We start from the raw sequence: 115,343 nt of genomic DNA on the forward strand, positions 1-115,343 counted from the left end.
TGCCAGAAGAATAGCGTCTTTTTCAGTTTCTGCTTTAAATTTCTTAATTATCATATAGTTACCATCCCTACCGATTGTAATTCTACATTAGGTTCTACTTCATTATAGGAAAGCACTGTCAGGTCTGAAAAGTAATCCATAGTCAGCTTTTTGAAGTACATCCTTACTATTGGAGAAGTCATTACTATCGGAGCCTTTCCTAATTTGTCCAGCTTGTCAATTTCTATCTTAACCGAATCCATTATATTCTGTGCAACCGCAGGATCTATAGTTAAATATGCTCCCTGCTCTGTCTGTTTTACAGAATTCATAATTTCCTGTTCTATCTTAGGATCCAATGTTACTACACTTGTAGTTTCATTTGGAGGAAAATATTTATTGGATATAGCTCTCTTAAGTCCCTGTCTTGCATACTCAGTGAGCACGTCCGTATCATGTGTGGTTGTAGCATAATCTGCGAGAGTTTCCAAAATAGTAACCAAATCTCTTATGGATATACCCTCTCTGACGAGATTCTGGAGCACCTTCTGAATCTCACCCACACTGAGCAGTTTAGGTACAAGCTCTCCTATAAGTGCCTGATCCTGATCTTTAATATTGTCAATAAGATTCTGTACATCCTGTCTGGTAATAAGCTCCCAGATATGTCTCCTTACTATCTCAGTAATATGAGTTGCTATAATCGAAGGAGGATCAACCACTGTGTAACCGAGAGCCTCCGCTCTTTCTCTCTGCGCCTCCGTAATCCAGATAGCCGGCAGGTTGAATGAAGGCTCAAATGTAGGTATACCCGTGATTTCTTCCTCTACATATCCCGGATTCATAGCCATATAGTGATCAAAGAGTATCTCTCCTTCACTGACAGGTACCCCTTTAATCTTAATAACATATTGATTGGGATTTAGCTGGATATTATCCCTAAGTCTGATAATAGGAACCACACAGCCAAGTTCTATGGCTATCTGTCTCCTTATCATTACCACTCGGTCAAGCAGGTCTCCGCCCTGATTAACATCCGCTAACGGAATAATTCCGTATCCAAACTCCAACTCTATAGCATCCACCTGTAAAAGCGAATTAACATTCTCCGGCCTTCTGATTTCCTCTGCCGCTTCTTCTTCAGCGGTAGCCTCAGCTTCAATCTCCTCTTCTCCGAGATTTTTAGACATACGCCAACCTGCTACCAAAAAGAAAATTCCCATAGGTATAAATATTACAGTACTAAGCGGTGTTGCCACACCAAAGAATATAAGGGCAGCACCAACCAGATATAATACCTTAGGAACGGAAAATAACTGCTTGACAAGAATATTTCCAAGGTCTGCTTCCTTACTTACCTTGGTTACAAGCACACCTGTGGCAAGAGAAATGAGAAGTGAAGGAATCTGTGAAACAAGGCCGTCTCCTATAGTAAGTATTGAATATCTGTTGAGGGCTTCATTTACATTCATTCCTCTCTGCAATACTCCGAGAGCAATACCTCCCGCAAAGTTTATTACGGAAATAATAAGACCTGCAATCGCATCTCCCTTTACATACTTACTGGCACCATCCATCGAACCGAAGAATGATGCCTCATCCTGAATCTTCTGTCTTTTTTCCTTGGCCTGTTCATCTGTGATTGCTCCCGTATTAAGGTCAGCATCTATAGCCATCTGTTTACCCGGCATAGCATCAAGAGTGAATCTCGCCGAAACCTCGGCTACTCTCTCCGAACCCTGGTTGATAACAATGAACTGTACTATAACAAGAATAAAAAATACTATCACACCTACTATAAGGTCACCACCGCCTACGAACTGTCCGAAAGTCTTTACCACGTTTCCCGGTTCTCCCGTAAGCAGGATAAGCCTTGTAGACGATATATTAAGTGATATTCTGAATATAGTGGTAAAAAGCAGGATAGTAGGAAAGCTTGACATATCTAGCGCTTCTTTGGAAAACATTGCATTGAAAAGAACTATCATTGCAAGTGAAAGATTTATCGCAAGAAATACGTCCAGAAGCACGCTCGGAATAGGAATAATAAACATTATTACTGTAAGAAGTATAAAACTGCCAATCCCAAAACTAGCCTTATTTCCCATTTCAGCGTCCCTCCTCTCTATATTTTCATCTATTATTTTTAATCAATAAGAATCTCTTTATTTTTAACACTGTATACATAGGCCAATACCTCTGCAACCATCTGATACAGTTCCGGCGGTATCTGCTCTCCTATTTCAACATTATAATAGAGCATACGGGCCAACGGTTTATTCTCAACTATCTCAATTTTGTGTTCTTTTGCGGCTTCTTTTATTGTAGCAGCAACATAGTCCGCACCCTTTGCCAGCACATAAGGAGCCTCAGCCTTTTCTTTATCATACTTTATCGCCACCGCAAAATGAGTAGGGTTGGTAATAACCACATCCGCCTTAGGAAGTTCCTGCATCATTCTCCTTCTGGCTCCCTCTCTCATCTTTTGCCTGATTCTGCCTTTCACCTGAGGATCTCCCTCACTCTGCTTCATTTCATCTTTGACTTCCTGCTTACTCATTCTTAAATCATGTAAATGTTTCCACTTCTGATAGCCAAAGTCAGCAATTCCTATTATAACAAATAATACGCTTATTTTCACACCTACATCCAAAACTATATCAAAAATATTAACTATTGCCTGCATAAACTCAAAATCATAAAGATTCAGTATGAACAGCCATCTGTCTTTAACCTCATTGTAGGCAACTATAGCAATAGCGAGTACTTTCAGTATGGACTTAATAAGCTCTACTACCTTTTCCTGAGAAAACATTCGCTTTAATCCACCTATGGGATTAAGCCTGTCAAGTTTAGGCTTTAGCGGCTTTGTCGTTACCTTCCAGCCTATCTGAACCACATTTCCCGCAAAGGCAACCAGAAAACTTCCTATAAGTACGGGCAGGCAGGCAATTACGATATCAAATACTATTTCATTCCCAAGGTTTACAGCCTGCTTTACATCAAATATTTCCATTGAAATATCAGCGGTTTTATTATAGTATTTTACAAAGCTTTCCAAAAAGCCCTTTGCCATGAAATTTCCAAATATTCTCAGTACAAAGAACATAAGTAAAAGCATAAGACCGTTAATTAAATCAGAGCTTCGGGCAACCCGGCCTTCTTTTCTTGCATCCTCTAATTTCTTAGGGGTTGCCTTCTCCGTCTTATCTCCTCCTTCACCGAAGAACTGGAGGTTGTAGACAAATCTCCTATTCTCTAATTGTATAGTATTTCCATCATCTTTGCAATCTCCAACACAAAAACACACTATGATTTAAGCGCCTCCACCGCCTTAAGAAATACATCCTGCATTTCTTTGGTAAGATAATCAGCAACTCCCGGAAGCATAGATGTCATAAGTACCATAACTGCAAGGCCTACAAGAAGCTTTAGCTGAATACCTACAACAAACATATTCATCTGAGGTGCTACTTTCGCCATAACTCCGAGTACTGCATTTACAAGGAGCATAGTTGCATATATGGGTAACATAAGCCTCATAGCAATAAGAAAATAATTTCCCAGAAAATCTGCTATAACATTGACTGTATTTGCATTTACCATAGCCCTTCCTATAGGTATGACCTTATAAGCATCTACAAAAGCCGCCAAAAAATAGTGATGGAAATTTCCGATCAAAAGTAAAAGAATAGTAAAATAATTATATAGGTTACCGGAAACCGAAGTATCTACCTTAAATACCGGATCAAACATTGTTACCATGGCAAAACCTATTTCCATATCTATCAGACGACCTGTAAAGTTAAGTATGGTCATAACTATATTGGTAAAATATCCCAGCATCCCTCCCGCCAAAGCTTCTGACATCACCATAAATGTAAAGCCTATAATACCCGGATATCTCACTTCCGTGTATGGAAGTGTAAGATAAAGTAAAGCAGAAAAAATAAGAGTAAAAGCTACTTTAAGCTGCCTCGGTATACTTCCAAAATTAAAAAACGGGGATGTAAACACAAAAGCAGATACTCGCGTAACTATGAATAAAAAATATTCTAAATTCTCAACGGTAAACTGCAGCTGCATCTTCATCCCCAAACTTTCTTAGTTTATATTTGATTAAGAAAACAAATCATTTTGCTTCCATCGTTTACATTATTTCAAGTACTTTAGGATTTCTTAAAAATATAAGCCAAAATATCCTATAAAGCCTGCTCCTTCATAAATATAGTTACCAAAATTTGAAAAAAGCTCTGTTGCAAATTCCGAAAGACTAGTCATCATCCAACCGCCGGTAAGCACAAGCATAAGCATTGTAACTATCAGCTTTGGCACGAAGGTAAGAGTCTGTTCCTGTATAGATGTAATTGTCTGGATTAAACTTATAATAAGACCGACTACCAAAGATGCCAAAAGCATAGGCGCAGAGAGTTTAAGAATAAGCATAACTGTTTCTCTGGATATGTCTATAACCCTATCTACACTCATATCAGCCTCCTATATTATTTCACAAATGACTTAACCAAATTCCCTATAACCAAATCCCAGCCATCTACCATTATAAAAAGCAAAATCTTAAACGGCATGGAAATAGTTGTCGGAGGAAGCATCATCATCCCCATCGACATCAGCGTAGATGAAACCACCATATCTATGACAAGGAAGGGTATGTATATGCAGAAACCTATTATAAATGCCGCTCTGAGCTCGCTTATTATAAAGGCCGGAATGAGTACATTGGTAGGTATCTCCTCCATATCTTTAACTTCATCTATCCCCGCTATATCAAGAAAAAGCCTTATGTCTTTTGTATTTGTCTGTTTATACATAAAGGTTCTTAGCGGCTTTATTCCAACTTCATAAGCCTGTTCAAAGTTTATCTTACCATCTGTAAGCGGCTTTAAAGCTTCAGTATTTATCTGCATAAAAATGGGTGCCATTATAAACCAGGTAAGAAATAATGCCAAACCTACCAATACCTGATTAGGCGGAGTTGTTTGTGTTGTAAGTGCAGATCTGACAAAATGTAATACAACTATAATTCTAGTAAATGATGTAAGCAGTATCAGAATAGAAGGCGCAAGTCCAAGCACGGTAAGTGCCAAAACTATTCTGAGTGTAGCTGCCAGTCCACCCTGATCTCCGTTCGTAGTCAGATTAATACCTATATTATACGGAGAGGTTCCCGTAGTAAAACTGTCGCTATCATTGGAACTCCTATCTACCGTATTTCCCGTCCTGTTATCTATCGCATATACAGGAGTAACAAAAAAAAGGGCGGTACATACAAGCACTAAAACAATCCCAAGATATAGTATATTAAACTTTTTTGTACATAAAGGATGTTCTCTCATGTTACCAACCTTTTCTTATTTTTCTTTTGATTTAGCTTTTTCCAAAAATTCCTTAAAAGAAAATCTTTCAATTTCTTTTGGTATGCAAGCTTTTATTCTATCTGCATCAAGCTCAGATATAAGGTTAATATTATTTTTACTTATTCCTATTAAGAAAAACTGTCCGTTAACCTCAATTATCTGCAAATACTTGTCTACAGTAATCCTGCTCGTTTCAACAACCTTTATATTACTGTTTTCTCTGGCCTTAACTGCATATTTGCCGAAGTATTTAGATACAAAGTAGGCAGCTGCAACAATAACAGCAAAAGCAACCAACATTCCAAAAATTTGTGCAAGGCTGCCTATCATACCCGTCTTTCCCATCAGAACCATAATAATCCTCCATAAAATATCCTCAGGAAGGATCTTATTTAACTATTTCTGTTATTCTGATACCGAAGTTATCTTCAATAACCACAACTTCACCCTTAGCTACATACTTCCCATTTACAAGAAGATCAATAGCTTCACCGGCAAGCTTATTTAACTCTATAATAGTTCCCGGTGAAAAATCAAGGATTTCTTTAATTGTTTTATTTGTTCTGCCAAGTTCCACTGTTACCTCAAGAGGCACATCCATAATAAGTCCGATATTTTCCTGCTGCATAAGAGGATTGATATTGGTATCAAAAGCCTGGAACTGTGCAGGTGCTACATTCACCGGCTGTGAAGGCATAGCAGGTGTCGGCATAGGTTGTGGTGCAGGTGCTGTCGGCTGTTGTGCCACAGGTTGCGGTGTAGGTGCAGCCGGCTGTTGCGCTGCCGGAGCAGGCTGTTCTGTTTCTGTTGATGACATAAATTTACTATACAACTCCTTTGCAAAATCTATCGGATAAAGCTGCATAAGTTCACTGTCTATAAGTGAGCCTATTTCCAGTCTGAATGCAACTTTTACAAATTGACCTTTTAGGAAATCGCCAAGCCCTTCCTCATCAATAGTACCTTCTAAATCTATGAGACTTGCTGTAGGCGGGCTGATATCCACCTTCTTTTCAAGTACTGAAGATATTGAAGTGGCAGCAGAACCCATCATTTGGTTCATAGCCTCACAGATTGCAGAAAGATGCAACTCTGTAAGTTCTGTAGCATCAACATCAGTACCGCTTCCACCCATCATAAGATCAGTGATTATCTTAACATCCTTTTCTCTCAGTATAAGGATATTATTACCGTCAAGCCCTTCAATATATGAAATCTGGATAAATACACAAGGTCTGTCATATGACTGTGATATATCATCCCAATTAGCTATAGATACATTAGGAGTAGTTATATTTACCCTTTGATTAAGCAAGGTAGAAAGTGTTGTAGCAGCAGTTCCCATGCTTATATTGGAAATCTCTCCTATGGCATCTTTCTCTTCTCCGGATAAAGGGTCCGCACCTCCCAAAGTTTGGGTATCAGAAGAATCCGAACCACTATCTTCACCCATACCGCCAAGCAGTGCGTTAATCTCTTCCTGCGAAAGCATTCCGTCCATGGCTTATTCTTCCTCCCTAATAACTTTTGTAATTCTAAGAGCATAAACACCGGATGAAGCTCCGGGCAAGGCTTTGAACTTTTTCATATTACCTACAAAAACATCCAGTTCATCATCAACTTTTGCATTAAGCCTTACCACATCACCCGGCTGTAAGTTAACAAAATCATTAACCGAAACCACACTCTTTCCCAATACTGCTCTTATAGGAATCTGTGCCCTGTCAATAATCTCCTCAATCTGTTCTCCGTAATTTGTATCATCTTTTTCCTGAAGAGCAGAAAACCAAAACTTTGTATTAAGCCTATCCATTACATCTTCAAGTGCTGTAAACGGCAGGCAAAAACTCATAAAACCTTCAACTGTTCCAATCTTAATACTTAACGTAATTAGAGCAGTCATCTCCTGTGGAGAAATAATCTGTGCATATTGTGCATTTGTTTCTATCCGCATCAGAGTCGGAGTTATCTCCACCACATTATGCCAGGGTTCTTCCAAATAATTGGTACAGGTGTTAAGAATCCTTTCAAGTACCACTATTTCTATTTCTGAGAAATCTCTTGTTTTTTCAATAGGATTGCCTTCACCGCCCAAAAGTCTGTCTATAATCGTATATCCAAGATTATTTGACATCTCCATTATGCAGCTGCCTTTTAATGGCGGTAAATTCATTATAGCAAGCAATACCGGATTAGAAAGTGAATTCTGAAACTCCTGATAGGTAATTGCTTCAGAACCTCTTACCTCAACCTGAACGGTTTTTCTTAGATAAGCCGGAAGATTAGCAGATAAAAGTCTTCCATAATGCTCAAATATAGATTCCAGCGTACGCAAATGATCTTTGGAAAATTTAGACGGTCTTGCAAAGTCATATTCCTTTATAACCTTTTCATCATTCTCCTTAAGTTCATTGGTATCTACATCTCCGCTCTCAATACCTTTTAGCAGCTTATCTATCTCCTCTTGCGAGAGTATATCACTCATTAAGCCTCACCATCCTAAAATATTTTACACTTCTACTAATTCTAACATTAGATATTCCTAAAATAAAGAGGAAATGTATACTTTATTATAATATTAATTATTCTACTGTAATCTAAGATTCTTAAATGCTATTTCAGCAATTGTCTGTGTACCGAACTTTTCCTGAACAGCTTTTAACACAGCCATTTTGATAGCTTCTCTATTGTTTTGTACTTCTTCTTTTGTATACTGTGAAAACTGGTTATTTACAATCTCTCCGATAGTAGAGCCATAACCTGTCTTAGTATCTGCATTCTTCATACTCTCTGACAAAGTCTTGTAGTCTTCCGCTGTTTTAATAAGGTATATGGATGTCTGATCAATTACTGCATAATGATCTTTACCGTCTCCGGAAGCTTTAAGATTTATCTGAAGCGGAACTTCAAAGTTTACTACGTCCATATCACTCATTGCTATCTTGTTCTTTGTGGTGTCACTTTCCAGCTCCAGGTCAATAATAGAAGCTATGTTTGAAACAAGAGCATTTGTAGCCTTTGCCGAAGATACTACTGAAAGCATAATTACCGCTGTCAGCACAAGATTTACAAGGCTTAAAGCAATAGCAACAATAGTAAGCATATTCTTTTTCATAAATAATCTCCTTAGAGTTTTTTAGTCAGCAACTTTATTGAAAATTTTTATTTCAACTCTTCTGTTCTTCTGTCTGCCTTCAGCAGTCTTATTGGAAGCTATAGGTTCATATTCACCTTTACCGCTTGCTGAAAGCTTCTTAGGGTCCATATGTTCTACTTCAGTAAGATATTCAAGCACTGTCATAGCCCTGGCTCCGGAAAGCCACAGGTTATTCTTATATTTAACCGTGTTAGTCTGAGGTACATTGTCAGTATGTCCTTCTATAACTATATCAGCATCCTTAAACTTCATAAGAATCCCGGCTGCCTTATCAAGGACTTTATCCGCCCCTTTCTTAAGTTCAGCACTACCCGAATCAAACAGGAAGTATCCGTCTATACTAAGACCTATATAGTTGTATGAAGTATCCATTTTGAGTTGGACCATATCATTTAACTTAAATTGGTTAATAGCTTCCGAGGCCTTTTCATAATTCTTTTCAGCAGTTTCCTTCAATTCTTTCTGATATTTTTTGACAACCTCGTCTTTAGTAACCTCTTTATCCTCTTCCGCCTTGCCATTATTATTATTATCAGGCTTATTTTCATTATTGTTTTCAATTTTTCCGTTATCTGACTTACCGTTTCCGCCTTTAGTACCATCTTCCTTTGCCGCATTATCCACGGCAAGGTTTGAATAATACTCGGCAAGCTCATTAAGCTGACTAACACCGCTGGATATAAGTATACCCTGATCAAGTGCTGAGCCGCCTCCCGAAAATATACTGAATGACGAAGTAACAGCTTCAACTATTTCATTATATTTCGCTCTATCTGTACTACTCATAGAAAACAAAAGCACGAAGAAGCATAGAAGCAGATTCATAAGGTCTGAGAATGTCGCCATCCAGGCCGGTGCTCCTGCCGGTGCCTCTTCCGTTTTTTTCTTCCTTGCCATATTTTATTCCTCTCCTCCACCTTCTGAGAATGCCTCACGTTCAGCAGGTGTTAAGAATGATTTTAGTTTTTCTTCTATTACTCTTGGGTTTTCTCCCGCCTGGATAGACAATATACCTTCCACCATAATTCCTTTAAGCATAATTTCTTCCGCACTGTTTCCCTTAAGCTTGTTAGTAACAGGTGCACACATCCAGTTTGCCAGAAAAGAACCATAGAAAGTTGTAATCAGAGCTATCGCCATAGCAGGTCCGATTGCACTTGGATCGGACAGGTTGGCAAGCATGTTTACAAGACCGATAAGGGTACCAATCATACCCCAGGCAGGTCCCATTGCTGCAAGAGTCTCCCAAAAACCAAACTTTGCCTTGTGTCTGTCCTCAATACATGAAATTTCTGTTTCGAGAATTCCCCTTACAAGTTCCGGATCAGTCCCGTCTACAATCAAAAGTATTCCTTTTTTTAGAAAAGGATCCTCAATATTTTGAGACGCTTCTTCAAGAGCAAGCAAACCATCTTTTCTGGCTATATTAGACAGATTGATTATTCCCTTAATCACTTCTGACTGATTAAAATTTACCGGCTTAAGAGTGAGTCCAAAACTCTTTAGTCCTCCTACAAATTCACCTATGTTCTTACAAGAAGCAAGAACAATCATAAATGCACCACCAAAGGTAATGAGTGCTGACGGCAAATCAAGGAAGCCAAAGATAGCCGCCGGGTTATTCATCATAATTGAAAAGAGTACAAGTCCTAATGAAATTACAAGTCCAAGTAATGTAGCTATATCCAAGCCAGTCACCTTCCGTTCTCATTTATTCCCTATATATAAGGGTAACTTAAAATTAGGCGTCGAATACCGATTCATAATATAGTTTCAACACCTGATTAACAGTGGAATATATCACTCTTTATCAAGGATTTCCCCTGTAAAAACTTCACGCTTATACCTTTTAACGAGATTTTTAATTTGAAGCCTGCTTTCTTTAACCATTATTTTCTTACCTGTAGTAAGTGTTATAATGGTATCCGGGACTTCTTCAATTATCTCAATGAGGTCAGCATTGATAGTAAACTCCAAACCATTCATTTTTGTCACGTCTATCATTTATGACCTCCCGCTTACGTTTTGCTTACTAATTCTTACTTTTTTCTTGCATATTTTTGCACACAAAAAAAAGCACTTGTTTTATTATAATAATTTTGTAAGAAAAAATCAATATATGATAAAAATAATGTTATATTTACTTTTTACTTTTAGCATTTACTTTTGACCTTTAATCCTTTATACTTATTTAGCGGAAATAATTTTGTCTTCTGATACTGTATCATTATATATTTAGAAAGAGGAAAGTATGAAAACTAAAAGAATATTAAACTGCATTTTAATTTTAACTTTTTTAATAAGCTCGCTTATTTTTGTTCAGCCGGCACAGGCATCTCCAGGAAAATATCATATCAAGGTGAATAGATTAGCAAATACAGTTACTGTGTATGAGAGACAAAACGATGGTTCCTATAAACCAATAAAAGCTATGCTTTGTTCTTCGGGAGGTCATCTCACTCCCCTGGGAACTTACAAAACACAGGTTAAATATCGTTGGAGATCACTGTTTTATAATGCTTACGGCCAGTATGCAACCAGAATAGTCGGAAATGTGCTTTTTCACTCTGTTCCGTTTTATAAACCGAATCCCGACACTCTTATGAAAGGGCAGTTTGAAATGCTGGGCTCAGTAGCTTCTCACGGCTGTGTAAGACTTGCTACCGCAGACGCAAAATGGATATATGATAATTGTTCGTACGGTACAAAAGTTACTATATACGCTTCTAAAGATCCCGGTCCTCTCGGAAAACCTGAAGCTACACCTTATCCTAAATACACAGGCTATGATCCTACCGATATTTGGAGCCTTGGAATACCTGAACCACAGACTGTTGCTACCCCTCCCACAATTACCGCACCTAAAAAAATAACCCTTTCAAAAAGCGATTACAGCTACGACCTCTTAAAAGGAGTCAAGGCAACTTCTCATGACGGAAAAGATATAACCAATGATATTGAAATAGAAGATAACATTGATTTTGAAACTTCCGGACGCTATACCGTTAAATATACCATTACCGATAAAAACGGAAATACTGCTTCGGCAAGCACTGTAGCAATCATAAAATAATGCTTAAGAGCCGTCCAACCGGGCGGCTCTTGTTTTTTTAATTATATAATTACCTTATATTTCTCAAATAATTCAGATTAACCCCCAATTATTCACTCCATAGGTCACGTACCTCTTATTCCGCATAGTGCTATAGGATAAACTATTTTGAGCCTGCGACTATAGTGTAATATTACCAAAGATCTGCAAAATATCGTAATTGTGACCTTGGGCTTGATTACGATATTTCACAAGATGTTTCGAGAATAATTTGTGTTAAATTATCTATATTCCTCTATCTTTAACTGTATATTTTTAAACCCTCTATACTCATTTATCTGAGGCGAATAGATTATATCCAGTTTCTTTTCTTCCTTATTTAACAAATATTCTTCAAAAACACTTGCATCTCCAAACCATATTGCGTTATGTACTTGTCCTTCTCCACCATCTGTAAGTTCCAGTTTAATAGCGTTGTTATTTTTACCTATCACTCTATATGTTTGAATGTACATATTTCTTCTTGCAAAAGTCGGAACTTTATTTCCTGTTCCGTAAGGTTCAAATCTTAAAAGTTCCTCAATCAGTTCTTCCGTAACATAATAAGGCGGAAGTTCCATATCAAAGAAGATTTTGGGTTTAAGTTCCTCCTCTGTAAGAGTTGTATTTTCATTAAGCATCTTTCTTAACTTATTAAATACTTCTATCTGTTCCTCAGTAGTTTCACCCTTAAGCGAAAAGCCTGCTGCCATCGGATGACCTCCGAATTTAGAAAAACACTCTGAGCATTTAGATATTTCCTCAAACATATTATAATCTTCTATAGAACGCCCTGAACCCTTTATCCCCCTCTCGGCATAGGTAAAAATTAAAGTCGGTTTGTAAAATTTCTCTTTAATTCTGCCTGCAACTATTCCGGCTATACTCTCATGACAATCCGGAACCAGGATTACCAGAACCTTGTCATTTAAGTATTCAGAGCTTTCAGCTATTTCGGTCGCCCTTATCAAAGACTGCTCTGTTATATCCTTTCTTTCATTATTAAGCCCTTGAAGCTCATTTGCTTCTGATAAAGCCCTCTCCCTGTCGCTTTCCAAGAATAGTTTAATCGCTTTTACTGCCGATTCAAGTCTGCCGGAGGCATTAATCATAGGTCCGATGATGAAACCGCAATGATAAACCGTAATCTCATCCTTGTTAACAAGTCCCGATACCTCAAGCAAGGCTCTGAGCCCCACATTTTCAGTATTGTATATTGCTTTCAAGCCTTTTTTCACTATAATTCTGTTTTCACCTATAAGTTCCATAACATCGCAGATAGTCGCAAGAGCCGTAAATGCAAGATATTTGTTCTTAATTTCAGTTTTAAGTTTTGCGGAATTATTCCCATACTTTTCAGCATAGTGATTTATTAGCTGATATGCCACTCCTGCTCCGCAAAGCCCTTTAAAAGGATAGTTACAGTCCTCCCTCTTCGGATTAGTTACTGTATCTGCAGGCGGAAGGTCATTGTTTACAGGTATGTCATGATGATCTGTAATAAGTACCGTAAGCCCTATCTCCTTAGCATGCTTTACCTGCTCATAGGCCGCGATACCGTTATCACAGGTTACTATTGTATCAATCCCATCTTCCTTTGCCTTATTTACTATATCTATATTGATTCCATATCCGTCCTGTACCCTATGTGGAATAACATAGCTTATATCAGCCCCCATACTCCTAAAAAAATCATATAAAACAAAGGTAGAGCATACTCCGTCCACATCATAGTCTCCAATTATCCGAATTTTCTCGCCTTCATTAATTTTCCTGTTAAGAATTTCACAAGCATTTGTCAAATCACGCATTAGCTCAGGCCTTGCTAACTCCTTCTCTTCCGCATTCAAATACTCATCTATATCCTCGTCATTACTCATCCCTCTGTTAACAAGCACTCTGGCTGCTATCTTACTAATGCCAAACCTAGCGGCAATTCCATCAAAATCCCCCCTGATTGTCCTCATATACCATCTTCCGGTCATCACACTCTTCCTTCCTACTCTATCTAAAAAATCTTATTAATAATTATCCCACATTTAACTACAACTATTATATTATACCATATCTAAAAGACATTTCATGTCAAATTTGCATTAATATTTTCCCTTTTTATTTCTACTAAATCAGGCTTGCCACAGCCGTAGCCTAAGCGAGCGCATTAGGCGCAGCGAAGCGGACGCCGGAGCGAGTCTGGACTACCGGCGTGGGCAAGCCGTAACTTAGTCAATCAAAATCACATATACCCAAAACAAAAAAGGTATGAACCAATCACCTAAGCAATTAATCCATACCCTTGTTTTAAGTAAAAAATATACCTTAATTATTTATAAGCTTATCATTCTCATTATTCCAGCTATAAAGCTTTCTTATCTCCTTACCAACCTGCTCTAAAGGCTGCTCAGCATGAAGCTTTCTCATAGCGTTGAAATGTACCTGACCACCGGCTTCACTCATATCAAGCAGGAAATCCTTAGCAAAAGTACCATCCTGAATATCAGAAAGAATCTTCTTCATTGACTTCTTTGTCTCATCAGTTATAATCTTAGGTCCGGTAATATAATCACCATACTCAGCAGTATTGGAAATAGAATATCTCATTCCCGCAAAGCCTGACTGATAAATAAGGTCTACAATAAGTTTCATCTCATGTACACACTCAAAATAAGCATTTCTCGGATCATAGCCTGCCTCTACAAGAGTCTCAAAACCGGCCTGCATAAGGGCACAAACACCGCCACAAAGTACAGCCTGCTCACCGAAAAGGTCAGTTTCTGTCTCTGTTCTAAAAGTTGTCTCAAGAATACCTGCTCTTGCTCCACCTATACCCGCACCGTAAGCAAGTGCCATATCGAGAGCCTTACCTGTTGCATCCTGATGTACAGCTACTAAGCAAGGTGTTCCCTTGCCCTCTAAGTACTCGGAACGAACAGTATGTCCCGGAGCTTTAGGTGCAATCATAGTTACATCCACACCATCAGGAGCATTAATAAGACCATAGTGTACATTAAAGCCATGGGCAAACATAAGCATATTGCCCGGCACAAGATTTGGAGCTATACTCTCTTTATAAAGTTTAGCCTGAAGCTCATCATTTATAAGAATCATTATAATATCCGCTGCCTTTGCCGCCTCTGCCGCAGTAAGCACCTTAAGTCCCTGAGCCTCAGCCTTAGCCCAAGATTTACTTCCCTCATAAAGACCGATAACTACATTACAGCCTGACTCCTTAAGATTAAGTGCATGAGCATGTCCCTGACTTCCATAACCGATTATTGCAATTGTCTTGCCCTCTAATAAAGAAAGGTTACAGTCCTTCTCATAAAATATTCTTGCATCTGACATAGCTAATTCCTCCATTTTTATTTAAATTTCTAATCAATTACTTACAAAACATTTTAATTAAGCCACAAGCTTAAATTGCCATGCAAAAAGATGTCGGATTAATCATCCCACATTTCGCCACGTGCTTCCGAACCTCTTTCAAGACCTGTAACACCTGTACGCACCATTTCTATTATATTATCTTTGCCAAGCAGACTTAAAAATGCCTCTATCTTAGTTTGATTACCTGTTAATTCAATAGTAAGAGACTCTTTAGAAACATCGACTATTTTAGCACGGAAAATATCTGCTGTTGCAATAATTCCCTGTCTTTCGGAAGCTTTTGCTTTAAGCTTTACAAGGATAAGTTCTCTGGTTACAGAACTTTCAGGATGAAGTACTTTAACTTCCTTTACATCTTCAAGTTTTGCCAGTTGTTTCACAATCTGATCAAACACCTGATCATCACCATGAGAGACTATTGTCATTCTTGAATATACTGAACGCTCAGTTTCACTAACAGTCAAGCTGTCAATATTGAAACCTCTCCTACTGAAAAGTCCTGCCACCCTGCTAAGCACACCGGAGGTGTTATCTACAAATACGGAAAATACAATTTTATTCATACGTCTCCTTACCTAATATGATGATTTTCTAAAACTTGCAACCATAATATCAATCAGTCACACCAAAGTCAAGTAATGATAGTAATGTTAACTATGCCACATAGTTATATCAGGACTTAAACCTTTTCAAATCTTTCCACGTCAATTACGAAGATTGTAGCTCCTCCCACATCCACAGTAGTCGGTACTGCATTGTAGCTGGTAACAGGCACTCCGCTTGTCTGAGAGTAAGGAAGATTATAAACTATCTGCTCCCTCTTTCCTGACTCCTTTACTATTATATCAATTACATTCTGAACCTTATCCTGCTCAACACCAATCAAAAGCGTAGTATTGCCTCGTCTAAGGAAACCACCCGTAGTAGCAAGCTTGGTTACTATATATCCGTTTGACATTAAAGCCTCTGTAACCGAATCGCCATCCTCACTGTGAACTATCGCATAAACCATTTTCATAAGATTTTCCCCCTTTTCGCACCCTGCTTATAGCAGTTTTTAACCCAAATTATTTACAATATATCAATTAAGAGAAGAGATACAAAAGCACCTCTTCTCCAAACCTGCTTGCAAAAATTGCAAGATTGGTTTATAATCAACTTAGATAACTGAAGGATATTGGTACATCCAACAGTTACCAAGCGGAAACTTATAAGCTATTAAGTTTATTAACAGATTACAGGCTATCCCCTAGTTGCATAGAGGATAGCCTATCTGTTATTTACGGTTCTTTCGATTATCGATATATGTTAAGGCTGAAAATACAACCAATAAAAGCGTTAACACTTCTAACGTATTCATACCGACCTCCTCTCCGTTTCCGGAAAGGCAACCGTTAGGCTATCCCCACTGCTCTAAGTTGACTATTGATATTGTATCATTTTATACTGACTTTTACCAGTAAAATTTAGTTCAATTTCTCTGTAATTTATTCCTCAAATTCAAGTACAGCATAGAATCCTCTTGGTTTTTCTTCCATTTTTACTACTTTTCCCGTTAAATTTTTAAGCGGTTCCGTAAGTGATATATTACCGCTCATTCCGTAAGCATGTTCTATAGTATAATAACGGAAACTCTCAAGTTCTGTCTCAATCACATTTACTATGTCCCCTTCTTTTAAAAGTCCGCTTCTTTCAACCTTAAATTCCATTTCCCTCATAGTATTTCACCTCAATTAAATAAAAATAAGACTTTCTGTTATTATGATAAGTATATCATCATTTAAACAGAAAGTCCTACTAAAAAATCAAAATTGTTTATACTCTTACCACAGAGAAAACCATAGAACTTCTGGCTTCCATATTAATCAGATTTCCATTGGTTCTAACCTTTTTACCCCTAATATCAGGGAAACCTGACCTGTATATTTCAAGTGAAGAGTCTGTTTCAATCTGCCAGCATAAATAATGCGGCAGTTCAGGCAAATAACAGTCCTGTCTTTCCCAATGGGTATTTATCGCAAAACAGACAATATCATCTGCCGTATTATCTGCATTTCTTCCTGCAAATATTACTCTGAGCACATTGGTGTGGTCCGGTCCCAAAGCCCAGGAATCAGGGAATCCAAGTGAACAGCTTCCCATATACTTTCTTATTACCGGATGTTCTTTTCTAAATTTAATAAGATGTCTGGTAAAACGGAAATGTTCTCTGTTTTTCTCAAGCTGTCCCCATTCAAGCCAGGAAATCGGGCTGTCCTGACAATAGGTGTTGTTATTGCCGCACTGGGTATTTAAGAACTCATCACCTGCAAGGAACATAGGTGTTCCCCTGCTCATAAGTAGGGTGGTCATAGCATTTTTACAGAGTCTGTAACGAAGTTTATTTATATACTCATTATCAGTCTCACCTTCCCAGCCGCAGTTCCAGCTTCTGTTATCATCTGCTCCATCCGTATTGTTCCAGCCGTTTGCCTCGTTATGTTTGCGATTATAACAGTACATATCCCAAAGGGTGAAACCGTCGTGGCAGTTTAGGAAGTTTACTGATGCATTATCTCCCCTATGCTCAGGATTATAAATATCTTTTGAGCCTGATATTCTCCTTGCCGCTACCGGCATAAGTCCTATATCACCTTTAAGAAAGTCTCTCATGTCATCACGATACTTTCCGTTCCACTCAGCCCAACGGTTCCATGAAGGGAAGGTTCCCACCTGATAAAGTCCGCCCGCATCCCAAGCCTCTGCTATAAGCTTTACATCCGCAAGTATCTGATCATAGGCAAGATTCTGTAAAAGCGGTGCATTTGACATAGGTGAACCATCTTCATTTCTACCTAAAATACTCGCAAGATCAAACCTGAAACCGTCTACATGATAGTCTGTTACCCAGTATCTGAGACATTCCAGTATCATATGTCTTACAACAGGATGATTACAATTCAGAGTATTGCCACAACCGCTGAAGTTGTAATATTCCCCTCTGGGAGTAAGCATGTAGTACACATTATTATCAAAACCTTTAAAAGAAATGCTCGGTCCAAGTTCATTTCCTTCAGCAGTATGATTAAATACCACGTCTAACAGACATTCAATTCCATTGTCATGTAATCTCTTTATAAGTTTTTTAAGCTCCGTTCCCGAGCTGTTATCCTCTGTTTTTGCCGCATAACTGGTATTCGGAGCAAAGAAACTGATTGGATTATATCCCCAATAGTCCACCAAAATCTCATCATTATACTTTCTATTATCTTTTATCTCATCAAATTCAAAGATTGGCATAAGCTCTACGGCATTTACGCCTAAATCTTTGAGATAAGGTATTTTCTCCATTACTCCTGCAAAGGTTCCCGGGTATTTCACTCCCGAAGAAGCATCCTTGGTAAAACCTCTGACATGCATTTCGTAGATTACAAGATCTTCAAGTCCGATATTAGGGTTTGGTTCACTGCCCCAGTCAAAATCATTGCGCACTACTCTTGCCTTGTAAAATGACTTACTGCCGAGTTTTTTACCCCATTCACTCTGACCTGTAACTGATTTCGCATACATGTCCAACAAAATTCTGTTTTTATCAAATATCAAGCCTTTTTCTTTGTCATAAGGGCCATCAACTCTATACGCATATTCAAAATCTTCAATATTAAGATCAAAAACTATCATAGAATAGACATTACCTATTCTGTAATTTTCCGGAAAAGGTATAATTGCATAAGGCTCATCTTCCCTGTTTTTGAAGAGAAGAAGCTCCACACTTGTTCCACTGTTGGTAGGAACAGTAAAATTTACGCCACTGGGAATGGCTGTTGCTCCGTTTTGTTCATAAAGGCCGGGCCTAACCTTAAAACCATTAATTTCGTCTATTGGTCGAAGATGAAATCTTTCAAACGAAAGATTATTATTCGCTTCTGCCATTCTATCCTCCGATTACACACTCTACTTCATTGCAGATTATTTTAAATCCGCAGAATCTAAAATTATAGTAAATGGACCATCATTAGTAAGAGTAACTTTCATATCAGCCCCAAATTCCCCCTGTTCAACCTTTGGTACCTGTTTCTTACATTCATCTATTATATAGTGATACAGTTCTTTAGCAAGATCCGGCGAACCGCAGGTAGTAAATCCCGGTCTGTTGCCACGACTTAAGTCTGCATACAGGGTAAACTGGGATACAAGCAAAAGAGCTCCTCCTACATCATTTAAGGCAAGATTTGTTTTTCCGTTCTCATCTGCCATTATCCTGAGACCAAGCATTTTCTTAATCATTTTATCCGCTATTTCTTTTGTATCATCTTTTCCTACACCGATAAGCACCATGTAGCCTCTGTCGATAGCACCTCTTACTTCTCCGTCAATTTTTACATCTGAATTCTTTACAACCTGAATTACAAAACGCATATATTCCCCTTTTTTCCCTTTTATGTAACGCAAAACCACCGTACCGATTGTTCACCGGTACGGCAGTCTGATTAATTGCTAAATTATCAATCTTTAACTCATCATCTTTTGTGCAAATCAGCCAAAGCGATAAAATTTATCGATAAATATGATTATTTACGGTTAAATGCATTTACTCCAGGCCAGTAAGCTGCCGCACCAAGTTCCTCTTCAATTCTGAGAAGCTGGTTATACTTAGCTACACGCTCACTTCTTGAAGGAGCACCTGTCTTAATCTGGCAGGTATTGAGAGCTACTGCAAGGTCAGCAATAGTTGTATCCTCTGTCTCACCTGAACGGTGTGAAGAAATTGCCGTATAGCCTGCCTTGTGAGCCATCTTAATAGCCTCAAGTGTCTCAGATACAGAACCGATCTGGTTGAGCTTGATAAGAATAGAGTTAGCCGCACCAAGCTTAATGCCCTTCTCGAGTCTCTCTGTATTAGTAACGAAAAGGTCATCACCAACAAGCTGAACTTTGTGTCCGAGCTTCTCTGTCATCTTCTTCCAGCCTTCCCAATCCTCTTCATCAAGACCATCTTCAATAGAATAGATAGGATATTTATCAATAAGGCTCTCCCAGTGAGCAATAAGCTCATCTGATGTAAACTTCTTACCTGACTTAGGCTGTAAGTAATGTCCAACACCCTGCTCTCTGTCCTTCCACTCAGAAGAAGCAGCATCCATAGCTATAACGAAATCTGTACCTGCCTTGTAGCCTGCATTCTCAATAGCCTTGATGATATGTTCGATAACATCCTCATCATCCTTAAGGTTAGGAGCAAAACCACCCTCATCACCCACAGCTGTGGTATGTCCTTCTTTCTTAAGAAGTGACTGGAGCGCATGGAATACCTCAGCACACATTCTAAGACCTTCTCTGAAGCTTGAAGCACCTGAAGGCATAATCATGAATTCCTGAGTATCTACAGAGTTAGTAGCGTGTGCTCCACCATTTAAGATGTTCATCATAGGAAGCGGAAGTCTGTTAGCATTAGCACCGCCTAAGAATCTGTAAAGAGGAATATCAAGAGCGTTAGCCGCTGCTCTTGCTGCTGCGATAGATACAGCAAGGATTGCATTAGCACCAAGCTTTGACTTATCCTTTGTTCCGTCAGCCTTAATCATAGCTGCATCAACTGCATAAATATCAAATGCACTTACTCCCTGAAGTACATCATTTATAACTGTATTGATGTTCTCAACTGCCTTAAGAACACCCTTACCATTGTAACGGTTCTTATCATCATCACGAAGCTCAAGAGCCTCAAATTCACCTGTAGAAGCACCGCTTGGAGCTGTTCCTCTTCCTGCTACACCGCAAGCTAAGATAACTTCAGCTTCAACAGTAGGGTTACCTCTGGAGTCAACGATTTCTCTACCGATAACCTTCTCGATTTCTAAATTTCCTAAATAATCCATTTCTTTCTTCCTTTCCATGCTTCCCGCATTGTAAAGTATTAATTCAAACACTAGAATGATACCATAATTTACCAAAAAAAACTAGATAGATAATGTAAAAAATATAGAAATTTTTATTGAACTTTTGTTACATTTCCATATCTACTTCAAGTGCGGATGTACAGTGTGGGCAACGTGTTGCCTTTATGCTGATTTTACTCTGGCAGAATGGACAGGTCTTTTCTGTAGGCTCTTTAGGTTCTTCTTTCTTGCCTATACTTGTAAGCTTATTAAGTCCTTTAACCAATAAGAATATTATTAATGCCATAATGACAAAATTAATAACTGCGGTTATAAAGGCACCGTATTTGATCTCTGCGCCGTTTACTGTTAAAACAAGATTTGAAAAATCGGTGCTGGCAAAGATTCCGATAACGGGTGATATTATATCACCGACTAAAGATGTAACTATAGCCTGAAATGCTCCACCTATAATCACACCGACCGCAAGATCCATTACACTTCCCTTAAGTGCAAATTTTTTGAACTCTTCAAGAAATTTTTTCATAAAATCCTCCTATAAAGTTATAATATCCGTAATTAAGCGGACAGTTAACCAAAATATTAATATAGCATATTAATGAAGGTTTAACAACTAAATCTTCAAAAAACAGCCAATTTTTAATAATGGTTTTTACTAATGCCTTATGTTCTTCAGCAAAAGTTTTACTCTACAAAGTATACCTTATTCTTTGTTTTTCCGGCCCCCTTAATTATGTTTAGTTTCTCCGCTTTAAATAGCAGTCTACTGGCGGTCTTTACTTCTACATTTAACAATTCCGCTGCATTGGAGCTGTTTATCTCTTTATTTTTATTTAAATACATTAAAATATTTTTCATTCTTTCTATTTCTAATTCGGACATTGATTTGGACATTGATTCGGACATTGATTCGGACATTGATTCGGACATTTCAAATCCACTTCGAATATGAATGATTGTATTTAAGTATGTTCTATCATCATCCATATCAAATTCCACTTCCGGCGAGCCATTTATTCTAAGTTCACGTAGTATTTTAGGAATACCGGTACCTTTCTTCTCGGACAAATCAATTTCCTTGAATAGTTCTCCAATCCTTCTATTACGATATTTCCTTCCTTTTATTTTTCCGGTTTCAAAGCGTTCCAAGTTAATCCACTTTGCAAGTCCCGGATAGTTGATAATCTGAATACTATCAACATATATACGTATCTCAACCGGTTCCGGCTCCCTATATGACTTGTGAAATACCGCATTTACTAAAACTTCCTCCAAGGCATTGTAAGGATAATTGTAAAATCTTACCGCTTCTGCCTGACCTTGTATCTTCTCAACTTTCTGCTCAATAACAGTATTTTTTATGTAATCCAAAGCATCAATAACTTGTTTCCAAATAGGTCCTGTAAATGTTTTTTCAATAAAATCATCTGAAGCCTCAGCTTCTTTAGTATTAAAACGAATCAGTTCAATATACGCTCCGGGAATAAGTTTTTCAGGATGTTCTGTAAACATAAGTACACCGATATTCCTAATATCAAGTTCTGTATCTGTTTCATCAGCTACTTCTTGTGCAAGGAGTAAATCTTCTAAAGAGCTGCTATTTAGTTCATTTACAAGGCTGCTATTACTTTTTCTGATAAAATCTTCAAGATATACCCGTCTTATATCATCTATTTTAGCCTTTCTGTTTATTCTGTCATCATACGGAACAGAATTAAACTTATCAAATAGTTCTGATATTTCATCCTGTTTAGCTTCGGTAGTAAGAGAGGCCGGCCTAATCCAATACTTCATACTCTTATCGTCTTTTCCACCTTTTGCTTTATATACCATATTAGGAGCCTGATACGGTCCGCTATCTCCTGCCGGACACCACAAATATATCAAAAATATACCATTATTTTTATAGTCAATTACTTCCATTCTTGGGATATACCTGGGAATGATCATATTACAATACTGAAATATTTCCTGCTGGATAACATCCAGTTTTTCTTTAGGTAATCCTTCTATAGGGAAAACAGGCAGGCCTTGTTTTTCTCTAACACCAATAACGATATAACCACCATTTGTATTATCATAATCATTAGCGAATGCACAAATTGAATGAATTATAGGATCAGGATTCCAACCATTTTTGTATTCTACACGATCATGCTCTACAACTCTCCCCTCTAATAAAGTCTCTATTTTTAATGGTATCATCAAGAATCTTCCTTTCCATTATATTACATATAAGTACAATTTTACTATATATCTGTAAATTTTCTACTTAGTAATAATAACACCTACTTATGATAAGGCTCCCCCATCCTAATCCTAAAAGCCCTGTACACCTGTTCCAAAAGCACCAGTCTCATAAGCTGATGTGGAAATGTCATCTTTGAAAAGCTTAGCTTAAAATCAGCCTCGGCTATGACTTCATCCGAAAGCCCCAGGGAACCGCCTATAATAAAAATTATATGGCTCTTTCCCGATAACGCAAGGGCTGAAATTTTCTCAGAAAGCTCCACAGAATCAAGCTCTTTTCCCTTAATTACAAGGGCAAACACAAAACTGTCATTCCTTCCCACTTTCTTCAGAAAATCAAGCATTCTTAGTCCTTCAACCTGTTTAATCTTCTCTTCTTCTGCTGCCGAAGCATTATCCGGAGTCTTTTCATCCTGAACCTGCTTTATCTCCACCGCAGCATATCTTGATAATCTTTTAACATACTCAGCTATGCCGTCTTCAAAATATTTCTCTTTAATCTTACCTGCACAAAGAACAGTTATTTTCACTTACGCATACCTCTTCATTACTTCTGCTGCCTCATCAGCTAATTCCCTTGCCAAAATTCCATGATTTCCTTTTTTCTCTTTAAGAATATCTCCTGCAAGCCCATGTATATAAACTCCGAGAGCTACCATCATAAATGGTCTTAACTTGTCACCAACCATCAAAGCCGCTATTATTCCCGTAAGCACATCTCCGGAGCCCGCCTTAGCCATAGCTGAATTTCCGCTGTCATTTATATAGCATCTGCCCTCACCCACAACTACGGTTCTCGCTTCTTTAATAACAACCATACCCGAACAATACTTTAATTCCTCCGCTATGCCAATAATATCATCTTTTACCTCTTCTTTAGATAAATACAGCAAATCGGACAATTCCTTAATATGCGGAGTTAATACAAAACCCGCTCTCAAATCTTTCTTTAAGTCAAGTTTCCTGTTTTCTTTTTCTTCTGTTACTTCCCTGAAAAGTCTTAAGCCATCAGCATCTATAACAGTTGTAACTTCTGAAATTTCAATAACTTTCCTAACTATGGATTTACTTCTTTTGCTGATTCCGAGACCGGGACCGATAACTACTGCATCAGCCCATTCTTTTACCGCTTTATATAGTTTTTCCTCAGTATCCGCTTCTATATCCATCTCAGGGCTATCATCATAGGTGGTTAAAATAGCCTCAGGAATCAGATTTTGCAATGAGATTCTGTTTCCCTTAGGTGTAAATATCCTTACAAGCCCCGCTCCTGATCTGTATGCTGCCAAGGCTGAAAGGTAAGAAGCCCCACACATTTCCTCAGAACCCGCAATGATAAGTATTTTCCCAAAATCCCCCTTGTTGCTGTACTCTTTTCTCTCTGGCAGGAAATATTCGATATCAGACTTATCAAATGTAAAGTTGTTGTAAGACACCGATTCAAGAGCCTTCTTTGGAAAACCGATATCGGCAACAATGACTTCTCCGGCATAATCTTTGCCCGGATATACCGCTATTCCTGTCTTGTTTACACCAAAGGTAATAGTGTAATCACATTTAATAGCCGTACTTTCTACCCTCCCGTTACTTCCGTTTACTCCTGAAGGAATATCAATTGCAACCTTGACAGAGTTAAACATATTCAGATAACGTGCAAGCTTTTCCAAATCACCTTCAAGTCTGCCCTTAAAACCAACACCAAAGATTGCATCTATTACAATAACATTTTTAAAATCATCTCTGTCCGTTATAAGCTCAGACGGCTCAACAATTTTTAGGTCTGCCTCACTGTTTACCGCCAAATCCACCTGCGCCCTAGTCTGCCCCGTAAACTTTTCTTTTTTCCCTATAACAAATATTTCAACATTAAATCCCCATTCATAGAGAATTCTTGCACAGGCTATACCATCTCCGCCATTATTTCCTGAACCGCAGATGGCTATAACTTTTTTATCCTTATCAGCAGTAAGAAGTCTGTCTTTAATAAATTCGGCTGTACTAAGTGCAGCCCTCTCCATTAGTACCGTTCCTGATATTCCCAGTTTTTGTGCATCTTCATCTAACTTTTTAGCACCATTACTGTTTACGATTTTTATCATAGTTTACCCCTCCGCTACCGCTACTGCACTGGTATATTCTTTTGTATCGGAAATAGATACAAAGAATCTCTCAATCCCTAATTCCTTTTGTTTTTCCAAAGCCTTTCCGTAAAGCTTCACATAGGGCTTTCCAAGTTCATCTCTCAGAACTTCGATTTCCTTAATCTTCATTCCAAAAAAACCTGTACCCATGGCCTTTACAACAGCTTCCTTTACAGCCCAGTTACCTGCTGCAGAATCTTTTTTCTTTTTTATCAGCTCTATTTCCGCTTCTGTAAAAACATACGACAAAAAAGCATCCTTTTCGCATGCTTTTTTGACTCTTTCTTTTTCAATTAAATCTGTACCAATACCTATAATCACTCTAATCTTCCTTTATTTAGAGGTTTTATTCTTCAGAGAATAAGAAAGCCTCATCAAAGTATCTGAAAGGTGAATTGTTTCAACTATAACATCTTTTGGCAACCTGAGGTCTACAGGAGCAAAGTTCCATATTGCCTTAATTCCGCATTTTACAAGCTTTGTAGCTGTCTCTGTAGCTATTTCCTTAGGAACTGTAATGGCTGCTATATCCACCTGATTATTCTTAATAAAGTCAGGCAGGCTGTCCATACCAAGTATCTCTATCTCGCCAATCTTCTTTCCTATAAGCTCGGGCTTTACATCAAATGCCTTTCTAATATAAAATCCTCTTTTTGCAAAATCTGTATAATTAGTGATTGCTGTACCAAGATTACCCGCTCCGACTATAATAAGATTATAATCCTTATCAAGCCCCAAAATCTTAGCTATCTCATTATATAGATACTCTACATTATAACCATATCCCTGCTGACCAAAACCACCAAAATTATTTAAATCCTGCCTTATCTGGGAGGCAGTAACCTGCATTTTTTCACTTAAATCCTTTGAAGAAATCCTGTCTATCCCTAATTTGAGAAGATCTCCCAAATATCTGTAATACCTTGGTAATCTTTTTATGACCGCAGGGGATATATTTTTTGATTCCATAATTTTTTCCTCCATCCCCATTTTTGTTTTGAGAACGAATTTTCATTCGTTCTCATATTAGCATTTTATATAATTATACTCCGGCAGGTACATCTTTAATACTGAAAGATATTCTTCCCATCTTATCTTTTCCAAGACAGATAGTCTTAACTATGTCTCCAAGTGTAAGTACATCTTCAACGTTGTTTATTCTCTCTTTTGCAACCTTTGAAATATGAACCATGCCTTCTTTACCCGGCGCAAATTCAACAAAGGCTCCAAATTCCTTAATAGATATAACTTTACCGGTATAAATCTTTCCTTCTTCAAACTCGGTAACTATCATTCTGATAATTTCTTTAGCTTCATTTATCTTATCAATATCAGTGCCACAGATACTTACATTTCCTTCATCCGTTATATCAATCTTAACCCCTGTCTTATCTATGATGGCATTGATTGTCTTACCCTTCTGACCGACTACCTCACCAATCTTATCAGGATCAATCTTAATCTGCTCTATCTTAGGTGCATATTCATTGACACTTGCCCTTGGCTCTGCTATAGCAGGCTTCATACAGGTATCCATAATAAACATCCTGGCTTCTTTAGTTCTTGCTATTGCACCCTCAACTATTTCTCTTGTAAGACCGTGAATCTTGATATCCATCTGAATTGCTGTGATGCCGTCTGTTGTACCGGTTACCTTAAAGTCCATGTCTCCGAAGAAATCCTCAAGTCCCTGAATATCTGTAAGCAGTACATAATCATCATCTGTATCACCCGTAACCAAACCGCAGGAAATACCGGCTACCATCTTCTTAATAGGTACACCTGCTGCCATAAGTGACATACAGGATGCACAGGTAGATGCCATTGAAGTTGAACCGTTCGACTCAAATGTCTCCGATACCGTACGGATAGCGTATGGGAACTCCTCTTCACTCGGAAGTACAGGAATAAGAGCTCTTTCAGCCAAAGCACCATGTCCGATTTCTCTTCTTCCCGGTCCTCTTGAAGGCTTTGTCTCACCCACAGAGTATGAAGGGAAGTTATAATGATGAATATATCTCTTGTATGTCTCCTCTGCATTAAGTCCGTCTACCTTCTGAACCTCTGAAAGAGGAGCAAGAGTAGTAATATTACAAATCTGTGTCTGCCCTCTGGTAAACATAGCTGAGCCATGTACACGAGGTATGATGTCTGTTTCCGCTGCAAGTGCTCTTATCTGAGTCATTTCACGACCGTCAGGACGCTTATAATCCTTTAATATCATCTTTCTTACAGTCTTTTTCTGATACTGATATACTGCATCAGGTAGGAATGACAGCCACTCTTCATTTTCTGCAAAATGCTCTGTGAGCTTGTCCATAATCGCAGAAATATTTTCTTCTCTAATCTGCTTTTCATCTGTAAATACAGCTTTTTCCATTTCATCGGGAGTTACTATCTCTTTGATTGCCGTAAACAGCTCCTCAGGCACTGCATATCTTTCATATTCCGACTTTGGCTTTCCGCATTCAGCAACTATCTTCTCTATAAAAACAATTATTTCCTGATTTACTTCATGTGCCTTATAAATAGCCTCAATCATCTTAGCCTCAGGTATTTCATCAGCTCCTGCCTCTATCATAATAACCTTTTCTTTGGTAGAAGCAACCGTAAGTTTGAGGGCAGAGTTTGCCATCTCTGCATTGCTCGGATTGATTACAAATTCTCCGTCAATAAGACCTACCTGAGTAGTGGCACAAGGGCCATCAAAAGGTACATCCGAAATTGCGGTAGCTATAGCTGAACCAAGCATAGCCGTGAGCTCAGGAGAACAGGTCGGATCTACACTCATAACAAGGTTATTAAGTGTAACATCATTCCTATAATCCTTAGGAAAAAGCGGACGCATAGGACGGTCAATTACTCTTGAGGTAAGTACTGCATTCTCAGAAGCCTTACCCTCTCTTTTATTAAAACCGCCGGGAATTTTACCTACTGCATACTGTTTTTCTTCGTATTCTACTGAAAGCGGGAAGAAATCAATGCCTTCCCTTGGCTTTTCTGAAGCTGTACAGGTTGAAAGTACAACTGTGTCTCCATAGTGCATAAGTGCCGCACCGTTTGCCTGCTTGGCAACCCTGTCCACATCTACGGTGAGGGTACGCCCGGCAAGCTCCATACTAAAACTCTTAAACATATTTTCCTATCTCCTTTTTTAAGCTAGCTTTGTAAGTCCCGAAACCACTGAAAAACCGACTTTAACAAGCCAGCTTTTCAGAAGTCTCGGCAGAAAGTTAACAAAGCCAAAAATAGTATATCACACCCATATTCTATTCGCAATAGTGGGTGTGATATAAGTGTTTTACATATTTGTTTTTTCAAAGTCTTCTATTGATACCGGCTTTGCAAAAAGGTATCCCTGGAAATAATCACATTTAATATTTCTAAGAAATTCAAACTGAGAATGAGTTTCCACACCTTCGCAAATTACAGGCATATCAAGGGCCTTTGAAAGTTGTACTATCATTCCGATTATCTTTCTGCTCTTTTCCTCGTCTTTTGTCTTGTAAAGGAAGCCCATATCCAATTTAAGTACGTCTACCGAGATTTCCTTCAACATATTTAGGGAGGAATATCCGCTTCCAAAGTCATCCATTTCAACAGTAAAGCCATAGTCTCTAAGCTTTTCAACTATCATCAGTCTGCTTTCAATTTCTTTCATAATAACAGTTTCCGTAATTTCAAGCTTAAGTCTGAATGGTTCTATCTTATACTTTTCTACTATACTGACAAATTCCTTATAAATATCCAGGAAATAGAAGTCTGCCGGGGAAATATTCACAGAGATATAATATTCTCCCTTCCCCTCATCCTTCCATTTTCTAAGAAGCCCGGCTGCCCGGTCCCAAACAAATAAATCTACTTTACTTATAAGACCGTTTTGCTCAAACATAGGGATAAATCTATATGGTGCCAACATTCCTTCCGTAGGGTGAAGCCATCTTACAAGTGCCTCCGCACCTATTACCTTGCCTTCTCCGTTGCACTGCGCCTGAAGAAAAACTTTAAGCTGATTATTTTCAATTGCACTGTCAAGTTCACCGGATAATCTCTGCTCCCAGTATTTAGCCTCTCTTATTCTGTCATCATAATAAAATACTTTGTTTTGATAATCTTCTTTGTTCGCGGCTATTGCCATACCGGCCCTGTCAATCATTGCAGATGAAGATATGCTCCTATCCTCAATCTTGTATACGCCAATCTGCATATTAATCGGATAATGTATGCCGTCCGTCATCGAGACTTCTTTGGCAATATTTATAAACATTTCTTCATCATATTTATCTTTTTCAATAAGAACACAGAATTTATCCCCTGCCTGTCTGCAATACAGAGTATCTTTAGGAGTTTTTTCCCTCAATTTCCAGGCTATTGAATTAAGTACCCTGTCACCGATATTCTTTCCGAATGAGTCATTAATAAGCTTAAAATCTTTAATGTCCGAACATAAGATATAATACTCTGTTTCAGGATTATCTTTAAGGATTTCTTCAACTTTGTCACAAAAATAATCACTGTTAAAAAGTCCTGTAAGCTTATCATGCGTAGCTTTATACTTATCCTTGTTAAAAATGTCAACTTCTATCGTTCTGTCCTTTATTCTATAATAGCTTCCTTCCATCTTCCCATTTCTGTAAAGTTTTTTATAAAGGATATCATAATGTTTCATTTCTCCCTTATCATTCATTGAACAAAGCACAGAATATTCTATTTTACTGCTGTCAAAATTACTGAGTGAAAACATCTTATTTATCTGTCCGACCACAGAGGAGTAGTCATCTTCAACATCAAAAAAAGTTTTAGCTCTTTCATTCAGATATATGCAGACATCATCTACATCTAAAAATATCATCATGTCATCAGTTTTAGACACAATATAAGACAACATTTTATCTATAAGTGTTACCTGCTTACTTTCAAGAAGTATCAAATATGCGGCTACCGCTCCGGCAGAATATCCAAGTACGGATATATCTACCGCATAATTCAGAAATTTATAAAAAAAGTTAATTATAATTGCCAAAGAAAACGAAAATAAGAGCAGAATATATTTTCTCCAGTAAATGAAGCTCAGTCCCACTATTTTATAAATAATTATAAAAGCTATCAGCATAAGCAGACTATAAGCTATGATACTGTGCAGGGTATATAACGGTTGCATTATTGCTGCATGATAATACCACTGCCCTATCTTAACCTTCTCAATAATGAATAGTTCCTTTGTAAATATATTGCTTAAAACAAAAACAGCATCAAGAGCTATGATTATATACAAAATCCTAAATATTTTAGTATTGTTAATCTCATGTCCGGTTACTTCTATTGCTATCTTAAGAACCGCATACCTTATCCCACATATACTCACCAAATATATAGAGTGTAACACTAAAGCCGTAGGTAAATTTTTTGCAAAGAGTAAAGCAATCTGAATGACAACAGATGCCATGGTTATCATCAGTAACAGTCTTACCCGGGGAGTTATTGTTTGCTTTTTCTTTGTCGTTCTGTAGACACAAATACTCAGAATAAAGAACGCAAAAATAAACAAAGCCATAAATGATACAACAACTGAACTCATTACTTTACCTCAATAGTATATTTTAAAACATTTATCGGTACATCAGTCTCAAATTATTTATGTATGTTTAATCTATCATTTTATTTAATTCCTGCAACGCCTTTTCCAACTGCTCATCTTTAACCGTACCGATATCATCCTTAATCTTATAATCCGGCTTTATCCCGGTCTTATTTATACTCTCACCGTTAGGCAGATAGTATTTTATTGTAGTCAGTTTAATACCGCCTTTAATAACCTTATTCTCTTTGTCCCTAATCTCAAGTACACTTTGAGCCACACCCTTACCATAGCTTACTTCCCCTACTGTTTCAGCATATCCATGGTCTTTAAGGGCTCCGGCAAAAAGCTCAGAAGCACTGGCAGAATTCCCATTTATAAGAATCAATATCGGCAGTTCAAATTTTCTGTCACTTTCTTTTTTATTAAATCCGGTCTTATAATACTCTTTTTTCCCATCTTTGAAGCCAAATGAATACACTTCTTCTCCATCAGGGAGGATGCGTTCAAGCATTTTATGAGCAGTATCTACCAAACCGCCGCCGTTATCCCTTAAGTCTATTACTAGCCCTTCTATCCCGGTTGAATCCAGTTTATCTAAAGCTTTGATAAACTCATCTGCCGTATTTTCAAGAAAACCGGATACTCTCAGATACCCAATTTTCCCTTTATTATAGGTCTTCGAAAATACCGTAGGTATAACTACCTCATTCCTTTCAACCACAATTTTTTTAGTAAGTTTGTCTCTAAGTATGGTCAAGGTAACTTTACTTCCTTTTTTCCCTTTAACGTATTTTGAAGACTCTGCAAGCGTCAACCTTGTAAGATCTTTTTTACCCGCTTTTAAGATAATGTCACCCTTTTTTAGCTTAGCCTTTTTAGCCGGACTTCTGTCAAAAACATTGGTTATTCTTATACCTCCGGTTTTTTCATCCTTTGCAATCTCCACACCTATTCCGTAGTATTCACCTTTAAGACCCCTGCTAAAACTTTCTAATTCCTTTGTTGTATAATATTCCGAATAAGGATCATTTAACTTTTTCACAAACTTTTTAGCTATATTATCAATACCAGTTTCATCATTTTCCGACTTAAATACTTCATCAAGCATTTTTGCGGTATCAACATCTTCATAATAATATTTATTCACTATTTCTATCAATGGTTGCAATTCTGTTTTAATTTCCTGCGCTCTTTTTTCCGAAACAGCAGCTAAAGCCCTCTCCATGTTTATTGAAAATTGTACATTTAATACACAGGCTACAGCCAATATTAAACTTCCTGTATTTTTTATTATAAACTTATTCAAAATTGCCTCCATTCATTTTTGTAGCAACAGACTCTCCCAAATGTACCGTTACTTCCTTGTCTACCTTTAGTTTTTTCAAAAATTCAGCATCAAATTTAATCTTATTTTTCTTTACAAACACTACGATAGTAGAACCGCCAAATTCAAAGCATCCTTTTTCCATTCCTCTGGCAACTCTCCCTGATAACCTATGGTTTGTTATCTTACCTACCATAATGGCACCTATTTCCATCTGAATAACTTTACCAAAATTATCCGTTTCTAACACTGTATACTCTCTGGTGTTCTCAGTAAATACCGGATAGCGTGATAAAGCTATAGGTCTCACACAATGTAATATACCCTCTATACGCTTTTCACCTGCAATTACTCCATCATCTAAAAAGGTATATCTGTGATAATGTTTAGGTGTAAGCCTGTATACCAGTCCGTAGCCGCCTTCAAATTCCTTTGCAAGTTCATTATTCCTTAAAAGCCCTGATAAATCATATCTTGTATTTTTAATTTTAAATGCAGAATCTTGATTTAATTTTACCACAGATAGAAAGCCATCACAAGGGTTTATAAAACAAAGAGGATTTTTCTCAAATTCTACCCTCTTTTTCCTTCTTTTAAAAAACTCATTGAAGGAATAGAATCCCTTAGCAGGTACTTCTATCCCTTCAAGTGAAATATTATTTTTCTTTATAAAGCCCTTTATAAATATCCTTGAGAGGGGCGACTCTAAAAAAGTTCCTCCAATCTTTGATACTATCGGCTTGGTAAGCAGTTTAAGCAAGAATCTTCCAGCAACCGTACCATATAAAAACCTCACTGAAAAATCTTCTCTCATACTGAATCCCATCCCATTAAGAATAATACACCAAGTACTTCCAGAATTCCTAAAATAACCATCCCGATCTTGCCTAATGCATTCGGCTTTTTTATCTCAAAAGGAGATACAAAACCAACCATTACAAAGGTCAAAAGTACAAGATAAACCATTTTATTCTTAAAAACATCACAGTCAAAAGCAATATGAACTGCGGGAAGCATGAGCGCAATAGTTGTTACAGGCAATCCAAGATATACTTTTCTGCGTTCTGTAGTCTTTTGCTGTCTCTCTTCTTCAAGTACATTAAAATAAGCAAGTCTGATCAGGGCAGCAAGAACATAGAAGGACGCTATAAATCCAGCTGCCGTTGTATACTCAAGAAAAGTATATACAAACAAAGCGGGAAATACGCCAAAACTTATAAGGTCACTGAGAGAATCAATCTGAATGCCAAATCTTTTTTCTCTTTCATCCCTTTCCTTGGTAGCCGCAACCATACCGTCAAACATGTCACAAACTCCGGCAACCATAAGGCAGACTATTGCCGCAGCAAAATCTTTGTTAATAACCATTAAGATTCCGACAAATGCAGAAAGCATACCCAAATACGTAAGCACAACAGTGTAATTGTAATATCCCAACAATCCTTTTTTCATAGTTTCCCCCTTAAATAAGGCCGAATGCATAGCTGTAAGCCAATATGCACCAAGGTTTTCCGAGCAGTATAATCCAAATAAACTTTTTCTTTTCCATTTTCAAGAGTCCGGAGAAGTAGCAAAGAAAATCATCCGGAAATAGCGGAAGTAAAGTTGCTATAAACAAAAATACTCCATAAGACCTGCTCTTTTTAATCTTCATACTCCATTTATCATATTCTTTTTTAGGAAACATAAGCAGAATAATATCCATTCCATACTTCCTTGCCAAAAAATACGCTATAATAGATCCTACAGATATCCCTATATAATTGCACCAAAATCCACCCATAGGACCAAACATCAATGCTCCTACCGCACAGCCTAAGAACCCGGGCAATACGGGGATTACAACCTGTAAGGCCTGTAAAAAAACCAGCACCAGAGGAGCAAATATACCAAAGGTAAGTACATATCTCTGTAATGATTCAACGGAGTCAATCTTACCTTCAGCAAACTTCTTTACAAAAATCAGCACAACAATAATAACCAGTCCGATGACAGCTGCCGTTATTCTGTTTTTATCCTTTACTGACATAATTTTCTCCCAAAACCTACTTAATCCAGATTCAATTTTCTGTTAATTTTAGTAATCAGATTCTCATAAAATCCTGTGAAACCATATTTTACCACAAAATAGCTTCCTTCTGCAAGTCCAACTCCTCCGATTACATCAACGATAACATGCTGCTTGGTTGTAAGAGTCGATATACATACACTTATTGCAAACAGAAGCGAAAACCAAACATATGGTTTAGGAATATTTTTATTCTTCCTGACGGCTATATAACAAAACCAACTTGTTAAACAGTGAATAGACGGAAATAAATTATCTGCCGCATCAGTATTGTACAGATGAATCATCACCCGGTTCCATATTCCCTCAGCGCCTACCTCAGGTCTTACATTGGTTGTCGGTATAAGCAAAAAGCATAGGAGACAGATTGTTTTTGCAATAAAATCAGCACTTATAAGTCTAAATGCTTCTTCCTTCTCCTGTCTGCTGCCCAGAATATAGTTTACTATCCAAAATATGTAACAGCCAAGATATATAAACACTGTCCAAGGCACAAAAGGTATCTTGGAATCAAGCATTATTTCAGCATTAGTATGGTGCCAATTTGTAGTAAGCAATCTTGAACCAAAGTAAGTGACAGAATTCCAAGTTGTTGAAATTATGAGTGGTACTATCATTATCTTTGGTATGAATAAAATTTCAGTAGCCTTTTCTTTCATCTAAAAACCTTTCTAAATATCTTTAACCCCATTCATTTTTTAACTACAAACCTATTAGTCGGAACAAAAAACTGATTGAACAATTTTAAACAACTGTTCACATCCTTGGAGTTTATTAATAACCTATTCCTATTTTAGCCAAGATTTCTTACGGAATTATAAACATTTTTCTTACAACTATATTTATTTTTGATTGCTTTTCTTATAAAATCCTAATATATCAGGAATATCTGTAACCGTTTTAATTTATCTCTATAGTATAAATATTGTTAAATTTTTCACCTGCATTTAACATAAGATTACATTCTCTTTCAGAAAGTTCACCCTCAAACTCTATACGATCACAGCGTCCAAACCAAGGCTCAATGCAAATAAAAGGAGCATTCATTTTCTCCATAGACCAAATAGCAAGAATAGGCATATCAAATTTCACAGTAACATATTTTTTACCACTTGGTTTAACTATGGATACTTCACTTATCTGCTTATCTTCAAAAATATAAGTAGTTGTGTCAAAGTATTCTTTTGTAACAGTACTTCTTCCGTTGTCAAGCTTAAGTTCGTGACGCTCAGGAAGCCTTAAGCCGGTTCCCGCATCAGAACCATAGTATTTAGGATTTCCATCAGAATTAAATTCTAAAGAATATCCTACCTTGTCTTCCTCACCATCTATAGGGCAGTTAAATCCGGGATGTGCTCCTATGTTATAGTACATAGTCTTGGTATCGGTATTTACCACTTCCCAAAGCACTTCCAGTTTTTTTCCTGTGAGACGGTATCCTATTTTAAGTGAAAAATGAAACGGATAAAGTTCATAAGTTTCCTTATTATCCGTAATTTCAAACCAAATTTCATCTTTCTTTTCTTCTATACAATTAAAGTCCATATCCCTCGCAAACCCATGCTGCATAATGGGATATTTCCTGCCTTCATAAATAAATTCTTTATTCTTCAGTCTCCCTATAAAAGGAAATAATATAGGTGAATGTCTGTTCCATGATTTCTCATCTCCCTGCCAAAGATATTCTTTTCCCTTACTATCCTTTATGGATATGAGTTCTGCACCCTCAGAAGCTACATTTATTTCCAACAGGTCATTTTTCAATTTGTAATTCATACCATTCTCCTTAAAGCTTTAGTTTATTCCAGGTCGGAATTTACTTACTTAGTTTACCCTCTGTTTTGCTTTTAATCAAGTCTTTATGTAAAAAAGTGTGTGCTTGCACACACTTCGCGCGTGAGCGGTGCCGCAAGGCAAACTTCCCTACCGCGAGCTGCGCATCCCTCGGAGAGATTTTTTTAATAGGAAATTTCGAAGAAATTTCCTATTAAAAAAATGTCACGAGAGCCTATTTAGCCCTCGTGACCTATTCTGCTTGTTATTGTTTATCTGACTATTATTACTTTAATTTGAAGTTGAAAGTTCCTGTTACACCACCGGTAAATGTTACCTGAAGAGTAACAGTATCACCTGCTGCAGCTCCGCTGAAAGTAACTTTATTTGTATTATTCCACTCAGCCTTTACATTACCTGATGAAGACGAGATAAGCTTAACACCCTGGAGCATATTCTTAGTAATCGCTGTTGAAGGATTAACTCCGTTTGCTTCTGAGGTATAGTTATCAGTTATAACAAGTGCTTCTTTAATACCTGCAAATGTAAAATTAGCTAATGCAAGTTCAGATGACTTAGCCCCAACCTTTGTAATTGTAGGAGCCTTTGCAGAAATATTAACTGTCTTTACTGCCTCTGTACCTTTACCATCATTGATAACAGCTGTTACAGTATCGGTAAAATCTCCTCTTTTAGCTTTTTCTTTAGCCTTACTTGGCTTAAGCTTATTACCATCTATAATGTTTTCAATATCTCTTAATGTAAAATCTGTGCTTCCAAGCTGTACTAATGAACCATCAGGAGCTCTGCCTACAACAACTGCATCAACAGCGTCATATCCAACATTTGAATCTGCACTGTACACAGCTGAAGGTAAACTCAAGCTAAAGCTTGTAAGGTTCTTAATATCTGCCGCTGTAAGATTTACATTTATCTCAGAACCGGCTACCGGATTTGTTCCCGTTGCATCCTTGTAAATAGCAAATGTAAACTTTTCTGTCTCATAAGCTGTAATAGGAGCATTACTTGCATGGAACTTGAGAGAAGCTGACCTTAAGTCACTGAGTTTTACAAGTTTCACATTGCTATCTGCTGAACCCGCAACACCGCCAACAACACTAAATCTTGTGCCGGCACCATTCTTCTTTACTCCAAGGTAGTAATTTGACATTCCTGAAAGATTAGTAAGTTCACGACCTTTATTATCAACTACCTTTACCTTTGAAAGTACATTTTCCGTATTTCTGTCCGGAAGCACACCGTCTACTGTAAAACTTCTTATATTTGTAGGAATAGCAGGTGCATGTACAGTAAACTGAACCATAGATGGCTGCATATTAGCTGCAACCGTGAAAATACCGTTTGACTGTACCTGGGTAAGTGCCGCATTCCAAGTTACACCATTAACATTAGTATCCTTTGTAGCATCATATTTAAGTTTTGCCACTCCGTTAGTTCCATTTTCCCAAGAAAATGCTGCCGGAAGCTTAACACCGTAGTTTGCATTGCTAAGTGTTGCATAATCTGTGATTGCAACACCTGCACTATTGGTAGCTGAGTAATTAAAGTAGGTTGACTCTCCTGCATATACCTCAGCAGGTGCTGTAGCGGTAAACTTAGAAACCTGCTTTGTGCCCGCTATATTTATAGTAGTCTTTGTGGTATTGTGTCCGTTTTGTCCAAAAAGTGCTATGAAAGTAACTTCTACACTTCCTGCTTTAACTGTACCAACCCCTGTAAAAGGAATTGCGATATAATCAACACCGTCTACTTCAACCATGTTATTGTGAACTACCGCTCCGTCAATTCCAAGACCTGTAAGGCCGCCTGCAGCAAGTATATTAACTCCTTCAGTAGATTTCATTCTTCTTCCGTACTGATCCTTAACTTCTACAAGAAGTCTTGCAGCTGTGTTTTCAGAATTGTTTACAGCCAATGTATAAGGTTTCTTTGTATTTAAACTGTATACTCCTTTAACACTTACTGTACTTGCCTTAGATTTAGCAGCAATTGTAAGGTTAAAAGTTTCTGTCAATACATTAGTTCCATCCGCCTTATTGATATTAAGAGTTACAGGTGTATTTATAGGAAGATTTGCTGCCATCCCCGTTACATCAATAAGTCCCGTAGAAGGATTTGCAGTACCTCTACCTACTGAAACATTTACATTAAGTCCGCTTACAGTCTTGGTAACATCCTCACCAAACTGATTTGTAATCTTGTACTCTATAGTACCGCCCGCTGAAGAATTATCTCCCTTTAACACAAGATATTTGCTAGGAACATCAATCTTAGTCAGCTTTGCTGTCTCACCCCTGAAAGTAGAAGTCTGTCCGCCGAATTCTACAGTATAATCACCATCTGTAATAACGGCCTCCATTTCAAGCACTGCTTCAGTAGCTGAAGAGTTAACAGTTACATTCGCTATAGTTCTTGTACCGTTGTTAATCTTATAATCAGCCTTATTCGCGCTAAGATTCTTTCCTGTTACAGTAATCTTCCTGGCTCCGGTCTGCTTTCCTGCAAATTTACCTGCAACCACTACTTTAATTCTTGCAGTTACCTTCTTCTTATCAGCATTAGCCTTAGCAGCACTACTCTGGCTACCAACAACATCTATGTAACTTTCACCTGCTTTATTAGCTGTAACAGTAAAATCCTTAGCACTTGCCTTACCTTTTGATAAAGAAACTACCTCAGAATTTTCTGCTGTTACATAGGTGTTGTAGGTTGAACTTACTCCACCGGCCTTTGCAATCTTATCCGAAATCTTGTAATTTGCTGCAAGTGTTTTGCTATCGCCTTCTGTTAAATTTATTTCTGTAACTGCTGCTCCGCCATCTACTACTGTCATGCTCTCAGCTCTTGTGAAAACCTTAACAAGTGCTTTATATTTCTTTTTTCCGTATACTGCTGTAATAATGGCTTTTCCGTTCTTCTTTGCAGTAAGCTTACCTGTTTTCTTATTTACGCTGACAACACTTCTCTTTGAGCTTGTCCACTTAACCGACTTAGAAATATTTTTCCCGTTCACACGAAGGTCAAGGTCTACTTTCTTCCCGCCGATATAAGCAGAAGCGCCCTTTTTTGAAGATAATACTGTTTTCTTTCCATGTAATACCACACCGTTCTTAGCTGCTGCTTCTGCCTCCTGTACTCCAAATCCCGGAACGAGAGTGATGCCCATAGAAAGCGCAAGCGCAAGTGAAAGACTTTTAACTGCCTTGTTCATACTTTTTTTTCTCATCTTGATTCCTCACATTTCTTTAATTTATTTTTCTTAAGTCTCTAATCCGAATTATTCACGAAGCATCAAGTAACCGCATAACCAAATCAATAATTAAGAATTATGCATTACCCGGATTAAAAGTTCTTAACCTACACCGCCAATAATCTGGATTCAAGTTTATGAGCAAATAATAAAATATCCTTGTGTCAGATTTATGCATTATTTCTTACTTTTTTCTTATGTTTTACCTAATATTTATATGATTTTATGTCAATTTATTGGCAAACTTACTCAACACAGCCTATTATTTCATTAATATCAGCGATTTCATACCTTGCCATATATTCTTTTATCCCTTTTACCACCTCTATACTTGCTGTCGGATTATTAAAGTTTGCAGTACCTACGCTCACCGCAGTTGCACCTGCCATAAGGAATTCTACGGCGTCCTCTCCAGTCATAATTCCGCCCATACCTATGATAGGAAGTTTTACAGCCTTACTGACCTGATATACCATTCTTACGGCAACAGGCTTTACTGCAGGTCCTGAAAGTCCTCCTGTTTTATTAGCAAGAGCAAATTTTCTCTTATGTATGTCTATCTTCATACCTGTAAGTGTATTAATAAGAGAAAGCCCGTCTGCTCCACCTGCCTCACAGGCCCTCGCAAGTTCTGTAATATCAGTTACATTTGGTGTAAGCTTCATAATTACAGGCTGCTTTGCATACTTCTTAATAGCCTTGGTTACTTCAAAGGCCGCATCCGGATTGGTACCAAAGGTAATTCCGCCGGCTTTTACATTAGGACAAGAAATATTTATCTCAAGAAGTTTAACTACCTCGCTACCTGCAAGTCTTTTCACTACTTCTACATACTCTTCTGTAGTGTGGCCGCAGACATTTGCCATAACTACGGTGTCTATGCCTCTGAGCTTTTCCAAATCTCTTTTTATAAAAATATCTACTCCCGGATTCTGAAGCCCTATTGCATTAAGCATACCGGAGGCGGTTTCCGCTACTCTCGGAGTCTGATTACCCTTCCAAGGTACATCCGAAACCCCTTTTGTAGTAAGTCCGCCTAAAAGCGACAAATCTATGTAGTCCATAAACTCCGCACCTGAACCGAAAGTCCCCGATGCAGTCATTACCGGATTCTTAAGTTTGACACCGGCTATTTCTACACTCATATTTCCCATTAGATAATTACCTCCGTAGATAAAAATACCGGTCCGTCTTTACAAACCCTCTTATTGGTTACATTGCTGTGATGGTCAACTTCTTTAGATTCGCAGACACAACCAAGACAGACACCTATGCCACAAGCCATTTTTTCTTCCAAAGAAATATAGGTAGGAATATTTCTGCTTTCTCCGTATTCCTTTACTCCTCTAAGCATAGGCATAGGACCACAGGAGAAAATATCCGTAATACCGTATTTTTCAGCCACTTTAAACTCATTTGCCGCATCAATTACAGTTCCCTTACAGCCAAGGCTTCCATCATCAGTAGCAATAATAACCTCTGCATATTTTTCAAAATCTTCGACGAGGAAGGTATCATTCGTCCTATATCCAAGGATGACAGTAGCCATTTTCCCCTTAGACTTTAATTCCTTTGCAGCCTCAAGAAGAGGAGGAATGCCTATTCCCCCTCCAAAAAGAAGTACTGAATTTCCGACTTTATCTATTGGGAAGCCTTTTCCGAGACTTCCGACAATTTCTATATTATCTAAATCAGGCACAAGTCTTGCAAATTCCGCTGTTCCTTCACCTACAACTCTATATACCAGTCTTAATTTTTCATTTTCTCTGTCAATCTCACAAATGCTTATAGGACGAGGCAAAAGCCTTGAACCGTCCCTTGTATAAAGAGATACAAACTGACCTGTACCGGCAGTTCTTGCTATCTCCCCCGCCTTTACCCACATAGAAAATACACCTTCTGAAAGTTCAGTATTTTCAAGTATTTCAGCCCTAAATTTAGACTTTAATTCCATTAAACTTCTCCTTAGAATATAGATGCAATATCATTTTTCATATCTATAACCGCTTCCCTTGCAGCCTCAGCAAAACCTTCCGCTCCAAACTCAGCATACTTCTCCTGTTTGTAGGCGGCTATAATTCCCCTTGAAGAATTGACTATGGCTCCAAGTCCGTCTTTATTAAAGAACGGCTTAAGCTCAGCCGCAGTTCCTCCCTGCGCACCATATCCCGGCACAAGTATATAAGCCTTTGGCATAATTTCTCTAAGCACCTTCCCCATTTCAGGATAGGTAGCTCCGACTACAGCACCTACATCGCTATAACCTTCTTTAACTGTATCAAGCCCCCACTCATCAACCTTCTTTCCGACAAGCTCATAAACAGCTTTTTCTCCCACCTTCTGATCCTGAAATTCACCGCTTGAAGGGTTAGAAGTCTTAACCAGTATAAATAAGCCCTTATCATGTTTCTTGCACTCTTCTACAAAAGGAACTACGCTATCTGAACCCATATAAGGATTAATAGTTAAAAAATCCGCATCAATAGGTGCAATCTCAGTACTTCCTATCTTAACTTTTCCAAGATGTCCTATTGCATAAGCAGTAGAAGTTGAACCTATATCTCCACGCTTTGCATCTCCTATTACCAAAAGATCTTTTTCGTGGCAATAATCAAGAGTTTTCTTATATGCCATAAGTCCCGGTATACCAAACTGTTCATACATAGCTATCTGCGGCTTTACAGCTGGAATTAAATCATAAACAGCATCCACTATTTTCTTATTAAATTCAAAGATGGCATCAGCTGCTGCTTCAAGGGTCTCTCCCTTTTCATTAATTGCCTTTTCAAGTAAAAATTTCGGTACAAAATTAAGTGTAGGATCAAGCCCCACAACTATAGGTGCATTAAGCTTCTTTATTCTGCTTACAAGTTTCTCAATCATTTATTTTTCCTCCCTAAATACAACTTTTCCGCCACACAATGTATAAAGAACTTTTCCTCTTACTTTCTTTCCGTTAAAAGGTGTATTCTTACCCTTTGACAAAAATTTATCAGAATCAATTACATATTCCTCATTGATATCAGCTACCACAAGGTCTGCTACCGAGCCCTCTTTAAGTGTACCTTTTCCATTTTTAAGAAGCTTTGCAGGAGTAAGACTCATTCTCTCCACAAGGGTTTTCATATCTAGATATTCTCCCAAAAGCTCAGTTACAGTAAGAGCAAAGGCCGTTTCAAGACCTACTATTCCAAATGGTGCATTTTTAATACTCTTTTCCTTTTCTTCTTTAGAATGTGGTGCATGGTCAGTAGATATCATTCCCATAATACCACTCTTGAGTCCTTCTTTAAGAGCCTCTACATCAGCCCTGCTTCTAAGCGGAGGATTCATCTTGAAATTTGCATCATCTTCTATGATATCCTCATCAGTGAGTGTAAAATGATGCGGGCATACTTCTGCGCTTACAGGCAGTCCCTTTTCCTTTGCAGCCTTTACAAACTTAACTGTATCTCTTGTGGAACAATGACAAAGATGGATGGTTACTCCAACTTCTTCCGCTATTTCTATATCGCGCTTTGCTATACTGTCTTCAACTTCATTGGTTATACCCGGCATCCCAAGTTCCTTAGCTTTTTCTCCCGCATTCATAACTCCGCCATGTACAAGGTCTGCATCTTCACAGTGATCAAAGAAAGGAAGTCCCAGTCTTGCAGCTTCTATCAGTCCCTTTCTAAGTATCTCAGGATCCATTACAGACTTTCCATCTTCACTTATGGCAACAATTCCGGCTTTCTTCATACCTTCCATATCTGAAAGAACCTTGCCTTCCTGTCCCATTGTTACAGTTCCGCTCGGAAGCACATTGATAACGGCATCCTTCTTAATGGCTTCGAGCTGTAAATTAAGATGTTCTACCGTATCCATCACCGGCTTTGTATTCGGCATGGTTACAACAGTGGTATAACCACCTCTTGCCGCCGCCATACTTCCTGTCTTTACAGTTTCTTTGTACTCACCGCCCGGTTCTCTAAAATGCACATGCAAATCAATAAAGCCCGGAAGTACATATTGTCCCGTTGCATCAATTATATCTGTGTTTTCTTTTACAAAGCCGTCCAGACTGCCCTTTTCTCCAACTTTTTCTACTTTTCCTTCATCATTAATCAAAAGGTCAAATAAACCATCCCTTTCAGCTTCCACATCTACCAAGTGTCCGTTTTTAATAAATACGCTCATACTACCTCCATTCTGCCATTCATAAAGAAAGCACCCATGAGGATGCTTATCATTTTAAAATACTATTTATTTAATTTTTCAATTATCTTCGGAAGCTCACTATCCACCTTATCATTGGCAAGCTGGCAGGTTCCTGCATTAGCATGACCACCTCCGCCATATTCAAGACAGATATCTCCGATATTTACATTTGAATCCCTGTTAATTATAGATTTACCGATCATAACCGCAGTATTCTGTTTCTGGAAGCCCCAGGCAACATGCACTGAAAGCTCTGTATCAGGATACAAAGCATATATCATAAATCTGTTTCCCGCATAAATTGTCTCTTCATTCCTAAGGTCAAGAACAGCAACCTTTCCTTCAACCTTAACCAGACGTTTAAGCTGCTCTTTAAAAAGCTCCTGCTGTTCAAAATAAAGGTCTACCCTTTCTTTTACATCAGGAAGAGCTAAAATCTCATCAATCGTGTGGAGTAAGCAGAAGTCAATAAGCTTCATCATCAGCTCATAGTTAGATATTTTAAAATCATGGAATCTTCCAAGGCCGGTTCTTGCATCCATTACATAATTAAGTAATGTCCAGCCTTCAGGCTCAAGGATATCATCAATGGTAAAATCAGCACTGTCACCCTTGTCAACAGCCTTCATTATTTCTTCTGAAACTCTGGTTATTCTCTCAGCACCGCCATAGTAATTATAAACTACTCTTGCAGCTGATTTTGCATATCCGTCTATAATAAACTTTGGGCTTGCTTCTCCTGCATCTACACGGCTCAGCTCACTTTCATGATGGTCAAAAGCAAGTCCTACTCTCGGATCATAAGGGAGGTTAGTAGTTATATCATTTTCAGTAAGGTCAACCTTGCCATCCTGAACATCTTTAGGATGTACAAATTTTATATCACCGATAATATCAAGTTCTTTAAGTATCATCGCACAAACCAGACCGTCAAAATCACTCCTTGTCACCAATCTCATTTTTCCCATAATATCCTCCCGATATTTATTAAGTAAATTTTACCATAGTAGTATATCATAAATAAAATTTTTGTTCAATCATTATGAAATTAAGTTTATTAAACTTTAATATCATTTTACGGAATTTCCCGATAAATTAATGTATCTCCGCATTTGGCTCTCACATTGACATCAGCCAGAACCATTACACCGTCTCTCAGTATCACTACTATATTTACTCCATATTTTTTCTCCAATTCACTTATAAGTTTTCCTATATCTTCACTCTTTTTTTCTATAGTAATGCTTCCAGTTGTTTTATTTTTGGCTTCATTCAGCCTGTTTCTCTGCATCTCCGTATAATTTTCCACAAAACCTGCCGAAATAATACCAGTCGGTATAGCCACCGTTCCAACTCCAAGAAAGGTAATCATAACCCCCATAATCTTACCGGCTGCGGTTATTGGATAAATATCCCCGTAGCCTACCGTAAATATAGTAGAAAGGCTCCACCATATACCTGAAAATGCATTCTTAAAGGCTTCGGGCTGTGCATCATGCTCTGCTCCGTAAATACAAAGTGAAGAGGCTAACATAAGTACTACTATAATAAATATTGAGGAGGCTATCTGATTCTTTTTCTCAATCAAAACCGAAGTTATTACATTAAACGAATCATAATTCATGTTCAGCCTGAACAAGTGCAATATTCTTACTACCCTAAGCATTCTGAAGGCCGCAAATCCATATAAAAAGAAAAAGGGCAGGATGGTCAGCAGGTCTATTATACCTTCCGCAGATACTATAAACTTAAATCTGGCTCTCCATTTTCCCACATCTGTATATATGTATTCCGCTGTCCATATCCTAAGTGCATACTCCAGACAAAATATAAGAATGGTAGTTGTTTCTATGAATTTGAATATTTTGAAATATCTGCTTAATTCTTCGAAAGTTCCAAGAAATAATACAACAATGTTAAGCAGTATAGATGTAACTATTACAAAATCACCGATTCTGCTTGACATATCCTCCCTGCTTCCGATTTGAATAATTTCAAATATCCGCTTTTTTATCTGCTTATTTTTAGTCATCCCCATCTCCCATATTAATAAAACTCATTTTTAACAATATACATAAATATCATTCCCATATAGTTTGCTGCACTCTTACCTCATATTGAACAGCCTTATAGTCTTTGTCAAAATTTGCTTCAATCGTATACCTCTTCCATAGCATATAACTATTTGTCTGTAATTGCAGAGAAAAATAATAACCGTTTTGGCTTTCCTTATAATCTCCCGGAGTCATAGAAAAAATATCTATAAGCCTTCTGTTTTTAAAATCATCATATTTTAACTTATAAATACTTGTATTATTAATTTTTATCTTATCTAATTGTTCACTGTCAGCAGATATACCATAATAAGTTATCACACAATCCTTAAGCATAGCTATATCACCCCACTCAGGTGTAAGGCTTACTATTCCGTAAGACTTTCCATCACGTATAACCTCTGTCAGTTCACCATATTGAAAATGACTGTCCCTGCGGTTTACAATCTCAGAATCCTCATTTTTTGTATAAAAGCCAAATCCGGCTTTCAAAAGTTCCGATGCCTTTGTTCTTCCTATAGTTATCCTGCTTTCTGCGATACTTACTTCTACGGGTTTGGCAGGAATCCCCGTCATAAATACTGTCAGCATAAGCGAAAAAGCTGTCATTAAAACCATACCAATAACCGCATTGGTTGAAGCATATTCATGATTCTTTTTCGATGTCTTTTTTGCTCTGTCAGAAATAAGGCTTATAGTTTTACATATCATCCAAAGCATTCTTATTCCTACAACCATGAAGAGCTCTACTTTAAGGCAAAAATATATTGCTTCAGGAAGACTTTGCCCTCTAAAGTACATTACAATAATAACAATTATATGTGCAAGGACTAACCCTAATAAGAATAGATTAACTTCTTTGAGAGCAGAGGCATCTGTTATATCCTCATAATAATCTCGTCCTCTGCCTTTCATCGCATGTCCTATTTTATATATCCAGCTTGGTACATCTTTATTAGTTTTTACAGCTATTACCATTTTAAAATATATGAATACAGTTAAAGCAAAAACAAACAGTGTAATGAGGCAAAATAACAAGGCAGATACAAAATAATGCATTTAATCCTCTTTTCTTCCTAAAAAATAATGATTATGACATTAGTATATTTATTTTTTAGCACCTATTTTTTATATGATGTGTCAAAAATTAATTCTTTTGCAAGCAAACTTGCATAGAATTTTTATATTTTGCCACTTATATCATTATATCAAATTATAATACATTAAGCTATAAAATTTCTTATTATACAGTGTGATCGGCGACGTAATGAAAACTTCCCTGCCGTGAGCTGTGCATCCTTCGGAGAGATTTTATTTAATAAGAAATTTCTTATTAAATAAAAAAAATAAGAGCCTGAAATCAGACTCTCTTTAATCTTTAAAATAATAAAGAGCGCGAGACGGGACTCGAACCCGCGACCCCAACCTTGGCAAGGTTGTACTCCACCAACTGAGCCACTCGCGCTTATTACAAGGAGTTTTACAACACACCTCACTTGCAGAAAAAAGTATAACACAATAAATTCCCTACGTCAATATGTTTTTACTATTTTATATAAGTTCGACAATTAATTTCAATTTTATGAATTATTTGAATATTACGAAAACTAAATACAACATAGTATATACTATTAAATAAAAATCTCACATACGGAGTCATTGAAGCTTCTGTATGTGAGATCTTTGCTTACACAACTATTTTTTTATTTACCTTATCCCAAATCGGGCAGATAGGGCATATTAGTGATTGAAGAAGAAGTTAAACGGATCTTCTCCCTGATTGTCATTTGAACCTCCAAATGGCATTTCATAATAATTTCCGTCTTCACTGTTTCCGTTATTACCGTTATTCCCGCTATTACCATTACTATCATTATTTTTATTGCCAAACTCAGATGAGTTTTCCGACTTTGCATTACTGTCCTTAATTTCAGACCTGTTGCCTAAGGTTACCTGAACCTCTTTTTCTACATACTGACCGTTATCATACTGCATTATAGTAAGTTTAACTACTGTTCCTGCCTTAACAGAAGCAAGCTTTGACTGAAGTTCAGCCATGGTCTTGATAGTAGTTCCGTTGAAGCCCGTAATTACATTACCCATCTTAAGACCGGCCTTATCCGCAGGGCTGTTCTTGGTTGTATCTGTTATATATACACCTACCGGAATACCGTAAATCTGGTTATAATTCTTGGTTACATCCTTACCCATAATTCCGAGATAAGACTGCTCATTTTCAGCAATTTCTTCTCTGTTCATAAGGTCATTGATTATAGGGAGAGCTGTTGAGATAGGTATAGAAAATCCCATTCCCTCTACCTTCTCATCAGCATATTTTACAGAGTTGATTCCAATAACCTCACCCTTTGCATTAAGTAAAGCACCGCCCGAGTTACCCGGGTTGATAGCCGCATCTGTCTGAATGAGCTTCATAGTAAAGTCTTCATCCGCTATTTCTCTGTTAAGTGCACTTACATAACCAACTGTTGTTGACTGACCATAGCCAAGAGCATTACCTATGGCAATAACCATCTGTCCAACTTTAAGTTTAGATGAATCACCCACTGTAGCCACTTTAATCTTTGAAAGAGTTTCTTTCTTTATATCCGACATCTTAACAGAAAGAACAGATAAATCAGCTCCCGAATCAGCACCTTTTACAGTTGCTTCAGCTGTAGTCTCATCGTTAAAGGTAACGGTAATTTTCTGATTCTGAGCACCGTTATCAGCCTTTGTTACATGGTTGTTACTTACTATAAGCACCTCATTATCATTCTGTCCGATTATTATACCCGAACCGCTGCCACCGCTCTGGTTCTTATATGACTGGCCAAAAACATTTGTAGTTACAGTATCATACACATTGTTTATGGAAACAATGGATGGCATTACATTTTCAACTACTCCTGACACATCCGAGTTTGTAGCTGCCACAGTTCCGCTGTCTGAGGTGGTTGCAAGAGTAACTGTATTCTTGGTTTCTTTCTTCTCTTCTGTGTCTGTTTTAGCTAATGTCTGATTAACTGCCGCCTGCTTTGCTGAAAGCATATTTCCAAGATATACTCCTCCGCCGGCAGATCCGCCGATAAGAAGTGCCGCTACAAGGACTAAAGCCATCGGATTGGATTTCTTTCTCTTTTTATGGTTGTTATCACCCTGTCCGTTATTATTCATATTTCCATCATTTACAGGATAATTTCCATAATATCCGGTATTATTTTCCTGAGTGTTTTCATTTTCATTGAATCCATTATAATTATCCATAATTTTCCTCCTTAAATTACACAATCTCAAATATTAGTAATGGCATAACCTATAAAGCATTTGCTTCATTTGTTATGCCATTATAATAGTTTTAATTTGTGTTGACTTTGTGAAGGACTTTTGAACTAAATGTGATTTCTAATCAAGTTCCAAATCATCAGAAATATAATAATCCCAGCCGCGTTTTTCACAATAATCCGCTATCTTATCCTCTAACCCATCGTCTTTATTATCCTCCACAATATATTCAGTCAGATAAATATGGATGCCTTTTTTAGAAAGTTTTTTGAGGTATGTCAGATAATATTTGGTTATTTCTTCACCCTTCTTTTTATCTTCAACCGGTGTTGTAAACACTCCTTCCTGATTGACTCCGTCAGCTATTTTTTTTAAGTCTTTATTTTCTTTTAAGTACTTACTTACAAATACATCTCCACCGTTTATAATTACCTTGGTGTTTAGTTTTCTGATATCTGTTAAAATCTTCACAAGCCCCTTGTAAATACGTGGTTCTTTATACTCATAATATACATCTGTATTATCCAGAAAGAAACCGTCCACTCCTTTTTTCTTAAACTCCTTTGCGCGTTTTAACATAAGCTTCTGCCAGGACTTAGCCGAAACATCTACCCATTCTTCACCTTCCCAGCCGTCATATTTAGAAATCGCCAAATGTTTATAGGCTTTATAGTAACTTCTATAGTCTTCCAAAGAACCTATACTTAAATAAGTGTAAACTGTTTTTCCTGCCTTTTTAAGTTTTGTAATATCAGCTTTCGTAAAATGCTCTGCATCAATAATCACAGTCTGATAGTCTTTAAGCTTCTTGATATCCTTCCTGCCTATTCCTATAAATACCCCATATCGTTCATCATAATCATAAGTCATTGCTTTAGATTTAATTACAAAGACAAAGACTACGAGAAATATAACCATAGGTACAATGAAGATAGCAAGCGCAATTTGTCTAAGCTTTTTGATCTGATTTTTTACTTCCGTTTCTTTTTTCTCATCATACATTTCCTTCATAAACATATCCTCCTATTATTTATCTTTGGAAAGATCGGGCGGATTAAAATTTTCTACCTGACCCGGTGAAGAAAGCGAGAAATAATACACTTCATCAGTACCGAATTCTCTGAAGAATACTCTGTCACCGATTATATTTATACTATTGTAATCTCCTGTTTTTATAACAGTCTTTTCAAGAGTGGACAAATTCATCATTTCAAGCCGGTTGTTTTTAGCATCATCAACCTGATATACAACATACTGTTCATTTGGAGTTACATTGTAAAACGAACATTTTTCTTCAACCAGAATTGTCGGATTCTGTCCATATTCATCTATTTTAGCTATGTTATAATTCTTTGAAAGCGAAATAAAATAAATATTGCCTCCTATAAGTGCCGGCTGATAACAATTCCCCTTGTAAATAACAACCTTCTGCTTGGTTACCGGATCAAAAGAATATATATAATGATCTCCTTCTGCCCCTCCATAGTATATTTTACTGCTTGTAAGAGTGCCCGGTACAACCTTTTCTTCAAGTAAAAGTTCTTCGTTTTTACCATCCAGACTTGAACAGTAGAGATTCATGTTACCATCTTTTTCATGCCTCTGATAGTACACCTTATTGCCTATAAGTCCAACCGCACCTACATCATAGGCATAGATACCGCCTATGGCATGACTGCCTTTTTTTGCCACCCTGTATATACCGGAGTAAGAAAACTGAAGCACACGTTTTACCGTATCATTTCTGGTATAATTAAGTCTTGAATAAACAATATAGTTGGAAGTATTATTTATATAACCTGCAGTATCTTCCTGCATATATTCAAAGTCAGTCAACTCCTTTGACATAGAGTAAAGAGCTCCCCTGTCTTTTAAATTACTGAAATATATTTTCTCATCATCCGAACAAAAAAGCCCTCCGTTGTACAGATTACAGGCTGAATTGCCAACAGCTCCTTCTGTATTCGGTATTACTCTGCCGGAAAATTTTGCAGTAACAAAAATTAAAATTAAAACTACCACTACCAAACCTACGCTAATGTTAGCCTTCAAAGCATTAAGTTTTCTCTTTTGCATCCAAAACCTCCTGTAACATTCTATCAATAATTATACTTGCCTTTTGTATCTATTTCAATATAATAAAGATGTTATTAATAAAAGTTTAAACAAAGGTTGATATTTCTGAAAGGATAACAATGGTAGATTTAAGCGTAACCAGAACCAAGATTGATGAAATAGATAGACAGATTATCTCACTGTTTAACGAGAGAATGAAGCTTGCAGATGATGTAGCAAACTATAAGATAGCCACAGGCAAGCCTGTTTATGATCCTGTAAGGGAAAAAGAAAAGCTTGAGGTTATAGAAGGTTTCGGAGATGATGACTTTGGCAAAACCGCCCTAAGAGAGCTGTTTTCCCAGATTATGTCAATAAGCCGTAAATACCAGTACAGAAAAATAGCTGATGCGTCCGAGTCTTCTTCTGCTGTCACCTCATATTCATCTGAAAACATCGGCTTTTTCGGTGGGAGCGGCACTTATACCGAAAGAGCAATGAAGGACTTTTTTGGAAAAGATACAAAGGCAAGAGCTTTTGACAGCTTTAAAAAGGTTTGTGAAGCCGTCGGAAACGGAAGCATAGAATACGGTGTACTTCCTATAGAGAACTCTACTACCGGAAGTATATCGGACATATATGATTTGCTTATGGAATATAAAGTGCATATCCTCGGTGAAGCAATAGAGCCTATAGACCATGCCCTTCTCGGTTTACCCGGGGCAAGTTTAGAAAACATAAGTGAAGTTTACAGCCATCCACAACCACTGCTTCAGTGCTCAAACTTCTTAAATAAATATCCTGACTGGAATACTTATGCCTATGGAAGTACATCCAAAAGCGCGCTTAAGGTTAAAAATGATGGCAAACCGGAACAGGCTGCCATAGCAAGCAGGGCAAACGCAGAGTTTTACGGGCTTGAGGTTCTTGCTGAAAATATCGCAAATGATACACTTAATGCAACTCGCTTTATAATAATAGGAAAGGGAGATAACTACCTTGAAAATGCCGATAAAATCAGCATAAGCTTTGAGATACCCCATAAGACAGGCTCGCTTTACAGCATCCTTTCCAATTTTATCTACAACAATATCAATATGACAAATATAGAGTCCAGACCAATCCCTAAAAGACGTTGGCAATACCGCTTCTTCGTAGACTTTGACGGCAACATAAATGATGCAGGTGTCATAAATGCAATTACCGGACTTAAGGCTGAGGCAGACAGCTTTACCCTGCTTGGTAACTATGTTGGGGCTGATAAAAAATAAGTATATTAAAGGAGCTGTCACATTAAGAATGAGATACACAAAATACAGTGATAATTTGATGACAAATTTACTATATCTTGTTGTATTTTTTTACTTATTACGACAGCTCCCTTTTAACTTTAAAATAATTTTATAAACCTCTCTTTGGTATAAGCTCAATTTTTAATATCCTATCCATACCATCTGTCAATCTTTTACAAATCTTACCTTCGCCCCACTTAACTCAATACTTCTTCTTACAAGCACATTCAAGGCATCAACAGTATTTATATCTTCAGGAATATCAAGGAGGCTAAGCTCGGTACAGGCAATAATTCCGACAGTTTCATCATCACAATACCTGTTTAGAATATCCGTAAACTGCTTGTTATCCAAATTATTGGTTTCCTTTATGTTATATATTATGTCCATAACAGCCTGTTTATCCGTCTCGGAAACCTCTTTCACTTCAAGTCCGTATTCCTTCGCATATCTCTCATACACCTTAGAATTAAGAGTTCCGAGAGTGCCGAAAATAGAGATTTTCTTTACTCCGCTTTTCTTTACTTCAAGTATGGTTTCCTCAATCATATTTATAATTTTTAAGTCAGTTAGCTTCCTAAATTCATCATAAAAATAATGGCTTGTATTGCAGGGAATGGCAACTGCCTCTACTCCGATATTTTCAAGAATGGCAAAGTCTTTCTTTATAGCCTCTAAAAATTCAGTCTTTCTGTTTTCAATAATGCATTTTGTCCTGTCAGGCATGGTCGAATGATTTAAAACTATCATATCAATATGCTCATTATCACATTTAGCCTCTGTATTCAGTACAACTCTTTCATAAAAGTTGACTGTAGCTAAAGGCCCCATACCTCCGATAACTCCTAATTTATACACTATTTCCTCCTAAATATTTTCCTGAAAGCTTTGCCAAGCAGACGCTTGTTAAAGAAAAACCAAGGTCCAAGGTCATCCATAGCAAAGATTGCAGGAGCCCATTTTCTTGAAAATGAAATGCCTAAAGACTTTAAGATGCCCACCTGTCCTGTCTTTTTATATCTAAGGATTGCAACTATGTCTTCAAATCCGTAAATAAATGCGTACTTTGTGTCATAGTCTAAGAATTTAGTGTCACTTTCTTTCAAATTTCCTGTCAGGTCAAGATAAGCAATGTAAGGCATATTAATACCGCACTTGTATATCATGTTATTAAAGTTCGTGGTTCTGGCATTTATTTCTATCAGGTAAATCTCGCCTGTCTTTTCATGCCTTTTAAATTCTATTTCTCCAAAGCCCCTGTAACCGATATTTTCAAGGAAAGGTTTTGAAATCTCAACAAGCTTAGGATTGTATTTTTGAATTGTAAATACCGAAGCACCGAAGTTAATAGGCCACTGACGCTGTTTCTGTGCAGTCAGATAGTGGGTGGTCTTTCCGTTTCTTGCAATATAATAATCGTAAGTAAGCATACAGTCATCAAAGCCGGGTACTATTTCCTGCACAAAGATTTCTATGTCATTATCTTTAGCCTTTTTTATGCCTGCTTCCATTTCTTCAAGGTTCTTACAAATGAATACCTTGTTTCTGAATACCTTGGTAAATTTTACAGTATCAAAAGGCTTGATTATACAAGGGAAACCTACTTCATTTTTCACCCTCTCTATTAAATTCTCATCATTAACACTGATTGTTGCAGGTATTTTCACACCGTTTTCAAGCGCAATATCATGTAAGGTCCATTTGTCTAGAAGCTTTGAATTAAGTCCCTTAGCCTGGCTAATTAAATAATATTTTTCAAGCTCATCATAGTATTTATCTATAAATTCAACATATTTATCATGGGTTGGAAGAAGCACAGGCTTTTCTGTCTGTTTTTTTCCATACTCAATAAGCCCTGTAAAGGCTTCCTCACCGAATTTATTCAGATTATCTATCGTCAAAAATTCAGATATAAACTTAGACTTTGCACCATAGGCATTTTTCAAATCATAGTCGCAGGCAACAACATGTACACCCTCCCGTCCTAAACATCTGATTATGCTAAGTCCTATATAATAATTACATCCTAAAACCACTGCCTTATTCATTACGCTTTCCCCTTAAATCTAATCAGTTTTATTCCTTATATAACCTTTTAACCTATGCCGTCTGTGTGGCAAAGTAAATCTCATACCATTTTAAGAAGGTATAAATGGTATAAATCTTACGACCGTTGTTGGCTATATTGTTAAAATGGTCATCTAAAAGCGAATTTATCTTCTCTTTATCAAAAAACTCACTTACAAAGCCTTTATTAAATATTTCTTTTACAATTTTATAATACTTTTCTTCCCTTATCCATACAACAAACGGAACCACAAAACCTAACTTTCTGCGCTTTGCCCAGTCCTCAGGAAGCTTGTTCTTAGCAGCCTTTCTAAAGGCATACTTTGTTATCTCATTGTGTACCTTATGTTTTACAGGAATAGTCCTTGCAAGCTCCCACATCTTCTTGTCAAGAAGAGGAACTCTGAGCTCTATAGAATTTGCCATAGTCATCTTGTCGGCCTTTAACAAAATATCCTCAACTATCCACATCTTCATATCAAGGTAAAGTCTCTTTGAAGTATCGTCCATATCCTTAACTTCGTCATAGTATTTCCTGGTTAAATCCCTTGAAGTCTCGGTATTTTTATACTTTGAAGTTACAAGCGAATTTGCCTGTTCATCCGACATTATTTCAGCAGGCCCTATATATCTGTCCTCAACCTTCTGACCATATTTCATTATTATGGTTTTTCCGCTGAAATGCTTTCTATCCTTGTATTTTTTATATAATTTGTTTCTTAAGCCAAATGGCAGTTTTCTGTATATTCTCTGCGGAAGTGCATCCGCATATTCATTGTAGCCCGCAAACAGCTCGTCCGCCCCTTCTCCCGAGAGCACAACCTTTACCTGCTCGGAAGCAAGCTTTGATAAGAAATATAACGGCACAGAAGAAAGGTTCGCATGTGGTTCATCTGAATAATACTGTACCTTATTTATACCTTCAAAAAATTCATCAGGGGTAATGAGCTTTGAGTAATTATTTATACCAAGGCTGTCTGAAAGCTCCTTTGCATAGATAGTTTCATTAAAGCCTTTGTTATCAAAACCTACAGAGAAGGTCTTGTCAGGAAGTGCGGTTGCAACCACATAGCTTGAATCAACTCCGCCTGAAAGGAAAGAGCCTACCTCCACATCGCTTATTTTATGGTATTTAACCGACTCCTCAACCTCTTTTTCAATCTTGCCCACAGCCTCGTCAAAGGTCATCTTCTGATAATCAAGTGTCAGATTGTAATAGGTTTTTATCTCCATTTTTCCGTTTTCGTATATATAATAATGTCCCGGTCTCAGCTTCTTTACACCCTTAAAAAAGGTTTCCTCCAAAGGATTGTACTGAAAAACCAGATAGTGCTTCAATGCCTTTTCATTTACTTCTTTATTAAACTTCGGATACTTTAAGAAAGCCTTAACTTCTGAGCCGAACAAAAAGTCTCCCTCTACCATAGCATAATAATAAGGCTTTATTCCAAAATGATCTCTTGCTCCGAACAGCTTCTCTTTTTTGCTGTCCCAGATTGTAAAAGCAAACATTCCGCGAAGCTTAGCCAAAATTCCTTCTTCACCGTATTCTTCATATCCATGTAATATAACTTCAGTGTCCGTATGTGTCTTAAATTTGTAGCCCTTAGCTACCAGCTCTTCTCTTATTTCCTGATAATTATAAATCTCTCCGTTGAAGATGATGGCCACATCTTCCGCTTCATTTAAGATTGGCTGGGAGCCTTCTTTAAGGTCAATTATACTGAGCCTTCTAAAGCCGAAGTTAACATCTTTGTCAAAATAATAACCATCACTGTCAGGTCCTCGATGAACAATCTGATTATTCATCTCTTTTATTACATTTTTATCTTTTACATTCTTACTGCAAAATCCTACAAATCCGCACATATTTTCTCCTTAAATCCTGCCAAGAATCTCTTTTACAGTTTCTATCTCACTGTAAGGCAGGTACTCATCACCTATTACCTGATAAGGCTCAGCTCCCTTACCCGCAAGCAAAACTATATCATTTTCACCTGCAATTCCAAATGCATATTCTATGGCTTCTTTTCTATCTTCAATAACAGTATAATTAGTCTTAGCGCAATCCGAAACCAGACCCTCTACTATATGTTCTACCGACTCATTTCTTGGATTATCCGCAGTAAATACAACCTCATCCGAATTTTCAAGGGCAATCCTGCCTAGATCAGGGCGCATACTGGAATCCCTGTTGCCACCGCTATGTCCTATCAAGGTTATTATCCTGTTATGCGGCACCTTATTTAAAGTTTCAAGCACCTTCATAAGACCGTCAGGTGTATGGGCAAAGTCAATTATTATCTTATAGTTTTTATCTGTATGGACTGTTTCCATCCTTCCGCTGACACCCGAAAAACTTTTCAGGGCTTCTATAGCATCCCTAACAGCAATTCCCTTTGCAAAAGCCGTACAGATTGCAGCAAGCACATTGTATACATTGAATAAACCTACCAGATTAGTTTCTACCTTGTATACGTCTCCTAAAAAATGCAAATCAAATCTCATTTTCCAGTCATCAAAAAAAATTTTGTCAGCATAAAAATCAGCAGTTTTATCATCTATACCATAGGTAATGACTTCTGCCGGTGTATGTGCCTTATATTCCTCAGAATACTTATCATCTATATTTAGTACAGCGGTTTTTAGCTTTCCGTTTTTAAGATTATGGCCTAACTGAGTGAACAAAAGCTCTTTAGTATGGGCATAATTTCCCATGGTCTTATGTAAGTCCAAATGCTCGTGCGACAGATTGGTAAATACCGCACAGTCAAAATCACAACCAATCACCCTATCCAGTGCCAGGGCATGAGAAGAAACCTCCATCACACAGGCATCGCATTTCTCAGCCGCCATTTCCTCTAAAAGTCCCTGCAAAGTGGCTGAAACAGGTGTTGTATTCTTGGTAGGAATTATTTTTTTTCCTATCTTATGGTGAATGGTTCCGATCAAACCTGTTTTAAGGTTCATAGTTTCAAATATATGATTAATCAGATAGCTTGTGGTAGTTTTACCGTTAGTTCCTGTTATGCCAACCATAAACAGTTTTTCATCAGGCTTACCGTACAGCACATTTGATAAAAGTGCCATTACCTTCAACGTGTCTTTCACATAAACAACAGGTATGTCACCGGCTTTGTCAGCTATATCCTTAGATGCAATAAACAACCCAGCGCCGTTTTTTTTGGCACCCTCTACGAATAAATGTCCGTCAACCCGGCTGCCTTCTATACAGATAAAAGCAGTACCTTCCTTTATGTTCCTGCTATCTTCAGAGATATATTTTATATCAATCTTCTCTATATCTCCGCAGATTTTTTTAACTTTTATATATGATAATAGTTCGCCTGCTAACATATTAAACTCCTTAAAAGCATTATCTGATATAGTGTAAATCATTTATTTTAATTTGTCCAGTACCCTTGACATAAACCCTCTATTTATGTATGATATAAGGGTATTTTTATACACTTTATTAAAAAAATAAAACTAAGGAGATGATGATTTGGACCCCAGTGACGCGATACACATTATCGTGCTTTTTATCCTAGTTCTGCTTTCCGGATTTTTCTCATCGGCAGAGACAGCAATAATCTCTGTAAATAAGATTAAAATCCGTTCTATGGTAGAAGAAAATGTTAAAAATGCTGCTCTTGTAGCAAAAATAACCGATGACTCAAGAAAATTTATCAGTACAGTGCTTATTGGTAACAATATTGTGAATATCTCTGCCTCTGCTCTTGCAACAGCCTTTGTATCAAGAGTTTTCGGCAATGTGTACATAGGTATAGGTGCCGGTATTCTCACCCTTGTCATTCTTGTATTTGGTGAGGTGCTTCCCAAGACGATTGCTTCTATGTATTCAGAGAACTTAGCACTTGCTTATGCACCAATCCTTCTCATTATGATGAAGGTGTTTACACCACTTGTTTTTCTTTTAAATATTATATCAAACGGCATACTTAAGATATTTGGCATAGATCCTGAGGAGAACACTTCAGGCATTACCGAAAATGAGCTTTTAACCTATGTAGAGGTAAGCCATGAAGAAGGTATAATTGAAAACGAAGAAAAAGAAATGATTACCAATGTGGTAGACTTTGGTGACTCTCTTGCGAAAGATGTAATGGTCCCAAGAGTGGATATGTATACAATAAGTGATGATATTAGCTATGATGAGCTTCTGTTGGCTTTTGAAGAAGATAAATACTCAAGGCTGCCTGTATATCGGGAAAATGTTGATAATATAATCGGTATTGTTTATCTAAAAGATGTGGCTTTTTATAAGGGTGATAAAAAAGATTTTAAGCTTGGTTCCATCCTTCGCCCTGCTAATTTTACTTATGAATTTAAGAAAACATCCGAACTGCTTATAGAAATGAGAAAGTCTTCTCTTTCTATGTGTATAGTACTTGACGAATATGGTTCAGCTGTAGGTCTCATTACGCTTGAGGATTTGCTTGAAGAAATAGTTGGGGATATTCGTGATGAGTACGATGTTGATGAAGTTGATGATATAGTCCGGCTGGATCAGGATGAATTTATGGTTCTCGGTTCAACAAGGCTTGATGACTTCAACGACTTCTTCGGAACCGAATATATATCAGATGATTATGATTCAATCGCCGGTAAGCTGATTGAACTTTTTGAAAGATTACCTGAGAAGGGTGATGCAATTACAGATGGTTCACTTTCTTTCCTTATAGAATCTATAGATCATAGAAGAATAGAAAAGATAAAGGTAAGAAAACTTCCAAGTACTTCTGACAGCTCTGATTATGCTGAATCTGACTTTGGAGAAACTATGTAATAAATGAATGTAAAAAAGCGTAACAAAATTTACTAGTTTTTTGTTTACGTCTTTTTAATGTACTTCCACACCTGTAAAGTAGTGCATGATTATTTTTTTATAGCCGTATCCTGCTTCAGCCATACCTCTTGCACCGGACTGGCTAAGTCCTACACCATGTCCGTATCCGCTGCCGGTAAATATAAAATCACCTTTTACCTTTGATTTTTTATCTGAGCTCAGACTTCTTACAAAATCCGAAGAAGCATATACATTTATCTTGGTACTGTAAAGGTTAAATGCCTTCCTTATTTCCTGTTTTCTAAGAATCAGCCTGCCATTACTGCCCTTTACCAACAATGAAAGTGCCCTTCCGGACTTTGACCTTCTTGTTACTCTTAATTCTTCTATACTGCCAAGGCTTTTTCCCTGATTTACGGCATAGCTTCCAAGCAGGCTTGAAAGTTGAAACTTGGTAAAGCTCACAGTCCAAGGCTTTTTCTCAGGCTTATTTTCGTATGGATCCGGCACAGCTCTAAGCCAGGGCTTTTTACCTCCCCATACATTTTCAGAACTTTCTGTATATCCCCCTGAGGTTGAAAAATAAGTAGTTTTCACAACTCTGTTTTTATAGGTTACAAATTCATTTTCTGTATCTTTTACAGCCTTATCCGTTTCTTTGGTTTCTACCTTCATACCCTCATAAGACTGATGTGAAATTGTGTTTGTAAGCTTATACCCCTTTTTTATATCACTGTCTGAACCAAAACCTGATACTGCCGCACCAAAGCTTCTTGCACAGACAGCCTGAGCCTTAAGTGCCGAAGCATGCCAGCTATGGCTCATTTCCATAGGTACAGAGCCCCTGATATATTCTTCGAGATTTACTACATTTACAGGTGTTACTCCGCTTTTCCCGTAGGTTCCGATTTCAATCCTTCCCCTGTATCTGTTTTCTCCCTCAACCGAAACTCCTTCCGCCTTGTTCACAGCCTCAAACTGCGGATTGGCATCTGCCTCGGCCACATCTACAAGAAATTTGCTGCTACCTGTTGTGACTGCCAGCAAATATTTGCTGCTTTTATTTGTAGACGTTACGGAGTATACATCATTAGTCTTTATTGCTGTGTCTGCTGTGTAAACATCATAAAGCTTCCAGACTCCTCTGTTATTTCTGTCAAGTCCTACCAGAGCGGGAACTACCGTTAAAGATTTTTGTGAGGCTCTAAGACTTGCTGCTTCAGAGGCCGCCTTAGCAAAAGACGGAAAACTTCCTCCATATACATTATAGTTGCCATAGGCTCTGGAAATGCTTATCCCCTTATCTCCTCTCAGAACGTCTGTCGGATAGTAAGTGTTTTCTTTAGAAAAGCCTATTTTAACAGCCTGATTATCCAAACGAACAGAAGTCTTATTAAAATATTCCTTTGTAAGTCCGACTCTCACCATATTCTGTCCTTCGGATACGGCAGCATTTGAAAATTGGCTGTCCTTATAAAAGACAGCCTCAAAAACAAAGATAAATATCAGTAATTTAACTATTATTCTTTTTTTCATTCAAATCACCAATTTCACTGATTCCCAAAAGATAATCAACAAGCTGTCTGGCCGCCCTTCCGGATCGCCCTCCATTCCTAAGCTCCCACTTTCTGGCTTCATTATAAAGTTCTTCTTCACCAAGTTCTAATTCAGGATGTTCTTTCGCAATTCCTGATACTATATCAAAATATTGATTCTGATTCGGCGCAAAATAACCAATAGTTATACCAAACCTATCCGCCAATGAGAGCTTCTCCTGCATTGTGTCTGAACGATGAACATCTTTATTATGTTCCATGTCCACCCTGTCACTCCAAAGTTCCTTTATAAGATGTCTCCTGTTTGACGTGGCATAAATCAATACATTTTCAGGTCTTACCTCAAGCCCACCTTCAATCACAGCCTTAAGATACTTGTATTCTGTTTCAAATTCTTCAAACGAAAGGTCATCCATGTATATGATGAACCTGTAATTTCTGTTTTTAATCTGCGACAGTATATCAGAAAGATAGATAAACTGATGCTTATATATCTCTATCATCCTAAGCCCGTCCGGATAAAATTTATTGAGTACAGCCTTTACACTGGAAGATTTGCCTGTGCCTGCATCACCGTATAATAGACAGTTATTTGCTCTTTTTCCTTCAACAAAGGCTCTTGTGTTGGCTATCAGCTTTTCTTTCTGCAGTTCATAACCCACAAGCTCATCAAAACTTATTTCAACAGTATTCGTTATAGGGATAATTCTACCGTCTCTTTCGGATATCCTAAAAGATTTATTGAGCCCAAATTTTCCCACACCAAAAGTTTTATAAAAAGCCGTCACCTTCTCATATATTTCATTCTCGTCTTTGGCGGCATCTATTAACTCGGATAAGTCTTTTACCTTGGCAGATACATTCTTATTTATACGATTCTCTTCCTTCTTTATCGCATTATAGTTTGATATCATACTGAAACAGTTTATTCCAAGCTCACTTTCAAGGCTTGAAAAATCATAATGTAACAACTCTTTTATAATAACAAAGTCATTCAGTACAAAATTTACAACGCTTCCTCCCCTGTCTCCCTCTTTCTCACAGGAAAGTGCAAAAGGATTTTCGTCCATAACAAGCAGATAAGTAAGATAACTCTGCCACAAATTCTTGTCAAAACCATTTTCAGTGCTTACAGCAAGCAGTTTATTGATGCATTCATAAATACGGCTTATAAGTTCTCTTTTTGCTCTTTCATCTTTTGCAAGCTCAAAATTATTTAATATTTCAGAAAGTGTCTTAAGAATTTCATCATTAGTAAAGTTTCTGTAAACAATCAGCTTTTCAATGCCAAATGACATCCAAGTTTCTCCTTCATTAAGCTTAAGGTTTTTACATACGCTCCGGCGCTTCTATACCAAGTAAATCAAGGCATTTTACTATTATCTTCTCTGTGATATATGAGAGCTTGAGCATGGAGTATTTCCTTGCCTCATCCTGTTCGTTAAGTATGTGGTTTTCATGATAAAATGCACTGAAGCAGTTTGAAACTTCGTAAATATAAGCACATACCTTATGAGGTGCAAACTCTGTTGCAGCTAAATCTATCATATCAGAAAACTTTGCTAAAACAAGTTCAAGCTCTCTCTCAGAAGCAGTAGCAGCCTTAACCAATTTTATATCGGCAAAGAAATTATCTAAATCAGCTTTATTTAAGCTCTTTTCTGCTATAAACTTATCCAGAATTGAGCGGATTCTTACTACCGTATACTGGATATATGGGCCTGTATTCCCTTCAAATGAAGTAAAACGCTCAAGGTCAAATACATAGTCCTTACTTGCCTGATTAGACAAATCTCCGTATTTGAGGGCAGCCAGTCCAACCTGTTTAGCCACCTTATGTTTAACTTCCTCATCCATATCTCTGTCAGACATTTTTGCTTCTACTTCTTCGGTTATTTCGGAAATAAGCCTCTCAAGCCTCATAACTCCGCCTTCTCTTGTCTTAAAAGGCTTACCGTCTTTACCATTCATAGTACCGAAGCCTAAGAAGATAAGATTTAGTTCTTCCGGAGCTATTCCTGTCTTCTTAACTGTCCTAAATACCTGCTCAAAATGCATTCCCTGACGTTTATCTACTACATAGATAATATCTGTAGGGTTAAACAATTTAACCCTTTCCAATATTGTCGCAACATCTGTTGTACTGTAAAGTGCGGCTCCGTCTGACTTAAGTATAATACAAGGCGGAATCTCCTTCTTATCATCTTCCTTTGTAACATCTACAACCAGTGCACCTTCGCTTATATATGCAAAGCCGTCTGCTTTCATCTTTTCAACCATATCAGGTATATAGACTTGTACATCACTTTCCTTCTTCCAAAGGTCAAAACTTACATTTATATTATGATAATTTTTCTTGAGGTCAGTAACCGATACATCTAAGATATGGTGCCAGAGTGCCATATAGCCCCTATTCCCATTCTGTAAGAGTGCGGTAGCCTGTAAAGCCTCATTTTTATATTCTTCATCTTCTTTGGATTTAATTGAGGCCAAAGGGTAAATCTCCTCAAGCTCCTCTATTGTAAAAGGTGCTTCTTTCGGATATTCACCTGTAAAGCTTTCGTCAAAGTATGGCAGTTCAGGATGTCTGTGTCTAACTTCAGTTATGATAAGTCCCATAGGAAGTCCCCAGTCACCCAGATGCACATCTCCTATAACCTCATTACCGGCAAATCTTTCTATGCGCTTAATACTCTCGCCTATTATGGCAGGACGAAGATGGCCAACATGTAAAGGCTTAGCCACATTAGGCCCGCCATAGTCGAGAACTATCTTCTTAGGCTCACCTCCATTTTCATATCCGAAATTTCCGGTCTCACCCATTTCATTTACATAGTCTGCCAAAAATTCGTCTTTAAGTGTAAGATTAATAAATCCCGGATTTACTGCTTCTATTTTTTCAAATATCTTGCCTTCTTCGGAAAGTTGCAGTTTATCTGCTACTTCATCAGCTATAAACAAAGGTGCTTTTTTAAACTCTTTAGCCGCTGCCATTGCACCATTACACTGGTACTGACAAAGGTCGGGGCGGTTTGAGATGCCTACCATTCCATATTTCTTATCATAGCCCAAACTTACAAAAGCCTTCTCTACAGCTTCTTTAATTAAAACAGATACTTTCTTCATTACAACTCTCCTCATGCATTATTTCATTAAAACATCTTGCAAACATCTCTATCAAAAGATAAAGACCATTTGCAAGATGGCTATTTACATAAAATCTAAGCTTTTACTATAAAATATACTCAGATTATCTGAGCAATATTTTTGCAAGGATTGCGAGAGGCGAAACCTTAGCAATCCTGTATTAATTGGTGTTAGAATACCAACATCATTTTATCATTATTACATAGAAAATACAACTATTCAATTATTCACCAAATACTTTCTTATAGTCGGCTATAAACTTCTCAATTCCCTGAGCTGTAAGAGGATGGTTTATCATTTGCATTATTACCTTATATGGAACAGTAGCTATATCAGCTCCGGCCAAAGCGCAATGCTGTACATGCATTGGATGTCTTACAGAGGCGGCTATAATCTCGGTTTCATAGCCATAGTTTTCAAATATCTGTACTATATCAGCTATCAGGGTAACACCGTCCTGGTTAATATCATCAAGTCTTCCAAGGAAAGGCGATACATAGCTTGCTCCTGCCTCGGCTGCAAGCAGTGCCTGGTTTGCGGAGAAAATAAGGGTAACATTGGTTTTAACTCCCTCTTTGGCAAGTACCTTGACAGCCTTTAGCCCTTCTGCCGTCATAGGAATTTTCACTACCATGTTAGGGTGCATGGAAGCAATTTCCCTTCCCTCTTTAATCATACCCTCTGCATCTGTAGTAGTTGCCTTTACCTCACCGCTGATAGGGCCATCAACTATAGAGGTTATCTCCTTAAGTACCTCTCTAAAGTCACGTCCTTCCTTTGCAATAAGAGACGGATTGGTAGTTACTCCGCAAATAACCCCCATGTCATTTGCCTTACGGATTTCCTCAACATTAGCTGTGTCGATAAAAAATTTCATAACTCTACCTCCTAGATTTATTATTTTACCTAAACCTTTACAGTTCCGGTATATAATCACTGATGAAATACAAATTAAAGCTTGATATAATAAGTTTTATTCATTCCAAAGCTCTTCCTTTGTGGTAGATACCGCATCTGCACCTGCTGATAAGGCCGCAATCACATCTTTTTTATCTGAAATAAGCCCTCCTGCTATCAGCGGAAGTTTTATTTCGTTCTTAAGCTTTTCTATAATCTCAGGCATTATTCCCGGCATTATCTCAATCATGTCGGGATGTGCAAGTTCCACCTGTTTATTTACGTTTTCCATTGCTATCGAATCTATAATGAAGTTTCTCAGTATGCCTATAAGCCCGATATCTGCTGCATGTTTTACAAGATTACCCTTCGTACTAAGTATTCCGTCTGCCTTTGTATTATTTTTAATATAGTCAATAGCCTCAGTTTTTGCTGATAATCCTTGCACCAGATCGGCATGTACTATCGCAAGTTTATCTCTGCTCTTAATTTTTTCTACAATCGTGGTTAAGCTACATATATTTCCGTATAAGATAAATATAATTCTGCAATCTGTTCTAAGGCTTTTATCTAAGCCTTCTTCATCCTTTACTGCTGCAATTACAGGCGAATCAGCTATTATTTCAAGTAAATCTTTCCTTGTTTCTCTATGAACCTTCATTATGTGCTCCTGTATGTATCATTATAATAACAGTATAGCCTTAAAGTAAGGATACATCAAGGAGAAAAGATAATAACTGAAAGAATATTTTCACATAATTAAAGAGCAGTACTGTCCTAATGCCATATTATAATGGCTATAGGCAATAATCTGCTCTTGACTATATATTTTACATTAAATTCAGTAAATCTCACTACTTTTCATACAAAAATTTCTCAGGCAGAGTCACCTTAAAGTCAACCGCTAAGTCCCTAAAATTCTGCGGTGTTATAGTCTGAAGTTTCTTTGGACTCATTGAGAGAGTCTTTACAAGAATCTCAGCTGATTTTTCAGCAGTATGAGCAAGTCCAAATGCTATGTCAAAGTCTGTCCCTGCAACTACTATACCGTGGTGAGCCCAGATTACAATGTCGTAGCTCTTCATAAGTTCTGAGGTTTCTACTCCTATTTCTCTTCCTCCCGGAACCATCCAAGGCACTACACCGACTCCGTCAGGAAATACTACCGGACACTCTGTAGCCATTTCCCAAAGCTCTCTGGTAATTACCTTTTCATCTAAAGGAAGTACAAAGGTAAGAGCAATAATATTGGTTGTATGGGTATGATAAATTACCCTGTATTCAGGATTTTTCAAAAACTTTACTTCGTGGCTCATCAGATGGCTTGGGAGTTCTGAGGTAGGTCTGCCACCATTTACAAGTCCCCACATAATGCGGTAATTCTCGCCTTTTTCATCAAGCTCGATAAGACAAATTGAATCTTCGGGCTTATCCTGTACATTTCTGAAAAATTTGCCTGAGCCTGTTACCAGAAAATATTCCCCTGCAAGATTAGGAACAGCAGTCCCTATTTCTCTCCATTCTCCTGCTTTCAGTTCTTCTTTGACCTCATCTACCTCACAAGGTTTAACTCTGTATGAGAGATTACCTCCGTTTCTTTCGTGCCATCCCATATTACAGCCATCAGTTGCCATTCTTATAAAACCTTTTACAAATTCTGCATCTAAAAATTTCATCATTTTCCTCTTTTCATTTATCAATCTTATCTTGTTACTACTTCAACCGGAACATCCAAAATCTTTGCTACTTTAAGTATTACATCAGCATGTCTGCCTATAGCCGCCGCCATATGATGAGTAGGTCCTGCCTCACTCCAACGGTTTACAAATTCCCTTGCTCCACAGCTAAATTTTGTTCTCATATTTGTGTCACCAAAGGTAAATATTTCGCCTTCCTCATTAACTCCCTCTGCTACAACAAACTTGAACTTTCCGTTCTTATCCTGAGTAATGGCAAGATAGGTAATATCACCGGCAGGAGGATAAAACTGTGTGAGATAACCACCTCCTACCTTACCGTGAAATACCTCTACTATCTTCATAGTAGGCTTATGTGCCTTTGATATATCAGCATCCCCCGAGCCTGAGTGGCCTATTATGCATATGTCCTTGTTAAAATCTATTGAATACATTTCAGAAAGCTGGCCTGTACCGGATATGGTTTTAAGTATACTCATAGCCATAGCTACTTTAATATCACCTTCTACTGCACAGGCAGTCCCCTGTTTAATCAGCATTGAAAAGGCCGGAATCAGCATAGAGTCAAGTATACCTGCCTGACCTGTCGCTTTACCCGCATAATGCGAAGCCACCATAGCAAGATCTTCTTTCTGCACCCATCTTTCAAAGGCCACCACATATCTTGCCATTTCCCAAACTTTTTCCAAACTTCCTCCACCTTCTATTTCAAAGGTATCTAGGATTTCTTTTGCTTTATTCTCTATTATTTCTTTATCAGTAATATCATCAGCCATAGACCACATATCTTCCCAGTCAAACTGTTTGGTATAAAGCCCCATTCTATTGTAAAGATTAGTTTCATCTATATACAGATCCATCATTCCGGGATAAGGACGGCCAATCTGGGCAATGTTAGTCTGTCTGAATCTTCTTCTGACCTGTGCAGCCTTACACCATTCTTCTATCCGCAAGGTGACTTCTTCATCTCCGCCTTCTGAAACGCCTGTGACAACAGCATACCTCTTTCCTGCCCTTTCAAGATCTGCTGTGGCTTCTCCTACTGCACCGCAGGCATACAAGGTTCCAAGCCAGGTAGGAATATCCGTTTTACTGTATTCAGGGGCTTTTTTCTTCTGAATATTAATAACAACAACCGGTACATTAAGATCCCTTACAACCGGAAGTACATTATAAGAGGTTGCATAGGTAAGCATCTGCAAAAACACCACATCCACATCTGCCGCCCTGAACTTATCCCCTGCATTCATAGCCTCTTCCTTTGTGGTTATCATACCGCCGTCCACAAGCTCAACTGTATCAGGAATCCCCTTCTTAAATTCCTCATACTGTGATTCAAATTCCTGTCTGAGATTCGGAAACTGTTCCAAATAAGCACCAAGTGCTATCGAAAATACACCGACCTTAGCCTTTGTCTCTACTAACATAGCTTAACTCCTTTTCAGTAAATTATTTTCTGATACAAGCGTCAAAAGAATTTATTATCTTTCTTTTGATACGCAAATCATTTTGTTATGGTAAATATGTTTTAATTTCAAAAGAACTTTCTATTATCTTTCTAGCTGAGGATAAGTCAGGTATTACCCCATCTGCTATCATAAGTGCAGTAATATTACCTATTGCCGTAGCCTCCGAAGGTCCTGCCTTCACTATATGCCCTGATTTCTCAGCCAGAAGTTTATTCAGATATTCAGCTTTAGAACCTCCTCCGACTACATGTATTTCTCCCGAATATGTTTCTCCCCTTCTTTCCTCTATTTCTTTTAGGCATTTAATATAACTCTCGGCAAGGCTGTTATATATCACATTTGCAATTTCAGCTATTCCCTCCGGAACCTGTTGTCCGCTTTCCCTGCAGCTAAGTTTTATTTCTTCTGTCATACTTTTAGGCGCTAAAAACCTTATATCATTACAGTCTACTATGGATGAAATATTCGCCTTAGCAGCCATTTCGCATATTTCTCCAAAGTCCTTGTCAGCAGCTATTTCTTTTCTGACACTCTGAATCATCCAAAGTCCCATTATATTCTTTAGGTAGCGAAACCTTCTGTCATAACCGCCTTCATTCGTGAAATTCATTAGTCTGCTCTCAGCAGAATTATCAGCCTTTAGTATCTCAGTTCCCATTAAAGACCAGGTTCCTGAGCTTATATAAACAGCCCCCTCTTTATCTGCAGGTACTGCCATAACCGCAGAAGCAGTATCGTGGGTAGCGGCAAGCACTACCTTAGAATTAAATCCAACCTTTTCCCGGATTTCTTCTGTAAACATCCCCACTTCACTTCCGGGCATATTAAGCTTACCGAAAATTTTCTCAGGATAACCTAATTTCCTTATTATATCAGTATCCCATTCTCCGGTTTCACAGTTTACAAGCTGAGTAGTAGTGGCATTCGTGTATTCCGACATACATTTCCCTGTCAGCAAGTAGTTTAAATACTCAGGTATCATCAGTAATCTTTCTGCACTTTCCGGTAATTCAGGTGATTCTTTCTTAATTGCCATAAGCTGATAAATTGTGTTAAATATCTGTTTCTGTATACCGGTTCTTCTATACAGTTCTTCCTCGGAAATGATACCGTATACCTCGTTATCCATTCCTTTTGTGCGATTATCTCTGTAGCCTACAGCATCCCCTATCATCCTGCCCTCTTTATCAAGCAGAACAAAATCAACTCCCCAGGTATCTATGCCTACCGATTCCGGAATTTTGTCTATTTCTTTGCATTTTGCAAGGCCTTTTAGAATGTGTTTAAAAATCTCATCTATATCCCAGCACAGTTTTCCGTTTTTTTCTTTAAGCCCGTTTGAAAACCGATAAATCTCCTCAGTACACATCTTTCCGTCTTTCATATAACCTAAAATATGCCTTCCTCCGGATGCACCTATATCTATAGCCACCCAATACTTCATTTGCAATCATCATCCTTTCCGGAATACTAATTGAACTCCTGTAATATCATTTTAAGCTTCACTTACAATACAAACTTTACTTGCATTTTTATATTTTTATCTTATAATAATTTTAATAGTTTTTTTAGGTCATTTTATGCAAACTATAGGGACCTTATTTGCAAATAGTAAAAGCGGAGATACAAATGAGAAAAGAACTTCTTGATAAACTAAAACTAATAACGCCCGAAGAAGAACAATACTTAAACGGTGCAGATACTGTTCGTACAGAGTTTTATGCAGAAACAGTCGGAAATCAATTTATTATTGACAGCAGTAAGCTGCTTGCCAAAGGACGGCTTATAGAGCTTCGCCCCCATACCCGCTTTGTACACTTCCCAAAGCATAAACATAATTATGTAGAACTTGTTTATATGTGCAGCGGTAGTACCACGCATATCTTAAATGATAAAGAAACCCTTATTCTTAGCGAAGGTGACCTTCTGTTTTTAAATCAGAATGCTACCCAGGAGATACTGCCTGCTTCAGAATCTGATATAGCTGTAAATTTTGTGATTTTACCTGAGTTTTTTAATGTCTCATTTTCAATGATGCAGGAAGAAAATGTGCTGCGTGACTTTCTGCTGTCCACGCTTTCAGGCGGAGATTCTTTGCTTAGTTTCCTCCACTTTTCGGCAAAAGATATCCTTCCCGTACAAAACCTCCTGGAAAATATGATATGGACAATATATGAAAAGCATCCTGCAACAAATACCATAATCCAGACAACTATGGGACTTTTGCTAATGAATCTGTCCGCATTTGCTGAAAATATTAATAAGGGATTGCCTGACAGATATGATGAAAATATGATTTTTACCGTATTAAAATATATTGAAACAAAATATAAAAATGGAACTCTTGCGGAAATCTCTGCCGAAATAAATGAGCCGACATACTTTGTAAGCCGTTTATTAAAGAAACATTTGGACAAAAATTTTAAAGAACTGCTACAAGAAAGAAAGCTCCAGCAGGCAGTATTCCTGCTGAAGCAAAGTACCCTAACTGTTGAAAAAATAATAGCTTCTGTAGGCTATGATAACAGCAGCTACTTTCACAGAAAATTCCGTGAAAGGTATGGGATGTCACCTAGTGAATATAGGATAAAAATGAATTAATTTTGCCTTCAAATTATTCCATTATATCCTCAGACATAATCCTTAGCATTTTCTCCAGAGTTTTATTTTCCTCCGGAGTAAAGCGGTTTTCCAGTTTCTCCATAACTTCTTTAAGATACTGGTAACTAATATTATAATAGTCAATATATTTTTTTGTAACTTCCAGATAATATATCCTTTTATCCTCTTCTGACTGTACCTTATTAAGATAACCCTTCTTCACAAGATTATTTATCTTGTCCGCTGCATTTGCCGAGGAAAGACTGGTAAAGCTTGCAAACTCGCTTACTGTAGGCTTTCCTAAAGCATGGATAATCTCCATACAAAAGGTTTCCACTGTAGTTAGAGTTGCTTCCCTGTCTCTCCATTTCTTAAATACTTCTTTATAAAAATGCATCTTAAATTTTGTATATACCTTATTAAAGGAGTCATATAGCATTTTTCTGTCCACCTCCTGACTTTAATAACAGTATATCAATTTTATTTTTCTATTGCAAATGTGAGCTCTGCCTCTGCTGCCACCTTGCCATCCACAAGTGCTGTGGCTGAGCCGATGCCCACACTTCCCTTTCTCTTTATAATCTCGCAGCGAAGCTCAAGTACATCTCCCGGTACAACCTGTTTCCTAAATCTTGCTGACTTAACTCCTCCAAAGAAAACAAGTTTTCCTTTATTTTCTTCTTCCGAAAGTAAAGCCACAGCCCCTGTCTGTGCAAGAGCCTCAAGTATAAGTACTCCCGGCATAATTGGATTTCCCGGAAAATGCCCTAAGAAGTGCATTTCGTTAGCCGATACATTCTTCTGACCGACTGCCCTGACACCTTTCTCAAGCTCAGTTATCTTATCTACCAGTAAAAACGGATATCTATGTGGAAGTATTTCCATTATTTCACGAGAATTTAACTCCATTTAAGCCTCCTCATATTTCTTAAACACAACAGTTGCATTATGTCCGCCAAAGCCCAAAGAATTAGACATAGCTACCTTGATTTCTTTATTCCTTCCTTCATTCGGAACTATGTCAAGGTCACACTCCTCGTCCTTTTCCCTGTAGTTTACGGTAGCAGGTACAAAGCCCTCTTTTAAGCCAAGTACTGTTATTATACCTTCAACTGCCCCGGCCGCTCCGAGCATATGTCCAGTCATAGACTTGGTAGAGCTTACCATAAGCTTATCCGCGTCTGCTCCAAAAGCAAGTCTTATTGCCCTTGTCTCGCATTTATCATTAAGCGGAGTTGAGGTTCCATGTGCATTTATATAATCTACATCCGATGTGGAAAGCTTTGCATCATTAAGAGCCACCTTAAAGCAGGCTGCCGCTATACTACCGTCTTCTACCGGAGCTGTAATATGGCTTGCATCACAGGTAGCACCATAGCCCACTACCTCTGCATATATCTTGGCCCCTCTTTCTAAGGCATGGGAAAGCTCCTCTAATATAAGCGCTCCTCCGCCTTCTCCCATAACAAAGCCGTTTCTTTCCTTATCAAAAGGAATAGAGGCTCTGTCGGGTTCTTTAGATTTGCTGAGGGCATTCATAGAAGCAAAACCGCCTATTCCAAGCTCTGTTATAGTAGCCTCACTTCCACCGCAAAGCATAAGCTCCGCATAGCCGTCTCTGATATGCCTGAATGCATCTCCTATAGCATTGGTTGAGCTTGCACAGGCTGTAACAGGTGAGGTACACATACCATGAAGCCCGAAAGCTATTGCTATCTGTCCTGCTGACATATTCGCTATAATCATAGGTATGAAGAAAGGTGAAATCTTCTCAAAGTTTTCCTTTTCATGTCCCTTTATAGTTTCCTTTTCTATTGTATCTATACCGCCGATACCGCTTGAAAATACTACTCCAAACCTGTTTCTGTCAACATTTTCAAGCTCTATACCACTGTCAACCATAGCTTCCTTAGCCGCTACAAGAGCAAACTGTGTTACCCTGTCCATTCTTCTGGCTTCTTTTTTGTCCAAAAAATCCTCCGGATTAAAGTCTTTTACTTCTCCGGCAAGGCTTATCTTCTTATCTGTAACATCAAAATGTGTAATCTCTGAAATTCCGCATTTCCCTGACTTTACCGACTGCCACATAGTATTTATGTCATTTCCGATAGGTGTAACCGCTCCAAGACCTGTAATTACAACCCTTCTCATATACTCATACCTCCGTCTGCACAGATTACCTGACCTGTGATATAGTTACTGTCTTCTCCGGCTAAAAATGAAACTACCGAAGCTATTTCCTCCGGTTTTCCCATTTCCTTAAAAGGAATACCGGCAATAACAGCTTCTCTTGCCTTATCAGACATTGCTTTTGTCATATCTGTTTCTATCATACCGGGAGCAACAGCATTTACATTGATTCTTCTGCCTGCAAGCTCTCTTGCAAGTGACTTTGTCATTCCTATAACTCCTGCCTTGGTAGCAGAGTAATTCACCTGTCCCGCATTACCCATAACACCGACCACGCTGCTTATATTGACTATCTTTCCGGATTTTTGTTTAAGCATTATTTTAGATGCTTCACGCATCATATAAAAACTGCCTTTTAAGTTTACATCCAAGACTGCATCAAGGTCTTCGTCCTTCATCTTCATAAGCAGACCGTCTTTAGTAATTCCGGCGTTATTTACAAGCACATCTACACTGCCAAACTCTGTCTGAACCTCTTCTGTCCACTCTTTGCAGGCTGTGCTGTCCGCTACATCTACCTTGTAGAATTTAACCTTTACTCCCGCACTTTCACAAAGTTTTGCAGTTTCTTCCGCAAGTTCAGGATTACTGTTGTAGCTAAATGCTATGTTGAATCCGTCTTTTGCAAGCCTTACACAGATTGCCTTACCAATGCCCTTGCTTCCCCCTGTTACTATGGCTGTTTTATTCATACACTCTCCTTTAATCAGTCTTTAATCAATATACTTCAATCAAGTCATTTATAGTATATTTGCTATATTATATCTCTCTTATATTATCTCTAACAATATATTGACTACAACCTTTTATCTAATTACACTAATAGCTTTTTGCAAATCTTCTTTATTCTGAACAGTAAGTATGTCTACCTTCGCACCCAATGCCGTCGCTGTCTTTTTTACGAAGCCTGAAAGCACATTTCCCGGCCCTATCTCTATAAAGCTGTCAAATCCTTCGGCTATCATAGTCTTTACACAGTCTTCAAAATGGATTGCACTCTGGGCCTGAGCTGCCATAATTTCTTTTAAGTTATCACCCTTTTTATAAAGCTTACCTGTCAGATTAAGCGCCAAAGGAATCCTAGGCTCATTAAAATCCATTTTTTCAAAATAAACAGTCAGCTTATCTCCTGCCTCTTTAAGTAGCTTTGTATGAAACGGAGCAGTTACATTCAGTCTTATACATCTCTTTGCACCTGCTTCTTTCAGTTTTTCTTCTGCCTTGGTTACAGCGGCTTCTTCACCGCAGATTACATACTGTCCGGCACAATTATAATTTGTAACTTCTACAAAACCTTCTGTTTCTTTACAGATATTTTCAATCTTTTCAGCTTCTAAACCAATCACAGCACTCATTACCGTGGACTTACCTTTTGCCGCTTCCTCCATAGCCCTTCCTCTGAAGGCTGTAACAGAAATATAAGATTGTAAGTCAAATACTCCTGCCGCATACAATGCTCCATATTCGCCAAGGCTCAGTCCTAACACTCCGGCAGGCTGTATTCCGTTTTCTTTAAGCACTTCGGTAACTCCTGCAGCAAAAGCTGACATGCATGGCTGAGTATATCCGGTTTTAGCGAGAGTATTATCATCTCCGTCAAACATAAGGCTTTTAATGTCAAAGTCAAGCTCTATACTATCTATAATCTTCTTAAAGGTAGGGTAGGCTTCATACATATCAGCGCCCATTCCCACTTTCTGGCTGCCTTGTCCTGCATATAAAAAACAGATTTTACTCATTATAATTCCTTTCGAAACTTCATACTGTTAAACCAAATTTACTTTATGCTTCCCACTCTCATTTATACCAAATCATTCTACTGCTGTAGATTTTTAATGACTTCCTTGTATTCTCTATCCATCGACTCAAAAATTTCACTTAGAGTTCTGATTTCGGTAAGACCGCCGGCTACCTGTCCGGCCATAAGGGATCCGTTCTTCACATCTCCGTCAAATACAGCTTTTCTAAGTGCTCCGAGGGTAAAATGTTCGAGTTCCATTTTATCCTTTCCTTCCTTTTCAAGTCTTACATATTCTCTGGACATTTCATTTTTTAGAATTCTTACCGGTGTTCCGGCTATTCTTCCTGTAACAACACTGTCATTATCTCTTGCATTTATAATTGCATTCTTATAATTCTCGTGAATAGGGCATTCCTTAGATACCAAAAGGCAGGTTCCGAGCTGTACCCCGCTTGCTCCGAGCGCATAGGCAGCCGCAAGCTGACGGCCTCCCGCTATACCACCTGCAGCAATCACAGGTATACTTACTGTATCAACAACCCTAGGTACAAGAGCCATGGTTGTCATCTCTCCTACATGGCCTCCGCTTTCGGTTCCTTCTGCTATAATAGCATCCGCTCCCATATCTTCAAGTCTTTTAGCGAGCATTGGACTTGCCACAACAGGCATTACAAAAATTCCGTTAGCCTTCCAATCTTTCATATATTTCTTAGGCATGCCTGCACCTGTAGTAACTATCTTTACTTCTTCTTCAAGTACTACTGCAGCAAGCTCGTCTATCTGAGGGTGCATAAGCATAAGATTGACGCCGAATTTACCCTTAGTAAGCTCTCTGCATCTTCTTATATTTTCACGCAGCATCTCAGGATTCATACCACCTGAGCCAATGAGACCGAGTCCGCCTGCTTCTGTTACAGCCGCAGCAAACTCACCAATTGCAACATTTGCCATACCACCCTGTATAAATGGGTATTTAATTCCTAAAATCTCATTTAATTTCTTCATCTTTTTCCCTTCCGGTTATCAAATCTCAAATACTCCCGCACTCCATGTCATTCCTGCTCCAAAGCCGACACAGACTATCTTCATTCCTTCCTTTAACTTTCCGCTTTCAAATAAGTCATCAAGGGCAAGTCCTATGCTTGCTGCAGAAGTGTTCGCATATTCTCCTACATTTTGATAAAATTTATCTTCCCGGCCTTCATAATTTCTCTTTACAAATTCAATAATTCTGGCATTTGCCTGATGGCAGACCACAAAATCTATATCACTCATATCAAGTCCTGCCTGACAAAGCACCTCATCTATACTTTGTTTTATAACTTTTACGGCAAACTTAAATACCGACTGCCCCTTCATTTTTAAGAAACTGTCCTTTGAGCCCACACCGCCACAAACCAAGTCTTCATCATTTCCATCAGAATATGAGAGGATACAGGATACGCCTTCCTTATCTTCAAGCTTTATTAAGGCTGCCGCTGCTCCGTCTCCAAAGAGTACGCAAGTGCTTCTGTCACTAAAATCAAGTATTTTGGACATTTCTTCACTTCCGATTACCAGAGCATATTTACCCCGCATTTCATTTAACAGGGCTTTCGCATTCTGCAAGGCATACATAAAGCCGCTGCAGGCAGCACTTAAATCATAAGCCATAACATTCCCTTTAAGTCCTAAGGCCTTACCGACCATGCAGGCCGTACTTGGAAATGCATAATCACCGCTTGTGGTTGCGACTATGATAAGCCCTATTTTGTGTATACTGAATTCACTGTCTCTTTCAAGCCCTCTGTTTACTGCCTCCTTGGCTGCTTCTATAGCCAGACTGTTACAGCTTTCTTCTTCACAATAATATCTTTTTTTAATTCCTGTTCTTGTCGTTATCCATTCATCAGAGGTATCTACTCTCTTAGAGATATCCTCATTTGTAACCATTTTTTTAGGCAGAGCCTTTCCGGTTGCTACAAATCTAAGTATTCCCAAGTTTTACCTCCGCTTAAGCCTTTACGGCTCTTTTTTCCTTGTCTATTTCTCTAAACTTCTTGTATCTATTCTTTACAAGGCTGTCTGCCTTTTGTTTTCTAAGTTCTGTCAGCTCTTTATAAATCATTTCATCCATATTTATAATAAGCTTGGCACCTTCTTTAACTATTCCATCTATGATGCCATAGTCAAGAAGCTCACCTGCTGTCAGTTTCATAAGTTTTGCAGCCTCATCCGCCCTCTTGCTGTCCTTCCAAAGGATGGAAGCAAAGCCTTCAGGGGAAAGTATGGAGTACACTGCATTTTCAAGCATGAACACCTTGTCTGCTACAGCAATTCCCAAAGCTCCTCCACTGCTGCCCTCCCCTGTAATGACTGATATTATGGGAACCTTCAGTCCACTCATAAGTGCAAGATTTTCTGCTATTGCATTTGCCTGTCCATTAGCCTCTGCCATAAGTCCCGGATAAGCTCCCGGAGTATCTACAATGGTAATTATAGGCCTGCCGAATTTTTCAGCCTGCTTCATAAGCCTGGCAGCCTTTCTATAGCCTTCGGGAGAGGCCATACCAAAATTGCAGGCTATGTTTTCTTCTGTTGTACTGCCCTTCTTATGTCCTATAACAGTTACAGGAATATCATGAAATAGTGCTATTCCTCCAAGTATAGCACTATCCTCACCCGATATCCCATCTCCTTTAAGTTCTATAAAATCATCAAACAGAAATTCTATATAGTCATTTATTTTTAACCTGTCCTTATCCCTGGCTAGCATTACCCTCTCATAAGGACTCTTAATCTTTTCTTTCATTTATTATTTTCTCCGTAAGAGATTATTTAGTATTATGAAGCCTTAAAACCTTTGAAAGCCAATCCTTCATATCCTTTCGCTCCACAACAGCATCAAGCCTGCCATGTTCAAGCAAAAACTCCGCCCTCTGGAAGCCTTCAGGCAGCTTTTCTCCTATGGTCTGCTCTATTACTCTGGGACCGGCAAAACAGATAAGCGATTTTGGCTCTGCTATGGTTATATCTCCGAGTGAAGCAAAGCTTGCACTCACACCACCTGTAGTAGGATTGGTAAGTACAGAAATAAAAAGTCCGCCATTATTCTTGAATTTTTCAATAACTGCAGCAGTCTTTGCCATCTGCATAAGGGAAAATATTCCTTCCTGCATCCTGGCACCGCCGCTTGCACTGAAAATAACCAGAGGCAGGTTTTTCTTCTCGGCATATTCAGCCAGCCTTGCCACTTCTTCACCCACTACGGTACCCATGCTTCCAAGCAAAAATCTGCCATCAAGCACACCTACTGCAGTAGTAACTCCGCCTATTTTAATAATCTCTGTTACTATAGCATCATTCTGCCTTGTTTTCTCCCTATTTTCCTTTAGTTTTTCCTCATAATCGGGAAAATCTATGGGATTAATGGATTTTAACGGCTGAAATCGTCTCTTTACCTGCTTTTCATCAGATAGTACAGCCATTCTCTGCATAGGGCTCAGTGGAAAATAATGTCCGCAGACAGGACAAACGCCAAGCTCTGTTTTGAGCCTTTCTCTTGTTATCTCATTTTCACAGGATGGACAGATTATTCCTTCTCCTGTTTTATCATTACTTTTTTCTTTTCTTGCTCTGTTAAGAGCATTTAAATCGTCTTTTCTTCTTGAAAATATCTGTGCTATTTTCATATTCACTTTCCTTGCCTGTTACAACCATATTAAGGCTATACTGTTTTTTCAATATTATCTTTATTCTTTTCATAAAAGCCGGTATTATACTGTCCCGCAATAAAGTCCGGCTGATAGGTTATCATATACATCAATTCACTGTTTGTCTTAATTCCGTCAATGATAAGTTCCTCTAAGGCTCTCCTCATTCTCCTGATGGCTTCAAGCCTGGTATTTCCATGTACTATGATTTTAGCAAGCATTGAATCATAATAAGGACTTACTTCATAGCCTTCAAATAAATGGCTCTCAACCCTTACTCCGTATCCTGCCGGAAAATGAAGACAGGTTATCTTGCCTGTAGACAGAGCATTTATTCTGCACTCTATTGCACTTCCTTTCAGACTGATGTCCGACTGCTTTACAGATAATTTTCTTCCTGCCGCTATATTTATCTGCTCTTTTATGATGTCAATACCTGTAACCATCTCTGTTACAGGATGTTCCACCTGCACTCTGGTATTCATTTCTATGAAATAAAAATTTCCTTTGTCATCGGCTATAAATTCAACCGTACCTACACTGTTATAACCTGCCGCCTTGGCAGCCCTTACAGCCACATCTCCCATCTTCTCACGAAGTTTCGGTTTTAAAAACCAGGATGGCGATTCTTCAAGCATTTTCTGGTTATTCTTCTGTATGGAACATTCTCTTTCACCAAGATGAACTACATGGCCTTTTTTATCAGCCATAATCTGAATTTCAATATGGTGAGGATTTAATACCAGCTTTTCAAGGTAGATACTGTCATTGCCAAAAGCAGCCTTAGCCTCGGCCTTTGCAGCTGCATAGGCACTTACAAGTTCTTCCTTAGAAAATGCCCTTCTCATACCCTTGCCTCCGCCGCCGGCACTTGCCTTTATAAGTACGGGATAGCCTATGTCTTCCGCTATTCTTACAGCTTCTTCCTCGCTGTGAATAAGTTCCTTAGAGCCGGGTACAACAGGTACTTTTTCAGCCATCATAAGACTTCTTGCCGCCTGCTTATCTCCCATCTTTTCTATGATTTCCGCTGAAGGTCCTATGAAGATAATGCCGTTTTTTTCACATTTTCTGGCAAAGTCAGCATTTTCGGACAAAAATCCATAGCCCGGATGAATAGCATCACATTCGGTCTTAAGTGCAGTTTCTATAAGGATATCTCCGTTTAAATAGCTTTCTTTAGCCCCTGCAGGTCCAATGCACACAGCCTTGCCGGCCAACATAACCGGCAGAGACTCTTTATCAGCTTCAGAATAAACCACAACACTTTCTATATTCAGTTCTCTGAGACATCTTATTATACGGACTGCTATTTCACCTCTGTTTGCAATCAGCACTCGTTTAAACATCTGTTTCCTCCAACAAAAACAGCACCTGATTATATTCTATCATTTTGCCATCTTCTGCCCTGATTTCAACTATTTTTCCGGAAAACGGTGCAGCCAGCTCATTCATAATCTTCATAGCTTCTATGATTCCTAGTATGTCACCCTTTTTCACCACATCTCCCACTGCCACATACGGCTTTGCTTCAGGTGAAGCTGAACGGTAAAATGTGCCCACAAAAGGAGCTTTTATCTCTTTATAGTCAGAATTTGCTTCATTTGACTCATTTTCTTCTGTGAAGTCATTTCTTGTTATTACCTGCTGTTTTGTTTTACCGGACTTATCCTCTGTGCTGATAACTTCCATAGCCTTCTTAAGTTCAAGATTATCTCCGCCAAGACTAAGCTTCAGCTCGCTTAACGAGGATTTTTCAAACCTGTCCCAGACCTCATAAATATCTTTAATATCCATAGATTGTTTCCTTTAAGTTTAATCTTCTTTTGCATTATCTATAAAGTTTACAATATCCTCTACAGTCTTAAATGAAGCAAGCTTATCCTCGTCTATGGTTATGCCGAACTCTTCCTCAAGTGCCATACCAAGCTCAACCGCATCAAGTGAGTCAAGTCCGAGATCGCTTTCAAGGCTTGCACTTAATTTAATCTTGTCTTCATCAATGTTTGCTGCGTTTACAATTACTTCTTTTACTTTTTCAAAATTCATTTTTCTTTACCTCGTTTAATTTAGTTAAATTTATTTAGATAAATTTATCAAGCTTTTTATAACATTCTTTTTGATGAATGTCAAGAAAATTTTTTTGAATAAAATATGAAAAAAACAGCAGACTGTTTCAATCTGCCGTTTACATTTATTTTGATTGTTACAAAAAGGCTTATTCAATATATCCTTAAATTCACACATTTTTTCTGAAATATACTTACAAGCCTGTTCAAATATATTAAAATTATCCATCATCCTTTTTTAAACTAACCTCCACCTCTATATGTATTTACAACACAAGTAAACTTTTGCATACATTTCCGACATTCAAATTGATATATTATTTCTAATAAATCGTAACCAGTACATTTCCATTTGCTTCCAAAATCTGTTTGTAAAAATCTATCATATCATGAAAATAGTCACGGATTTCTTCCTTAATATCTTCCTCTTCATCATCATAATCCCAGATATTAGGATAAAGTTCAGCTTTTTTGCAGGCTTCCATACTGAAGCTTTCTAAAGCTGCGTCTATATCAAAATTCTCTAATGCAGAAATAATATCTGCAACCCTGTCTTTTTCTATGTAGGCAATAAATTCAGATACTTCTTCAAGCGAAGTCACACCTACAACCGCCTCGCTTAAAGGGTTGCCTTCTATAGGCTCTGAACTATCTACACCGGTTAGCACAAAATGAAGCACATCCCACATCTTGTCTATATCAAGCAAAATCTCTGCTTTTTCATTCCAGTCCTCAACCTCTTCAAATATTTTGTCTTCTTCTCCGTTAAAGTTTTTCATTTCCTTTAAGTTTTCATTACTTAAATATTGATAATTTGCTATCATTCCCATTTTGTTTTTCCTCCATCAAAACTATGGTTAAAAAATTTTATTTTACAATCCACTTTCCTGCCTTTGAACTTCCCAGATATTCTATCTTACCGCTTTTATTCAATTCAGAAACATCTCTTTTAACAGTTGCTTCCGAAACTCCCAACATTCTTGATAATTCCGCTCTGGTAATATGTGGATTATCCAAAATAATTTCAATTATTTTTTCAATTCTATGCTTTCTTATCATTTTTTGGGGCTCATTTAATCCTTTTTGGGGCTCATTCAGTCCGTTTTGGGGCTCATTTAGACCTTTTTGGGGCTCATTCAGTCCATTTTGGGGCTCATTCAGTCCATTTTGGGGCTCATTTAGACCTTTTTGGGGCTCATTCACTAAATCAAAATCGAGGGAATACGAATCATCCAAAGGTACGGTAATCTGAAATATATCTCCTTCCTTAAATTCCGGATACTGCCCTGAATAATATTCACTATACTTAAACAGCTTTCTTATTCCGGAGCCAAGTGTGTCCGCATAACCAATGTTTCTAAAAAATGAAGCAATGATCGGATTCTTTGGATTAGGTTCCATATTATCCGGTGTAATAAAACCGTTTTTTACTGCACGACTGGCATTCTCTACATACATTCGATTTTCTTCAATTACAAACTTAGCTATATATGAGCTGGTAAATTCACGATGCATCAGCGTATTACTAATCATCTCTCTGGCAATTATGTTTCTAAGACTGATACGGCTAACACCTTCCAGAAAAAATTTATCAAGCAAGTGCTTTCTGGCAAACTCCATTAATATATCATAACTCTCAATCAAATTAGTTCTAACCGTCTCTCTGTCATCGTATCTATCTACATTAACTTTACGAAGCAGGGCATCTGTCATATACGCCGGACAAACATTCATAATAACTTCATCTTTACCCAAAAGCATAATAGCCGCAAGATTATATCCCTTCTGCCCTGTCGCTAAATCAACACCATAAAGCCCTGCACTTACAAGCAACTCCTGATCTGACATTTCTTCCCATGGATGTTTTCCTCCTGCATTATTTACTGCCATCCTACGAACTTTAGGAAATAAATCTAAACGGAAATCATCTATTGTTGCATAAGGATAAATTTTACGCTCAGTAAATATCTCCTGCTTGCGTATATACATCTGAGCAATCTGTGAAGTAGAAGTTACCTTTACATCTGCATCATCTACACGATCATAAATGACTTTTTTATAGCTATGCACCTCGGCACTTGGCGGAATATGAACATGAATAATGGTTTTTCCTTCTGCATTTTTCATAATTTCAGGTGAAAGGTAAATTGTAGGTGAAAAAAGCAATGGATTACTAACCACACTTATAAAATTTTTGACCATATCTGATGCAGACTTTTCCGGTATTCCCTTAACTTTACCATTATCTAAAACACCCAAAAATAAATCTCCACCAAATCTGTTTAAAAATGAGCAGACAGACTCATAGGTATCATTTTCAATACCATTTCCACAACGCTTAAATTCAACAGCTACAGTTTCTCCAATTTCAAGAATTGACTCCAATGTATTTATGTCCATAACATTATCCTTTTTCATTACCCAGGCTTTTCATATTCCTTGTTTTTACATCATTATTCTACTATCTTCATAAATTTAAGTCAAATTTTTCAAACCCTTTTGCTTCTTTACTTAAAGCCTATAAGTTGCATAAATACTGTTCTGTCCTTCTGCCTTTTTAAAACCGGCAGAAATATAGATTTCTATATCCTCTAAAGCATCTACATCAACCAATACCATCATTTGATGTGGTCGGTTTAATTCTATTGCTTTCACAAGAAGTGCAAGTTCATAGCCTTGATATCTGTACTCAGGTTTCATAAAGATGTCATATGGCTCATTTTTTTCAAAACTATATGTAACATCCAGATAGCCTTGTACCTTCCCGTCTTTTATTACAAGCAGCACTCTGAAACGGTCTTTTGCCAAAAGAACTCTTTCTGCAGTCCAATATGTTTCTGTTCTATGAAGCCCACAGTACTTCTCTTTCCACTTTTCGGCATATAATTCTATCTCGCTTGTATCTACATTTGGCACCATACCGATATGAACCATCTTTTGCTGTTCCTTATCAAAAACAACCCCTTTATCTTTTAAGGGCTGATATAATGCAGAATTTTTCGGATTAATAACAAAATCTGCCTTATAACCTCTATACTTACTTTCCATATACGAAAGCATTTCTCTAAACGCTTCTTTACTTTTTGTAAATCCGATAAGCATCTCAATATAGTTTTCATCCGGAATAATAAGCCATACAAAAATTCCTTTTATAACTCCGTTTTCAAGTACTGCAAATGAATATTCATCTTTTCTCTTTAATGCACCATATAAATTATCCTTATCATACACAAAATGCGGTTCATAATACAACGGATTATTTGCCAGTTCTAAAATAAAATCTGAATATTTTTCAAAGGATTGGATTTCTAAAATTTCCATTGATACCTCGTAAATTTCATATTAACTCAAATTGGGTGTTATTTTTCAGTTATAACGCCAATTCTTTCACTATTTTTTCAAACTCATAAAACAAATCAATATATTTTCCTACAATCATCTCACAATGGGCTTTTACAACCGCACCATCATAGTCGTGAGTCAGTTCATTCCTAACTTTTAGCATTTCCATCCAGCCATCATCACCAATAAGGTTTGCCTTAAACGCTTCCCTAAGCACATCTCTCGGAGAACCAGTTACAAACCCGATAATCGCATAATGCTGAATCAGTATATCCTTCATGACCTTCCAGGATAAATCAAAAGTAATAGCAAATTTTGCTCCGGTTCCACTTATTACAAATGAATCTGAAAAGTCTCTTTCTCTTGCCTCAGTCAAGGCTTTTAACGAATTACAAAACGATTCAAATCTTCTCTTAAACTTCTCGTCCATATTGCCTTATATCCTCCAGTAACAGTTCGTTTTTACAATCATCCATATTTACTATATCTATGCTGTACAGCGTTGGTAATTCTTCTATTTTTTGTATGAGCAAGTCAATATTTTCCACTCCCGATACAGCTATATCTATATCGCTTCTCTCAAGTGCTGTTCCCTTTGCCCTTGAACCAAATAAAATCACTTTTTTTGCTCCAAACTCTCTGCATAGTTTTGCTGCTGCTTCTATAACATCTTCTACTCTCAAAATATCACCCTTCTACTTACTCAAATTAGTCAATTCCATTAGTTCATTATCGGACAATGTAGCACTCTCATATAGTTTTTTTAGGAGATTATCATTAAATTCCATAGAATAATAGTCTTGGGCAAATTCCTTGAATCTTTCATATGTATCAAAAGCATACCCAAGCAACCAACGCCCACCATCATTGCCATCCGGCAGATTTTGATGAATCCTTCCATCATACCATATAAAAAATGTTGAATGATTTCTTTCATCTAATGTAAATAATTCAATTAACTCAGAATCAAGTCCCTCATATAATTGGTCAATTATACTCTGATTCCACTCTTCTGCAGCAAACTGGTTCAAAATATTTTCGTGTGCAAATCCTTTAACCAATACAACATTCTCTGTAAAAATAACATCTAAAGAGTCACCGGCTCCATTGTCAACAATATATCTTATTTCCGTTTTAGAAACCTTTTTATGTACAAGTCTCAAATAATCTTTTGACGGATCTGTCAGCGCACTATCTAATATAAATAATGCTTCAAGATTTCTATGCATATCATCCCAATCCATAAATTTCATAGCACTGATACGAAGCTCCTTTCAGCTTTTTGTTTTAATTGCCACACTTATAGTTCCAAAATATTCTCCTAAAACATTGTTAATATATATTTATAATTCTATCCACTTATTAATATGCCGTCAATTCTTTCACAACAATTATACCATAGTTTTATCTTTTTATAAGAAAAAACAGTAAACCTTTTTACAGATTTACTGTCCTTAATCTTGCTTATTCCAACGAATCAAAATCAAAGGCTGCTGCCTTGGTATAGTTTGTTACCTTTGCCTCAAAGAAATCTGTCTTTGTGGCATTCAGATTTGAAAAGCTTTCTATCCAAGCCATTGGATTCTCGGTAATCTCAGGAAACCACACAGGAAGGCCTATAGCCCTTAACCTGAGATTTGAAAGGTACTTAATATAACGTTCTATCAGCTCATTATTTATACCCAAAATCTCATTATTGGTCACATACTGTCCCCACTCTATCTCATTTAGAGTGCCGACCTTAACCATTTCTCTGAGTTCTCCCTTAAGCTCATCAGTAAAAATCTCCGGATTTTCCTTCATAAGCTCCCTTATTATATTCTGGAAAAGCACCAGATGAGTAATCTCATCCCTGTTTATATATTTGAAAATGGTACTCGTAGCTGTCATCTTACCCTGTCTAGCCAAAGTATAAAAGAAGCTGAAACCACTGTAAAAATATATTCCTTCCAAGATATAATTTGCCATAACCGAACGTACAAAGTTCTCTGTACTCGGATCATCCGCAAATCTCTGATACATATCTGCTATAAACTTATTTCTTCTAAGCAGAATTGGATCTTCACGCCACTCATCATAAATCTTATCCCTTGTTACAGGGTTTGTAACCGTATCAAGTATGTATGAATAACTCTGGGCATGGATTTCCTCCTGAAATGCCTGCACATTAAGGAGAGATGCCACCTCTGCCGCAGTTATATATCTTGCCAGATTCGGCAGGTTCTCACATTGGATTGAGTCAAGAAAGTTAAGAAAAGAGATAATCTTGTCAAAAGCCTTTCTCTCTCCTGCCGTTAAATACGAAAACTGCTTAATATCTTCTCCGAGTGATATTTCTTCCGGTATCCAGAAGTTGTTTAACATAGTGCGGTACATTACATTTGCCCAGTCATATTTTATACGGTTCCACTCACGAAGATTGGTGGTATTACCATTTAATATACCCTCTGTTCCACGTTTTCCAAGTTCATTAAATATCTTTTTCTTTTCCATATCAGTCTCCATTCCGAGGCCACCGATTGGTGGCATAAATTACAGGCGAAAGTAATTTTCACTCTATCAGCTTGAACAGCTTGTACACTCATCCATTTCAAGTGACCTGTTTCTTACATAGTAAATTGTTTTGATACCTGCCTTGTAAGCCTCAACATACATATCCAGTATATCCTTTGCCTTAACCTCAGGCGTAATGTAGAGGTTAAAAGACTGTGCCTGATCAATATGTCTCTGTCTCGCCGCACAGGCTCTTATCGACCAAAGCTGGTTAATATAATGTGCTTCTTTATAATACCAGAAGGTCTCGTCATTTAGCTCAGGAGCTGTCTTAGGAGTAAAGCTTCCCTTCTTTTCTTCCACAAAAAACTTCTTAAATATCGGATCAATTCCTGCTGTAGTTCCTGCTATGTTGGATGTGCTTCCGGTAGGGGCAACCGCCATCAAATAGCCGTTTCTAAGCCCATACTTCATTACATCTTTCTTTAATTCCTGCCACCTTTCGCTTACATAGCCTCTTTCATCAAAATACTCTCCTGTCTGCCATTTCGAGCCTTCAAATTCAGCATAAGCTCCTTTTTCTTTGGCAAGCTCCATAGAAGCCTTAATAGCATTATAAGCTATTTCTTCAAAAAGTCTGTCCGCCTCTTCAATATGCTTTTCATTTTCCCAGGCTATAGCATTTTTAGCAAGATAATGATGATATCCGCTCACACCAAGCCCTATTGCACGATATTTAAGTGAGGTCACCTTTGCATCTGCTACCGGGAACATATTTAGAGTAATTACATTGTCAAGCATCCTTATCTGTAAAGGCACATTTTCTTTAAGCTCTTCTAATGTAACATTTCCGAGATTTACCGAATTAAGATTACAGGTTACCATATCTCCCGATTTAACTGTTGTGACTATCTTTGTTTCACCGTTTTCGGTAATTATTTCCTCAGAAACATACTTAGTCTCACTCATATTTTGAGCTATCTCGTGACAAAGATTAGAACCGTAAATCATACCTGCATGGCTGTTCGGATTTGCCCTGTTTACCGTATCCCTGAAGAAAATGAACGGAGTACCTGTCTCTACCGCACTTTTCATTATTTTTTTCATTATATCAAGGGCAGGAACAGTTATTTTGGTAAGTCTGTTATCATTTTCACAAAGTTTATATCTTTCTGAAAATTCTTTATGCTTTTCATCTTTATCGTAGTAATCTTCCAAAGAAAATCCCATAAGTTTTTCAACTTCATGAGGATCAAAAAGGCTGAATTCCTGCCTGTTTATAAGTCTTTCCATAAAAATATCCGGTATGCTTATAGCAGGGAAAATATCATGTGCCTTTCTTCTGTCGTCACCGTTATTTGTTCTAAGATCTATAAATTCATATAAATCCTTATGCCAGATATCAAGGGTAATGGAAGCTCCACCCTTTCTTCTTCCAAGCTGGTCTACTGCAACCGCAGTGTCATTATAAAGCCTTACCCAAGGAATAACACCACCGGAAGCATTGTTATATCCTCTTATATCACTTCCAAGACTTCTGACCTTGCCAAGATAAATTCCAAGTGCACCTCCATGTTTAGATACTTTGGAAAACTTGGAGTTTACATCATAAATCGACCATAAATTATCAGAAACTGTGCTTATAAAACAGCTTGAAAGCTGGTTAAAAGTTGTTCCCGCATTTGCAAGAGTCGGTGTTGCCACTGTCATTTTAAGTTTACTGAGCAAGTCATAAAAAGCCTTGGCATAATACACCTTATCTTCTTCTACGCTGGCAAGATGCATAGCTATTGCCATAAATCTTTCCTGAGGAAGCTCCATTACCTCTCCGTTAACACCATGTACAAGGTAGCGGTCCGCAAGAAGCTTCACTCCTTCATAATTAAAAAGAAAGTCTCTTTCCGGTTTTATATATTCAGCCAGTTCTCTTCTTTCGGCTTCTGTGTACTTTGTAATAAAATCCTCTGTGTAGATTCCTCTCTCAACCAGCATTTCGATAAGCTTTTTAAAATCACCATAGCCAAAAGTCTTATAATTACGACTTATTTTAGCTTCTTTGTAAAGGTCAAACAAAAACAGCCTTGCTGCCACATGCTGCCACTTGCTGTTCATACGGCTAAGACCGCTGCCGTTTTCACTCTGTTCATTTACAATAACCTTCTCGATAGCAGAACGGATAAGTACCTGCTGAATTTCCTTTGTGCTCATTCCATTTTTAAACTGAATCTTGGAGTCCATTTCCAGCTCCATAGGGTCGCAGCCGTCTAAGCCTTCACAGGCAAGAGCTACCATCTTCTTAGTCTTTTCCACGCAAAGATTCTCATATCTTCCGTTACGCTTTTTAATCAAAATGTCCATATATATTGTGCTTCCTTTTCTATAAAAATACTACATTTTGATATTATAGACTATGGAAGTGGTTTTGTAAACCTGTGAAAATAACAAAAAATCCTCTGCTTGTTATATGTATCATTTCACTAAATTTTATAGTAAGAATAATACATATAAAAGCAAAGGATACTGTTAATTTCTTAACCTTATTTATCTCTGTAATGCTTACCACATTGCATAATTTCCAGATTGTCACCTTCTATCCGAAATACAATTCTATTCTTTTCATCAATACGGACACTCCAGTATCCGGTCAAGTTTCCACTAAGCGGTTCAGGTTTCCCGGTACATTTATATCCATTTCTGTCAATATCATTTAATAGTTTATTTATTTTCTTCAAAGGAAGCTTCGTTCCATTATGCAGAAAATTTCCTGGAGAAGAGAAAGTTTGGGCTTCATCAGGTTTATCGTGCTCTTGAAGTTATTGCAAAGGAAAATGACCTGATACAGAAAAGACTTTACGAGAATTCCTTGTCAGATATAGAAAGAAACATATCCTTTACAATGACTGTACTAACTTCTACTTTGAAACAGAGGATGAAGATGAATTTTGTAAATACGGTATCTCCAAAGAACATAGACCAAACCCTATTGTACAGATGGGGCTGTTTATGGATGCAGATGGAATCCCACTTGCCTTCTCCATGTTTCCGGGCAACCAGAACGAGCAGCCATCTCTTGCACCTTTAGAGAAAAAAGTTATATCTGATTTCGGAATAGATAAACTTGTTGTGTGTACTGACTCCAGCCTCTCTTCTACTGCAAACATGAGATTCAATGATACAAAAAGGTCTGCAAACGATTATAAACGCCTCTTATCAGAAGAACATATCACAAGGCATGGAGAAGCAGCAGAAAAATCTCTCATTGACTTGGATACGAAAAAGATAGCCGAAGAAGAACAGTATGACGGCTTTTATGCAGTATGTACAAACCTCGATGACAACGTAGAAGCCATTGTAAGAATCAACCATAAGCACCGGGAAATCGAAGAATGCTTTCGCATAATGAAAACCGAGTTTAAGGCAAGACCTGTTTATCTCTCAAGAGAAGACAGGATTAAGGCTCATTTTCTTACTTGCTATGCTTCCCTTGTACTCTATCGTATTTTAGAGAAAAGGCTTGCAGAGAAGTTCCCTGAAACAAACTTTTCATGCCATGAAATCATACAAACCCTAAGAAATATGAATATGATGATATCTCCGGGGATGGTTACATTCCTGTTTATGAAAGAACAGACCTTACAGATGCTTTACATGAAATTTCAGGCTTCAGAACTGATTTTGAAATCGTTTCAAACAGAAATATGAGAAAAATTTTTACCTTGATGAAAAAAGAAGAAAAATAGCTACATTTTTTTGCATATAGAAAGGCTCTAAAACCCTGATTATAAACGGGTTTAGAGCCTTTTTGATTGTTGCAAGTGTCAAAGATGGGATTAATCCTAAGATGTCAAGAGGGAATTTTAAAGTAAAACTCTATTTTTTCTCCCCCAATGCCCTCTTTATTGCCTTTATTATAGCATCCGAGCTTGTTGTCGCTCCGCTTACGGCATCAACATCCGTGCTCTGTTTTTCAAGAATCGACTGTATAATCTTGTCTCTTGCAGGATAAAAATATTCTTCATCATCAATGTGCTTGACTATCTTTATATCCTTTATCTTTCCGCCTTCGACAACCACACTTACAGTCAGCTTACCATTGTAGCCTACGGCACTTCCCTCAAACTCACCATCCTTAAAGCCCTCACCGCCTGCAACTGAGTTTTGCTGTTCCTGCACATTCTGAGTCGTATCTGCTTTGTTAGCTGAACCGGTTCCGCCATTGTCAGCCTCGGAAGTTTCTTTTCGATTGCTTCCTGTCTTTGCATCGATTTTATCTTGAATCTGTCCATCGGCTTTTGCCTCTACTGTATTATTAACGTCCGCGCTTCTGTATGTGTAGGTGGAATATACACATATTGCTAGCATAACAACCGAAAAGAGCGCTGTGCTTAAAATAGTTTTGCCTTTTATATAATCAGCCGTATTAAAGCTTTCTGCACCATTTTCTCTCTTTGATGTCACATTACCTGCTTTCTTTTTAAAATACTTAATCAGCCTTAATACAGCATATATTCCGAAAATTAAGGTATAAATATATAAATCAATAAGGTATGTCAGCCTCCCTGTTAAAAGTCCTCTTGAAAATATCAGAACTATATGAAAATATAAAAGTGCATATAAAATATACGAAAGTCTCTGAAGCTTTTTCCAGCTCTTTCCTGACATCTTCTTTCTTATAATGTTAAAAGAGGTTACAGTAAGCGGTACAAGCAGCACTATCATACATACTGAAAGCAGTGCAGCCGCAGCCTCATAGGGCTTTAAAGCAGATATATCTGTAAATAAAAGCATAAAGTATCTTTTACCATAAGATATATTATGTATCAATGTAAAAAGGGCCGCTATTATCGCCATTTCTCCCCTTACTTTGCTTAGTTTTATACGGAGCCGGGTTTTTTGCGGCAGTACGCTTACATACATTACAATTATAAATATTGCTCCCTGAAGCACTCCTCCTACAAATATTTTATTTATAAACATAACTAACAAAGGCGGGAGAAATTTGTGGGGAACAAATACGGTAAATGCAGATATAAGCACTGTAATAATGTAAAATGCCGCTGCATGTTTTTTTACCTGGTTATTAAATGTTGCAAAAAACCACATAGAACAGATCAGACATATGATAAGTTTCATAAAATCAAATACTAAAGTCCTTTCATTTGCTTAATTTAACCCAAATATTCACCCCATAGGTCACGGACAGCTCAATTCGTGTGCTAACGACGGCTATGCAGTCTTTTCATCCGTGACTATGGGGTGATATTACCAAACATCTGCTTAACATCATGATTTTAAACTTATTGCCTAATTACGATATTGCGCAAGATATTTTATTAATAATTTGGACTTAAATGTGTTAAATTTACTATGCTTATTTAGCTTTTACCTCAAATTCAACATCAGGGTATCCATCGGCAGTAAGTATTACCTTATATGTATCTGAACCGGTGAATACAGGCTCTGAACCTGAATCAGAATTATATGCGGCATCAAGCTTGATGCTTCCGTCATCATTAAACACAGTTGCGCCGAACATCCTTCCTCTGCCTCCTCTGTACTCTATCTCTCCGACTTTTGCAGAGGTTATAGAGCCAATGTAGGTTGCGATGTCAATTCCCTTAGAATTTTTCTTAAGAGAAAGCTTGTTGTCCTTGAAGCTGAAATCACCCGCTTTCAAACCGGATTCTACAAGGCACATAAATGACAGGTCAGAATATTTGTCATTTGAGAATATAAGCTGGTAGTTACCCGGTGTGCATTCCTTAGGAAGTACAAGAACGCCATCTTTTTTAGAATCGATGCTGGCTTCAACATTCATTTTTCTGTAAACTGCTCTTTCAAAAGCATACTTCTGATCACCTGTCTCAAGCTTATAATTTACTTTTGTGCCCTTGTTACTATAGCTTACTGTTTCATCTCCGCTAAGTTTATAGCTATCAGGAGCAAGCTCTTTGCAGTAAAGTGATGTGTCTATCTCAACATCATCTGTATTGGCAAGCATATAGGTTACCTTTGTTATGGTCTTTCCCGGTATATCTTTGAATCTCTCATATTCTTTTGGTGCATTATGATTCATGTCTGTGAACTCTTTAGCTGAAAATGATATTTCATTGGCTTTTAGCCATAAATTATCAAGATGCTTAAGTCCAAATCTTTCACCATCCGAGGTTTCAATAATCGCCCCCTGCATAACCTCAGGATCTATCTCAACACCATTTATAGTAATCTCATAATTGCCATAGGCTGAGGTGGTTGTAATCTCAGCTGTTGCATCAGCATTTTTTTCAACCTTTCCTATAGTCTTGCTAAGCACTCCGTCGGAATTTATAACCTTATATTCAACAGGCTCTTTATCATCTGTTGCTTTAATTTCTTCTACAAATTCCAAAAGCTTGTTTTTCGATTCCTTTTTATCCTGTATAGCTTTTTGAGCCTCTTCATACAGTTTTTTGGAAATTGCAACATTCACTTCCTTAGGGCCGAAATACTCGGATTTTTCTCCCTCCACCGCAGTGTTCACTGCAGTAAAGCGCTCAGCCTTGTCTATTGTAGGAGAACTTACCGCATCATAGAAGCCTTCTTTTCTAAATCCGACCTGTTCAACGGCATCTTCCTTGTCAAGCTGTGGTGCAAGACTAGCCGGATCACTCTCCGGTTCAACATTATTAAGCTCACCATAGTAGAAATCAGCATAAGGAACAGCTATCTTTGCATATACATAATCGCCTGATGTTTCTGCCGAAGAACTGCCCGAACTGTTATTTGAGGCAGCTGAGCTGCTTTTCGACTGAGAAGCCGATGACTTCCCCGATGTTGTAGTGCTTGAAGCAGTTTTTGATATAGTGTTTGAATTTCCCGATGAACACCCTGTTATAAGACTTACTGCCAAAGTTGCCGACATGACACTGCATAGTAATCTTTTTTTCATTGGACTTAATACTCTCCCTTTCTTGATTTTGATGCACTTTGTGCATCTGTGTATACGTGTGTTTATTTATGCAAAGGCTGTTTCAATATCTTTCCTGATATTGACAACCTTACAGCATACAAGTGTAAAGCTTCTGTCAGATAGTACCTGATTCATATTGTACTGTACAGGTGTTGGTTAGTTATATCTAACATAGGCACGCACTATTATGTCATTAAAATTATAAATTGTCAAGGTAATTAAAGTCAGTAAATAAATTAATATAATTTATAAATAAATTAACCGGTCCAATTTATTTTATGCTTTACCTTTATGCACAGAAGCACTATAATCGTTGTAATAAGCAGTTTGGAGGTACTTATGAAACTGAGAAAATTTACTGTCTTTCAGATAAAAAATGATAGCAAGTGTTATTATGCTTATACTTGCAGGAAATATGTATTATTCCGGTAATAACAATCAATATGCCATTTTTATAGGCATAGGAGGTATATTAATTTTGAATGCCTATTCTACGGGAAATAAGAAAAAAAAATAGTGTTTTATGTTTATGAAATATCTTAGCCAAAATTGGACTTATTACAAATCCAAAAACTTTACTCCCGGATTCATATGTGTTCTACATACATTTGGAAGACCATTAGAGTGGAATCCCCATATTCATTGCCTAATATCTGAAGGTGGACACTCCGATGACGGGGAATGGAGAAATATCCGCCACTTCAACTACAAACTCCTGCGTGAATCATTCCGTACGGTTTTGTTAAATGAACTTGAAGCTACGCTTGGACCATCATTTAAATGTATAAAGGCACAGATGTACAAACTGCTTGACAAAGGATTCTATGTTTATGCAAAACCAACTCTTGCCGATCTATCCCATTCAATGTCCTAACTGTAAAACAACAATGGAAATTTTAGAAATTTACCATAACCATCACCGGGTTTCTCTTCAAGAACTTTATGAAAGGGCACATATTCGCTATATGGCGAAGCATTGGCGTTCCAGTACTTAATTCATGTATTTACAGCCTCCGCAAAACGGTATAAAATTGAGGTAAAGGAGGCAACTGATATGACTGAAAAAGAACTTGCAGAGGAACTCAGAAAAAAATATATGCTCAATCCGCCGGAAGGCATGACCAGTGAGGACATCCGCTACATGAGTGTGGGTGACCTGCTGGACATGGATTACTTTCTAAACGATGAGGATACTGACGATGTAGGTGAAGAAGGATTTTATATCTTTTAACCTCGCACCACCTTGTTTTCTATGCCCGCAGACTGGCGGGCATTACTGTTTTAAATGTCTTGGCATCGTTTAAAACGGAGGAACTTCTTATTAAACAAAAAAATCCTCTGCTTGTTATATATATCATTTCACTAAATTTTATAGTAAGAATAATACATATAAAAGCAAAGGATACTGTTAATTTCTTAACCTTATTTATCTCTGTAATGCTTACCACATTGCATAATTTCCAGATTGTCACCTTCTATCCGAAATACAATCCTATTCTTTTCATCAATACGGACACTCCAGTATCCGGCCAAGTTTCCGATAAGCGGTTCAGGTTTCCCGGTACATTTATATCCATTTCTGTCAATATCATTTAATAGTTTATTTATTTTCTTCAATGTCCTCTTATCTTGTGTCTGCCAGTAAACATAGTCTTCCCAAGCTTCATCTTGCCACAGTTTCTTCATCAATCTACCTCTATCAGTTCATGTTCTTTTAATGTACTTTCACCTGAACGAACTGAATTTATACGTCTCTCAAGCTCAGCCATATTTTCCCTGCTATAAAAAGGATCTGCTGATAGCTCAAATGGTATACGGTTTTCTCTGGCAACTTTTTTTAGAAAAATATTGATAGCTGTAGACATACTAAGTCCAATTTCATTAAAAGTTTTTTCTGCATTACGCTTCACCTCTTCATCTACACGCAAGCTGATCTGTGTCATATTATCACTCCTTTCCATAGTTTTATTATATTACACCTTATAGATTTACACAAGCATTTTAATATACATTTGCAAGTAAGGTGCAGATTATAAACTATTTCTAAGTATTGTGCTGATATAGTCGCCTTTTTGCCTTGCTATGCAGGCAGTTGCAAAAGTCATTGTAGCTGCATATCGTTCATATTTATAGGAGGGATCTGTAAGTACAGGCATTCCATAATATGCATTCTTCTTATTTTTCAGGTCAATGAACCATTTTCCGCCAATATATTTTCTAAACGTCTCACCAATGTAAATCGTAAGATAATCAAGCATCTTACTGTCGGCGATCAGGTCTTTAATCTCTTTATAATTAGCTAAAATCCAGCCTTCAATTTCATCCAGCGACTCAATACTGTAATCAAGCTTCAACTTTTGCTCTTTAGCAAATTCTCCTGTAAAATAATCCATCTTAAAATCAATAAGAATGAGCCATTCCTCAAAGTTTTCCTGTGTATACCCCATGTTAAACTCCCTTCACACTACTATTACCTCTATTAATATTATAAATACCCTTTATTATCTTAATAATGATTAACCTCTATTATTATAATTAATCAGACAACCACTCACAATTATATCCTTCTCCTCATCTGTCATAGCACCGAGAGACAACTCTATCTCCTTAGTTCCGTTTTCATTTACTATCACAGCTTTCACATTACTCTCTCCGTTTTCGATAACAGACTTAATTCCTTTTATATAAAGGAAATCACCTTTATGAAAAGGAATATTTTCATCTTCATAAATAAACGGTATCATACCCCAGTTCATTACATTTGAGCGGTAACGCTTGGTTGCATAACTCCTTGCAATATTGGCAAGTCCTCCAAGCACACGCTGACAGCTTGCCGCCTGCTCTCTGGCTGAGCCGTCACCCGGCTTAACCGCATAGATGGCACTTCCTATCTCCGTAAGTTCAGACTTAAAATCATCATCATAGGTCTGTAATATGGCTACCACCTCATTAAGTTTATCATCGGTAAAAGCCTTACCTGCAAGTCTTTCCTCTTCCATACTTCTAACCTTTTTTGCCTCACCCACATAATCAGGATCCTTCCTTGAAAGAGTGAACTCCGCAAGCCCGAGAGGATTTGAGCGGTACGAACTGGTTTCACCCGAAGGAATAAGTTCATCAGTTGTAGTAACCGGATCATGTATTTCTGAAACTATCTTAATCAGTATATCATCTGCAAGCTTCTCCATCTTTGGCCAAGGCACTATATTAGGTCCGTATTTAAGTTCAGCAGAGAAATCCGGCTTGCCGACACCGTTAAATACCCTGTTATCGTATATTTTTCCGTCATAGAAATACTTAGGATTACTATATTCCACATCTATCTCACAAGCAGAAGTCAGTCTTCCCTTATTTGCCGCAGTTGCAGCTATACTTCTTGCATCCATAAGGGCAACCGAAGCCATCTGTCCGCTTCCGGGCTTGCTTCCTTCCCTGCTTGGGAAGTTTCTCGTAGAATGTCTTATGGAAAATGCTCCGTTTGCAGGCACATCTCCGGCACCAAAACAAGGTCCGCAGAAGGCCGATTTTACAACCGCTCCTGTTTCCATAAGTGTTGCAACAGTGCCATTTCTTACAAGTTCTATGTAAATAGGCTGGCTGGCAGGGTAAAGACTCATAGAGAACTCATCGTTTCCTATATATTTACCCTTAAGTATATCTGCTGCCGCACAGAGGTTCTCAAAACCGCCTCCTGCACAACCTGCTATTATTCCCTGGTCTACCTGAATTCTACCGTTTTTAATTTTATCCATAAGTGAAAATTTAATATCTTTACCGAAACTTATTTTTGCCTTTTCCTCCACCTCGTGTAAAATATCTTTAGGATTTTTATTTACCTCATCTATTAAATAGGTATTGCTTGGATGAAACGGCATGGCTATCATAGGTCTTATTTTATTCAAATCAACTTCAATAAGTCCATCATAGTAAGCAGGGTCTGTAAGTTTAAGTTCCTTATAATCCTGCGGTCTTTGATGTATCTCATAAAACTCCTTAACCTTCTCATCAGTTTCCCAAATCGAAGAAAGGCAGGTAGTTTCGGTAGTCATAACATCTATGCCTATTCTGTAATCAACACTCAGATGTTTAATTCCATCGCCTATAAATTCCATTATCTTATTGTTTACATAACCCTTTTCAAATACCTCACCTATAATAGCAAGGGCTATATCCTGTGGCCCAACACCCTTTACAGGCTCTCCTGTTAGTCTTACGGCTACGACCTCAGGACAGGCAACATCATAGGTCTGGCCAAGCAGCTGCTTAACAAGCTCAGGGCCACCCTCTCCTATAGCCATAGTACCAAGCGCACCATATCTGGTATGGCTGTCTGAACCAAGTATCATTCTGCCACCGCCTGCAAGCACTTCTCTCGCAAACTGATGAATAACCGCAAGATTAGGAGGTACATACATTCCACCAAACTTCTTGGCACTGGAAAGTCCAAACATATGGTCATCTTCATTTATAGTGCCACCTACCGCACAAAGCGAGTTATGGCAGTTGGTAAGTGCATAAGGCACAGGAAACTGCTTTATACCTGATGCAACTGCTGTCTGCACTATACCTACAAAGGTAATGTCATGAGAAGCAAGGCAGTCAAATTTAAGCTTAAGATTCTTCATATCTTCTGATTTATTATGAGCTTCAAGTATTCCGTAAGATAAGGTATTCTTCTTAGCCTCTTCTTTTGTTATATTTACACCCTCACCCGCAAGCCTCTCTTTTATATCTGCTCCGTCCTCAAAAACTTTACCGTTTACTATATATACTCCGTTATTCGATAATTTAATCATATATTCTCCATTCTGCCATAGTTACTTATAGGCATAATTCTTACAATTTACCCCAAATTATCCATGAAACATCTTATAAAATATCGTAACCAAGCCACAGCATCTAAGCTGTGATATTTGACAGATGTCCGGTAATATCTCCCCATAGTCACAGCTCTACAACAGTTTATCCTACCGTACTATACAGAAATAAATGTTATGTGACCTCCGGCATAAATAATTGAGGTTCATTTTTATTGATTTTCCCTATAATAAAGCATTTTAAAATAATTATCAAGTATACCTCTTGTCATAATCGTAAATCTGTAATAAAATTAAGCAGAAATACTAACGCATATTAACAGGAGGTAATTATGAGGCATCTGATAAGTCCGCTTGATTTTTCAGTTGATGAAACCAATGATATCTTGGCTCTTGCCGGCGATATCTACAGATACCCTGAAAAATACAAGGAAATCTGTCATGGCAAAAAATTAGCTACATTATTTTATGAACCGAGTACACGAACCCGCCTTTCATTTGAAGCAGCAATGCTTAATCTTGGCGGAAGTGTCCTCGGTTTTTCTGAAAGTTCCTCAAGTTCAGCCGCAAAGGGCGAAACCGTAGCCGATACAATAAGGGTAATCTCAGCCTATGCTGATATCTGTGCTATGCGACACCCTAAAGAAGGAGCTCCTCAGGTGGCTTCCATGTATTCGGAAATCCCTGTAATAAATGCAGGAGACGGAGGACATAACCACCCCACCCAGACATTTACGGACATACTTACCATAAAAGAACTCCGCGGCAAATTAGGAAATATAACAGTGGGACTTTGCGGAGACCTTAAATTTGGAAGAACCGTACACTCTCTTATACAGGAGCTTGTAAGATATCCTGAGATTAAATTTGTACTTATATCCCCGGATGAACTGAAGCTTCCTGAATACGTTAAAACCGAAATCCTTGATGCAAATAATTCCCCTTATACGGAGACAGCCTCTCTTGAAAATGCACTTCCGGAACTGGATGTACTCTATATGACAAGAGTACAACGTGAACGTTTCTTCAACGAAGAAGACTATATCAGACTTAAAGATACTTATATACTTGATATGCCAAAGCTTGCCCATGCCAAGTCTGACCTTATGATACTGCATCCGCTTCCAAGAGTTAATGAAATAGCAACTGAAGTGGACAATGATCCGAGAGCAACCTACTTCAAACAGGCAAAATTCGGTGTCTATGTAAGAATGGCTCTGATACTTCGTTTACTTGAGTTAGCATAAGGAGGTAAAGCATGTTAAATATAAGTGGTCTTAATTCAGGCTATGTAATTGATCATATCCCTGCCGGACTTTCAATGTCAATTTACAACTATCTGAACTTAAGCAAATATGACCATCAGATAGCCATTATAAAGAATGCCAGAAGTTCTAAGATGGGTAAGAAAGATATAATTAAAATAGAGGGAATACCTGAGAATTTAAACCTGGAACTTCTATCCATTTTCGGGGATAATATAACCGTAAATGTTATTGTTGATGGTGTGATTAAAGATAAGCTTCACCCAAGCCTGCCTGAGACAGTAAATAATATTTTTGTCTGCAAAAATCCGCGATGTATAACATCAGCAGAACGCGGACTTAAGCATATCTTTAAGCTTACCGATAAGGTAAACAGAACTTACCGCTGTACATACTGTGAGCAGGCATATAAGATGAATAAGTAATAGTATCGGAGGATTATGGAAGAGAATAAAGAAAAAGAAACTAAGCTTAAGAAAATTAAGCGGGTGCTTGCTCTTATAGGTGTTGTCTTGCTTTTAGGGCTTTACGGAGCTACTCTTATCACCTCATTTATGGCAAGTCCCGCTGCCCATGCTCTGTTTATAGCAAGCTTTGTATGCACCGGCTTTATTCCTGTCGCAATTTATATATTTATCTGGCTTTTGAAATTTAGATAATTATATAAATATCCGATAACCCATGTTTAAAAATATATACACTTTTGATATTGTTTTCCACAATTAAATAGTGTATAATCTATTTTTAGATAGAGGAAATACAGTACTCTTAATAATTATTGAAAATAAAGGAGAAAACTTATGAAAGAATATGTATGTGATGTTTGCGGATGGGTATATAACGAAGAAGAGGGATGTCCAGAGATGGGGATAGCTCCGGGAACAAAGTTCGAGGATCTTCCTGATGATTTCGAATGTCCTGACTGCGGAGTTGGCAAGGATATGTTTTCCGAGCAGTAAGAGATTAAATTTTTAATGCTGTCACCTTCCAAAATTTGGATTGTGGCAGCATTTTTTAAATTAAAATTTATTTAAACTTAACAGTATACACTTCAAAAGGCTTAAGTTTCAAACTAACTTCTTTTACCTTCTTTCCATAAGCATTTACTGTCTCTTCTACCTTAAGCTCTGCTTCTTCATTTTCAAGGAGGTCACAGGTAAATGCCTTAGTAAACTCAGTATCTACAAGAAGCCTTACAGAAGTCTTTGCGTTATCTCTCTCATAAAGCCTTATAACTGTTCCTTCACCGTCTTCAGCCTTTTTAATTGTTTCAATAACAACATTATTCTTATCTACACTAGCATAAGAATATACATCCTCAGCCATAGCCTTATTTACTACCTTAAGCGGCTGGTTAAGATTATATGCTTCATCAGATACATTGCTGTAACGCCAGTTTTCAGCATGAGGATAGAGGGCATAAGTAAAGAAATGCTCCTCCTGGTCGGTTGTAGGATTAGGCTCTATACCTGATTTAATAAGAGTAAGTCCAAGTACTCCGTCTCTTACTGAATGACCGTATTTGCAATCATTAAGGAGAGCAACACCATAGTGGCCTTCTGAGAAATCCATCCACTTCTGGGCACAGCTTTCAAATCTTGCCTCATCCCAACTTGTGTTGGTATGCACCTTCCTTACAGCATTACCAAACTGTATCTCAAATGTAGCCTCATCAGAATGAATGTCAACAGGGAAATGTACCTTTAACAGATGCTGATTATCTTTCCAGTCTACATAGGTCTCAAAGTCTATTCTTCTATTATCTGCATAGAAATGAATCTTCTGTTTGATAACAGAATTGCTTATCTTTCTTTCTACAAGAAGGGTAGCTCTTACCTCTCCTATTTCAAGCCATTCCATCTTTTCTACAGAAAGAGCATCCCAGTATTTCTCTGTATGGAAAATGTCTATATCCCAGTTATCATAGTAGATAGGCTTATCTTCATACATACGGAAAAGATTTCCCTTTTCACCCGCCTTTAAGACTTCCCTATCATTTTCCTTATCGAAAATACTACTAAAAAGAGCATTTTCATCAAGTTCAATCTTATAAAACGGAGTTTCGAGACTTCTGTCTCCTGTAAGCTTAAACGGAAGTTCAGCCTTTTTTTCTGTTTTATCAAAATACAGGGTTCTATAGCCCTTTGAAGGAATATTCTCCACAAAGGCTACAGCTCCGTCTTTTGTAAGCTGGACTTTTACGGCTGTTCCATCCTCATATTTAAGACCTTCATACTCTCCTTCAGGAAGTATAGCTATATCTGAACGTTTATGCCCTGTAGTATTCCATACAGTTATGCCCTCTCTTTCATCTGCAAGGGCTTCAAGTCTTGCCTTTGTCTCTTTTTCAAGATTTTCGGCAATCCTTTCATACTCTTCCTTTGTTACCTCATATACTTCTTTGATGGATGAACCCGGAAGTATATCGTGGAACTGGTTAAGAAGCACTGTTTTCCACATTTCATCAAGCTCTTTAACCGGATAAGCAAGTTTCTTATCTGCAAGAACAGAGAAGAATTCAAGATCCATAAGCCCAAGCTCTGACTTTCTGTTGCTACGCTTATTTCTTGCCATAGAGGTATAGGTTCCTCTGTGATACTCAAAATAAAGCTCTCCTTCCCAGGTTTCAAGTCTCTTATTGTCTTTTACCTTTGCTTCAAGCTCTTCAAAGTATTTACCGGCAAATTCTCTTCTTACCTTAGGTATACCCTTAACTCCCTTTTCCATTCTTCTCGCAGTTTCAAGCATTTCTCTGGTAGGACCGCCACCACCGTCACCAAAGCCGTATGATATAAGAATATCATTGTTTATACGTTTGTTCTGATATCTCTCCCATCCCCCCATCAAAGCATCAGGGTGAAGCTCTCCGTTGTAGGTTGTAAAGAAGTTCACTACAGGCTGACCTATTCCAAGTGTGGTTATCATATGTGTGAAAATCTCTGAGCCGTCTATTCCGCGCCAGATAAAGGTATCATTCGGAATCTTGTTAAACTGGTTCCATGCAAGCTTTGTTGTCATAAAATATTTAATGCCGCTTCGCTTCATTATCTGTGGCAGAGAGCCCGAATAACCGAATACGTCAGGAAGCCAAAGCACCTTATTGTCTACTCCGAATTCCTCTTTGAAGAACTTTTTACCATGCATAAACTGCCTTACAAGTGATTCACCGGAAGTAAGGTTACAGTCTGCCTCAAGCCACATACCGCCCTCAGGCTCCCAAACTCCTTCTTTCACCTTTTCCTTAATCTTCTCATAGATTTCAGGATATCTCTCTTTAAGGAAGACATAGAGCTGTGGCTGACTTGACATAAACTTATACTCCGGATACTCTTCCATAAGCTTTAATACAGTAGCAAAACTTCTTGCAACCTTCTCTCTTGTCTGAGCTACTGTCCACCACCAAGCCACATCTATATGGGTATGACCTATACAGGTAGCTATTACATCACTGTATCCTGCATGGTCTTCATATAAAGCCTTTTTAAGATAATCTCTTGCTGCCTTTATTCCTGCATAAAATTCCTCTGTATAAGGAGTTCTAAGATCAAGGAAGTTTACTGCTGTATTCAGTATTTCCTCGATATCCTGTCTGTTTTTATCATCCTCTGCCATTCTAGGGAAGGCAGAAAGAGGTACCCACAGGTCAAAATAAAGTCCCTCTACCTCTTCATCTATTTCAATTATAGAAGCAATGAAGAGGAATTCATCATGTAAAATTCCGCTGTATGCCTGAATGTCAAAATCAAGCTCTTCTCCGCCCTTAAAGCTATCTCCTAAGAATAAGAGCCTGTGGTTCATGTCCATACCCTGTACCACTTCACCGTTTATGAACACAAGGAATTGCGGATTCTTTGCATCATCCCATTCTTCAATCTGAGTAGCAAGTTTTAAGAAAATTCTTTTGCCCGCCATATTTTCAGGAACAACAAATTTTTTCTTAAACCAGTAATGCTTATCTTTGCCGTACCAATGCATATTTACGGAGTCAAATTCTTCAAAATCTGCCTCAGCCTTCTCTGCCTCACAAGGTCTGAAAAATCTTCCCTCTTTATACTGCCACTTATCTAAGTCAAGCTTTTGCTTTATCTTAAGTTTGTTAAGATTATCACAAATAACCTGTACCCGCTTATCTAAAAATCTCATAGCTTCCTCCTAAAACAAAAAATTTTTACCCAAATTATTCATTTCTTATTTTACATAACTTTAAATTAACATACATAGATATGTTCCACAAGGTATTTTTGAATAACCCGGGTTAAAATGTTTTATAATTTATTCTTTTTTACATATTCAAGAAGTCTGTCTACTGTTGTAAAAGCAAGTCCTGTTACTGTATCTGCACAACCATAGTAAATAGCTATCTTTCCGCTTTCTTTATCATGAAGTGCGGCACAAGGGAATACCACATTTGGAACGTCTCCCATACACTCGTACTGTTCCCAAGGAGCTAAAATATAGTTCTTGCTGCGAGCCAGAACCTTCCAAGGCTCATTTAAGTCAAGAAGGGCAGCTCCCATTCGGTATACAAAGCCGTTACAGGTATTTATAACTCCATGATAAATCATAAGCCATCCCTCATTTGTTTCGATAGGAATAGGACCTGGACCTATCTTAGTGGACTGCCAGGCAGAAATATCATCTTTGATTGTACCCATTACATGTCTGTGTCTGCCCCAGAACTCCATATCCTTACTCTGGCTTATGAAAATATCTCCAAAAGGAGTATGACCATTGTCACTAGGTCTGTTAAGCATCATGTAAAGACCGTTTATCTTTCTTGGGAATAAAACTCCGTTTCTGTTAAATGGTAGATAGGCATTTTCAAGCTGTACAAATTTCTTAAAATCAAAAGTATAAGCAATTCCGATAGTTGGTCCATGATAACCGTTACACCAGGTTATATAGTATCTGTCCTCAATAAAGCAAACTCTCGGATCGTATCTGTATTCTCTCTTTAGTATTTCTTCGTCAGCACCTTCAAACTTTATTGGCTCATCCTCTATTTCCCAGTTGATTCCGTCTTTACTTTTTCCTACAAAGATATCCATACTTATAGAACGGCTGTCACATCTGAACACTCCTGCAAAACCGTCTTCAAATCTCACTACTGCACTGTTAAATACACTGTTTGATATTTTATTGCCATCCCTGCCTATAATCGGATTACCTGAATATCTCCAAACAGGTTCCTTGCCGCCTGTATTGTCTTCCTCCCAAGGTATCTGAGGTAACTTAATCTCACTATTCATTTCTATTCTCCTTGCAAACTGATTTTGAAAAGAGTTTTTTCCGTCAATCGTCGCTTTACGGACAAATTCGGGAAAAAACTCTTCTATTTTCATAAAACAGTATCTAATTTTGTCTTATTCTTATATGCTTATCTGTATCTAAATTTCTAATTATTTAGCAGCATCAATCTGAGCCTGAGCCTTCTGCATCATATCATCAAAACCTGCTTTCCTCATCTCTTCCATCATGGTCTTTACCATAGTCTCAGGATCTTTGGTACCTGTGAAAAGCTCACTCTTATACTTATTGTAAATTTCAACACAGTTTACCATCTCATCTTCAAACTCAGAGACATCAAGGTTGATACCAAGTACAGGAGAAGGAGTTGCCTTAGCATTAAGCTCTTTAACTTCATCCCACTGATTGAAATCTACATCATCTCTCTGTGAAACGATGAAGAATGAACCCTGTGTATAACCAGCCATCTTCCACTCGTCATTGTTCTTGTGAACCTTCTTATCTGCTGTATATGTCCAGTCGGCCTTTTCACCTTCAAGACCATAGAAGAATGAATCTCTTACATAGCTGTCAGTATTTACAAGCTCTAAGAACTGAAGAGCCTTGTCAGGATGCTCGCAGCTGGCTGAGATACAGTTAAGAGAACCACCAACTGTTACGTTAGAAAGTACTGTTTCTCCCCAAGGTACTGCTACTACTTCCTCACCCATATTAGGACCCCATACTGTCTTAGCTGCACCGCTCCAGCCCTGCTCAATACTGACAGGTCTGTACTTAGGCTTCTCTGCAAGTGTAGCTGCATCAGGATTGATAAGTCCGTCTTTATACCACTGATGAAGTAATTTAAGCTCTTTCATTACATCTTCCTGCTCGAAAACAGGCACAAGCTTCTTGCTGCTGTCTGAATATTTTACTCCAAGACCCGGAAGTCCCATACTGTCATATTTCTTCTCTACAAGAGAGTTGGAAACACCTTCTTTGTTAAGCACAAGAGGTACTTCATTCTCACCCTTTTTAATCTTCTTTAAAGGCTCTGTTAAATCGTTAAGATCCTTAAGAGAATTTACATCAATACCATACTTATCAAGCAATTTCTTTACAAGGATAAAGTAGAATGTCATTGAGCTGTCTTTATATGTAGGCACGGCATAAATCTTTCCGTCTACTCTTGTAGCGTTCCAATAATCTTCCGGCATAGAAGCTAAAAGACTAGGTGCATTGTCCTTAAGTAAATCTGTGATATCAAGGAAAGCTCCCATCTTCACATCCTGTACATAAGTATTTGCATTGGTGAACATAATATCGTAGTCACCGCCTGTATTTACAAGAGTACTTCTTCTGCTATCCCAGTCTCCCCAACTTACTACCTCAACATCAATATTTACGCCGATTTTCTCTCCTAAGTACTTATTGATGTGCTCTTTCCAAGCATCATAGTTATCAGGCTGACCACTACCAACCTGTACCCATTTGAGATTTACTATCTCCTCAGGCTTTGTTTCACTTGTTTTGGATGCACTGCTTGTTGTCTTAGAAGCAGATGCTGTAGAAACAGTTGACTTAGCTGAGCTTGTCTTTGACTGGCTTGTCTTGTTATCAGTCTTTGTTCCGCAAGCAGCCAAGTTAAAAACCATAGAAGCTCCAAGTGCTAAAGCTAACAGTTTTCCCCATCTTTTTTTCATAATAAAGTTCTCCTTCCTTTTGTTTACATATATTTATCTAAAAGCATAATTGCTTAAGATTCAACCTTTTACCGCACCTATTGTAAGACCTGTTACAAAGTATCTCTGGAAGAACGGATAAGCACAGGCTATAGGAACTACTATAACTATAGCGATCGCCATTCTTACCGATTCTTTTGGCATATTTGCAAGATACTGCTGTATACTTACTCCGCCATCTGGATTACTTGCAAGGAACTGTATGTTCTTAACCATACTGTTAAGCAAAGCCTGAAGTGATATCAAATCTTTGTTTCTTATGTAAAGAGATGATAAGAACCAGTCATTCCAGTAACCGAAACTTAAGAAAAGTCCTATCGTAGCTATTACCGGCTTAGATATAGGAAGCACTATCTTATTAAATATTCCAAGCTGTGTAGCCCCGTCTATCTTTGCTGACTCTATTACAGAATCCGGTATTGTTGTTCTGAAAAATGTTTTACATATAATAATATTGAAAGATGAGACCGCAAGCGGAAGTATCAGCGCCAAAAGCGTATCACTCAAGTTTAAGAGCTTGTCATTTACAACATAGCTTGCCGCAAGTCCACCATTGAATATCATCGGAATAAATATTACCCAAGTATAAAAACTCTGTAATTTGTAGCTTTTTCTTGAAAGCACATATCCCATGGAAGTTGTAAGTCCAAGTCCGAGTAATGTTCCTCCGATAGTAACAAGTACTGAAATCCATAAGGCTTTAAGTATCATCATCCTTTCTTTCCAAAGATAGATATAAGCCGCATCAGATAACTCTGCCGGGAAGAAGCTGTAGCCAAATTTGGCAAGTGATGCTTCAGAGGATATTGAGATAATGAACACGAAAATTACAGGCACTATACACATTAAGGATAAAATTATAAATATTATATTGAATACAATATTTGTTCCGGACTTTATTTGGTTCAGTCCTTTACCTTTCTTAATAACTTTATTATCCACTTTCATTCTCCTTATTAGATGATTGCCTGTTCTTTATTTATCTTCTTAACCACAAAGTTTGCAGCAAGAATTGTTATACAGCAAGCCACTGACTGTGCCACCGAAGCTGCCGCAGTCTTTCCTATAGGAACATTGGACTGCAATGCATTATATACATAGGTGTCAAAAGTTGATGCCACATCATGTAATGATGCCGGTATCTGCTGTGTTACCTGATAAAAAAGTCCGAAGTCTGAGTAGAAAATTCTGCCTACATTTAATATGAACATCATTATTATAACCGACTTAAGACTTGGCAGAGTAATGTACTTGGTCTGCTGCCACTTACTTGCTCCGTCTATAACCGCAGCCTCATAAAGACTCGAATCTATACCTGTTATGCAGGCAAGATAAACTACCATGCTGTAACCTATACTCTTCCACTGCTGCATAAATATCAGTATAAACGGCCAGTATTTAGGCTCCGAGTACCAGTTTACCTTTTCTAAGCCTATCGAGCTTAAAATATTGTTTACAAATCCCTTATCCTGGCTGAGGAAGGCATATACAAAATAACTTACAACTACCCAGGACATAAAGTGAGGCAGGAACATCATTGTCTGATATACCTTAGACTTTATTCTGCTGTGTATGAGACTTATCATTATAGCCAAAGTAACCGGTATAATAATTCCAAGTATAATAAATACAATGTTATAAGCTATAGTGTTTCTTAATAAAAGTAAAAAGTCATTTGAATTAACAAAATACTTAAAATTCTTTAACCATACCCACTTACTTTGAAAAAGACTCTGTAAGAATCCCGCTCTCGGTTTAAGTCTGAATTCCTTGAAAGCAATTATTATACCGAACATAGGTAAGTAACAAAAACATACATACCATATGAATGTAGGTATACCAAGTATAGTAAGCTCGGTATCGTCCCTGGTCCACTTTTTCTTTCTCTTAGGCAGTGTAGTTTCTTTTTTACTGCTCATTTATATTCCTCCTGCTTATATTGTAGAAGTATCCTAAATAATGCCCTTCTGTTTTCCATCTGATTAACATATTATCATATTAATTAACATTTTGCAACATTTTATTTAATAATTTGTTTTCAATTAAACATTATTTTTAACATTATACCTATAACTCATGTATAACTTTACTAAGAGCCCGCAAAAATTTAGCTAAATATACTGTAATATTTTTTTGTACAGTATTTTTATCTTGAGCTTAGCCTTTAAAAAAGTGTGTGCCCGCACACACTTCGCGCGCGAGCGGTGCCGCAAGGTAAACTTCCCTACCGCGAGTCCGGCATCCCTCGGAGAGATTTTTGTTTAATAGGAAATTTCTTTGAAATTTCCTATTAAACAAAAAAAGCAAGGTTCTTTAACAATAATAGTCAAATCCCCTTGCTTTCCATGTTATTTTCCGGATCAGTTTTACAGGCCTCTAAGTTTGTCAGCATACCGGAATACAACTTTAGAAACTCTGCTAAGCAAACTTTCCTTAGAGTCAGCCCTGTATATGCCCTTATACCTCATAAACCAAATCTCAAGTTCTTCTGCTAGCAGTTTTTTGTCTTCCTCAGATGTGCTCTCAGGCATGACTACTGCCTTACCTATCTTGTTCCAGATATCAATTCCTATTATAGCATTATCAGCTTTGTCAAACTCTGCTTTGTTTGAACTATCCATTGTGATAAACGCTTTTCTGAGTTCTTTTCTAAGATTATAAAGCTCGCAGGAAGCCTTATCTACAGCCTCAATATTTTCCTTAAATCTCTCAAGTCTTTCTGTTAAAGCCTTATGACTTGAAAAACCATGCGGAGCTGTTTTCTCATCAAACCTTCCTTCTTCCGCAAAACCTTCATACAACAGTACGCAACTCCACCAGTCAAAAATTTGGTTAAGTGATGCCTTCTCAAGTAATTCCAAATATGTTTCAGTACAATCACCGTATTCAATCTTCGATATTGCTTTATTTAATTCTTCTTTACCTATGGCGGCTTCTCCCGAATATGCATCTAAATTCCAGGTAAATACTCCGCCATATATAATTCCCGGTACAGCAAATGATGGATTATTTATATGCCCAAAATCTCCCCATTCGGTATTCAAAAGACCTATTGCTTTATACTTTCTTGCATAGCCGCTAAGTGTTTTTATATTTGAATATGCCGTATCAATCCTGTTTATAAGTGTATTCCAGCCACACACACCCGGACAAAGATACAGATTTGCTCCAACCTCAGCAATAGGTTTACAGATATCATCCTTCTGCTCAGCCATATATCCCCAGGCCATGCAGATGGTCTCCTTCGGAAGTTCCTTTATAAATTCAGGAAATTTACAAATTATATCTCCCCAGAACATTGGTACTTTTCCCTTGGCTACTATATATTCACAGAGCTTTTTCAAAAATTCAAGATACATTCTGTCGGTTCCTATTTTTTCAGCCAGCTCTTTAGACCTTCCCTTACCCAGGTCAAAGGTCTCATCCGCACAAATATTTACCAGCTTTGAACTAAAAAGAGGTAAATATTCGTCAAGCATCCTCTTAACTACTTCAAACGAACGCTCATCCGCAACATTTACAGTATGGTGCTGCATCTTTTCCCAAAAAGAAAACGGCTTACCTGCGGCATTTTCAAACTCACAAATATCCTCATAGCTTTTGGTCCTGAGAAGTTCATACAAATGTCCGAAACTTGCAAGTGAAGGCACAAAATCTATATCCCTGTCTTTGCAATATTTGTCAATCTCCATTATTTCCTCAGGAGTAAGCACACTATCCTCTCTCCACATTTCAGAAAATCCTCTGAATGCAAAGGATTGTTCTATATAAAGCTGATACTGATTAATCTTATACCTTGAGAGCAGGTCTATCTGTCTTTTTATAGTCTCAAGCTTAAAGCTCCTTCCTCTTGCCTGATCCATATAAAAACCTCTTGCGGCTATATCCGGTTTATCTTCTATATGAAGTGCAGGCAATAAGGCTCCTTTATTTCTTATAATCTGGCAAAGAGTCTGAATACCGTAACCTACTCCGGCTCTGTCCCTGCCTAAAATCTCGATTTTATCTTCTGTAATTGAAAGTACATAGCTCTGTGCAGGCAATGCATTCACCAGTCTTAAACTTACATCTCCCTTTTTTGCTGCTCCCGCAGTTATTTCAGCTTCTATCCCCGCAAAATTCATCCACTCATTTTTAAGAATCACAGGTAAAGCCCAGCCTGTAGTTATTTTCAACTCTTCGCTTTCTGCAACAATTCTCAACCCTGACTCAGCTAAAAACTCTCCTTTGGTTTCTGCAAGTTTTTTCGGTTTTGGTAAAATATACATATTTTATACTCCTTCATTTAATATTTTTAATACTTTTACTAATTGAATAGTAATATGTAATTAAAAATTTTGCAAGCTGTTTTGTAAATAATTAGAATTAAATTTAATATTGACATTTACTACTAAATTTTATTATACTTAACATAAGTTAACAAAAAAATTAACATTATTAATAGAATGTTGCTTTAAATTTGAAACAACTTATTTTATTCAGAATATTTTTTGTGTTGTTTAACTAAACGCGGAAAGGTAGATTGACAAATGGGCAAAGTAACAATGCAGGATGTTGCAGATGCACTCGGGGTTTCCAGAGTCAGTGTATGGAAAGTTTTTAATGAGCAGCCGGGGGTTTCTGACTCGCTTAAAAACAGTATTATGGAAATGGCAGCAAAACTTGGTTATAACGGGCTTGTACACACAAGTACCGCTGCAGAAACAGGAAGCAAATATAAAAATGTTTCTCTCGTAGTTTCAAGACCGGATTCTTCCGTATTTTGGACTGATATTATCCACAGCATAGCTAAAGAGCTTGCCTTACATAATGTAAATCTTATGTACACCTATATGCCAAGCTCTTATAACGAGAATTTTCAGCTGCCTGATATATTAACAGGTGGTGATATCAGCGGAATTATAGTTCTCAATCTTTATGATAAACATATTATAAAGAGAATAACCAGACTGGAAACTCCTAAGGTCTTCCTCGATACAGTCCCTTCCATAACAGAAAAAATACTGGGCTGTGATTTAGTATTGATAGAAGGTCGAAATTCTATATCAGAAATAGTAGATGATACTGTAAAAAGAGGCTGTACCAGACTTGGTTTTGTCGGAGACGTAAATTATGCCAGAACCAACCTTGAACGCTATTACGGATATACCGACGGGATTGCAATGCACAATATCCCTCTCGAACCGGATATCTGCTTAACCGATACAATAAGCATATCCGGTTATCAAAGCAGGATTTTTAATTTCCTCGATTCTATAAAAGAAATGCCTGATGCTTTCATCTGTGTAAGTGACTATGTTGCACAATATGTAGCCATGTACATATCTAAGTATCCTGAGCGTTTTTCTAAACCTATACTCCTAACAGGCTTTGACGGAAATAAGGAATATGTAAGCGTTGCAGATAAGATAACAACAGCAAATGTCAGCACCAGGCACCTCGGAAAAAAACTTGCTCTGCAGATACTTTACAGGATGGATTGTCCTAATGCCCCAAGAGAGACTATATATGTACATCCTGAAATTACCTATCTTAGTTCGATTTTCCCTAACTAAGAAAACAGAAAAGTGTGTGCTTGCACACACTACGCGCGCGAGCGGTACCGCAAGGCAAACTTCCCTACCGTGAGCTGCGCATCCCTCGGAGAGATTTAAGTTTAATAGGTAATTTTGAAGAAATTTCCTATTAAACTTAAAAAAGCTATGCAAACACGCTGCATAGCCTTTTTTAGCTCCATCTTGATTTAAAAGATTTAACTCTTTCCTCTATTTTTTCTTTCTTTTCTTCAAGGTCAATATCAAATACCTTCATAAACTGAATTGCATAGTCTACAAAAACCAAAAAGAATACAACGCTTATAATAACAATCCCCTGATCTTTGTGTATACGGTCAACAAGGTCATACACCGCATTCTGAAGAAAATACACTATTCCAAGAGCATAAAATCCCCAAGCTATTGTACTTTCAAGACAAATAATTCCCTTATAGTTAAATGGTTTATCATTATAGTCCCACCAAAGTGAGCCTAAAAACTTTATCATTAGTTTTCCTACAATAAACTCAAATATAGTCGCTGATATGGCTCCAACAATATATATGCCAAGATAATTGCCTTTAAGAGGACTGAGCATAATATAGCCAACCAAAGCCCCTACACCGTAAATCGGGCAAAATGGTCCTTTTCCAAATCCTCTGTTGGTTATTTTCCTATTGCAAAAGGACATATAAATTGACTCAACAAGCCACCCCAGCATACTGTAGATAATAAATGCACCAACTAAATGATAAAGGTCAGTGTCAAATATTTCTCTTTCCCACATCTGCTAATAATCACTCCTTTGTTATAATAACTTTTCCAATTCATCCTTAAAAGTATTTACATCCTTAAATTCTCTGTAAACAGATGCAAATCTCACATAAGCCACCTGATCCAGTTCCTTAAGTCTTTCCATAACTATTTCACCAATTTCAGAACTGGAAATCTCTTTCACTCCTTTGTTGAATATAGCATTCTCTATATCTTCTACACAGGCATTTATTTCCTCTACAGGAACAGGACGCTTATGGCAGGATCTAAATACTCCGGATTCAATTTTTGATCTGTCATAGGTTTCCCTTGTTTGATCTTTTTTAATCACAACCAAAGGAATAGTTTCAACTTTTTCATAGGTTGTAAATCTCTTATTGCAACTATCGCATTGTCTTCTTCTTCTAATTGTAGAGTTATCATCCGAAGGTCTTGAGTCTATAACCCTCGTGTCTTCATTACCGCAAAATGGACATTTCATCCCCAACCTCCCAAACAGAACAGAGTTTTACTTTCTTCCTTTTATAAGGAATTCAGGAATTTTAATATCTGTATTATTAGAGTCATTTGTTATCTTCTCGGCAGCAGTTGTTTTTTCCGTAACCGAAGAAGTTCTCGCAGTCTGCCTTCCGGAGGATGAGAATCCTGTCCTTCCAATACCTGTCCTGGTCGGAACAGTTTTCTTTACAGGTTCGGTAACTGTCTTTCCTTCCTCACTCAGTCCGGTAGCAATTACAGTAACAGTAACCTGGTCTTTATCAGTTGCATCATATTTTGAACCGTAAATAATATTTACGTCACTCTCATCTCCTATCATTTCCTGAAGATGATCTACTGCATCAGCAATCTCCTGCATAATGATGTCTCCGTAGAAGTTTACAATCATGTCTGTTGCACCTGCAATGCTGATATCAAGCAACGGGCTCTCTGCAGCAATCTTAACTGCCTCAAGACATCTGTTTTCTCCTGTACCCACACCGATACCGATATGTGCAAGTCCCTTATCTTTCATTACGGTACTTACGTCAGCGAAGTCAAGGCTAACATCAGCATCCTCCGCAATCAGATCTGTAATTCCCTGAACACCCTGTCTGAGAACCTCATCTGCCTTGGCAAAAGCTTCCGGCTGGGTAGTCCTGCGATCCATAATCTCAAGCAATTTCTCATTCTGTATAACTATGAGTGTATCTACTACCTCACTCATCTTGGTTATTCCCATCTCAGCATTTCTTGACCTTCTTGGGCCTTCAAATCTGAACGGTCTGGTAACAACACCTACTGTAAGAATTCCCATTTCTTTAGCAATTTCAGCTACTACAGGAGCAGCTCCGGTACCGGTTCCTCCACCCATTCCACAGGTAACAAATACCATGTCCGCACCGCTAAGTGCAGCCATAATATCCTCTCTGCTCTCCTCAGCGGCTTTTTCACCAACTTCAGGTTTTGCTCCGGCTCCGAGTCCCTTGGTGAGTTTCTCACCAATCTGGATACAGGTAGGAGCAGTACAGGAAATCAACTGTTGCTTATCTGTATTAATACTAATAAACTCAACTCCCGCAACACCCTCACAAATCATTCTATCAATAGCATTATTTCCTGCTCCGCCAACTCCGACTACTATAATTCTGCAAGTTCCGGAATCTCTCTCATCTTTTATCTCTACCAAGGTCTTCTCCTCCTACAAATTCATTACACATATTACAATAATTCAAAACATTGATATATTATCCCACTTAATGATATACATTCCAGCCAAAATAATCAAGGTTTTTTTACAAATTTTATGATTTATCTGCTTCAAAAATTACTCTTTTGTTTTTTTCCGAAAAATCCTCCATATGCAAAGTCCCTTTCATGCCTTTAGTTTTAGATAATAATTCAACTAAATTTGATATTTGTTCATCAAAATGTTTTCTTTTGCCAAGTATTATCTTAACATTTCCATTGTACAGCTTTATAGACAGATTTTTTTCGAATTCTATTTTATCTATATTAATCTTATACTTTTTTATCAGCTGCGTAATATTAAGTGTCAGCTCAAATACTTCCTTATTCTTAGCAGTTATAGGTTTATTAAATACTGCAGCTTCATAGCTTATACCTGTTACTGCAGGAAGCCCCTTCCTTCTTTTTGTTATGCTTCCCACCATAATTCCGTCTTTATCAAAGCAAATATATTCACCCATGTATGGCAGACAGCCCACAACTTCTTTTTCAATGGCAGCAACCGTAAGGCTGTGAAATCCCGTCAAGTCTACCTCAAGTTCGTCAACAAAAGGAATTGTTATACTTTTATCATATTTAATTTTAAAATATGTTAATATTGTATTACCGCCTATATAATATTTTTTTAATTCATTCTTAAGTTTTTCTTCCGTATAATACGTATTTCCTTTTACTTTCACCTCCTCAAGAGTTGAAGACATAATAACCCCGGAAGCTGTCAGTATAAGTATAAAAAATATTAAAAAAATTATTCTAATCTTATTACGCATATATACTCCCGGTTATTCTAACTTTAATATCTGTCATCTCAAACTCAAAGTCCTGTTATTATTATAATATTTCCCCGCACGTTTTGCCAGCAACCTGTTCTTATACTCTATTTTCCATGATATATTTAAAAATATCCCTATCTCAAACAGCATAATTATAACGGCCGTTCCTCCAAAGCTTATGAAAGGAAGAATAACACCGGTTGAAGGTATAACACTGGTAACCACCAAAATATTCAGCACCACCTGTATACCTATCTGTGACATTATTCCGACACCTACCAAGGCACCAAACCTGTCTTTGGCATTCATAATGACCACAAACATTCTTATAAGAATAAGCGCAAATAAGAGTATAATTGCAAGACCTCCGAATAAACCAAACTCTTCACAAATAATTGTGAAAATCATATCATTGTAGGCCTCCGGAACTCTTCCATACTTCTGTTCACTGCCGCCAAGTCCCTTGCCAAACAATCCGCCCGATGCTATGGCATACAGTCCCTGTAAAATCTGCTGTCCTTTTTCACTCGTTTCTACATTTTCCAAAATTTCAAAACGATCACTTCTATATCCACCAAAGAATTTTACTCCGACTTTTACGGCTACCC

Annotated in this window: 106 protein-coding genes, 1 tRNA gene and 2 pseudogenes (2 of these 109 cut by a window edge); 12 read left to right on the top strand and 97 right to left on the bottom strand. The window is 37.6% G+C overall.

What is annotated here, in order from left to right; all coding sequences use genetic code 11:
• From flhF to GCWU000282_RS13040, 13 genes are all read right to left on the bottom strand, one after another.
• Positions 1-54 carry the 5' end (the start) of a flagellar biosynthesis protein FlhF gene (gene flhF, locus GCWU000282_RS12980; RefSeq protein WP_023355611.1) on the bottom strand. It extends 1,206 nt beyond the left edge of the window, so only the first 54 of its 1,260 coding nucleotides appear in the window; the start codon lies at positions 52-54; the stop codon falls past the left edge of the window.
• Positions 51-2,087, bottom strand: coding sequence for a flagellar biosynthesis protein FlhA (gene flhA / locus GCWU000282_RS12985; protein WP_023355612.1), 2,037 nt, complete (start codon positions 2,085-2,087; stop codon positions 51-53). The genes flhF and flhA overlap by 4 nt, the downstream gene beginning before the upstream one ends.
• A gap of 38 nt (positions 2,088-2,125) precedes the next feature.
• Entirely contained in the window at positions 2,126-3,289 is a 1,164-nt protein-coding gene (gene flhB, locus GCWU000282_RS12990; RefSeq protein WP_023355613.1) for a flagellar biosynthesis protein FlhB, read from the bottom strand.
• Positions 3,289-4,071 (bottom strand): flagellar biosynthetic protein FliR, encoded by a 783-nt coding sequence (gene fliR, locus GCWU000282_RS12995; protein ID WP_023355614.1) that lies wholly within the window; start codon positions 4,069-4,071, stop codon positions 3,289-3,291. Before fliR ends, flhB begins: the two co-directional genes overlap by 1 nt.
• 87 nt (positions 4,072-4,158) lie before the next feature.
• On the bottom strand, positions 4,159-4,467 hold the full coding sequence (gene fliQ / locus GCWU000282_RS13000) for a flagellar biosynthesis protein FliQ (protein ID WP_023355615.1): 309 nt from the start codon (positions 4,465-4,467) through the stop codon (positions 4,159-4,161).
• A gap of 14 nt (positions 4,468-4,481) precedes the next feature.
• Positions 4,482-5,333, bottom strand: a complete 852-nt coding sequence (gene fliP / locus GCWU000282_RS13005) for a flagellar type III secretion system pore protein FliP (protein WP_023355616.1) — start codon at positions 5,331-5,333, stop codon at positions 4,482-4,484.
• 15 nt (positions 5,334-5,348) lie between these two features.
• A complete protein-coding gene (locus GCWU000282_RS13010) occupies positions 5,349-5,708 on the bottom strand; it encodes a flagellar biosynthetic protein FliO (protein WP_023355617.1) in 360 nt (119 codons plus the stop codon).
• Between the two features lie 34 nt (positions 5,709-5,742).
• Entirely contained in the window at positions 5,743-6,855 is a 1,113-nt protein-coding gene (fliY, locus tag GCWU000282_RS13015; RefSeq protein ID WP_023355618.1) for a flagellar motor switch phosphatase FliY, read from the bottom strand.
• A gap of 3 nt (positions 6,856-6,858) precedes the next feature.
• The gene (gene fliM / locus GCWU000282_RS13020) at positions 6,859-7,839 is read right to left on the bottom strand and encodes a flagellar motor switch protein FliM (protein ID WP_023355619.1); all 981 of its coding nucleotides are present in this window, start codon (positions 7,837-7,839) and stop codon (positions 6,859-6,861) included.
• Positions 7,840-7,941: 102 nt separating this feature from the next.
• Positions 7,942-8,469, bottom strand: coding sequence for a flagellar basal body-associated FliL family protein (locus tag GCWU000282_RS13025; protein WP_023355620.1), 528 nt, complete (start codon positions 8,467-8,469; stop codon positions 7,942-7,944).
• Between the two features lie 21 nt (positions 8,470-8,490).
• Positions 8,491-9,408 (bottom strand): OmpA family protein, encoded by a 918-nt coding sequence (locus tag GCWU000282_RS13030; protein ID WP_023355621.1) that lies wholly within the window; start codon positions 9,406-9,408, stop codon positions 8,491-8,493.
• A 3-nt stretch (positions 9,409-9,411) separates the two neighbouring features.
• The gene (locus GCWU000282_RS13035; protein ID WP_035041221.1) at positions 9,412-10,200 is read right to left on the bottom strand and encodes a motility protein A; all 789 of its coding nucleotides are present in this window, start codon (positions 10,198-10,200) and stop codon (positions 9,412-9,414) included.
• Between the two features lie 111 nt (positions 10,201-10,311).
• The gene (locus GCWU000282_RS13040) at positions 10,312-10,515 is read right to left on the bottom strand and encodes a flagellar FlbD family protein (RefSeq protein WP_023355623.1); all 204 of its coding nucleotides are present in this window, start codon (positions 10,513-10,515) and stop codon (positions 10,312-10,314) included.
• A 247-nt stretch (positions 10,516-10,762) separates the two neighbouring features.
• Here GCWU000282_RS13040 and GCWU000282_RS13045 point away from each other — a divergent pair, with 247 nt between their 5' ends.
• Positions 10,763-11,584: a L,D-transpeptidase family protein gene (locus GCWU000282_RS13045; protein WP_023355624.1), complete on the top strand. Its 822-nt coding sequence runs from the start codon at positions 10,763-10,765 to the stop codon at positions 11,582-11,584.
• 260 nt (positions 11,585-11,844) lie between these two features.
• Here the strand turns inward: GCWU000282_RS13045 and recJ are convergent, their stop codons facing one another.
• The 34 genes from recJ to GCWU000282_RS13215 form a co-directional block, all read right to left on the bottom strand.
• A complete protein-coding gene (recJ, locus tag GCWU000282_RS13050; RefSeq protein ID WP_023355625.1) occupies positions 11,845-13,587 on the bottom strand; it encodes a single-stranded-DNA-specific exonuclease RecJ in 1,743 nt (580 codons plus the stop codon).
• A 334-nt stretch (positions 13,588-13,921) separates the two neighbouring features.
• Positions 13,922-14,947, bottom strand: coding sequence for a ketol-acid reductoisomerase (gene ilvC / locus GCWU000282_RS13055; protein WP_035041047.1), 1,026 nt, complete (start codon positions 14,945-14,947; stop codon positions 13,922-13,924).
• A 98-nt stretch (positions 14,948-15,045) separates the two neighbouring features.
• The gene (gene ilvN, locus GCWU000282_RS13060; protein WP_023355627.1) at positions 15,046-15,552 is read right to left on the bottom strand and encodes an acetolactate synthase small subunit; all 507 of its coding nucleotides are present in this window, start codon (positions 15,550-15,552) and stop codon (positions 15,046-15,048) included.
• Between the two features lie 116 nt (positions 15,553-15,668).
• On the bottom strand, positions 15,669-16,007 hold the full coding sequence (locus GCWU000282_RS13065) for a cyclic-di-AMP receptor (protein ID WP_023355628.1): 339 nt from the start codon (positions 16,005-16,007) through the stop codon (positions 15,669-15,671).
• Positions 16,008-16,476: 469 nt separating this feature from the next.
• Complete coding sequence (locus GCWU000282_RS13070; protein WP_023355629.1) at positions 16,477-16,707, bottom strand: hypothetical protein; 231 nt, start codon at positions 16,705-16,707, stop codon at positions 16,477-16,479.
• A gap of 97 nt (positions 16,708-16,804) precedes the next feature.
• Positions 16,805-18,901, bottom strand: a complete 2,097-nt coding sequence (locus GCWU000282_RS13075; RefSeq protein ID WP_023355630.1) for a glycogen debranching protein — start codon at positions 18,899-18,901, stop codon at positions 16,805-16,807.
• Between the two features lie 36 nt (positions 18,902-18,937).
• Entirely contained in the window at positions 18,938-19,387 is a 450-nt protein-coding gene (gene dtd / locus GCWU000282_RS13080) for a D-aminoacyl-tRNA deacylase (protein WP_035041050.1), read from the bottom strand.
• 152 nt (positions 19,388-19,539) lie between these two features.
• Positions 19,540-20,847, bottom strand: coding sequence for a phosphopyruvate hydratase (eno, locus tag GCWU000282_RS13085; protein WP_035041053.1), 1,308 nt, complete (start codon positions 20,845-20,847; stop codon positions 19,540-19,542).
• A 127-nt stretch (positions 20,848-20,974) separates the two neighbouring features.
• Complete coding sequence (gene mscL / locus GCWU000282_RS13090; RefSeq protein WP_023355633.1) at positions 20,975-21,394, bottom strand: large conductance mechanosensitive channel protein MscL; 420 nt, start codon at positions 21,392-21,394, stop codon at positions 20,975-20,977.
• Positions 21,395-21,552: 158 nt separating this feature from the next.
• Positions 21,553-23,073 carry an ATP-binding protein gene (locus tag GCWU000282_RS13095; protein WP_023355634.1) on the bottom strand — a complete coding sequence of 507 codons (1,521 nt, stop codon included), beginning with the start codon at positions 23,071-23,073 and terminating at the stop codon, positions 21,553-21,555.
• Between the two features lie 83 nt (positions 23,074-23,156).
• Complete coding sequence (gene rlmH / locus GCWU000282_RS13100; protein ID WP_023355635.1) at positions 23,157-23,648, bottom strand: 23S rRNA (pseudouridine(1915)-N(3))-methyltransferase RlmH; 492 nt, start codon at positions 23,646-23,648, stop codon at positions 23,157-23,159.
• Positions 23,649-25,217, bottom strand: coding sequence for a bifunctional ADP-dependent NAD(P)H-hydrate dehydratase/NAD(P)H-hydrate epimerase (locus tag GCWU000282_RS13105; protein ID WP_023355636.1), 1,569 nt, complete (start codon positions 25,215-25,217; stop codon positions 23,649-23,651).
• A gap of 3 nt (positions 25,218-25,220) precedes the next feature.
• On the bottom strand, positions 25,221-25,580 hold the full coding sequence (gene acpS, locus GCWU000282_RS13110; RefSeq protein WP_023355637.1) for a holo-ACP synthase: 360 nt from the start codon (positions 25,578-25,580) through the stop codon (positions 25,221-25,223).
• Between the two features lie 12 nt (positions 25,581-25,592).
• Positions 25,593-26,228, bottom strand: a complete 636-nt coding sequence (locus GCWU000282_RS13115; RefSeq protein ID WP_035041056.1) for a redox-sensing transcriptional repressor Rex — start codon at positions 26,226-26,228, stop codon at positions 25,593-25,595.
• A gap of 73 nt (positions 26,229-26,301) precedes the next feature.
• Positions 26,302-28,395 (bottom strand): polyribonucleotide nucleotidyltransferase, encoded by a 2,094-nt coding sequence (locus tag GCWU000282_RS13120; protein ID WP_023355639.1) that lies wholly within the window; start codon positions 28,393-28,395, stop codon positions 26,302-26,304.
• A gap of 165 nt (positions 28,396-28,560) precedes the next feature.
• A complete protein-coding gene (locus GCWU000282_RS16095) occupies positions 28,561-30,837 on the bottom strand; it encodes a GGDEF and EAL domain-containing protein (RefSeq protein WP_023355640.1) in 2,277 nt (758 codons plus the stop codon).
• Between the two features lie 67 nt (positions 30,838-30,904).
• Entirely contained in the window at positions 30,905-32,146 is a 1,242-nt protein-coding gene (locus GCWU000282_RS13130; protein ID WP_035041059.1) for a S41 family peptidase, read from the bottom strand.
• Positions 32,139-32,978 (bottom strand): phosphatidylserine decarboxylase, encoded by an 840-nt coding sequence (locus GCWU000282_RS13135; RefSeq protein WP_023355642.1) that lies wholly within the window; start codon positions 32,976-32,978, stop codon positions 32,139-32,141. Before GCWU000282_RS13135 ends, GCWU000282_RS13130 begins: the two co-directional genes overlap by 8 nt.
• Positions 32,975-33,616, bottom strand: a complete 642-nt coding sequence (locus GCWU000282_RS13140) for a CDP-alcohol phosphatidyltransferase family protein (protein ID WP_051384200.1) — start codon at positions 33,614-33,616, stop codon at positions 32,975-32,977. Before GCWU000282_RS13140 ends, GCWU000282_RS13135 begins: the two co-directional genes overlap by 4 nt.
• A 10-nt stretch (positions 33,617-33,626) precedes the next feature.
• Complete coding sequence (locus GCWU000282_RS13145) at positions 33,627-34,193, bottom strand: TVP38/TMEM64 family protein (RefSeq protein WP_023355644.1); 567 nt, start codon at positions 34,191-34,193, stop codon at positions 33,627-33,629.
• A gap of 20 nt (positions 34,194-34,213) precedes the next feature.
• Positions 34,214-34,891: a phosphatase PAP2 family protein gene (locus tag GCWU000282_RS13150; RefSeq protein WP_023355645.1), complete on the bottom strand. Its 678-nt coding sequence runs from the start codon at positions 34,889-34,891 to the stop codon at positions 34,214-34,216.
• A 241-nt stretch (positions 34,892-35,132) separates the two neighbouring features.
• On the bottom strand, positions 35,133-36,008 hold the full coding sequence (locus GCWU000282_RS13155; protein ID WP_023355646.1) for an aldose 1-epimerase family protein: 876 nt from the start codon (positions 36,006-36,008) through the stop codon (positions 35,133-35,135).
• Between the two features lie 283 nt (positions 36,009-36,291).
• The gene (locus GCWU000282_RS13160) at positions 36,292-39,252 is read right to left on the bottom strand and encodes a hypothetical protein (protein ID WP_023355647.1); all 2,961 of its coding nucleotides are present in this window, start codon (positions 39,250-39,252) and stop codon (positions 36,292-36,294) included.
• 269 nt (positions 39,253-39,521) lie between these two features.
• Positions 39,522-40,430: a dihydroorotate dehydrogenase gene (locus tag GCWU000282_RS13165; RefSeq protein ID WP_023355648.1), complete on the bottom strand. Its 909-nt coding sequence runs from the start codon at positions 40,428-40,430 to the stop codon at positions 39,522-39,524.
• Positions 40,430-41,230, bottom strand: a complete 801-nt coding sequence (locus GCWU000282_RS13170; protein WP_023355649.1) for a dihydroorotate dehydrogenase electron transfer subunit — start codon at positions 41,228-41,230, stop codon at positions 40,430-40,432. Before GCWU000282_RS13170 ends, GCWU000282_RS13165 begins: the two co-directional genes overlap by 1 nt.
• Positions 41,231-41,241: 11 nt before the next feature.
• Positions 41,242-42,159, bottom strand: a complete 918-nt coding sequence (gene pyrF / locus GCWU000282_RS16940; RefSeq protein ID WP_023355650.1) for an orotidine-5'-phosphate decarboxylase — start codon at positions 42,157-42,159, stop codon at positions 41,242-41,244.
• Entirely contained in the window at positions 42,160-43,455 is a 1,296-nt protein-coding gene (locus GCWU000282_RS16945) for a dihydroorotase (protein ID WP_023355651.1), read from the bottom strand. It abuts the gene before it with no gap.
• Positions 43,456-43,517: 62 nt separating this feature from the next.
• Positions 43,518-44,444, bottom strand: a complete 927-nt coding sequence (locus GCWU000282_RS13185) for a DHH family phosphoesterase (RefSeq protein ID WP_023355652.1) — start codon at positions 44,442-44,444, stop codon at positions 43,518-43,520.
• A 107-nt stretch (positions 44,445-44,551) separates the two neighbouring features.
• On the bottom strand, positions 44,552-45,508 hold the full coding sequence (locus GCWU000282_RS13190; RefSeq protein WP_242828967.1) for an ion transporter: 957 nt from the start codon (positions 45,506-45,508) through the stop codon (positions 44,552-44,554).
• Positions 45,509-45,557: 49 nt separating this feature from the next.
• Positions 45,558-46,589 carry a hypothetical protein gene (locus tag GCWU000282_RS13195; protein ID WP_035041064.1) on the bottom strand — a complete coding sequence of 344 codons (1,032 nt, stop codon included), beginning with the start codon at positions 46,587-46,589 and terminating at the stop codon, positions 45,558-45,560.
• A gap of 333 nt (positions 46,590-46,922) precedes the next feature.
• Positions 46,923-46,995: transfer RNA gene (locus GCWU000282_RS13200), tRNA-Gly, on the bottom strand.
• A 275-nt stretch (positions 46,996-47,270) separates the two neighbouring features.
• Positions 47,271-48,794: a S1C family serine protease gene (locus GCWU000282_RS13205; RefSeq protein ID WP_023355655.1), complete on the bottom strand. Its 1,524-nt coding sequence runs from the start codon at positions 48,792-48,794 to the stop codon at positions 47,271-47,273.
• Positions 48,795-48,932: 138 nt separating this feature from the next.
• Entirely contained in the window at positions 48,933-49,823 is an 891-nt protein-coding gene (locus GCWU000282_RS13210) for an endo alpha-1,4 polygalactosaminidase (RefSeq protein WP_051384201.1), read from the bottom strand.
• Positions 49,824-49,838: 15 nt separating this feature from the next.
• Positions 49,839-50,888: a DUF5050 domain-containing protein gene (locus GCWU000282_RS13215; RefSeq protein ID WP_023355657.1), complete on the bottom strand. Its 1,050-nt coding sequence runs from the start codon at positions 50,886-50,888 to the stop codon at positions 49,839-49,841.
• Between the two features lie 119 nt (positions 50,889-51,007).
• Between GCWU000282_RS13215 and pheA the strand changes: the two genes are divergently transcribed.
• Positions 51,008-52,138: a prephenate dehydratase gene (pheA, locus tag GCWU000282_RS13220; RefSeq protein WP_023355658.1), complete on the top strand. Its 1,131-nt coding sequence runs from the start codon at positions 51,008-51,010 to the stop codon at positions 52,136-52,138.
• 186 nt (positions 52,139-52,324) lie between these two features.
• On the opposite strand, the gene GCWU000282_RS13225 is transcribed toward pheA, so the two are convergent.
• From GCWU000282_RS13225 to GCWU000282_RS13240, 4 genes are read right to left on the bottom strand one after another with little or no spacing between them, the layout of a single operon-like run.
• Positions 52,325-53,017: an aspartate/glutamate racemase family protein gene (locus tag GCWU000282_RS13225; protein ID WP_023355659.1), complete on the bottom strand. Its 693-nt coding sequence runs from the start codon at positions 53,015-53,017 to the stop codon at positions 52,325-52,327.
• Positions 53,017-54,207 carry a carboxylate--amine ligase gene (locus GCWU000282_RS13230; RefSeq protein ID WP_023355660.1) on the bottom strand — a complete coding sequence of 397 codons (1,191 nt, stop codon included), beginning with the start codon at positions 54,205-54,207 and terminating at the stop codon, positions 53,017-53,019. The genes GCWU000282_RS13225 and GCWU000282_RS13230 overlap by 1 nt, the downstream gene beginning before the upstream one ends.
• Before the next feature lie 52 nt (positions 54,208-54,259).
• Positions 54,260-56,095: an asparagine synthase (glutamine-hydrolyzing) gene (asnB, locus tag GCWU000282_RS13235; RefSeq protein WP_023355661.1), complete on the bottom strand. Its 1,836-nt coding sequence runs from the start codon at positions 56,093-56,095 to the stop codon at positions 54,260-54,262.
• Between the two features lie 9 nt (positions 56,096-56,104).
• Positions 56,105-57,583: a UDP-N-acetylmuramoyl-L-alanyl-D-glutamate--2,6-diaminopimelate ligase gene (locus tag GCWU000282_RS13240; RefSeq protein ID WP_035041067.1), complete on the bottom strand. Its 1,479-nt coding sequence runs from the start codon at positions 57,581-57,583 to the stop codon at positions 56,105-56,107.
• Between the two features lie 148 nt (positions 57,584-57,731).
• Here GCWU000282_RS13240 and GCWU000282_RS13245 point away from each other — a divergent pair, with 148 nt between their 5' ends.
• The gene (locus tag GCWU000282_RS13245; RefSeq protein WP_035041069.1) at positions 57,732-59,036 is read left to right on the top strand and encodes a hemolysin family protein; all 1,305 of its coding nucleotides are present in this window, start codon (positions 57,732-57,734) and stop codon (positions 59,034-59,036) included.
• Between the two features lie 54 nt (positions 59,037-59,090).
• Here the strand turns inward: GCWU000282_RS13245 and GCWU000282_RS13250 are convergent, their stop codons facing one another.
• The 8 genes from GCWU000282_RS13250 to rhaB form a co-directional block, all read right to left on the bottom strand.
• Positions 59,091-60,572: a SpoIID/LytB domain-containing protein gene (locus tag GCWU000282_RS13250; RefSeq protein WP_023355664.1), complete on the bottom strand. Its 1,482-nt coding sequence runs from the start codon at positions 60,570-60,572 to the stop codon at positions 59,091-59,093.
• Entirely contained in the window at positions 60,550-61,890 is a 1,341-nt protein-coding gene (locus tag GCWU000282_RS13255; RefSeq protein ID WP_023355665.1) for an ATP-binding protein, read from the bottom strand. Before GCWU000282_RS13255 ends, GCWU000282_RS13250 begins: the two co-directional genes overlap by 23 nt.
• Before the next feature lie 31 nt (positions 61,891-61,921).
• Complete coding sequence (gene argS, locus GCWU000282_RS13260; RefSeq protein WP_035041071.1) at positions 61,922-63,718, bottom strand: arginine--tRNA ligase; 1,797 nt, start codon at positions 63,716-63,718, stop codon at positions 61,922-61,924.
• Positions 63,719-63,962: 244 nt separating this feature from the next.
• On the bottom strand, positions 63,963-64,616 hold the full coding sequence (gene fsa / locus GCWU000282_RS13265) for a fructose-6-phosphate aldolase (protein ID WP_035041074.1): 654 nt from the start codon (positions 64,614-64,616) through the stop codon (positions 63,963-63,965).
• 96 nt (positions 64,617-64,712) lie between these two features.
• Positions 64,713-65,297 carry a glycerol-3-phosphate responsive antiterminator gene (locus tag GCWU000282_RS13270; RefSeq protein WP_023355668.1) on the bottom strand — a complete coding sequence of 195 codons (585 nt, stop codon included), beginning with the start codon at positions 65,295-65,297 and terminating at the stop codon, positions 64,713-64,715.
• A gap of 193 nt (positions 65,298-65,490) precedes the next feature.
• Positions 65,491-66,312 carry a rhamnulose-1-phosphate aldolase gene (rhaD, locus tag GCWU000282_RS13275; RefSeq protein WP_035041077.1) on the bottom strand — a complete coding sequence of 274 codons (822 nt, stop codon included), beginning with the start codon at positions 66,310-66,312 and terminating at the stop codon, positions 65,491-65,493.
• A 26-nt stretch (positions 66,313-66,338) separates the two neighbouring features.
• Positions 66,339-67,760: a hypothetical protein gene (locus tag GCWU000282_RS13280; protein WP_023355670.1), complete on the bottom strand. Its 1,422-nt coding sequence runs from the start codon at positions 67,758-67,760 to the stop codon at positions 66,339-66,341.
• Between the two features lie 85 nt (positions 67,761-67,845).
• The gene (gene rhaB, locus GCWU000282_RS13285; RefSeq protein WP_023355671.1) at positions 67,846-69,246 is read right to left on the bottom strand and encodes a rhamnulokinase; all 1,401 of its coding nucleotides are present in this window, start codon (positions 69,244-69,246) and stop codon (positions 67,846-67,848) included.
• Between the two features lie 185 nt (positions 69,247-69,431).
• On the opposite strand from rhaB, the gene GCWU000282_RS13290 reads away from it, so the two are divergent.
• On the top strand, positions 69,432-70,403 hold the full coding sequence (locus tag GCWU000282_RS13290; RefSeq protein WP_035041079.1) for an AraC family transcriptional regulator: 972 nt from the start codon (positions 69,432-69,434) through the stop codon (positions 70,401-70,403).
• A gap of 13 nt (positions 70,404-70,416) precedes the next feature.
• On the opposite strand, the gene GCWU000282_RS13295 is transcribed toward GCWU000282_RS13290, so the two are convergent.
• The 21 genes from GCWU000282_RS13295 to GCWU000282_RS13400 all read right to left on the bottom strand — a co-directional run bounded on the left by GCWU000282_RS13295 (position 70,417) and on the right by GCWU000282_RS13400 (position 88,653).
• A complete protein-coding gene (locus tag GCWU000282_RS13295) occupies positions 70,417-70,842 on the bottom strand; it encodes a MarR family transcriptional regulator (RefSeq protein WP_023355673.1) in 426 nt (141 codons plus the stop codon).
• 41 nt (positions 70,843-70,883) lie between these two features.
• Entirely contained in the window at positions 70,884-71,312 is a 429-nt protein-coding gene (gene fabZ, locus GCWU000282_RS13300; protein WP_023355674.1) for a 3-hydroxyacyl-ACP dehydratase FabZ, read from the bottom strand.
• A complete protein-coding gene (gene fabF, locus GCWU000282_RS13305; protein WP_023355675.1) occupies positions 71,313-72,554 on the bottom strand; it encodes a beta-ketoacyl-ACP synthase II in 1,242 nt (413 codons plus the stop codon).
• On the bottom strand, positions 72,551-73,285 hold the full coding sequence (gene fabG, locus GCWU000282_RS13310) for a 3-oxoacyl-[acyl-carrier-protein] reductase (RefSeq protein WP_023355676.1): 735 nt from the start codon (positions 73,283-73,285) through the stop codon (positions 72,551-72,553). Before fabG ends, fabF begins: the two co-directional genes overlap by 4 nt.
• Positions 73,286-73,399: 114 nt before the next feature.
• Positions 73,400-74,332 carry an ACP S-malonyltransferase gene (fabD, locus tag GCWU000282_RS13315; protein WP_023355677.1) on the bottom strand — a complete coding sequence of 311 codons (933 nt, stop codon included), beginning with the start codon at positions 74,330-74,332 and terminating at the stop codon, positions 73,400-73,402.
• Between the two features lie 77 nt (positions 74,333-74,409).
• The gene (locus tag GCWU000282_RS13320; RefSeq protein ID WP_023355678.1) at positions 74,410-75,339 is read right to left on the bottom strand and encodes a DUF561 domain-containing protein; all 930 of its coding nucleotides are present in this window, start codon (positions 75,337-75,339) and stop codon (positions 74,410-74,412) included.
• 18 nt (positions 75,340-75,357) lie between these two features.
• Complete coding sequence (locus GCWU000282_RS13325; protein WP_023355679.1) at positions 75,358-76,314, bottom strand: beta-ketoacyl-ACP synthase III; 957 nt, start codon at positions 76,312-76,314, stop codon at positions 75,358-75,360.
• Positions 76,315-76,327: 13 nt separating this feature from the next.
• Positions 76,328-77,125 carry a carboxyltransferase subunit alpha gene (gene accA, locus GCWU000282_RS13330; RefSeq protein WP_023355680.1) on the bottom strand — a complete coding sequence of 266 codons (798 nt, stop codon included), beginning with the start codon at positions 77,123-77,125 and terminating at the stop codon, positions 76,328-76,330.
• A gap of 22 nt (positions 77,126-77,147) precedes the next feature.
• Positions 77,148-78,005: an acetyl-CoA carboxylase, carboxyltransferase subunit beta gene (gene accD, locus GCWU000282_RS13335; RefSeq protein WP_023355681.1), complete on the bottom strand. Its 858-nt coding sequence runs from the start codon at positions 78,003-78,005 to the stop codon at positions 77,148-77,150.
• A gap of 35 nt (positions 78,006-78,040) precedes the next feature.
• Positions 78,041-79,375 (bottom strand): acetyl-CoA carboxylase biotin carboxylase subunit, encoded by a 1,335-nt coding sequence (locus tag GCWU000282_RS13340; RefSeq protein ID WP_023355682.1) that lies wholly within the window; start codon positions 79,373-79,375, stop codon positions 78,041-78,043.
• On the bottom strand, positions 79,368-79,823 hold the full coding sequence (accB, locus tag GCWU000282_RS13345; protein ID WP_023355683.1) for an acetyl-CoA carboxylase biotin carboxyl carrier protein: 456 nt from the start codon (positions 79,821-79,823) through the stop codon (positions 79,368-79,370). The genes GCWU000282_RS13340 and accB overlap by 8 nt, the downstream gene beginning before the upstream one ends.
• 18 nt (positions 79,824-79,841) lie before the next feature.
• Positions 79,842-80,075 carry an acyl carrier protein gene (gene acpP, locus GCWU000282_RS13350; RefSeq protein WP_023355684.1) on the bottom strand — a complete coding sequence of 78 codons (234 nt, stop codon included), beginning with the start codon at positions 80,073-80,075 and terminating at the stop codon, positions 79,842-79,844.
• A 343-nt stretch (positions 80,076-80,418) separates the two neighbouring features.
• The gene (locus GCWU000282_RS13360; RefSeq protein WP_023355686.1) at positions 80,419-80,925 is read right to left on the bottom strand and encodes a YfbM family protein; all 507 of its coding nucleotides are present in this window, start codon (positions 80,923-80,925) and stop codon (positions 80,419-80,421) included.
• 37 nt (positions 80,926-80,962) lie between these two features.
• Complete coding sequence (locus GCWU000282_RS13365; protein ID WP_035041240.1) at positions 80,963-82,495, bottom strand: RNA-binding domain-containing protein; 1,533 nt, start codon at positions 82,493-82,495, stop codon at positions 80,963-80,965.
• Between the two features lie 111 nt (positions 82,496-82,606).
• Complete coding sequence (locus GCWU000282_RS13370; RefSeq protein WP_023355688.1) at positions 82,607-83,416, bottom strand: GNAT family N-acetyltransferase; 810 nt, start codon at positions 83,414-83,416, stop codon at positions 82,607-82,609.
• A 49-nt stretch (positions 83,417-83,465) separates the two neighbouring features.
• Positions 83,466-83,867, bottom strand: a complete 402-nt coding sequence (locus GCWU000282_RS13375) for an HI0074 family nucleotidyltransferase substrate-binding subunit (RefSeq protein ID WP_023355689.1) — start codon at positions 83,865-83,867, stop codon at positions 83,466-83,468.
• Complete coding sequence (locus GCWU000282_RS13380; protein WP_023355690.1) at positions 83,851-84,120, bottom strand: nucleotidyltransferase family protein; 270 nt, start codon at positions 84,118-84,120, stop codon at positions 83,851-83,853. Before GCWU000282_RS13380 ends, GCWU000282_RS13375 begins: the two co-directional genes overlap by 17 nt.
• Positions 84,121-84,132: 12 nt before the next feature.
• Complete coding sequence (locus tag GCWU000282_RS13385) at positions 84,133-84,690, bottom strand: hypothetical protein (protein ID WP_023355691.1); 558 nt, start codon at positions 84,688-84,690, stop codon at positions 84,133-84,135.
• A 211-nt stretch (positions 84,691-84,901) separates the two neighbouring features.
• Entirely contained in the window at positions 84,902-85,930 is a 1,029-nt protein-coding gene (locus GCWU000282_RS13390) for a ribonucleotide-diphosphate reductase subunit beta (protein WP_035041083.1), read from the bottom strand.
• A gap of 66 nt (positions 85,931-85,996) precedes the next feature.
• Positions 85,997-88,288, bottom strand: coding sequence for a ribonucleoside-diphosphate reductase subunit alpha (locus tag GCWU000282_RS13395; RefSeq protein WP_023355693.1), 2,292 nt, complete (start codon positions 88,286-88,288; stop codon positions 85,997-85,999).
• Positions 88,289-88,467: 179 nt separating this feature from the next.
• Positions 88,468-88,653, bottom strand: coding sequence for a Txe/YoeB family addiction module toxin (locus GCWU000282_RS13400; protein WP_456297523.1), 186 nt, complete (start codon positions 88,651-88,653; stop codon positions 88,468-88,470).
• Positions 88,654-88,655: 2 nt separating this feature from the next.
• Here GCWU000282_RS13400 and GCWU000282_RS13405 point away from each other — a divergent pair.
• Positions 88,656-89,670 (top strand): annotated as a pseudogene (locus tag GCWU000282_RS13405) (IS1634 family transposase); the annotation flags it as partial.
• 130 nt (positions 89,671-89,800) lie between these two features.
• On the opposite strand, the gene GCWU000282_RS13410 reads toward GCWU000282_RS13405, so the two are convergent.
• Both GCWU000282_RS13410 and GCWU000282_RS13415 read right to left on the bottom strand, forming a co-directional pair.
• Complete coding sequence (locus GCWU000282_RS13410) at positions 89,801-90,781, bottom strand: FMN-binding protein (RefSeq protein WP_242828968.1); 981 nt, start codon at positions 90,779-90,781, stop codon at positions 89,801-89,803.
• A gap of 520 nt (positions 90,782-91,301) precedes the next feature.
• Positions 91,302-92,858, bottom strand: a complete 1,557-nt coding sequence (locus GCWU000282_RS13415; RefSeq protein ID WP_035041090.1) for a hypothetical protein — start codon at positions 92,856-92,858, stop codon at positions 91,302-91,304.
• A 583-nt stretch (positions 92,859-93,441) separates the two neighbouring features.
• Between GCWU000282_RS13415 and GCWU000282_RS17580 the strand changes: the two are divergent.
• A pseudogene (locus GCWU000282_RS17580) lies at positions 93,442-93,732 on the top strand (transposase); the annotation flags it as partial.
• A 201-nt stretch (positions 93,733-93,933) separates the two neighbouring features.
• Positions 93,934-94,110 (top strand): hypothetical protein, encoded by a 177-nt coding sequence (locus tag GCWU000282_RS16845; RefSeq protein WP_169730274.1) that lies wholly within the window; start codon positions 93,934-93,936, stop codon positions 94,108-94,110.
• Between the two features lie 191 nt (positions 94,111-94,301).
• Here GCWU000282_RS16845 and GCWU000282_RS13425 read toward each other — a convergent pair whose 3' ends face one another.
• The 4 genes from GCWU000282_RS13425 to GCWU000282_RS13440 all read right to left on the bottom strand — a co-directional run bounded on the left by GCWU000282_RS13425 (position 94,302) and on the right by GCWU000282_RS13440 (position 97,675).
• Positions 94,302-94,565 (bottom strand): Txe/YoeB family addiction module toxin, encoded by a 264-nt coding sequence (locus tag GCWU000282_RS13425; protein WP_023355702.1) that lies wholly within the window; start codon positions 94,563-94,565, stop codon positions 94,302-94,304.
• Positions 94,565-94,822, bottom strand: coding sequence for a type II toxin-antitoxin system RelB/DinJ family antitoxin (locus tag GCWU000282_RS13430; RefSeq protein WP_035041096.1), 258 nt, complete (start codon positions 94,820-94,822; stop codon positions 94,565-94,567). The genes GCWU000282_RS13425 and GCWU000282_RS13430 overlap by 1 nt, the downstream gene beginning before the upstream one ends.
• Positions 94,823-94,909: 87 nt before the next feature.
• On the bottom strand, positions 94,910-95,326 hold the full coding sequence (locus tag GCWU000282_RS13435; protein WP_023355704.1) for a hypothetical protein: 417 nt from the start codon (positions 95,324-95,326) through the stop codon (positions 94,910-94,912).
• A 69-nt stretch (positions 95,327-95,395) separates the two neighbouring features.
• Complete coding sequence (locus GCWU000282_RS13440; protein ID WP_023355705.1) at positions 95,396-97,675, bottom strand: hydratase; 2,280 nt, start codon at positions 97,673-97,675, stop codon at positions 95,396-95,398.
• A 353-nt stretch (positions 97,676-98,028) separates the two neighbouring features.
• On the opposite strand from GCWU000282_RS13440, the gene pyrB reads away from it, so the two are divergent.
• The 4 genes from pyrB (at position 98,029) to GCWU000282_RS16455 (ending at position 99,920) form a co-directional block, all read left to right on the top strand.
• Positions 98,029-98,943 (top strand): aspartate carbamoyltransferase, encoded by a 915-nt coding sequence (gene pyrB, locus GCWU000282_RS13445; RefSeq protein ID WP_023355706.1) that lies wholly within the window; start codon positions 98,029-98,031, stop codon positions 98,941-98,943.
• Positions 98,944-98,954: 11 nt separating this feature from the next.
• A complete protein-coding gene (locus GCWU000282_RS13450; RefSeq protein WP_023355707.1) occupies positions 98,955-99,386 on the top strand; it encodes an aspartate carbamoyltransferase regulatory subunit in 432 nt (143 codons plus the stop codon).
• Between the two features lie 15 nt (positions 99,387-99,401).
• Entirely contained in the window at positions 99,402-99,620 is a 219-nt protein-coding gene (locus GCWU000282_RS13455) for a hypothetical protein (RefSeq protein ID WP_023355708.1), read from the top strand.
• A 141-nt stretch (positions 99,621-99,761) separates the two neighbouring features.
• Entirely contained in the window at positions 99,762-99,920 is a 159-nt protein-coding gene (locus GCWU000282_RS16455; protein WP_023355709.1) for a rubredoxin, read from the top strand.
• A gap of 67 nt (positions 99,921-99,987) precedes the next feature.
• Here GCWU000282_RS16455 and GCWU000282_RS13460 read toward each other — a convergent pair whose 3' ends face one another.
• The 6 genes from GCWU000282_RS13460 to GCWU000282_RS13485 all read right to left on the bottom strand — a co-directional run bounded on the left by GCWU000282_RS13460 (position 99,988) and on the right by GCWU000282_RS13485 (position 110,197).
• Positions 99,988-103,104: an alpha-mannosidase gene (locus GCWU000282_RS13460; RefSeq protein ID WP_023355710.1), complete on the bottom strand. Its 3,117-nt coding sequence runs from the start codon at positions 103,102-103,104 to the stop codon at positions 99,988-99,990.
• Between the two features lie 122 nt (positions 103,105-103,226).
• Positions 103,227-104,210, bottom strand: a complete 984-nt coding sequence (locus GCWU000282_RS13465) for a glycoside hydrolase family 130 protein (RefSeq protein ID WP_035041100.1) — start codon at positions 104,208-104,210, stop codon at positions 103,227-103,229.
• A 150-nt stretch (positions 104,211-104,360) separates the two neighbouring features.
• Entirely contained in the window at positions 104,361-105,890 is a 1,530-nt protein-coding gene (locus GCWU000282_RS13470) for an ABC transporter substrate-binding protein (protein WP_023355712.1), read from the bottom strand.
• A 60-nt stretch (positions 105,891-105,950) separates the two neighbouring features.
• Entirely contained in the window at positions 105,951-106,877 is a 927-nt protein-coding gene (locus tag GCWU000282_RS13475; protein ID WP_023355713.1) for a carbohydrate ABC transporter permease, read from the bottom strand.
• An 8-nt stretch (positions 106,878-106,885) separates the two neighbouring features.
• Positions 106,886-107,848 (bottom strand): ABC transporter permease, encoded by a 963-nt coding sequence (locus GCWU000282_RS13480; RefSeq protein ID WP_023355714.1) that lies wholly within the window; start codon positions 107,846-107,848, stop codon positions 106,886-106,888.
• Positions 107,849-108,295: 447 nt separating this feature from the next.
• Entirely contained in the window at positions 108,296-110,197 is a 1,902-nt protein-coding gene (locus tag GCWU000282_RS13485) for a beta-N-acetylhexosaminidase (protein ID WP_023355716.1), read from the bottom strand.
• A 261-nt stretch (positions 110,198-110,458) separates the two neighbouring features.
• Here GCWU000282_RS13485 and GCWU000282_RS13490 point away from each other — a divergent pair, with 261 nt between their 5' ends.
• Positions 110,459-111,484 carry a LacI family DNA-binding transcriptional regulator gene (locus GCWU000282_RS13490; protein WP_023355717.1) on the top strand — a complete coding sequence of 342 codons (1,026 nt, stop codon included), beginning with the start codon at positions 110,459-110,461 and terminating at the stop codon, positions 111,482-111,484.
• A 172-nt stretch (positions 111,485-111,656) separates the two neighbouring features.
• Here GCWU000282_RS13490 and GCWU000282_RS13495 read toward each other — a convergent pair whose 3' ends face one another.
• From GCWU000282_RS13495 to GCWU000282_RS13515, 5 genes are all read right to left on the bottom strand, one after another.
• The gene (locus GCWU000282_RS13495; RefSeq protein WP_023355718.1) at positions 111,657-112,250 is read right to left on the bottom strand and encodes a putative ABC transporter permease; all 594 of its coding nucleotides are present in this window, start codon (positions 112,248-112,250) and stop codon (positions 111,657-111,659) included.
• A gap of 21 nt (positions 112,251-112,271) precedes the next feature.
• Positions 112,272-112,718, bottom strand: coding sequence for a transcriptional regulator NrdR (gene nrdR / locus GCWU000282_RS13500; protein ID WP_023355719.1), 447 nt, complete (start codon positions 112,716-112,718; stop codon positions 112,272-112,274).
• A gap of 27 nt (positions 112,719-112,745) precedes the next feature.
• Positions 112,746-113,903, bottom strand: a complete 1,158-nt coding sequence (gene ftsZ / locus GCWU000282_RS13505) for a cell division protein FtsZ (protein ID WP_023355720.1) — start codon at positions 113,901-113,903, stop codon at positions 112,746-112,748.
• Between the two features lie 115 nt (positions 113,904-114,018).
• Positions 114,019-114,732, bottom strand: coding sequence for a cell division protein FtsQ/DivIB (locus tag GCWU000282_RS13510; RefSeq protein ID WP_023355721.1), 714 nt, complete (start codon positions 114,730-114,732; stop codon positions 114,019-114,021).
• Positions 114,733-114,765: 33 nt separating this feature from the next.
• A protein-coding gene (locus GCWU000282_RS13515; protein WP_169730275.1) for an FtsW/RodA/SpoVE family cell cycle protein crosses the window boundary here: on the bottom strand, positions 114,766-115,343 show its 3' portion. Its footprint extends 682 nt past the window's final position; only the last 578 of its 1,260 coding nucleotides appear in the window; the start codon falls outside the window, past its right edge — the gene reads right to left on this strand; its stop codon occupies positions 114,766-114,768.

Origin of the sequence: Catonella morbi ATCC 51271 (genome assembly GCF_000160035.2) — a bacterium.
Lineage (GTDB): Bacteria > Bacillota > Clostridia > Lachnospirales > Lachnospiraceae > Catonella > Catonella morbi.

Bases quoted from the DNA above. Each gene is read 5' to 3' on its own strand.
- GCWU000282_RS13385 (WP_023355691.1), bottom strand. From the start codon at position 84,690: ATGAAATTTATGGATTGGGATGATATGCATAGAAATCTTGAAGCATTA.
- flhA (WP_023355612.1), bottom strand. From the start codon at position 2,087: ATGGGAAATAAGGCTAGTTTTGGGATTGGCAGTTTTATACTTCTTACA.
- GCWU000282_RS13415 (WP_035041090.1), bottom strand. From the start codon at position 92,858: ATGAAAAAAAGATTACTATGCAGTGTCATGTCGGCAACTTTGGCAGTA.
- GCWU000282_RS13440 (WP_023355705.1), bottom strand. From the start codon at position 97,675: ATGATTAAATTATCGAATAACGGAGTATATATAGTAAACGGTAAAGTT.
- GCWU000282_RS13025 (WP_023355620.1), bottom strand. From the start codon at position 8,469: ATGAAAAAGAATATGCTTACTATTGTTGCTATTGCTTTAAGCCTTGTA.
- nrdR (WP_023355719.1), bottom strand. From the start codon at position 112,718: ATGAAATGTCCATTTTGCGGTAATGAAGACACGAGGGTTATAGACTCA.
- GCWU000282_RS13170 (WP_023355649.1), bottom strand. From the start codon at position 41,230: ATGGAATTAAAGTCTAAATTTAGGGCTGAAATACTTGAAAATACTGAA.
- GCWU000282_RS13045 (WP_023355624.1), top strand. From the start codon at position 10,763: ATGAAAACTAAAAGAATATTAAACTGCATTTTAATTTTAACTTTTTTA.
- GCWU000282_RS13120 (WP_023355639.1), bottom strand. From the start codon at position 28,395: ATGTTTAAGAGTTTTAGTATGGAGCTTGCCGGGCGTACCCTCACCGTA.
- GCWU000282_RS13250 (WP_023355664.1), bottom strand. From the start codon at position 60,572: ATGAAAAAAAGAATAATAGTTAAATTACTGATATTTATCTTTGTTTTT.
- fabG (WP_023355676.1), bottom strand. From the start codon at position 73,285: ATGAATAAAACAGCCATAGTAACAGGGGGAAGCAAGGGCATTGGTAAG.
- GCWU000282_RS13435 (WP_023355704.1), bottom strand. From the start codon at position 95,326: ATGGGGTATACACAGGAAAACTTTGAGGAATGGCTCATTCTTATTGAT.
- GCWU000282_RS13105 (WP_023355636.1), bottom strand. From the start codon at position 25,217: ATGATAAAAATCGTAAACAGTAATGGTGCTAAAAAGTTAGATGAAGAT.
- GCWU000282_RS13160 (WP_023355647.1), bottom strand. From the start codon at position 39,252: ATGAGAAAAAAAAGTATGAACAAGGCAGTTAAAAGTCTTTCACTTGCG.
- rhaD (WP_035041077.1), bottom strand. From the start codon at position 66,312: ATGAAATTTTTAGATGCAGAATTTGTAAAAGGTTTTATAAGAATGGCA.
- fsa (WP_035041074.1), bottom strand. From the start codon at position 64,616: ATGAAATTTTTTATCGACACAGCTAATGTTGAGGAAATCCGTAAGGCA.
- GCWU000282_RS13095 (WP_023355634.1), bottom strand. From the start codon at position 23,073: ATGATACCATTAAAAATAGAGACTTTATTAGAGGGGAGAGTTGTAGAG.
- GCWU000282_RS13150 (WP_023355645.1), bottom strand. From the start codon at position 34,891: ATGAAAGAAAAGGCTACTGAAATTTTATTCATACCAAAGATAATGATA.
- GCWU000282_RS13290 (WP_035041079.1), top strand. From the start codon at position 69,432: ATGAGAAAAGAACTTCTTGATAAACTAAAACTAATAACGCCCGAAGAA.
- GCWU000282_RS13190 (WP_242828967.1), bottom strand. From the start codon at position 45,508: ATGACTAAAAATAAGCAGATAAAAAAGCGGATATTTGAAATTATTCAA.
- GCWU000282_RS13270 (WP_023355668.1), bottom strand. From the start codon at position 65,297: ATGAAGGTTCATAGAGAAACAAGGAAAGATTTACTTGAAATAATAGCT.
- ilvC (WP_035041047.1), bottom strand. From the start codon at position 14,947: ATGTCAGATGCAAGAATATTTTATGAGAAGGACTGTAACCTTTCTTTA.
- GCWU000282_RS13215 (WP_023355657.1), bottom strand. From the start codon at position 50,888: ATGCAAAAGAGAAAACTTAATGCTTTGAAGGCTAACATTAGCGTAGGT.
- GCWU000282_RS13450 (WP_023355707.1), top strand. From the start codon at position 98,955: ATGTTAAATATAAGTGGTCTTAATTCAGGCTATGTAATTGATCATATC.
- GCWU000282_RS16095 (WP_023355640.1), bottom strand. From the start codon at position 30,837: ATGAGTTCAGTTGTTGTATCATTTATGGCTTTGTTTATTTTTGCGTTC.
- GCWU000282_RS13480 (WP_023355714.1), bottom strand. From the start codon at position 107,848: ATGAGCAGTAAAAAAGAAACTACACTGCCTAAGAGAAAGAAAAAGTGG.
- GCWU000282_RS13495 (WP_023355718.1), bottom strand. From the start codon at position 112,250: ATGTGGGAAAGAGAAATATTTGACACTGACCTTTATCATTTAGTTGGT.
- GCWU000282_RS13255 (WP_023355665.1), bottom strand. From the start codon at position 61,890: ATGTCATTTGGCATTGAAAAGCTGATTGTTTACAGAAACTTTACTAAT.
- dtd (WP_035041050.1), bottom strand. From the start codon at position 19,387: ATGCGTTTTGTAATTCAGGTTGTAAAGAATTCAGATGTAAAAATTGAC.
- GCWU000282_RS13425 (WP_023355702.1), bottom strand. From the start codon at position 94,565: ATGAAGAAACTGTGGCAAGATGAAGCTTGGGAAGACTATGTTTACTGG.
- GCWU000282_RS13370 (WP_023355688.1), bottom strand. From the start codon at position 83,416: ATGGAAATTTTAGAAATCCAATCCTTTGAAAAATATTCAGATTTTATT.
- GCWU000282_RS16845 (WP_169730274.1), top strand. From the start codon at position 93,934: ATGACTGAAAAAGAACTTGCAGAGGAACTCAGAAAAAAATATATGCTC.
- GCWU000282_RS13185 (WP_023355652.1), bottom strand. From the start codon at position 44,444: ATGGGAAAAATGAGATTGGTGACAAGGAGTGATTTTGACGGTCTGGTT.
- pyrF (WP_023355650.1), bottom strand. From the start codon at position 42,159: ATGATTGAGAAACTTGTAAGCAGAATAAAGAAGCTTAATGCACCTATA.
- fliM (WP_023355619.1), bottom strand. From the start codon at position 7,839: ATGAGTGATATACTCTCGCAAGAGGAGATAGATAAGCTGCTAAAAGGT.
- pyrB (WP_023355706.1), top strand. From the start codon at position 98,029: ATGAGGCATCTGATAAGTCCGCTTGATTTTTCAGTTGATGAAACCAAT.
- GCWU000282_RS13490 (WP_023355717.1), top strand. From the start codon at position 110,459: ATGGGCAAAGTAACAATGCAGGATGTTGCAGATGCACTCGGGGTTTCC.
- GCWU000282_RS13140 (WP_051384200.1), bottom strand. From the start codon at position 33,616: ATGAAAAAAGGATTGTTGGGATATTACAATTACACTGTTGTGCTTACG.
- GCWU000282_RS13390 (WP_035041083.1), bottom strand. From the start codon at position 85,930: ATGGAAAAGAAAAAGATATTTAATGAACTTGGAAAACGTGGAACAGAG.
- accA (WP_023355680.1), bottom strand. From the start codon at position 77,125: ATGAAAGAAAAGATTAAGAGTCCTTATGAGAGGGTAATGCTAGCCAGG.
- recJ (WP_023355625.1), bottom strand. From the start codon at position 13,587: ATGACCGGAAGATGGTATATGAGGACAATCAGGGGGGATTTTGATGGA.
- GCWU000282_RS13430 (WP_035041096.1), bottom strand. From the start codon at position 94,822: ATGACACAGATCAGCTTGCGTGTAGATGAAGAGGTGAAGCGTAATGCA.
- GCWU000282_RS13065 (WP_023355628.1), bottom strand. From the start codon at position 16,007: ATGAAAATGGTTTATGCGATAGTTCACAGTGAGGATGGCGATTCGGTT.
- GCWU000282_RS13395 (WP_023355693.1), bottom strand. From the start codon at position 88,288: ATGGACATTTTGATTAAAAAGCGTAACGGAAGATATGAGAATCTTTGC.
- fabF (WP_023355675.1), bottom strand. From the start codon at position 72,554: ATGAGAAGGGTTGTAATTACAGGTCTTGGAGCGGTTACACCTATCGGA.
- GCWU000282_RS13135 (WP_023355642.1), bottom strand. From the start codon at position 32,978: ATGAGAGAAGATTTTTCAGTGAGGTTTTTATATGGTACGGTTGCTGGA.
- eno (WP_035041053.1), bottom strand. From the start codon at position 20,847: ATGGATTATTTAGGAAATTTAGAAATCGAGAAGGTTATCGGTAGAGAA.
- GCWU000282_RS13465 (WP_035041100.1), bottom strand. From the start codon at position 104,210: ATGAATAGTGAGATTAAGTTACCTCAGATACCTTGGGAGGAAGACAAT.
- GCWU000282_RS13455 (WP_023355708.1), top strand. From the start codon at position 99,402: ATGGAAGAGAATAAAGAAAAAGAAACTAAGCTTAAGAAAATTAAGCGG.
- GCWU000282_RS13070 (WP_023355629.1), bottom strand. From the start codon at position 16,707: ATGAGGGAAATGGAATTTAAGGTTGAAAGAAGCGGACTTTTAAAAGAA.
- GCWU000282_RS13460 (WP_023355710.1), bottom strand. From the start codon at position 103,104: ATGAGATTTTTAGATAAGCGGGTACAGGTTATTTGTGATAATCTTAAC.
- mscL (WP_023355633.1), bottom strand. From the start codon at position 21,394: ATGAAAAAATTTCTTGAAGAGTTCAAAAAATTTGCACTTAAGGGAAGT.
- accD (WP_023355681.1), bottom strand. From the start codon at position 78,005: ATGAAAATAGCACAGATATTTTCAAGAAGAAAAGACGATTTAAATGCT.
- GCWU000282_RS13115 (WP_035041056.1), bottom strand. From the start codon at position 26,228: ATGGAATCAAAAAATATATCCCCTGCGGTCATAAAAAGATTACCAAGG.
- GCWU000282_RS13075 (WP_023355630.1), bottom strand. From the start codon at position 18,901: ATGGCAGAAGCGAATAATAATCTTTCGTTTGAAAGATTTCATCTTCGA.
- fliY (WP_023355618.1), bottom strand. From the start codon at position 6,855: ATGGACGGAATGCTTTCGCAGGAAGAGATTAACGCACTGCTTGGCGGT.
- GCWU000282_RS13375 (WP_023355689.1), bottom strand. From the start codon at position 83,867: ATGGACGAGAAGTTTAAGAGAAGATTTGAATCGTTTTGTAATTCGTTA.
- GCWU000282_RS16455 (WP_023355709.1), top strand. From the start codon at position 99,762: ATGAAAGAATATGTATGTGATGTTTGCGGATGGGTATATAACGAAGAA.
- GCWU000282_RS13195 (WP_035041064.1), bottom strand. From the start codon at position 46,589: ATGCATTATTTTGTATCTGCCTTGTTATTTTGCCTCATTACACTGTTT.
- GCWU000282_RS13040 (WP_023355623.1), bottom strand. From the start codon at position 10,515: ATGATAGACGTGACAAAAATGAATGGTTTGGAGTTTACTATCAATGCT.
- GCWU000282_RS13320 (WP_023355678.1), bottom strand. From the start codon at position 75,339: ATGAAGAAATTAAATGAGATTTTAGGAATTAAATACCCATTTATACAG.
- accB (WP_023355683.1), bottom strand. From the start codon at position 79,823: ATGGATATTAAAGATATTTATGAGGTCTGGGACAGGTTTGAAAAATCC.
- GCWU000282_RS13230 (WP_023355660.1), bottom strand. From the start codon at position 54,207: ATGAATAAGGCAGTGGTTTTAGGATGTAATTATTATATAGGACTTAGC.
- GCWU000282_RS13485 (WP_023355716.1), bottom strand. From the start codon at position 110,197: ATGTATATTTTACCAAAACCGAAAAAACTTGCAGAAACCAAAGGAGAG.
- GCWU000282_RS13165 (WP_023355648.1), bottom strand. From the start codon at position 40,430: ATGGGAAATATGAGTGTAGAAATAGCCGGTGTCAAACTTAAGAATCCG.
- GCWU000282_RS13205 (WP_023355655.1), bottom strand. From the start codon at position 48,794: ATGGATAATTATAATGGATTCAATGAAAATGAAAACACTCAGGAAAAT.
- GCWU000282_RS13510 (WP_023355721.1), bottom strand. From the start codon at position 114,732: ATGCGTAATAAGATTAGAATAATTTTTTTAATATTTTTTATACTTATA.
- GCWU000282_RS13010 (WP_023355617.1), bottom strand. From the start codon at position 5,708: ATGGTTCTGATGGGAAAGACGGGTATGATAGGCAGCCTTGCACAAATT.
- GCWU000282_RS13155 (WP_023355646.1), bottom strand. From the start codon at position 36,008: ATGAATTACAAATTGAAAAATGACCTGTTGGAAATAAATGTAGCTTCT.
- asnB (WP_023355661.1), bottom strand. From the start codon at position 56,095: ATGTGCGGATTTGTAGGATTTTGCAGTAAGAATGTAAAAGATAAAAAT.
- argS (WP_035041071.1), bottom strand. From the start codon at position 63,718: ATGAAGAAAGTATCTGTTTTAATTAAAGAAGCTGTAGAGAAGGCTTTT.
- GCWU000282_RS13145 (WP_023355644.1), bottom strand. From the start codon at position 34,193: ATGTCAGTAAAGGATAAAAACAGAATAACGGCAGCTGTCATCGGACTG.
- fliQ (WP_023355615.1), bottom strand. From the start codon at position 4,467: ATGAGTGTAGATAGGGTTATAGACATATCCAGAGAAACAGTTATGCTT.
- GCWU000282_RS13280 (WP_023355670.1), bottom strand. From the start codon at position 67,760: ATGTTAGTAGAGACAAAGGCTAAGGTCGGTGTATTTTCGATAGCACTT.
- fabZ (WP_023355674.1), bottom strand. From the start codon at position 71,312: ATGGAGTTAAATTCTCGTGAAATAATGGAAATACTTCCACATAGATAT.
- GCWU000282_RS13365 (WP_035041240.1), bottom strand. From the start codon at position 82,495: ATGGACATAAATACATTGGAGTCAATTCTTGAAATTGGAGAAACTGTA.
- fabD (WP_023355677.1), bottom strand. From the start codon at position 74,332: ATGAGTAAAATCTGTTTTTTATATGCAGGACAAGGCAGCCAGAAAGTG.
- fliR (WP_023355614.1), bottom strand. From the start codon at position 4,071: ATGAAGATGCAGCTGCAGTTTACCGTTGAGAATTTAGAATATTTTTTA.
- GCWU000282_RS13340 (WP_023355682.1), bottom strand. From the start codon at position 79,375: ATGTTTAAACGAGTGCTGATTGCAAACAGAGGTGAAATAGCAGTCCGT.
- GCWU000282_RS16945 (WP_023355651.1), bottom strand. From the start codon at position 43,455: ATGAGCGTATTTATTAAAAACGGACACTTGGTAGATGTGGAAGCTGAA.
- GCWU000282_RS13030 (WP_023355621.1), bottom strand. From the start codon at position 9,408: ATGGCAAGGAAGAAAAAAACGGAAGAGGCACCGGCAGGAGCACCGGCC.
- fliP (WP_023355616.1), bottom strand. From the start codon at position 5,333: ATGAGAGAACATCCTTTATGTACAAAAAAGTTTAATATACTATATCTT.
- rhaB (WP_023355671.1), bottom strand. From the start codon at position 69,246: ATGAAGTATTGGGTGGCTATAGATATAGGTGCATCCGGAGGAAGGCAT.
- GCWU000282_RS13295 (WP_023355673.1), bottom strand. From the start codon at position 70,842: ATGCTATATGACTCCTTTAATAAGGTATATACAAAATTTAAGATGCAT.
- acpP (WP_023355684.1), bottom strand. From the start codon at position 80,075: ATGAATTTTGAAAAAGTAAAAGAAGTAATTGTAAACGCAGCAAACATT.
- GCWU000282_RS13475 (WP_023355713.1), bottom strand. From the start codon at position 106,877: ATGAAAGTGGATAATAAAGTTATTAAGAAAGGTAAAGGACTGAACCAA.
- ilvN (WP_023355627.1), bottom strand. From the start codon at position 15,552: ATGAATAAAATTGTATTTTCCGTATTTGTAGATAACACCTCCGGTGTG.
- GCWU000282_RS13470 (WP_023355712.1), bottom strand. From the start codon at position 105,890: ATGAAAAAAAGATGGGGAAAACTGTTAGCTTTAGCACTTGGAGCTTCT.
- GCWU000282_RS13360 (WP_023355686.1), bottom strand. From the start codon at position 80,925: ATGGGAATGATAGCAAATTATCAATATTTAAGTAATGAAAACTTAAAG.
- GCWU000282_RS13240 (WP_035041067.1), bottom strand. From the start codon at position 57,583: ATGTTAGCAGGCGAACTATTATCATATATAAAAGTTAAAAAAATCTGC.
- GCWU000282_RS13210 (WP_051384201.1), bottom strand. From the start codon at position 49,823: ATGAAGGAAATGTATGATGAGAAAAAAGAAACGGAAGTAAAAAATCAG.
- GCWU000282_RS13410 (WP_242828968.1), bottom strand. From the start codon at position 90,781: ATGGCGATAATAGCGGCCCTTTTTACATTGATACATAATATATCTTAT.
- pheA (WP_023355658.1), top strand. From the start codon at position 51,008: ATGGTAGATTTAAGCGTAACCAGAACCAAGATTGATGAAATAGATAGA.